This window comes from Bowmanella denitrificans (assembly GCF_002887595.1).
In the GTDB taxonomy this organism is placed as follows: Bacteria; Pseudomonadota; Gammaproteobacteria; order Enterobacterales; family Alteromonadaceae; genus Bowmanella; species Bowmanella denitrificans.
In genome coordinates this window covers 576,714-692,056 of sequence record NZ_PEBU01000002.1, presented here as the reverse complement: position 1 = coordinate 692,056, position 115,343 = coordinate 576,714, and the positions used below count along the sequence as shown (strand labels likewise).

Annotated in this window: 96 protein-coding genes (2 of these 96 cut by a window edge); 47 read left to right on the top strand and 49 right to left on the bottom strand. The window is 50.3% G+C overall.

Features of this window, described 5'->3' with window-relative positions:
* From ttcA to ccoN, 12 genes are all read right to left on the bottom strand, one after another.
* Positions 1-451 carry the 5' end (the start) of a tRNA 2-thiocytidine(32) synthetase TtcA gene (gene ttcA / locus CSR04_RS06625; protein ID WP_102795450.1) on the bottom strand. The gene continues 467 nt to the left of window position 1, outside the view, so only the first 451 of its 918 coding nucleotides appear in the window; the start codon lies at positions 449-451; its stop codon lies beyond the left edge, outside the window.
* Positions 452-522: 71 nt separating this feature from the next.
* Complete coding sequence (locus CSR04_RS06620) at positions 523-885, bottom strand: DUF4112 domain-containing protein (RefSeq protein WP_102795449.1); 363 nt, start codon at positions 883-885, stop codon at positions 523-525.
* Positions 886-996: 111 nt separating this feature from the next.
* The gene (gene uspE / locus CSR04_RS06615; RefSeq protein ID WP_102795448.1) at positions 997-1,932 is read right to left on the bottom strand and encodes a universal stress protein UspE; all 936 of its coding nucleotides are present in this window, start codon (positions 1,930-1,932) and stop codon (positions 997-999) included.
* A 116-nt stretch (positions 1,933-2,048) separates the two neighbouring features.
* The gene (gene fnr / locus CSR04_RS06610; RefSeq protein ID WP_102795447.1) at positions 2,049-2,774 is read right to left on the bottom strand and encodes a fumarate/nitrate reduction transcriptional regulator Fnr; all 726 of its coding nucleotides are present in this window, start codon (positions 2,772-2,774) and stop codon (positions 2,049-2,051) included.
* A gap of 83 nt (positions 2,775-2,857) precedes the next feature.
* Positions 2,858-3,532, bottom strand: coding sequence for a sulfite exporter TauE/SafE family protein (locus CSR04_RS06605; protein WP_102795446.1), 675 nt, complete (start codon positions 3,530-3,532; stop codon positions 2,858-2,860).
* Positions 3,525-3,698: a cbb3-type cytochrome oxidase assembly protein CcoS gene (gene ccoS, locus CSR04_RS06600; protein ID WP_102795445.1), complete on the bottom strand. Its 174-nt coding sequence runs from the start codon at positions 3,696-3,698 to the stop codon at positions 3,525-3,527. Before ccoS ends, CSR04_RS06605 begins: the two co-directional genes overlap by 8 nt.
* Positions 3,698-6,073: a heavy metal translocating P-type ATPase gene (locus CSR04_RS06595; protein ID WP_102795444.1), complete on the bottom strand. Its 2,376-nt coding sequence runs from the start codon at positions 6,071-6,073 to the stop codon at positions 3,698-3,700. The genes ccoS and CSR04_RS06595 overlap by 1 nt, the downstream gene beginning before the upstream one ends.
* 12 nt (positions 6,074-6,085) lie before the next feature.
* Positions 6,086-6,574: a FixH family protein gene (locus CSR04_RS06590; protein WP_102795443.1), complete on the bottom strand. Its 489-nt coding sequence runs from the start codon at positions 6,572-6,574 to the stop codon at positions 6,086-6,088.
* Between the two features lie 182 nt (positions 6,575-6,756).
* Positions 6,757-7,710: a cytochrome-c oxidase, cbb3-type subunit III gene (ccoP, locus tag CSR04_RS06585; RefSeq protein ID WP_102795442.1), complete on the bottom strand. Its 954-nt coding sequence runs from the start codon at positions 7,708-7,710 to the stop codon at positions 6,757-6,759.
* A complete protein-coding gene (locus CSR04_RS06580) occupies positions 7,703-7,888 on the bottom strand; it encodes a cbb3-type cytochrome oxidase subunit 3 (protein WP_102795441.1) in 186 nt (61 codons plus the stop codon). The genes ccoP and CSR04_RS06580 overlap by 8 nt, the downstream gene beginning before the upstream one ends.
* A gap of 1 nt (position 7,889) precedes the next feature.
* Entirely contained in the window at positions 7,890-8,495 is a 606-nt protein-coding gene (ccoO, locus tag CSR04_RS06575; RefSeq protein WP_102795517.1) for a cytochrome-c oxidase, cbb3-type subunit II, read from the bottom strand.
* A 12-nt stretch (positions 8,496-8,507) separates the two neighbouring features.
* Positions 8,508-9,935 (bottom strand): cytochrome-c oxidase, cbb3-type subunit I, encoded by a 1,428-nt coding sequence (gene ccoN / locus CSR04_RS06570; RefSeq protein ID WP_102795440.1) that lies wholly within the window; start codon positions 9,933-9,935, stop codon positions 8,508-8,510.
* Between the two features lie 251 nt (positions 9,936-10,186).
* Here ccoN and CSR04_RS06565 point away from each other — a divergent pair, with 251 nt between their 5' ends.
* Complete coding sequence (locus CSR04_RS06565; RefSeq protein WP_102795439.1) at positions 10,187-10,636, top strand: hypothetical protein; 450 nt, start codon at positions 10,187-10,189, stop codon at positions 10,634-10,636.
* A gap of 27 nt (positions 10,637-10,663) precedes the next feature.
* On the opposite strand, the gene CSR04_RS06560 is transcribed toward CSR04_RS06565, so the two are convergent.
* The 3 genes from CSR04_RS06560 to CSR04_RS06550 form a co-directional block, all read right to left on the bottom strand.
* Entirely contained in the window at positions 10,664-12,235 is a 1,572-nt protein-coding gene (locus CSR04_RS06560) for a cation:proton antiporter domain-containing protein (RefSeq protein WP_102795516.1), read from the bottom strand.
* 159 nt (positions 12,236-12,394) lie between these two features.
* Complete coding sequence (locus CSR04_RS06555; RefSeq protein ID WP_172449260.1) at positions 12,395-12,835, bottom strand: hemerythrin domain-containing protein; 441 nt, start codon at positions 12,833-12,835, stop codon at positions 12,395-12,397.
* A gap of 90 nt (positions 12,836-12,925) precedes the next feature.
* A complete protein-coding gene (locus CSR04_RS06550; protein WP_102795437.1) occupies positions 12,926-13,291 on the bottom strand; it encodes a YbaN family protein in 366 nt (121 codons plus the stop codon).
* A 177-nt stretch (positions 13,292-13,468) separates the two neighbouring features.
* Between CSR04_RS06550 and CSR04_RS06545 the strand changes: the two genes are divergently transcribed.
* Together CSR04_RS06545 and CSR04_RS06540 are read left to right on the top strand one after the other, a co-directional pair.
* Positions 13,469-14,971 (top strand): dipeptidase, encoded by a 1,503-nt coding sequence (locus CSR04_RS06545; RefSeq protein ID WP_102795436.1) that lies wholly within the window; start codon positions 13,469-13,471, stop codon positions 14,969-14,971.
* A 156-nt stretch (positions 14,972-15,127) separates the two neighbouring features.
* A complete protein-coding gene (locus CSR04_RS06540) occupies positions 15,128-15,493 on the top strand; it encodes a DUF1428 domain-containing protein (RefSeq protein ID WP_102795435.1) in 366 nt (121 codons plus the stop codon).
* A 41-nt stretch (positions 15,494-15,534) separates the two neighbouring features.
* Here the strand turns inward: CSR04_RS06540 and CSR04_RS06535 are convergent, their stop codons facing one another.
* Together CSR04_RS06535 and CSR04_RS06530 are read right to left on the bottom strand one after the other, a co-directional pair.
* Positions 15,535-18,069, bottom strand: coding sequence for a TonB-dependent receptor plug domain-containing protein (locus tag CSR04_RS06535; protein WP_102795434.1), 2,535 nt, complete (start codon positions 18,067-18,069; stop codon positions 15,535-15,537).
* Between the two features lie 268 nt (positions 18,070-18,337).
* Entirely contained in the window at positions 18,338-19,918 is a 1,581-nt protein-coding gene (locus CSR04_RS06530; RefSeq protein WP_102795433.1) for an inorganic phosphate transporter, read from the bottom strand.
* A gap of 192 nt (positions 19,919-20,110) precedes the next feature.
* Between CSR04_RS06530 and modA the strand changes: the two genes are divergently transcribed.
* The 10 genes from modA to CSR04_RS06480 all read left to right on the top strand — a co-directional run bounded on the left by modA (position 20,111) and on the right by CSR04_RS06480 (position 32,560).
* Complete coding sequence (gene modA / locus CSR04_RS06525) at positions 20,111-20,854, top strand: molybdate ABC transporter substrate-binding protein (protein ID WP_102795432.1); 744 nt, start codon at positions 20,111-20,113, stop codon at positions 20,852-20,854.
* Entirely contained in the window at positions 20,854-21,543 is a 690-nt protein-coding gene (modB, locus tag CSR04_RS06520) for a molybdate ABC transporter permease subunit (RefSeq protein WP_102795431.1), read from the top strand. Before modA ends, modB begins: the two co-directional genes overlap by 1 nt.
* Positions 21,536-22,597, top strand: a complete 1,062-nt coding sequence (modC, locus tag CSR04_RS06515) for a molybdenum ABC transporter ATP-binding protein (RefSeq protein ID WP_102795430.1) — start codon at positions 21,536-21,538, stop codon at positions 22,595-22,597. Before modB ends, modC begins: the two co-directional genes overlap by 8 nt.
* 105 nt (positions 22,598-22,702) lie before the next feature.
* Complete coding sequence (locus CSR04_RS06510; protein WP_102795429.1) at positions 22,703-23,389, top strand: GntR family transcriptional regulator; 687 nt, start codon at positions 22,703-22,705, stop codon at positions 23,387-23,389.
* Positions 23,386-24,264 (top strand): methylisocitrate lyase, encoded by an 879-nt coding sequence (prpB, locus tag CSR04_RS06505; protein ID WP_102795428.1) that lies wholly within the window; start codon positions 23,386-23,388, stop codon positions 24,262-24,264. Before CSR04_RS06510 ends, prpB begins: the two co-directional genes overlap by 4 nt.
* A gap of 150 nt (positions 24,265-24,414) precedes the next feature.
* Positions 24,415-25,542 carry a bifunctional 2-methylcitrate synthase/citrate synthase gene (gene prpC, locus CSR04_RS06500; RefSeq protein WP_102795427.1) on the top strand — a complete coding sequence of 376 codons (1,128 nt, stop codon included), beginning with the start codon at positions 24,415-24,417 and terminating at the stop codon, positions 25,540-25,542.
* Positions 25,543-25,695: 153 nt separating this feature from the next.
* Positions 25,696-28,290, top strand: coding sequence for a Fe/S-dependent 2-methylisocitrate dehydratase AcnD (gene acnD, locus CSR04_RS06495; protein ID WP_102795426.1), 2,595 nt, complete (start codon positions 25,696-25,698; stop codon positions 28,288-28,290).
* Positions 28,291-28,759: 469 nt separating this feature from the next.
* Complete coding sequence (gene prpF, locus CSR04_RS06490; protein WP_172449259.1) at positions 28,760-29,938, top strand: 2-methylaconitate cis-trans isomerase PrpF; 1,179 nt, start codon at positions 28,760-28,762, stop codon at positions 29,936-29,938.
* A gap of 91 nt (positions 29,939-30,029) precedes the next feature.
* Positions 30,030-32,156, top strand: a complete 2,127-nt coding sequence (locus tag CSR04_RS06485; protein ID WP_102795425.1) for a tetratricopeptide repeat-containing diguanylate cyclase — start codon at positions 30,030-30,032, stop codon at positions 32,154-32,156.
* Between the two features lie 125 nt (positions 32,157-32,281).
* The gene (locus CSR04_RS06480) at positions 32,282-32,560 is read left to right on the top strand and encodes a hypothetical protein (RefSeq protein ID WP_102795424.1); all 279 of its coding nucleotides are present in this window, start codon (positions 32,282-32,284) and stop codon (positions 32,558-32,560) included.
* Between the two features lie 43 nt (positions 32,561-32,603).
* Here CSR04_RS06480 and CSR04_RS24890 read toward each other — a convergent pair whose 3' ends face one another.
* From CSR04_RS24890 to CSR04_RS06460, 5 genes are all read right to left on the bottom strand, one after another.
* Positions 32,604-32,765: a hypothetical protein gene (locus tag CSR04_RS24890; protein ID WP_172449258.1), complete on the bottom strand. Its 162-nt coding sequence runs from the start codon at positions 32,763-32,765 to the stop codon at positions 32,604-32,606.
* Between the two features lie 90 nt (positions 32,766-32,855).
* Positions 32,856-33,695 carry a putative zinc-binding metallopeptidase gene (locus CSR04_RS06475; protein ID WP_102795423.1) on the bottom strand — a complete coding sequence of 280 codons (840 nt, stop codon included), beginning with the start codon at positions 33,693-33,695 and terminating at the stop codon, positions 32,856-32,858.
* 2 nt (positions 33,696-33,697) lie between these two features.
* On the bottom strand, positions 33,698-34,444 hold the full coding sequence (locus tag CSR04_RS06470) for a LytR/AlgR family response regulator transcription factor (protein ID WP_102795422.1): 747 nt from the start codon (positions 34,442-34,444) through the stop codon (positions 33,698-33,700).
* Positions 34,437-35,513: a sensor histidine kinase gene (locus tag CSR04_RS06465; protein ID WP_102795421.1), complete on the bottom strand. Its 1,077-nt coding sequence runs from the start codon at positions 35,511-35,513 to the stop codon at positions 34,437-34,439. Before CSR04_RS06465 ends, CSR04_RS06470 begins: the two co-directional genes overlap by 8 nt.
* Positions 35,514-35,555: 42 nt before the next feature.
* Positions 35,556-38,399 carry a TonB-dependent receptor plug domain-containing protein gene (locus CSR04_RS06460; protein WP_172449257.1) on the bottom strand — a complete coding sequence of 948 codons (2,844 nt, stop codon included), beginning with the start codon at positions 38,397-38,399 and terminating at the stop codon, positions 35,556-35,558.
* A gap of 338 nt (positions 38,400-38,737) precedes the next feature.
* On the opposite strand from CSR04_RS06460, the gene CSR04_RS06455 reads away from it, so the two are divergent.
* The 4 genes from CSR04_RS06455 to CSR04_RS06435 all read left to right on the top strand — a co-directional run bounded on the left by CSR04_RS06455 (position 38,738) and on the right by CSR04_RS06435 (position 47,142).
* Complete coding sequence (locus CSR04_RS06455; RefSeq protein ID WP_172449256.1) at positions 38,738-40,081, top strand: M64 family metallopeptidase; 1,344 nt, start codon at positions 38,738-38,740, stop codon at positions 40,079-40,081.
* A gap of 28 nt (positions 40,082-40,109) precedes the next feature.
* Positions 40,110-43,841 carry a bifunctional proline dehydrogenase/L-glutamate gamma-semialdehyde dehydrogenase PutA gene (gene putA, locus CSR04_RS06450; RefSeq protein ID WP_102795514.1) on the top strand — a complete coding sequence of 1,244 codons (3,732 nt, stop codon included), beginning with the start codon at positions 40,110-40,112 and terminating at the stop codon, positions 43,839-43,841.
* Positions 43,842-44,508: 667 nt separating this feature from the next.
* Positions 44,509-46,662 carry a xanthine dehydrogenase family protein molybdopterin-binding subunit gene (locus CSR04_RS06440; RefSeq protein ID WP_172449255.1) on the top strand — a complete coding sequence of 718 codons (2,154 nt, stop codon included), beginning with the start codon at positions 44,509-44,511 and terminating at the stop codon, positions 46,660-46,662.
* 9 nt (positions 46,663-46,671) lie between these two features.
* Entirely contained in the window at positions 46,672-47,142 is a 471-nt protein-coding gene (locus CSR04_RS06435; protein WP_102795416.1) for a (2Fe-2S)-binding protein, read from the top strand.
* On the opposite strand, the gene CSR04_RS06430 is transcribed toward CSR04_RS06435, so the two are convergent.
* The gene (locus CSR04_RS06430) at positions 47,120-47,953 is read right to left on the bottom strand and encodes a LytR/AlgR family response regulator transcription factor (protein WP_102795415.1); all 834 of its coding nucleotides are present in this window, start codon (positions 47,951-47,953) and stop codon (positions 47,120-47,122) included. The two genes, CSR04_RS06435 and CSR04_RS06430, sit on opposite strands and share 23 nt — an antisense overlap.
* A 163-nt stretch (positions 47,954-48,116) precedes the next feature.
* Here CSR04_RS06430 and CSR04_RS06425 point away from each other — a divergent pair, with 163 nt between their 5' ends.
* From CSR04_RS06425 to CSR04_RS06360, 14 genes are all read left to right on the top strand, one after another.
* Positions 48,117-48,989: a WYL domain-containing protein gene (locus tag CSR04_RS06425; RefSeq protein ID WP_102795414.1), complete on the top strand. Its 873-nt coding sequence runs from the start codon at positions 48,117-48,119 to the stop codon at positions 48,987-48,989.
* A gap of 31 nt (positions 48,990-49,020) precedes the next feature.
* A complete protein-coding gene (locus CSR04_RS06420; protein ID WP_172449254.1) occupies positions 49,021-49,572 on the top strand; it encodes a DUF6933 domain-containing protein in 552 nt (183 codons plus the stop codon).
* Positions 49,573-49,639: 67 nt separating this feature from the next.
* Positions 49,640-49,816, top strand: a complete 177-nt coding sequence (locus CSR04_RS24885; protein ID WP_172449253.1) for a hypothetical protein — start codon at positions 49,640-49,642, stop codon at positions 49,814-49,816.
* 25 nt (positions 49,817-49,841) lie between these two features.
* Positions 49,842-51,455, top strand: a complete 1,614-nt coding sequence (locus tag CSR04_RS06410; protein ID WP_102795412.1) for a type I restriction-modification system subunit M — start codon at positions 49,842-49,844, stop codon at positions 51,453-51,455.
* Complete coding sequence (locus tag CSR04_RS06405; protein WP_102795411.1) at positions 51,455-52,633, top strand: restriction endonuclease subunit S; 1,179 nt, start codon at positions 51,455-51,457, stop codon at positions 52,631-52,633. The genes CSR04_RS06410 and CSR04_RS06405 overlap by 1 nt, the downstream gene beginning before the upstream one ends.
* Positions 52,623-54,008 (top strand): AAA family ATPase, encoded by a 1,386-nt coding sequence (locus tag CSR04_RS06400; RefSeq protein WP_102795410.1) that lies wholly within the window; start codon positions 52,623-52,625, stop codon positions 54,006-54,008. The genes CSR04_RS06405 and CSR04_RS06400 overlap by 11 nt, the downstream gene beginning before the upstream one ends.
* Positions 53,992-54,651: an HNH endonuclease family protein gene (locus CSR04_RS06395; protein WP_172449252.1), complete on the top strand. Its 660-nt coding sequence runs from the start codon at positions 53,992-53,994 to the stop codon at positions 54,649-54,651. Before CSR04_RS06400 ends, CSR04_RS06395 begins: the two co-directional genes overlap by 17 nt.
* Before the next feature lie 121 nt (positions 54,652-54,772).
* The gene (locus CSR04_RS06390; protein ID WP_216362513.1) at positions 54,773-55,660 is read left to right on the top strand and encodes a GIY-YIG nuclease family protein; all 888 of its coding nucleotides are present in this window, start codon (positions 54,773-54,775) and stop codon (positions 55,658-55,660) included.
* A 122-nt stretch (positions 55,661-55,782) separates the two neighbouring features.
* Positions 55,783-59,112 carry a type I restriction endonuclease subunit R gene (locus CSR04_RS06385; RefSeq protein WP_102795409.1) on the top strand — a complete coding sequence of 1,110 codons (3,330 nt, stop codon included), beginning with the start codon at positions 55,783-55,785 and terminating at the stop codon, positions 59,110-59,112.
* Positions 59,109-59,897, top strand: coding sequence for a M48 family metallopeptidase (locus tag CSR04_RS06380; protein ID WP_245921402.1), 789 nt, complete (start codon positions 59,109-59,111; stop codon positions 59,895-59,897). The genes CSR04_RS06385 and CSR04_RS06380 overlap by 4 nt, the downstream gene beginning before the upstream one ends.
* Positions 59,898-59,945: 48 nt before the next feature.
* On the top strand, positions 59,946-60,254 hold the full coding sequence (locus tag CSR04_RS06375) for a hypothetical protein (RefSeq protein ID WP_102795407.1): 309 nt from the start codon (positions 59,946-59,948) through the stop codon (positions 60,252-60,254).
* 97 nt (positions 60,255-60,351) lie between these two features.
* Positions 60,352-60,642, top strand: coding sequence for a type II toxin-antitoxin system RelB/DinJ family antitoxin (locus tag CSR04_RS06370; protein WP_102795406.1), 291 nt, complete (start codon positions 60,352-60,354; stop codon positions 60,640-60,642).
* Positions 60,635-60,922 (top strand): type II toxin-antitoxin system RelE/ParE family toxin, encoded by a 288-nt coding sequence (locus CSR04_RS06365; protein ID WP_102795405.1) that lies wholly within the window; start codon positions 60,635-60,637, stop codon positions 60,920-60,922. Before CSR04_RS06370 ends, CSR04_RS06365 begins: the two co-directional genes overlap by 8 nt.
* 102 nt (positions 60,923-61,024) lie before the next feature.
* Positions 61,025-61,639: a hypothetical protein gene (locus CSR04_RS06360; protein WP_102795404.1), complete on the top strand. Its 615-nt coding sequence runs from the start codon at positions 61,025-61,027 to the stop codon at positions 61,637-61,639.
* Between the two features lie 23 nt (positions 61,640-61,662).
* Here the strand turns inward: CSR04_RS06360 and CSR04_RS06355 are convergent, their stop codons facing one another.
* Together CSR04_RS06355 and CSR04_RS06350 are read right to left on the bottom strand one after the other, a co-directional pair.
* Entirely contained in the window at positions 61,663-61,995 is a 333-nt protein-coding gene (locus CSR04_RS06355; protein WP_102795403.1) for a type II toxin-antitoxin system RelE/ParE family toxin, read from the bottom strand.
* 2 nt (positions 61,996-61,997) lie between these two features.
* On the bottom strand, positions 61,998-62,243 hold the full coding sequence (locus tag CSR04_RS06350; RefSeq protein ID WP_102795511.1) for a type II toxin-antitoxin system Phd/YefM family antitoxin: 246 nt from the start codon (positions 62,241-62,243) through the stop codon (positions 61,998-62,000).
* Positions 62,244-63,244: 1,001 nt separating this feature from the next.
* Between CSR04_RS06350 and CSR04_RS06345 the strand changes: the two genes are divergently transcribed.
* Positions 63,245-65,458 (top strand): xanthine dehydrogenase family protein molybdopterin-binding subunit, encoded by a 2,214-nt coding sequence (locus CSR04_RS06345; protein ID WP_172449251.1) that lies wholly within the window; start codon positions 63,245-63,247, stop codon positions 65,456-65,458.
* Positions 65,459-65,493: 35 nt separating this feature from the next.
* Here the strand turns inward: CSR04_RS06345 and CSR04_RS06340 are convergent, their stop codons facing one another.
* On the bottom strand, positions 65,494-66,678 hold the full coding sequence (locus CSR04_RS06340) for a helix-turn-helix domain-containing protein (protein WP_172449250.1): 1,185 nt from the start codon (positions 66,676-66,678) through the stop codon (positions 65,494-65,496).
* Positions 66,679-66,817: 139 nt separating this feature from the next.
* Here CSR04_RS06340 and CSR04_RS06335 point away from each other — a divergent pair, with 139 nt between their 5' ends.
* Positions 66,818-67,558: a trypsin-like peptidase domain-containing protein gene (locus CSR04_RS06335; protein WP_102795400.1), complete on the top strand. Its 741-nt coding sequence runs from the start codon at positions 66,818-66,820 to the stop codon at positions 67,556-67,558.
* Between the two features lie 86 nt (positions 67,559-67,644).
* Positions 67,645-68,457 carry a formate dehydrogenase accessory sulfurtransferase FdhD gene (fdhD, locus tag CSR04_RS06330; RefSeq protein WP_102795399.1) on the top strand — a complete coding sequence of 271 codons (813 nt, stop codon included), beginning with the start codon at positions 67,645-67,647 and terminating at the stop codon, positions 68,455-68,457.
* Positions 68,458-68,502: 45 nt separating this feature from the next.
* Here the strand turns inward: fdhD and CSR04_RS06325 are convergent, their stop codons facing one another.
* On the bottom strand, positions 68,503-70,827 hold the full coding sequence (locus CSR04_RS06325) for an FdhF/YdeP family oxidoreductase (protein WP_102795398.1): 2,325 nt from the start codon (positions 70,825-70,827) through the stop codon (positions 68,503-68,505).
* Here CSR04_RS06325 and CSR04_RS25365 point away from each other — a divergent pair.
* From CSR04_RS25365 to CSR04_RS06290, 7 genes are all read left to right on the top strand, one after another.
* On the top strand, positions 70,826-71,197 hold the full coding sequence (locus CSR04_RS25365) for a serine hydrolase domain-containing protein (protein ID WP_102795397.1): 372 nt from the start codon (positions 70,826-70,828) through the stop codon (positions 71,195-71,197). The genes CSR04_RS06325 and CSR04_RS25365 overlap by 2 nt on opposite strands.
* A gap of 5 nt (positions 71,198-71,202) precedes the next feature.
* On the top strand, positions 71,203-71,490 hold the full coding sequence (locus CSR04_RS25360) for a serine hydrolase domain-containing protein (RefSeq protein ID WP_146027111.1): 288 nt from the start codon (positions 71,203-71,205) through the stop codon (positions 71,488-71,490).
* A 73-nt stretch (positions 71,491-71,563) separates the two neighbouring features.
* Positions 71,564-72,100 carry a molybdopterin adenylyltransferase gene (mog, locus tag CSR04_RS06310; RefSeq protein ID WP_102795395.1) on the top strand — a complete coding sequence of 179 codons (537 nt, stop codon included), beginning with the start codon at positions 71,564-71,566 and terminating at the stop codon, positions 72,098-72,100.
* Positions 72,101-72,239: 139 nt separating this feature from the next.
* Complete coding sequence (locus CSR04_RS06305; RefSeq protein ID WP_102795394.1) at positions 72,240-73,319, top strand: MBL fold metallo-hydrolase; 1,080 nt, start codon at positions 72,240-72,242, stop codon at positions 73,317-73,319.
* The gene (locus CSR04_RS06300) at positions 73,316-73,732 is read left to right on the top strand and encodes a cytidine deaminase (RefSeq protein WP_102795393.1); all 417 of its coding nucleotides are present in this window, start codon (positions 73,316-73,318) and stop codon (positions 73,730-73,732) included. The genes CSR04_RS06305 and CSR04_RS06300 overlap by 4 nt, the downstream gene beginning before the upstream one ends.
* 89 nt (positions 73,733-73,821) lie before the next feature.
* Positions 73,822-74,235 (top strand): hypothetical protein, encoded by a 414-nt coding sequence (locus CSR04_RS06295; protein WP_146027110.1) that lies wholly within the window; start codon positions 73,822-73,824, stop codon positions 74,233-74,235.
* A gap of 78 nt (positions 74,236-74,313) precedes the next feature.
* Positions 74,314-76,353, top strand: coding sequence for a TonB-dependent copper receptor (locus tag CSR04_RS06290; RefSeq protein WP_102795391.1), 2,040 nt, complete (start codon positions 74,314-74,316; stop codon positions 76,351-76,353).
* A gap of 100 nt (positions 76,354-76,453) precedes the next feature.
* On the opposite strand, the gene CSR04_RS06285 is transcribed toward CSR04_RS06290, so the two are convergent.
* Positions 76,454-76,783, bottom strand: coding sequence for a hypothetical protein (locus CSR04_RS06285; protein ID WP_102795390.1), 330 nt, complete (start codon positions 76,781-76,783; stop codon positions 76,454-76,456).
* 13 nt (positions 76,784-76,796) lie between these two features.
* Positions 76,797-77,273: a type VI secretion system amidase effector protein Tae4 gene (locus CSR04_RS06280; protein WP_102795389.1), complete on the bottom strand. Its 477-nt coding sequence runs from the start codon at positions 77,271-77,273 to the stop codon at positions 76,797-76,799.
* Positions 77,274-77,452: 179 nt separating this feature from the next.
* Between CSR04_RS06280 and moeA the strand changes: the two genes are divergently transcribed.
* Entirely contained in the window at positions 77,453-78,688 is a 1,236-nt protein-coding gene (gene moeA, locus CSR04_RS06275; protein WP_102795388.1) for a molybdopterin molybdotransferase MoeA, read from the top strand.
* 140 nt (positions 78,689-78,828) lie between these two features.
* Here the strand turns inward: moeA and hemN are convergent, their stop codons facing one another.
* Positions 78,829-80,184 carry an oxygen-independent coproporphyrinogen III oxidase gene (hemN, locus tag CSR04_RS06270; RefSeq protein WP_102795387.1) on the bottom strand — a complete coding sequence of 452 codons (1,356 nt, stop codon included), beginning with the start codon at positions 80,182-80,184 and terminating at the stop codon, positions 78,829-78,831.
* A 223-nt stretch (positions 80,185-80,407) separates the two neighbouring features.
* Between hemN and CSR04_RS06265 the strand changes: the two genes are divergently transcribed.
* The 4 genes from CSR04_RS06265 (at position 80,408) to CSR04_RS06250 (ending at position 85,166) form a co-directional block, all read left to right on the top strand.
* Positions 80,408-81,034 (top strand): hypothetical protein, encoded by a 627-nt coding sequence (locus CSR04_RS06265; protein WP_245921399.1) that lies wholly within the window; start codon positions 80,408-80,410, stop codon positions 81,032-81,034.
* Positions 81,024-82,109, top strand: coding sequence for a rhomboid family intramembrane serine protease (locus tag CSR04_RS06260; RefSeq protein WP_102795386.1), 1,086 nt, complete (start codon positions 81,024-81,026; stop codon positions 82,107-82,109). The genes CSR04_RS06265 and CSR04_RS06260 overlap by 11 nt, the downstream gene beginning before the upstream one ends.
* A gap of 130 nt (positions 82,110-82,239) precedes the next feature.
* Positions 82,240-83,643 (top strand): MBL fold metallo-hydrolase RNA specificity domain-containing protein, encoded by a 1,404-nt coding sequence (locus tag CSR04_RS06255; protein ID WP_102795385.1) that lies wholly within the window; start codon positions 82,240-82,242, stop codon positions 83,641-83,643.
* A gap of 11 nt (positions 83,644-83,654) precedes the next feature.
* Positions 83,655-85,166 (top strand): Na/Pi cotransporter family protein, encoded by a 1,512-nt coding sequence (locus tag CSR04_RS06250; protein ID WP_102795384.1) that lies wholly within the window; start codon positions 83,655-83,657, stop codon positions 85,164-85,166.
* Here CSR04_RS06250 and CSR04_RS06245 read toward each other — a convergent pair.
* Positions 85,163-85,411 (bottom strand): hypothetical protein, encoded by a 249-nt coding sequence (locus CSR04_RS06245; RefSeq protein WP_102795509.1) that lies wholly within the window; start codon positions 85,409-85,411, stop codon positions 85,163-85,165. The genes CSR04_RS06250 and CSR04_RS06245 overlap by 4 nt on opposite strands.
* A 169-nt stretch (positions 85,412-85,580) precedes the next feature.
* On the opposite strand from CSR04_RS06245, the gene fabA reads away from it, so the two are divergent.
* Positions 85,581-86,099 carry a 3-hydroxyacyl-[acyl-carrier-protein] dehydratase FabA gene (fabA, locus tag CSR04_RS06240; RefSeq protein WP_102795383.1) on the top strand — a complete coding sequence of 173 codons (519 nt, stop codon included), beginning with the start codon at positions 85,581-85,583 and terminating at the stop codon, positions 86,097-86,099.
* A gap of 88 nt (positions 86,100-86,187) precedes the next feature.
* Here the strand turns inward: fabA and rmf are convergent, their stop codons facing one another.
* The 18 genes from rmf to proQ all read right to left on the bottom strand — a co-directional run.
* Entirely contained in the window at positions 86,188-86,364 is a 177-nt protein-coding gene (gene rmf, locus CSR04_RS06235) for a ribosome modulation factor (protein ID WP_102795508.1), read from the bottom strand.
* A 326-nt stretch (positions 86,365-86,690) separates the two neighbouring features.
* Positions 86,691-88,370: a DUF3466 family protein gene (locus CSR04_RS06230; protein WP_102795382.1), complete on the bottom strand. Its 1,680-nt coding sequence runs from the start codon at positions 88,368-88,370 to the stop codon at positions 86,691-86,693.
* A gap of 38 nt (positions 88,371-88,408) precedes the next feature.
* Positions 88,409-90,304 (bottom strand): ATP-binding cassette ATPase Uup, encoded by a 1,896-nt coding sequence (gene uup / locus CSR04_RS06225; protein WP_102795381.1) that lies wholly within the window; start codon positions 90,302-90,304, stop codon positions 88,409-88,411.
* Positions 90,301-90,531: a glutaredoxin family protein gene (locus CSR04_RS06220; RefSeq protein WP_102795380.1), complete on the bottom strand. Its 231-nt coding sequence runs from the start codon at positions 90,529-90,531 to the stop codon at positions 90,301-90,303. The genes uup and CSR04_RS06220 overlap by 4 nt, the downstream gene beginning before the upstream one ends.
* Complete coding sequence (gene rlmKL / locus CSR04_RS06215) at positions 90,521-92,626, bottom strand: bifunctional 23S rRNA (guanine(2069)-N(7))-methyltransferase RlmK/23S rRNA (guanine(2445)-N(2))-methyltransferase RlmL (protein WP_102795379.1); 2,106 nt, start codon at positions 92,624-92,626, stop codon at positions 90,521-90,523. Before rlmKL ends, CSR04_RS06220 begins: the two co-directional genes overlap by 11 nt.
* A 96-nt stretch (positions 92,627-92,722) precedes the next feature.
* A complete protein-coding gene (locus CSR04_RS06210) occupies positions 92,723-93,250 on the bottom strand; it encodes a cell division protein ZapC domain-containing protein (RefSeq protein ID WP_172449249.1) in 528 nt (175 codons plus the stop codon).
* A 130-nt stretch (positions 93,251-93,380) separates the two neighbouring features.
* Positions 93,381-94,388, bottom strand: coding sequence for a quinone-dependent dihydroorotate dehydrogenase (gene pyrD, locus CSR04_RS06205; protein ID WP_102795377.1), 1,008 nt, complete (start codon positions 94,386-94,388; stop codon positions 93,381-93,383).
* A gap of 163 nt (positions 94,389-94,551) precedes the next feature.
* Positions 94,552-99,396 carry an NAD-glutamate dehydrogenase gene (locus CSR04_RS06200; RefSeq protein ID WP_102795376.1) on the bottom strand — a complete coding sequence of 1,615 codons (4,845 nt, stop codon included), beginning with the start codon at positions 99,394-99,396 and terminating at the stop codon, positions 94,552-94,554.
* A gap of 393 nt (positions 99,397-99,789) precedes the next feature.
* Positions 99,790-102,105 (bottom strand): efflux RND transporter permease subunit, encoded by a 2,316-nt coding sequence (locus tag CSR04_RS06195; protein ID WP_102795375.1) that lies wholly within the window; start codon positions 102,103-102,105, stop codon positions 99,790-99,792.
* An 8-nt stretch (positions 102,106-102,113) separates the two neighbouring features.
* Positions 102,114-103,091 (bottom strand): WD40/YVTN/BNR-like repeat-containing protein, encoded by a 978-nt coding sequence (locus CSR04_RS06190; RefSeq protein WP_102795374.1) that lies wholly within the window; start codon positions 103,089-103,091, stop codon positions 102,114-102,116.
* A gap of 91 nt (positions 103,092-103,182) precedes the next feature.
* On the bottom strand, positions 103,183-104,547 hold the full coding sequence (locus CSR04_RS06185; protein WP_102795373.1) for a DUF1329 domain-containing protein: 1,365 nt from the start codon (positions 104,545-104,547) through the stop codon (positions 103,183-103,185).
* A gap of 13 nt (positions 104,548-104,560) precedes the next feature.
* The gene (locus tag CSR04_RS06180; RefSeq protein WP_102795372.1) at positions 104,561-106,645 is read right to left on the bottom strand and encodes a DUF1302 domain-containing protein; all 2,085 of its coding nucleotides are present in this window, start codon (positions 106,643-106,645) and stop codon (positions 104,561-104,563) included.
* Between the two features lie 195 nt (positions 106,646-106,840).
* Complete coding sequence (locus tag CSR04_RS06175; protein WP_102795371.1) at positions 106,841-107,062, bottom strand: DUF2835 family protein; 222 nt, start codon at positions 107,060-107,062, stop codon at positions 106,841-106,843.
* 11 nt (positions 107,063-107,073) lie between these two features.
* Complete coding sequence (gene pepN / locus CSR04_RS06170; RefSeq protein ID WP_102795370.1) at positions 107,074-109,644, bottom strand: aminopeptidase N; 2,571 nt, start codon at positions 109,642-109,644, stop codon at positions 107,074-107,076.
* An 85-nt stretch (positions 109,645-109,729) separates the two neighbouring features.
* Positions 109,730-111,184, bottom strand: a complete 1,455-nt coding sequence (nhaC, locus tag CSR04_RS06165; protein WP_102795369.1) for a Na+/H+ antiporter NhaC — start codon at positions 111,182-111,184, stop codon at positions 109,730-109,732.
* 111 nt (positions 111,185-111,295) lie between these two features.
* Positions 111,296-112,630: a sodium-dependent transporter gene (locus CSR04_RS06160; RefSeq protein WP_102795368.1), complete on the bottom strand. Its 1,335-nt coding sequence runs from the start codon at positions 112,628-112,630 to the stop codon at positions 111,296-111,298.
* Between the two features lie 162 nt (positions 112,631-112,792).
* Positions 112,793-114,835, bottom strand: coding sequence for a carboxy terminal-processing peptidase (gene prc / locus CSR04_RS06155; protein ID WP_102795367.1), 2,043 nt, complete (start codon positions 114,833-114,835; stop codon positions 112,793-112,795).
* A gap of 3 nt (positions 114,836-114,838) precedes the next feature.
* A protein-coding gene (gene proQ, locus CSR04_RS06150) for an RNA chaperone ProQ (RefSeq protein WP_102795366.1) crosses the window boundary here: on the bottom strand, positions 114,839-115,343 show its 3' portion. 191 nt of this gene lie beyond the right edge of the window; the window shows 505 of its 696 coding nt (coding positions 192-696); its start codon lies beyond the right edge, outside the window; the stop codon is at positions 114,839-114,841.

Sequence of the window (115,343 nt, the reverse complement as noted above, 5' to 3'; positions counted from 1 at the left end):
GGTGGTGTCCTAAGGCAATCTTGGTGGCGCCCAACTCTGTGGCGGTACGATAAAGAATGCCACGTCTTAATCTGGAACATAGCGAACAGGTTGTTTTGCCCTCGGGGATCTTCTCCTTAACGATACTGTAGGTGTCTTCGGTGACGATTTTATAGTCAACGCCCTGGCTGTCCAGGTAGGCCGGCAATACATGAGCAGGGAATCCAGGCTGCTTCTGATCAAGATTGACGGCCACCAGTTCGAACTGAATAGGTGCCACTTTTTGCAGATAACGCAGAATATCCAGCATAGCATAGCTGTCTTTGCCGCCAGACAAACACACCATAACTTTATCGCCATGCTCAATCATATTGAAATCGTCAATGGCTTTCCCCGCGCAGCGGCGCAGTCGTTTCTGGAGTTTATTGAAAGCGTATTTCTGTTTAGCGGTTAAATCTTCTAATCGCGTCATGGGGTACCTCTGCAATGAGGCCGGGATTATACCTGCATAACGCACAAGTTACAGCTCTGCTGATGCTTGGCTTACATCTTGGATTGGGCAATCCTGTTGGTGTTATACCATTTCTCCAGTAGCCGCAGATTCATCTGATTGGCTCGGAAAAACACATCCAGCACGTCCCCAATGATAGGTACCAGACCGACAAAAAAGTCTAACAATAAGTTCACCAGTATGCGCAGCTGCAAACGCAGCGGGGCACCCAGTGCGCGTGCAACGATTAACAGTCTCATTGAAATCAGCACGCTGATAACGTCACCCAGACCTGGGATCAGTCCTATAATAAAGTCCCAGCCGAATCTGATACCAAATAAGCTGAATGCACTGTCACTCCAATTGGCCCAGGATCTGGCACTTTTAAGTAAACGCTGGTGATTTTGCGACGCCATTCTAATTTCAACCTATCTTGAGTAGCGGGCTGTAAATTGACGCTGCCAAGCAGCAGGAATCGGATACCCCATTGCTGTGCATACAACAATGGGGCTGTCGGGAAGGTTAACTTACTTTTGTTGCAATGGGCTGACAAAGCCGTCAGGTTTAACCGTCAGAACATCGCAATCGAGCATATCGATAACATGTTCAGCGGTATTGCCAATCAATGCTGCAGATATACCATGTCGTCCTACGGTACCAATAACCACCAATTCAGCATCCAGTTTTTCTGCCACAGTGGGGATCACATCTTCAGGTAAGCCCTCGCGCACATAACAATGGGTCATATCAATACCATGCGTACTGGCAAAGGTTTTCATCGCATCGATATGGTGGTTTTTCACCGATTGATTAAAACTGGCAGGGTCAAATTCAGGAATTTCGATGGCAATATTTACCGGCGTGCCTGGATAAGAATTCACCAGGTTAACCTGACCGTTGAGGGTGCGGGCAAAATCTAACGCCGTGTGAGTAACCTTCTGATTCAAAGAAGCATGTTCTGTGTCTACTGAACCAACATTGACCGCAGCCAGTATCTGTCCCTGTTCAGGCCAGTCATGTTCCTTAACCAGCAATACAGGAACGGGGGCTTTACGCATTAAATGCCAGTCGGTAGGGGTGAAGATCACTGACTTTAACCCGCTGTGTTGATGAGTACCTTTAATGATCAGGTCATACTGCTGTTCAATGGTCTCATAAATAATGCTTTCAAATGGCCGATTGTGCCATACCACTTTTGCATCAACAGCCAATGATGGGTCGTCTATCTGCTCCGACAGCAATTCGGTCAACCATTCCGTTCTGTCGTCCACCACGGCCTGACGCATAGTTTCGCGTTCGTCCACCGACAGCATAGTGGTCATTTCGTAGGAGAAATCATAAATGGACAGAAAAGCAGTAATGCTTGCGCCGGTTTTACCCGCTATCAGTACCGCTCTTTTTAAAGCTTTCTGTTGTTCAGTGGTAGGGTCAATGACGACCAGCAATTTTTTATAATTAATCATCCATCTCCTCCGGCAGATCCAATGATAGAGCGTGTTGACCTTTTGAGTCTATGTACAAACTACATTTCTATCCAATCAGTATGATTGCGTTAGATCAAGTCCGAAGGGGAAAGTTTTTAACTAGTCGTCGCGGAACTGTCCTGCACTTCCTTAAGCTGCGCAGGTTGTACCAGGGTAATAAATTTGCCATCTACTTTTATCAGGCCCTGCTTTTGAAACTTGGTTAGCAGGCGGCTGATGGTTTCTACGGTTAAACCCAGGTAATTTCCAATTTCCGCACGGGTCATACTGAGACGGAACTGGCTGCCGGAAAAGCCGCGTTGATGGTAACGATCCCCCAGATGCGCCAAAAAATGCGCCAGCCTTTGGTTAGCGGTGCGTTTGTTAAGCAACATAAACATATCTTGATCTGCAAGTATTTCATTGCTCATCAAGCGCATTATCTGTTGTCTCAGCCTCGGTAAATCGCCAGACAAGGCTTCCATGGTTTGGAAGGGGATTTCACATACCATCGAGGTTTCCAGCGCCTGCGCGAAGCTTTTATGTTGTTGGTTGTGAATAGCATCAAACCCAATGATATCCCCCGGTAAATGGAAAGCAGTAATTTGCTCTTCTCCGTCAGGGGCCAATACGAAACTCTTAAAAGAGCCGGAGCGCACCGCGAACAAGCTGTTTAACTTATCCCCGGACTGGAACAATCGCTCATTTTTCTGAAATGGCCGCTTACGCTGAATAATATTGTCGAGTTTATCCAGTTCCTTCTCATTCAGAGTAAAAGGTAAACACAACTGACTGATGCTGCAATTCTGACAGCTGATGGTACATTCGCGGTGTTGATTCATTGTGGCTATAGATAAATGGCCAGACAGATGGCTAGCTTAGCATTTTTTGGCATAGGTGTAAGCGAAATCAACTAACTTCAGGGTCAGGCTTTAACTGCCATCACATAGGGCGATAAAAGCAGCCACAGGGCACTGATCGCTAACAACACCGCAATAATCTGTTTGCTACGCGGATGTGCCAGTAAAGGCCGTAATTGTTGACTAAAACGCCCCAGGGTCAGCAGGGCTGGCAGAGTTCCTAGCCCGAACATCAGCATCAACAGTGCGCCCTGATGGACGCTGCCGGCTGCCAGGCTCCAGGTTAAACTGGAATACACTAAACCACAGGGCAACCACCCCCAGATTATTCCATAAGGCAGCGCCCATGCCGGACTTTTAAACGGAATAAAGCGTTTAGACAGCGGTGCAACCGGCCGCCACAACTTAGCTCCCTGTTTTTCTAACCAGGACAAGCCGCGCCACCAATTGCCGATATACAGCGCCAGGGCCAGCAGAAACAAGCCACTGAGCACATTCAAAATAGCCATGCCGCCCGCAATCTGATGGCTGAAAAGCTGACCAAGTCCGCCGGTTATCGCCCCAGCCAGGCTGTAACTGGCAAGTCTACCGCTATGGTAGGCCAGCTCAAAAGGCAAAGGGGAACGATCTTTGGGAATAGAAAAACTCAGTGCACCGACAATGCCACCACACATCGCAACGCAATGCACACTGCCTGCCAGACCAATAAGAAGTGCAGAAAGCAGCGTCAGATCAGTCACGCTGGTTTTTATCCCCGCCCGAGGGTTTGTCATCATCGAACAGAATGTTGTGGCCCTGACGTTCCAGGTCGTCAAACTGTCCGGACTTTACTGCCCAGAAAAAAATCACGATGGCGATAGTGACAATCACAATCGCAAGGGGAATAAGGATATATAAAATGCCCATTAGGAATCGGCCTTAAGTAGTCGAACAGAATTGGCTACCACAATAATAGAGCTTAGCGACATACCAACCACCCCCAACCAAGGGGTTAAATAGCCGCAAACGGCCAGTGGCAGCACCAACAGGTTATAACCCAATGCCCAGGCCATGTTCTGCTTTATCTTGGTCCTGCTGCGTTTAGCCATATTGAATAACACCGGTAACAGGGTCAAAGAAGGCTTAATTAAAATAACATCAGCAGCATTTTTAGCTAAATCGGTCGCACCACCAACGGCTACTGAAACCTGTGCAGCGGCCAGCACTGGGGCGTCATTAATGCCATCTCCCATCATCAGCACATGCTGTCCTTGGTGCTGTAATTCCTGCATCTTTTTGAGTTTCTGCTCTGGTTTGCACTGACTATATAACTTATCAATCTGTAATGCCTGGCCAATTTTGGCAACATTTTGCTGATTGTCACCACTGATAATGCAATGTTGATAGTGGTTGAGTTGCTTTAGCATCGCAGCAGCATCGGGGCGAATCTGGTCGGTCAAGACAAAGCCCGCCAAAATGCCATTTCGGTCGGCCAGCAACACATTACATGCACTCAGACTATCCGGCACAGGGTGAGACATAAGGTGCTGGCTACCAATCCGGTATTCCTGACCATCAATCCAGCCGACCAGGCCAAAGCCAGGCGTGACCTGCACGTTTTCGGCCAGTGTTCCGGCGTAAGGGGCAAAAGCTTTAGCCAGTGGGTGCTCAGAATAGCTTTCCAGCGCGGCGGCTAAGCGCAGTAACATTTCGTCACTGTGCGCAGACAGATTAATGGTCTGCTGCAAACTAAATTTCCCCTCGGTGAGGGTCCCGGTTTTATCAAAAGCCAGGGTATCTATTTCACATAGGGCCTCTAATAAATCTGCGCGTTTTAATAAAACCCCCTGGCGATTTAATCTGGCCATGGCGCAGGTCAGGGCCGAAGGCGTGGCAAGCCCCAGAGCACAAGGGCAGGTGGCGACCAGCACAGATGCCATAATCCAGAACGCATTGGCATTGCCTTGCGCGTGCCAGAACCAGAAGGTGAGGGCAGAGATCAGCAATACCGCCAGTACAAAATAGCTGGAAATTCGGTCTGCTAATTGCGCAATAGCTGGCTTATTCAGCAGCGCTTCGTCCTGCAAGCGCAGGATCTGGTTTACCATGGCTTCTTTAAGTGGCCTTAATACCCTTATGGTTAATGTGCCGCTCTGATTCAGTGCGCCGCCATACACTTCGCTCCCTGGTGTTTTAGTCACCGGCTCAAACTCACCGGTCAGCATGGATTCGTCAACATGGCTGTGACCATCCAGCACCTGGCCATCCACCGGAATCGTTTCACCTGGCTTAACCAGCACGGTCTGATCCGTTTTAAGTAGTTTGGCCAGTATATCCCGGGTGTTACCTTGTTCTACCAGGGTGGCAGTGACCGGGATATATTTGCTCATATTGGCAGAGATTTGCGCGGCTTTGTGTCTTGCCCGGTGCTCCAGAAAACGGCTGATAAGCAGCAGAAAGATAAACATGCACACAGATTCAAAAAACACTTCGCCACGGGCAAGAACGGTGGCCTTGGCACTGGCAATAAACAACACCCAAATGGCAATACTGACCGGCACATCCATATTCACACCGCCGCTGCGCAGGGCCCGCCAAGCGCCCTGATAGAAGACCGCCCCTGAATAAAACACGACGGGTATGGAAAGCCCCAGGCTTACCCAGTGCATAAACTCGCGGATATCCTCATCCAGATTGCCGAATAGACCGAAATACAATGCAATGGCAATCATCATGACCTGCATGGTCATTAAGCCCGCCAGGCCGATACGTTTCAGATAAGCTCGGTCGGTGTTTTTAAAGTTTTCTTCCTGCTGCTGGGGGTGAAAGGGCTGAGCGTGGTAACCTATTTTTTCAATGGCATTAATAATCTCGCTCAGCGCCACTTGTTGCGGATACCAACTGACAATGGCTCGTCTGGCACTGACATTCACAGCAATCTGCTTAATACCGGCCAGCCTGGCCAGTTTCTTTTCGATAAGCCAGGCACAAGCAGCACAGCTGATACCATCCAGGCTTAATTGTACCTGATTGGTTTTGCCCTGATGAATGACAAACTCTTCCTGCAATTCTGGCTGGTCAAAAAGCCGCAGTTTCTCCAACAAGTCATCGGGCATACTGTCGGCTTTCTCTGCAGGCTCAGTGCGAAAGCGGTAATAGTCATCCAGGCCGTTGGCTACAATGGCCTCTGCAACCGCCTGACAACCGGGGCAACACATAGGTCGCATCTCGTCCAATATACGGGTCTGGTAACGGCCGATTTCCGTTACCTGCTGATGACAGTGAAAACAGATCAACGACATTGCCTGCATTAATTAGGGGCGAAAAATAATAGGGGAAGCTTGAGGCAGTCCTACATCCTGTAAAATACGCCATTGCTTGTCAAACGGCTCCAGGGTTAACTTCCATTTACCTTTCAGTGGATGTGCCAGCGGCGCGCTGAATACCCCGTCTGCATTTTGCGTGAGCAACAAATTAAAATCTTTATCTGCCAGGGTGGGGTGCTGAAAGTGCATGGACAAAGCCGCACCGGTGTTGGGGGCACCCTGCACAAATTCCAAACGCAAGCTTTCATCACTGAATTGCAGACGTATATCTATACCCAAATCCCTGGCGTGCTGGATTTTCTCCAGATTCATATTAATGCCTTTGCCTTCCTTGTAGTAGTCATCAATCACCATGCTGTCCTCGCCGCCCAGAGCCAGCATCAGCATTTTGGTGCTGAGTATGATAGACGTAACGGGAATGGCAATAAGGAACCAGGGCCAGAATTGTTTATACCAGGGGGGAGGTGTTTGACTCATAACGTCTCTAAATAGTCCAGGCTGTACTGCAAAAACGCGGTGCCAGTTTAGGGTCCGTGGCCATGTTGATCATGCGCCAGGTCAATAAAAGTGGCATTTTACCCTTGTCAGCTAAAAAATGCTGCCCTTGGCATACAAAAAAGCCCCGCATAAGCAGGGCTTTGGCACAAATTTGCGATGAATTACTGTTCTTGCGACAAGCTATACACGTAAGCCGTTACCAGATGGATCTTGTTCTCACCAAGAATGTCCTTCCAGGCTGGCATTACGCCATTTCTGCCGTGGGTAACAGTTTCGGTTACGGCCATTTCGCTACCGCCGTACAACCAGATGTTGTCTGTCAGATTCGGCGCACCAAAGGCATAGTTACCTTTGCCGTCCTGACCATGACAGGCCGCGCACATGGCAAAGCGACTCTCACCGGCTTCAGCCAGAACCGGGTCAACCTTACGGCCACTCAAAGACAGTGCATAAGCCACCACTTCTTTTACGCCTTGTTCGCCCAAAGAATCAATCCAGGCAGGCATGGCGGCAATGCGACCGTTTCTCAGCGTTTCTTTGATTTGCGCCGGGCTACCACCGTACAACCAGTCATTATCCGTCAGGTTAGGGAATCCACGCTGACCACGAGCATCCGAGCCATGGCACTGCGAACAGTTCTGCAGAAACAGGCGCTGACCAACTTTAAGCGCTTCAGGGTCGGTGGCCAGATCTTCAACGCTACGCTTAGCATAGGCTTCAAAGATAGGGCCAAAACGCTCTTCGGCTGCGGCAATGGAACGACTGTATTCATTCAGGTTGCCATTGGCCAGATCTTCGGCATGTGCCTGCTTGGATTCTGCCAGGCTGCGAATATTCTGGTTGGAACTTTCCCAGCCAAGCAGGCCGGCGAAATTACCCAGACCAGGATACAGAGCCAGGTAAATCACGCCCCAAACAATAGTGGCGTAAAACATAATGGTCCACCAGCGAGGCAATGGATTGTTGATCTCAACAATACCGTCGAACTCGTGATGCATATCGTCGCCTTCTTCCACGCCGGTCTTGTTTTTCAAGCACCAGCGTAACAGAAGGAAACAGCCCAGAATGGTCCCCAGGGTAATAACGGAGACCCAGATACTCCAAAAGCTACTCATTGTTAGATGACTCCCGCTTTTTGTTTGCCTCGGCTTTTGGCTTTTCGTCGTCAAACACCAGGTTTGCCGCTTCTTCAAAGCCTTTTTGGCTGCGCTTACTGTAAGCCCACAGCACGATGGCAATAAATATGACTAATATGGCCAACGTCCAGATGATATTAACTGTTACATGGTCCATGTTATTTCAGTGCCGTACCCAGGGACTGCAGATACGCGATCAAGGCTTCCATTTCGGTTTTACCTTTCACGGCAGCCTGAGCGCCAGCGATATCTTCATCCGTATAGGGCACACCGAAATCGCGGAAGACTTCCATCTTCTTGGCGGTCAGTTTGCCATCCAGGGTGTTTTCTGCCAGCCACGGGAATGCGGGCATGTTCGACTCTGGTACCACTGCACGGGGATCGGTCAGGTGGACACGGTGCCATTCATCACTGTAGCGACCACCAACACGGGCCAAATCCGGGCCTGTACGTTTCGATCCCCACAGGAATGGGTGTTCCCACACTGTCTCGCCTGCCACAGAGTAGTGACCATAGCGCTCAGTCTCGGAGCGAAACGGACGAATCATCTGACTGTGGCAGCCCACGCAACCTTCACGGATATAAATATCACGGCCTTCCAATTGCAGGGCAGTATAAGGTTTCAAACCTTCAACCGGCTCAGTGGTCTGACGTTGGAACATCAATGGACTGATTTCCACCAGGGCCCCGAAGCTGATAACCACCAGAATCAGGATCGCCATTAAGCCGGTATTTTTTTCGACTAGTTCATGTACGTTTTTCATTTGCTGCATCCCTTATGCCGGTTGTGCTTCTGCCTGCAAACTGCCTTTAGGCGCACGGATGGTGCGATAGCAGTTGTAGGCCATAATCAGCATACCTGTAACGACGAAGACACCGCCCAGGAAGCGCACAAAGTAGAACGGCTTAGAGGCTTCAATACTTTCAATAAAGGTATAAGTCAGAGTGCCGTCAGTGTTCACCGCACGCCACATCAGGCCTTGCATAACACCAGAGATCCACATGGCAACGATATATAGCACCACGCCAATGGTTGCCAGCCAGAAATGCACGTTCACCAGCTTGGTGCTGTACATCTTAGGTTGACCAAACAGAATTGGGATCAGGTGGTAGATTGAGCCGATAGACACCATTGCCACCCAACCCAGGGCGCCGGAGTGCACGTGGCCCACTGTCCAGTCTGTATAGTGGGACAGGGCGTTAACCGTTTTGATTGCCATCATTGGCCCTTCGAATGTGGACATGCCATAGAATGATAAGGACACGATCAGGAAGCGCAGGATGGGGTCGGTACGCAGTTTATGCCAGGCACCTGACAGGGTCATGATACCGTTGATCATGCCGCCCCAACTGGGAACAAACAGAATCACAGACATCACCATACCCACAGACTGCGCCCAGTCTGGCAGAGCAGTGTAGTGCAAATGGTGCGGACCAGCCCAGATGTACAGGGAGATCAATGCCCAGAAGTGAATCACAGACAAGCGATAAGAATAAACGGGGCGACCGGCTTGCTTAGGTACAAAGTAGTACATCATGCCGAGGAAACCTGCCGTCAGGAAGAAACCAACCGCATTGTGGCCATACCACCACTGCACCATGGCATCCACTGCACCGGCATACAAGCTGTATGACTTAGTGAAAGAGACCGGAATCGCCATGCTGTTGGCAATGTGCAGTACCGCAACCGTCAGGATAAAGGCGCCGAAGAACCAGTTTGCCACATAGATATGCGATGTCTTTCGGATCACCATCGTGCCGAAAAAGTTAATCGCATACGCCACCCATACCAGGGTAATCAGGATGTCGATGGGCCACTCCAGTTCCGCGTATTCCTTGGAAGAAGTCAAGCCCAGCGGCAGGCTGATCGCGGCGGCCACAATAACGGCCTGCCAGCCCCAGAAGGTAAAGGCTGCCAGTTTGTCACTGAACAACTTCACCTGACAGGTGCGCTGTACTACGTAATAAGATGTGGCGAACAGAGCGCAGCCACCAAATGCGAAAATTACCGCATTGGTGTGCAATGGTCTTAATCGCGAGTAGGTAAGCCAGGGTGTATTAAAATTCATCTCTGGCCAGATTAGTTGTGAGGCGATCAATACGCCCACTGACATGCCGACAATTCCCCAAATCACCGTCATGACGGCGAATTGTCGCACTACTTTATAATTGTATTCGGGATGTGCTCGACTGGTTTCACTCATCGTCTTGGTTCTTCCGCTGCTCGTTGGAATGTTTTATTACCCGTTAAACATAGGTAAAAAACCCGAAACCGCCAGTACAAGGTTGTTAATTCATCACCGATAAAGGCTTGATACACAACTTATATTTGGCGGGGCTTCGGGCGCGAATGATAAGGTTTTTGCACCGTAAAAGATAGCCTAAACGCTGCTTGATTGATCCTGGTCAATGATTCACACTGGCCGCCCAGTCACGTCGGTAAAAGAGCTCTGATTTGCCCAATACTTCCCATAACTGGTTGTTTAGTCTGCTATTCCTGGCCATCATCCTGTTGATGGCCAACTGGCTGGGGCGTTCAGACTTCGGCGAACAATCCGCATCGGTTTGTGAGTTGGATAAACAAGACTGCGCTATCCCGCTGGGAGACGAGGATGGCAAAATCAGTATCATGCCTAAACCCATTCCCCTTGAAGAAGAGCTTGATATTTCCATACTGTTACCCGCAGGGGTAACGTTCCAGGCCGCTCATATTGAAGGCGTGAATATGTTTATGGGGCGTATTCCTGTCATCGTTGAGCATATTGAAGGTAGGCATCACCGAGCTGTCAGCTTCCTGGGGAGTTGCACAGAACCGCAAATGCACTGGCGACTGGTGCTTAATCTGAAACGGGATGATGGCCAGGCCTTGCATCGGCAGTGGGATTTTTATACCCACAGCCGCTGACAAGTTGCCCCATAGATAGCTACGATTTTAAGCTGGTTTATCCAATAGCAATAAGCTTTCCTCCGCAAAACCGGTACCTGCTTCGGTATAGAAGTTAAATACGTGATCGATACCATAGCGAAGTAATTCCAGCCGTTCATCCTCGTAACGGGCAATGGCCGCTAATTGAGCGCGATAACCGGCTTTGCGCAATTGATCATGGATATGACGGATATCCTCAGTGGAGGGCAAGGCCAGCAGAATCAGCTCAACGCTGGAAAAATCCATATTATCCCATAGGTCTGCATCCTCACCGTCACCCAGAATGACCTGCAAATTCAAGGATTTTTGTCGTTCGATACGATCCCGGTCGGCATCCATACCCCAAACTTTATTGCCCAAAACATCCCGTAACGCTAAAAAGGCTCCTTTTCCGACCCGGCCCATACCCACCACCAGCACCTGGGCATTTTCTGGTTGCTGATAAACATCTTCGGGTAAGCGCCTGGATTTTTCGTAGCGCTTGATAAGCTGCTGATAGCGGCTATACCCCGAGTGCGCATAACGATAGATAACACTGGTCAGAATAAAGGAAAAAGACACCGCCAGAGCCAGAATCACCAGCCATTCTTTACTCAGCCAGCTGGATTCCACACAGAGTGCCACCACAATCAATCCGAACTCACTGAAGTTACTCAGCGCCAATCCGGCCAGGTAAGAAGTTCGTCCGCGCAAACGCAAACTGGCAAACAAAAAGAAGAACATCAGGAATTTTACCGGTAACAGCAGGCATAACAGCAGTGCCAGCCCCACCATCTGTATATCCGGCAGCGCAGTAAAGCCAATTGATAAGAAAAAGCCGATCAGGAACAGATCCTTAAAGCTCATCAAGGCCTTATTCAGCTCGGCGGCTTTGACATGATTGCTCATCAGGATCCCCATGACCAGGGCCCCCAAGTCGCCTTTAATACCCACCAGGTTAAACAACTCATAGCCACCTAAGGCCAAAAAGAAGCCGGTTAGCGGCAGTAACTCTCCGTGTCCGGATAACTGTACCAGGCGCTTCAAAAGCGGCTTTACCCAGAGTAGGGCAAATAAGCCAAAGGCATAAACCGATGGCGTTTTGCCGGTGGCAAGCACCAGAAATAACACCGCCAGAATATCCTGCATAACCAATACGCCGATGGCCAGTTTACCGTGCCGCGTTTTCATTTCACCGGCTTCTTCCAGCAACTTAACAATACACACGGTGCTGGAGAAACTCAGTGCAAAACCAAGCAGGGCGGCGGTCTGCCAATCAAGGACGGCAAAATAAGCTAAAGACAGACTACCCAGAGCAATTAACAAAGCGCCAAGTAAACTGGACCACACCAACATATGTACGCCGGTTCCCACCCAGACTTCCCGTTTAAGCAAGTCTTTAATGTTCAGCTTTAAACCAATGGTAAACAGCATCAGGGTAATGCCAAGATTTGCCAGGGTTTCCAAGCTCTCGGCGGGACGAATACCAATAAAATTCAGTAAAAAGCCAGCCGCCAGAAAACCTATTAGTGGCGGCAGATTGAACATCTTCACGCCCAGGCCACAAACGAAGGCAAACAATACCCAGATAAAATCCATCAGCAGAAAATCCGTCAGTTCAACAAACAAGCCATAGAATAATAGAGGTAAGCCTTGATAATCAAAAGCTTGTATTGTTATTGAGGCAACAAATAAGTGCTATCAAGCTTGGTAGTGAACCCGCTCAGTGGCAGAGCAGACTCTGATATATTTGAGCCCCTAGCGTGGTGACGAAGACAAACTTTCTGTCAATCTGGTGACGGTGTCGGTATCAAATAAACGGTCACAAGCCGGGTACAAGTCAAATTCCTGATTTTCAAAGTGGTCTGATAACAAATATTCCAGCCGCTGTTCATCGTCATGGCTTTCCTGTCCTTTTCGCAGTAAGTGCTCTACAGCGTCTACCTGTTGGCGGATTTTTTGCTGTTCGGCTCTGGCTTTATGGATCAGTTCATCCAATGGGGGTTCGCCAAATGCTTGCAGCAATGGAAATATCAGATTCTGATCCCACTGCATATGCTGCGCCAAATCATGGCTAAACAGTTTAAACAGCCTTTGAGCATGCTCTGGGCTGCTGCGCTTGTATTTGCGAAAGCCGATATACAGTAGCTCCAGCCGCTGCTGATTGGCGCTGAAGTAACGGGTAATGAATTTGTTCATGTGTCGGGCTCCAAACACCAGGGAGTGCCAGAATATCCGAAGCATGCCTGCCAAGATTTAATCTAAATCAAAGGAAAGACAGAAGCTGACTTATCTGTCCAGGGACAGCTCAGGGCGTGACCATAACCACAACATTACTGCTACCAGCACAATACTAATGGCCACATTAAGGTACAGATGAAGTGAAAAAAACCAAAGTAACAGAGCACTGCAGGAAATCATCAGAGTGGCCAACACTTTGGCTTTTCGCGGTACGGACCCGAACTGGCGCCAATTGCGGATAGGCAAGCCATAGCGAGGATGGTTCAGTAACCAAATTTCAAGAGCAGGCCAACCTTTACCCGCACACCAGGCGGCAATCAGCAAAAAGACCACAGTAGGCAGGCCTGGCACTACCACACCGATTAAACCAATCACCACAAAGGCGACTGCCAATAGCCGCCACAGCAAATTCATCGTCCAGCGCAACCCGACCTACTCAATCCATTTTGCATTGTCACCATCATAGCAGAATGGTCGGAAATTCAGAGCAGATAATACTTTTCCTGAAAGATGCCGGGCACCGCTGATAACTTGTTGTTTTAAAATAAATAAATTGATAGGTTGAAGGCCCTATATGTACTGGAGATAACTATGCGCAGGTCACTGGTGGCCATCCCTTTGCTGTTCACTTCTGTGGTTTTTGCCCAAACACCGGATATACGCGCCCAGCAGATTGCAGCTTATGCAGTAGAAACTTATGAATCCGCTATGGTCGACAGCCTTCGCGAGTTGGTTAAGCACAACACCGTGGCGGTAGAAGGGCTATCGGCATTGGATAATCCAGCCCATCAGGCATTTAAAGCGGCGCTGGCCAGGCAAGCCCACAGATTAGGCTTGGATTTTCAGGATCATGGCTATGTGGTGGTGATTGCGCTCGGTGAGGCAGAAAAACGATTAGGTGTGATTACACATGGTGATATTCAGCCCGTCGACCCATCAAAATGGGCACAGTCTCCCTTTGAACTGGATGAAACCAGCGAGCCAGGGCGCTTGATTGGTCGTGGTACAGAAGATGACAAGGGCCCCATTTCCACCGCGTTGTACGCTATGAAAGCGATTAAGGACAAAGGCATTGAGCTGAACCGGCGGATTGAACTTTATGTGTATATGGCTGAGGAGTCGGATTGGGGTCCTCTACAGGAATTTGTTAAAGCCAACAGCCTGCCGGATCTGAATATCACGATTGATGCAGAATACCCGGTTGTAACTGCAGAAAAAGGTTACGGCACCCTGAGCATGACCTTTGCTAATCAGCCCATTGATACTTCGCAGCCCTATTTGTCTGAGTTTTCCGGTGGTTTCTTTGGTAGTCAAATCCCCGAAGATGCCAGTGCGGTGATCCAACATGCTGATAATGCCCTGGTTGCGCAGCTAAAGAGCCAGGCTAAACAATACAACAACATGCAATTCCAATTTGACCAGCAAGGGAATGCTTTACAGATTCAGGCCAAAGGAAAATCTGCCCATTCATCAAAGCCAGATGATGGTGTGAATGCGATTTCCTATCTGGCCGCCTTGCTTAATGGTCAGCGCTGGCCAAATAACGCCGCCGGCTCGCTGGTGAACTTTATCAATGACCAGTTGGGAACCGGGCTATATGGTGACAAGTTTGGTGATATTGCGTATGCAGATGATTTTATGGGGCCAATGACGGTTTCCCCGACGGTGATTAAGGGGGTGGATGATGGCGTGCAGCTCAATATCAACATTCGTCGCCCCCGCGGCAAGACGGCTGAACAGCTTGATGTTGAGATTAATCAGGCGCTGGATGCCTGGCAGATAGCCAGTGGTGTCACCCTGGCAGCCCGGCATAACTATATCGGTGAACCCTTTGTACAAACCGGTGCGCCGCATATTGATACGCTGCTGGCGGTTTTTTCCCATTTCACCGGCATCCAAAACCCTGAGCCCATCGCAATCGGTGGTGGTACAAATTCCCGTTTATTTCCGAATGCGGTCAGTTTCGGGCCGTCAATGCCAGGGGTGGAATACACCGGTCACTCAGAGCATGAATTTATCAGCCGCGCACAATTTCGTTTGAATCTGCAAATGTACACGGCGGTAATGGTGGAACTGGCTGGTAAAACGCCATAATTAGCAAAATCACCATATAAAGGGTCAACATGTGTTGACCCTTTTGCTATTGGGCGCATTTTCAAGGCAGATGTCGAAACGATGCCGGGCATAGCGACTATATATTATCGTCACAGGACGATTATCGCTTCATTCTGCAAAACAGGAGAAAACCCGATGGCGAATTATGTTGATGGTTTCGTATTGCCCGTGCCTAAAAGCAAGCTGGACAGTTACCGACAATTGGCGCAAAAGGCCGGTGACGTCTGGATAGAATATGGTGCGCTGGAATATCGTGAATGGGTGGCGGAGGACGTCAAACCCGGTAAGGTGACTTCGTTTCCTCAGGCGGTAGACTTAAAAGACGATGAAATCGTGGTGTTTGCCTGGATCACCTATGCCTCACGGCAGGACAGGGACAGAATCAACGAACAGGTGATGGCCGACCCAAGGTTGAGCGACATGATGAATCCCAAAGATATGCCCTTTGATGCCATGCGTATGTTCTGGGGGGGATTTGCGCCTTTAGTGCAACTGCCTTAACGCCGAATAAAAAAGGAGCGCCAATGCGCTCCTTATCTTTGTCAGAATCGATACTGTGCCTTGGCGTACCAGTAGCGTCCATCAATGCTGTAAGCGGAAAAACCAGAGTAGGGGAAGATCTGATTAAAGTCCGTTTGCCCCATAGTGCTGATGGTATCTCTGGGATACTGATCAAACAGGTTGTTGGCTCCCACAGATACTTGCCACTGCTCCGTCAGCTCATAGGCCACATCCAGATCAGTAATCCATTTAGCATCCAGCACTTCGTCATTTGCTGCTGTGCTGCCGGCATCGACCACCTCTCCATAGCGTACCGCGCGCAAAGTTACTTTGCTTCTGTCATACTGCCAGGTGGCTGACAGGTTGAGCTTGGAGTCTGGCGTACCAAGCTCAAAGCGTTTGGTTTCCAGGCGGCCAAATAAGGTGTATTGGTCCGGATCCAGTGCATTCAACTCTGGCGGGTTGGCGGCAATACGTTCCACGTCAGTGTCGTTACGGTTGTAAGCTGCGGTCAGATTCAGACTGCCATACTCATGCAGTGGCAGATTATAACTGGCAGTCAGGTCGACACCCTGGGTGCGAGTATCTATGGCATTAGTGAAGTAGCGCACTTGTTGCACTCCGCTGATACCGGCGTCGTTAAGAATTTGCACCACCGCCGGGCCGCTCAGGCTTTCACTTAACACAATACGATCGTCAATATTAATGCGATACCAATCCAACGTCAGGCTCAGTCCGCCTGCCTGGTAGGTCAAACCAATGGAGCGGCTCAAGGACTGCTCTTCCTGCAAAGGCTGCGAGCCCAAAGCTAAGGCGGCGGGATGGTCCGCGGTATAGGTGCCAACTTCAAAAGGCACGCCGTTAACAAATTGCGTACTGACGGTGGTAAAGGCTGATTGCGCCAGGCTGGGAGCACGGAAGCCGTTGCTGATTGAGGCGCGAATCGCCAAGCCGTCTGTCAACTGGTAGCGGCTGGCCAGTTTGCCACTCACATCTGAACCAAAATCGCTGTAGTCTTCATAGCGACTGGCCAGGGCAATATTCCATTGCTCGGTCAGATTGGTGTCCAGGTCTACATACAGTGACCAGTTATGGCGGCTGCGATCGGTAGCGCTGATGGGGGAAAAACCAGGGAACACCTGTGAACCACCGGCCGCCACCGGATTGCCCTGCTCATCCAGCACCGTCAGATAGGATGCCTGTTCACCGGCTTTAATCTGGTAGTTTTCCCGCCGGTATTCGGCGCCCACCGCCACAAGCAGGCTGTCGGGAAGCCAATTTGGCGTGTAATAGCGGGACAGATCCAGATTCAGCAGAGATTGCGCATATTCCAGGGTGCCAGCGTCAAACTTAGTCGGGCTGGCATTACCCATTGAGGTATTCAGACTGTTTTCCACGTTAAAGTTGAAACTGTCCCAACCATGCGTCAGGCTCACATCCCATTGCCATTCGCCTGCCAGGCCTTTGGCACCAAGAGTACCGCCCAGGTCTTCAATATCTGAAACAATGTAGGGTAAAAAGCCATCAGGATAGATGGCGGGTACATTGCGACTATCACTGGCCCGTCGGTAAAAACCACCGCTTTCGCCGTCCCGCACCCCATAGCTGGCATAGCCATACAGCTCTACCTCGCCAAGCGTGTAACCACCGTTAAGGATCAGGCTGTGCTCTTCAAGAGCAGCCTTGCCAAACCGGTGATTATAACGGTCAAACTCCATCTCTCTTGGGTCGAGTAAACCGCTGGCCTGCAAAGGATATTGACGACGGGGATCGAAGCCGGAACGGTTGGTGGGCTCACGGTCGCGATACTCATAAGTCAGATTGATAAAACCTTCGTCACTGATGCTTAAACCTTTGTTGACCGACAGGTTCCAGGTCTCACCGTCACTGCGTTTTCTATCCTCACCAGTACTAAACTGCAGATTCCCTGCCGCGTCACCGGAGACGCCCGTCAACTGCGGTACCCCGGCCATTTGTGTATCGTGCTGACCAAAGGTCAGGGCAACAGTGCCTTCATCATCGCTGTCTTTAAGGACGATGTTAATCACGCCGGCAATAGCGTCAGAGCCGTATTGTGATGCGGCGCCATCGCGCAGGATCTCAATGCGCTTGATGGCGGCGGCCGGGATCATATTCATATCTACCGCGCTGGAACCACGGCCAACCGAACCATTGAGGTTTAGCAGCGCACCGGCATGGCGGCGCTTACCATTAATCAGCACCAAGGTATGATCCGGTGCGAGACCACGCAGTACAGCAGGACGGGCATGGTCAGTACCATCGGTAACAGTGGCATGGGGATAATTAAAGCTGGGGGCCAGATTGGTCAGAAGCTGACTGATTTCCAATTGGCCGGAAGAGGTCAGTTGATCGGCATCCAGAATATCAATGGGCACATTGCTTTGTGCCACGGTTCTGTCACTGCGTCTGGTACCTGTGATGATAATCTGTTCAAGTTGCTCATTGGCACCATCCTGCGCATAGGCGGCAGTGCTGCTGATGGTAATCAAAGGCAACGCAAGCAGTCCAGTGCCAAGCTGACGGCTAAGGGTAAAAGCAAGTTTGTTTAATTGCATGTGTCGCTCCTGCGTGTTTGTGTGTGCCACCGCACTTTAGCCAGGACCTTATAACGGGTCCAAGTTCTGATTTTAATTTTATATTCCTTAAAGGAATCGATATCGATAAATATATAACCAATGTAAACGAAAAGGTCAGTTTGAGCTTAGGCAACGCCATTGACGTTGCGCCAGCAACCAGCAATGTATTGATATGAAAAGCAGAAAGGCTGCGACAAACGGCTGGAATACAGAACGCCGGCTTTACGGCCGGCGTCACTTGTAAAGATTAAAATGTGGCGCGTAGCACCATAAAGCAGGCGGCACTCAGCAGTGCTGCAGCGGGCAGGGTGATGATCCAGGCCAGGCCAATGGGTTTCATCAAATCCCAGTTAGTTTGCTTATTAACCAGGCCTATGCCTAATACTGCACCAATCAGTATGTGGGTACTGGAGACGGGTAATCCCATTAAAGAGGCGACCATCACCACGGCTGCGGCGGCTAATTCCGCAGAAAAACCCGAAGCAGGGTGCATCTGCGTCAGGTTGTGACCTACGGTTTGGATCACTTCTTTGCCAATAAACCACAGACCGACAATCAGGGCGATACCAAAGGCCACCATGGCCACAGTGGGGACCGCCGCCGTAGCGCCCACTTCACCGGTACGCAGTACATCCAATATGGCGGCAAAAGGGCCAATGGCATTGGCAATATCATTGGAGCCGTGGCTGAAGGCAAAGCCTGACGCGGTAAAAACCTGCATCCAACTGAACATTAAGTAAGTTGACTGAGACAGTGAACTGCCCTTCAGGGTTTTGGCAAAGATAAAGGTTGCCATCCATACTGCGGCGCCAATCATCATCATAATCAGATAGTTATGCAGTCTTGTCAGGCCCAGATTCATATGCTTCAGGCCTTTAAACAGCAGCATGGCAGAAATCACCATGGCCCCCAACGCGGCAATCAGTGGCACCCAGTGTTCCAGGGCTCGGTGTGCGCCGACTTCCTGCTTCTTCTGGTCAATTTCATGCAAGCTGCGGTAATAGTCAGATTCCAGATCATCAGGACCAAAGTCTCCCTCAACATACACATGAGCATCACGCGCCATGGCACCGGTATAGGCAATCTGCTGAATTTCACTTAGGCGCTCAAATGCCTGCTTATGCTGGGCTTTTAGCTTCTTTTTTTCTTTTTTTATGCGTTTCAGCTGGCTTTCTGCTTCATCATTGTAATGCAGTACATGCTTTTTAATGGCCGCAAACAACAGGTAGGAAACCAACCCACCTAACAAGGGAGACAACACCCAGGATATAGCAATTTCACCAATCTGATCCCAATGCACCAACCCAAAGGCAGAATCACTGCCATTCATTAAAATACCGAGGGTGATAGAACTACCGACAATACCGCCAATAATGGCGTGAGTGGTAGAGACCGGATAGCCGCGCTTAGAGGCAAACAACAACCAAAGGGCCGCAGACAAGAGTGCCGACATCATAATATAAACAAATTGCATCGGGTCCATATGCAATTGACTCATATCCACAATGCCTTTGCGGATAGTCTCTGTTACCTGACCGCCAGCAATTACCGCACCACTGACCTCAAAAATAGCGGCGATAAACAAGGCCTGTTTAATGGTCAGGGTACCGGCACCAACACTGGTACCAAAGGAATTGGCTACATCGTTGCCACCAATGTTGAACGCCATAAACAGGCCAAACAGCGTAGCCAATACGAATAGCAGGCTGTGGTTATTGTGGGTATAGCCTAATCCCCAATAAAGGAAATAGCCGCCCGTTACCAACATCAGCACAATAAAGAACAAGCTCAGTCTGGATAGCTGGTTGCCGGAGCGCGGCGCTGTCATTACATTACTCAGGGTATTCACTGCAATCGTTTTAAGTTGGGGTAAACTGCGCTCAAGCTAACAAGGCATTGTGTAATTAATGTGACATTGCAGGTCCGGTGACCATGACGAGTCATGAAATCCTTTTAGCTTCAATGGATTATTGCAATAGGCTAAGATTCAACACCAAGCGCGAACAGATAAGGAAACGATATGAGGGCACTGGTGGCGTTACTGGCGCTGATATTTATATCTGCCCAGGCTGAACCACTGAAAGTGGCGGTAGCATCTAACTTTGCTGCACCCATGCAGGCCATTGCCGACGAATTCGAGAAACAAAGCGGCTATCCGGTTAGTCTTGCTCTTGGCGCGTCCGGCAAATTTGTTGCGCAAATCACCCACGGTGCACCTTTTCATTTGTTTTTCAGTGCAGACCAGAGCAAACCTAAGGCCCTGCTGGACGCAGGTATCGCGCAAGCAGGAAGTCAGCAAACCTATGCCATAGGTAAGTTAGTGTTATGGTCACCCGGGCAGGATCCACAGCAGGGCAAGATTCTAAACGGCCCGTATCGCAAACTGGCCCTGGCTAACCCCAGGCTCGCCCCCTATGGCAGTGCAGCGGTAAGCGTTTTAACCCAGCTCAATTTGCTGCACAGCAGTAAAACCCGTTGGGTGCAAGGAGAGAACATTGCCCAGACCTACCAGTTTGTGCAAAGCGGCAATGCCGAACTTGGCTTTGTGGCGTTGTCACAATTGATGCACAACGGCGCACTGGATACTCAGCATACCTGGTTGGTACCCAGCCATCTTTACCCGCCCATATACCAGGACAGAGTGGTGATCAGAGATGCCCATGAGCGTGCTGATACACAGGCCTTCCTTACCTTTTTACAATCACCCTATGCAGAGCAAATTATCCGCTCATTTGGTTATGCGTTACCTGGGCAAAACCAATAATGCCGCTTAGCAATGACGATTTAGCGGCCATTTGGCTGACCTTAAAGCTAGCCAGTACGGTGACAGTGATTCTGTTATTGATAGGGACACCTATCGCCTGGTGGTTAAGCCAGACCACAAGTTGGTTTAAACGGCCTGTCGCAGCGTTAGTGGCGCTACCCTTGGTTTTGCCTCCCACTGTAATTGGCTTTTATCTGCTGGTAGCGATGGGGCCGCAAGGGCCGATCGGACAGTTTACCCAGTGGTTTGGGCTGGGCCTGCTGCCTTTTACCTTTTGGGGATTGGTGGTGGGCTCGGTATTTTACTCCCTGCCTTTTGTGGTACAGCCTTTATACAACGCCATGACCGCCATCGGTCTGCGTCCTCTGGAAGTGGCGGCCACCTTGCGCGCCAGTCCCTGGGACCGATTTATCACTGTGGTATTACCGCTGTCCAGACCCGGCTTTATTACCGCCGCCGTGCTTGGTTTCGCCCATACGGTGGGGGAATTTGGTGTAGTGCTGATGATAGGTGGCAATATTCCCGCCGAAACCCGCCTGGTTTCGGTACAAATCTACGATCATGTTGAAGCGCTGCAATACAGTCAGGCCCATAGTTTGTCGGCATTAATGCTGGTCTTTTCATTTATCGTGTTATTGCTGGTACAGGGAGTTTCAAGACAAAACACGCAAAGGAAAGGTCATGGATAAGATTGAAATCAGCCTGGATCTGCAATTAAGTAAACAATTCAATCTGGCTCTCGATTGCGTGTTGCCGGGCAAGGGCATTACCGGCATTTTCGGTCATTCCGGCTCGGGTAAAACCAGCCTGCTGCGTTTTATTGCCGGTCTTCAGCCTTGTGCTGGTGCCTCTTTAACTGTAGCCGGACAAATCTGGCAGCAAGGCAAGCAAAAACTGGCCGTGCATCAAAGGCCATTGGGATATGTATTTCAGGAGGCCAGCTTATTTGCTCATTTAACTGTGCAGGGCAATCTGGATTATGCGCGCAAACGGGCCTGGCCTGGCACAGGCATACCCTATCCACAAATTGTCGAACTGCTGGGCATTGACGGGCTGCTTAGGCAGTTACCCGATGCGCTGTCAGGCGGCGAACGCCAGCGGGTGGCGATTGCCAGGGCACTGCTTATTAATCCCAGCCTGTTGTTGATGGACGAGCCTTTAGCTTCATTGGACGAAAAACGTAAACAGGAGTTTTTGCCCTATCTGCATAACTTGCATCAGGAGCTGGCGATTCCGGTGCTCTATGTCACCCATTCTCTGGCAGAGCTGACCCGCCTGGCTGACTACGTGCTGATGCTGGAACAGGGTAAGTTGAAGGCACAGGGCAGTATTGCCGAACTGAGCCGCCAGCTGGGGCTGGCGGATCCTGATGCACCTTTTTGTGTGCTTGACGCCGTGGTCACAGCATCCCATCCACAGTGGCATTTGGTCAGTGCCCAAAGTCAGTCGGCCAGTTTATGGCTACCAGACTCTGGCCTCAAGGTAGGAGAGCCTTTGCGCCTGCATATATTGGCCAGGGATATCAGCCTGAGCCTGGGTAATCACAATGACTCCAGCATTCTCAATCGACTGCCGGCCCGGGTAGAAAGCGTTAATACTGTGCAAGATGCAGTAATGGTTGAACTTAGCAGCAATGCAGGAGCATTGCTGGCCAAGATCAGCCTGCGCTCGGCAGAGCACCTGCATCTGCAAGTAGGCCAGTCGCTGTTCGCGCAAATCAAATCTATGGCTCTTAGTCGCTAACCTATCTACGACTATTGTCGACAATTATTGCATTTACATTTGATCTTCCCTGGTTCGGGGTCTATATTGTCGACACTTTAATAAGCTTATCCTGTGTGACGCCCCGTGAATTTACTCAGTGAACAGGCCGTAACTTCGGCCGATAAAACATTCTTCCTGCTGCGAAAGGACATAGTAGAAGGGGGGATTGCATCAGGCGCCAAGCTGAGTGAAACAGAATTGTCGACAAAATATACCGTCAGTCGTGCCGTCATACGTGAAGCCATCAATCGATTGGAATCCTGTCGCCTGGTTGAGCGTAAAGCCAATATTGGCGCTAGAGTGGTGGCACTGAGTCCCCAGGGCCTGATTGAACTGTATGAAGTGCGCGAAGCGCTGGAAGGCATGGCTGCACGCCTGGCGGCACGCAATATGACAGAGCAGGAAATAACCGCACTGAATGACTTACTCAACCAGCATTTTCAGGAAGTAAAGGGCGGCGAATCTTATTATCAGGAAGCCGGAGATGTGGACTTTCATTACCGCATTATTCAGGGCAGCAAAAATCGCCATCTGATTAATATGCTCACCAACGGTATTTATCACCTGGTGCGTATGTACCGCGTACAGCTGGGAATGGCCGGACCGCGCGTCACCACGGCCTTCGATGAACACCGCCATATTGTTAAAGCCATTTCTAATCGTGATGAAGAACTGGCGGAAATGCTGATGCGCCGTCATATCACCTATTCAAGAATCAATATTGAACAAAAACTGGCCACTGATGCCGGTAACAGGAGAGAACAAGCATGAGTGCAGGAAAAAAATTCCGCCAGGCGCTGGCCGACAATCAACCCTTGCAGATTGTCGGTACGATTAACGCCTATACCGCGATGATGGCCAAACACATCGGCCATCAGGCTATCTATTTATCCGGCGGTGGTGTGGCCAATGCCTCTTATGGCCTGCCAGATTTAGGTATGACCTCGCTGAATGATGTGCTGGTGGATGTGCAGCGTATTACCGCTGCCTGCGACCTGCCGTTGATGGTCGACATTGATACCGGCTGGGGCGGAGCCTTTAATATCGCCAAAACCATCAAAGACATGCAAAAGGCCGGTGCGGCCGCGGTGCATATGGAAGATCAGGTGGCGCAAAAACGCTGCGGCCATCGCCCCAATAAAGAGATTGTCTCTGTGGAAGAAATGCAGGACAGGATCAAAGCCGCCGTGGATGCCCGTACCGACCCTGACTTTTTTATTATGGCCCGCACCGATGCCTTTGCACAGGAAGGCTTGGAAGCCGCCATTGAACGTGCCAGGGCGTATGTTGAGGTCGGTGCCGACGGCATTTTCGCAGAAGCTATTCAAACCGAAGCCCATTATCGGGCTTTCAGCGAAGCGCTGAACGTACCGATTCTGGCCAATATCACCGAGTTTGGTAAGACCGAGCTTTGGAACAAAGCCGAGCTAGGCCAGTGGGGCGTGGATATGGTGCTGTATCCGTTATCCGCATTTCGGGCCATGAACCGTGCTGCAGAAAACGTGTACCGGCATATTCTTAACGACGGTGACCAAAAAGCCGTACTGGACAGTATGCAAACCCGTATGGAGCTGTATGACTACCTGGGTTACCACGACTACGAACAAAAACTGGACGCCTTGTTTGCCCAGGGCAAAAACAAGTAATAGTCCCGATTTTGCGGCAAAGGCACTGAATCAGCCTGACGTCAGCATAGAACGAGAATAGCCGCTGCAATAAATTCGTCATAAAAACGCGGCATTTCTATGCTTGATTAAACCAGTAAATGAACCCTATAAAAATCAGGAGAATAACCAATGGCACAAGGTAAAGTATTAAGTGGCGCAGGTCTGCGCGGCCAGGTGGCAGGTAAAACAGCGCTGTCTACCGTGGGTAAGTCCGGTTCCGGGCTTACCTATCGCGGCTATGATGTTAAAGATCTGGCCGAGCATTGCCAGTTCGAAGAAGTGGCTTACTTGATTCTGCAAGGCAAACTGCCCAATCAGGCCGAACTGGATGCGTATAAAGCTAAACTTAAGTCCCTGCGCGCGCTGCCACAGGCATTAAAAGATGTATTAGAGCGTATTCCTGCCGAAGCTCATCCCATGGATGTATTGCGCACCGGCTGCTCAATGCTGGGCAATCTGGAAACAGAACTGGATTTCTCTGAGCAGCAAAACGCAACCGAACGCATGCTGGCCTGCTTCCCCAGCATCATCTGCTACTGGTATCGCTTCAGCCACGACGGCGTGCGCATTGAGGTAGAAACCGACGATGACAGCATTGGCGCGCACTTTTTGCATTTGTTACATGGTGAAAAACCCAAGTCACTGCACGAGCAGGTGATGCATGTTTCCCTGATCCTTTACGCCGAACATGAGTTTAATGCCTCCACCTTTACCGCCCGCGTTTGCGCCTCCACCTTGTCAGATATGCATTCCTGTATCACTGGTGCCATTGGTTCACTGCGTGGCCCATTGCATGGCGGGGCCAATGAAGCGGCCATGGAAATGATTGAAGGCTTTACCTCTGCAGAGCATGCTGAGCAGGAAATGCTGGGTAAATTAGCCCGCAAAGAAAAGATCATGGGCTTTGGTCATGCCATTTATTCAGAGTCTGACCCGCGCAATGCCATTATCAAATCCTGGGCGGCCAGGCTGGCCGATGATGTGGGCGACAAAGTATTGTATCCGGTCTCGGTGCGCTGTGAAGAAGTGATGTGGCGTGAGAAAAAACTATTCTGTAATGCCGATTTCTTCCATGCCTCGGCTTATCACTTTATGGGTATTCCGACTAAGTTGTTTACCCCGATTTTTGTGATGTCGCGTTTAACCGGTTGGGCAGCCCACGTGATGGAACAGCGCGCCGACAACCGCATTATTCGCCCATCGGCGGAATACACCGGCGAAGAGCTACGTAAAGTCACTCCCATCGCCCAGCGGTAAGATCAAAAAGAACCACAGAGGCACAGAGGGCACTAAGTAATATGCTCTTTCTGTCTCTGTGGATAATGACAGCAAACAACTAAAGCGCGCTGGGAAAGACCAGCTTCTTATCTATCCAATTCTCTGTGCGCTCTGTGACTCTGTGGTGCAAATATGAATACCGAATTTAAACAGCTATTGCCCGGCACCAACCTGGCGTATTTCGATACCCAGGCTGCAGTGGAGGCCATTGAGCCTGGTGCCTATGCCAAATTGCCTTATACCGCCAAAGTCCTGGCCGAAAATCTGGTCAGACGCGCCGAACCGGCCAAGCTCAATGCGTTTCTAACCCAAATCATTCAGCGCAAACGCGAACTGGACTTCCCCTGGTTTCCGGCCAGGGTGGTGTGCCACGATATTCTTGGCCAGACCGCACTAGTCGATCTGGCGGGTTTACGTGACGCTATCGCCGAAAAAGGCGGCGATCCGGCCAAAGTTAACCCCGTAGTACCCACCCAGTTGATAGTCGATCACAGCCTGGCGGTAGAACACGCCGGTTTTGAAAAAGACGCCTTTACGAAAAACCGCGCCATAGAAGACAGGCGCAATGACGATCGCTTTCACTTTATTAACTGGACCAAAACGGCATTTAAAAATGTTGATGTGATCCCTCCGGGTAACGGCATTATGCACCAGATCAATCTGGAGAAAATGTCGCCGGTGATCCAGGTTAAAGACGGTGTCGCGTTTCCCGACACCTGTGTTGGCACCGACAGCCATACCCCGCATGTGGATGCGCTGGGCGTGATTGCCATCGGGGTAGGTGGCCTGGAAGCCGAAAGCGTGATGCTGGGGCGTGCCTCCTGGATGCGCTTACCGGATATTATCGGCGTTGAGCTAACCGGCAAACCACAGCCCGGCATTACCGCTACCGATATCGTGCTGGCCATCACCGAATTTCTGCGTAAAGAAAAAGTAGTCGGGGCCTATCTGGAATTTTTCGGGGCCGGGGCAGCCAGTCTGACCCTGGGCGATCGCGCCACTATTTCCAATATGACTCCGGAATATGGCGCCACCGCGGCCATGTTCTATATCGACAAGCAAACCATTGACTACTTGCGCCTGACTGGCCGTGACGACCAACAAATCGCGCTGGTGGAGAACTATGCCAAAACCACCGGACTGTGGGCCGACAGCATGACCGAGGCGCAGTACGAACGGGTGCTGACATTCGACCTTGCCACAGTAGTGCGCAATATGGCCGGGCCTTCTAACCCCCATGCACGGGTGGCAACCAATGAACTGGCCAGTAAAGGGATTGTCGCTGATTACCAGCAAGAGTCAGGCAAAATGCCAGATGGCGCCGTGATTATTGCCGCTATCACCAGTTGTACCAACACCAGTAACCCGCGCAATGTGATTGCCGCTGGTCTGCTGGCCAAAAAGGCCAATGCCATGGGCCTGGTGCGTAAGCCCTGGGTGAAAACCTCGCTGGCCCCAGGCTCCAAAGCGGTGCAGCTGTATCTTGAAGAAGCCGGTTTGCTGCCGGAACTGGAACAGTTGGGCTTTGGCATAGTGGCGTTTGCCTGTACTACCTGTAATGGTATGAGCGGCGCACTGGATCCACAGATTCAACAAGAGATTATCGAGCGCGATCTATACGCCACTGCGGTGCTGTCGGGTAATCGTAACTTTGACGGCCGTATTCACCCTTATGCCAAACAGGCCTTTTTAGCCTCACCACCGCTGGTTATTGCCTACGCCATTGCCGGTTCGGTGCGCTTCGATATTGAAAAAGACGCACTGGGGCTGGATGCCCAAGGCAAGCCTGTGACCTTAAAGGATATCTGGCCAAGTGATGAAGAAATTGATGCGGTGATTGCCAAATCGGTCAAGCCCGAGCATTTCCGCAAAGTTTACGACCCGATGTTCGACTTAACTGTCGACTACGGTAGCCATATTGATCCCCTCTATCAGTGGCGTGAAATGAGTACCTATATCCGCCGTCCACCTTATTGGGAAGGGGCGCTGGCCGGGCAGCGCAGCCTGACAGGAATGAGACCGCTGGCGGTACTGGGGGACAATATCACTACCGATCACCTGTCGCCGTCCAATGCTATCTTGCTGGACAGTGCTGCCGGGGAATATCTGGCCAAAATGGGCCTGCCGGAAGAAGATTTTAACTCTTATGCCACCCATCGCGGTGACCATTTAACCGCGCAGCGCGCCACTTTTGCCAACCCTAAGCTGTTTAACGAAATGGTCAAAGACCAAGCAGGTAAGGTTAAGCAAGGTTCGCTGGCCCGTGTTGAGCCGGAAGGTAAGGTAACGCGCATGTGGGAAGCCATTGAAACCTATATGCAGCGTAAACAGCCATTGTGCATTATTGCCGGTGCCGATTATGGTCAGGGTTCGTCCCGTGACTGGGCCGCCAAAGGAGTACGCCTGGCAGGGGTGGAAGTTATAGTGGCAGAAGGCTTTGAGCGTATTCACCGCACTAACTTAATTGGTATGGGGGTACTGCCGCTGGAGTTTTTAGCCGGCACCAACCGCCATACGCTGGCCATTGATGGCACCGAAACCTTTGATGTTAAAGGCAAACGTGAGCCCGGTGCGCTGCTGACGTTGGTAGTGCAGCGCCAAAACGGCCACAGTGAAGAAGTGCAGGTTAAATGCCGGCTGGATACCGCCGAGGAAGTGTCTATCTATGAAGCGGGCGGCGTGCTGCAGCGTTTCGCCCAGGACTTCCTGGAATCGGAAAAAGCCTAAATTAACCACAGAGGCACAGAAGAATACAGACTAGCCAGTACTAAACGCTCTGCGCCCTCGGCGTCTCTGTGGTGAAATTTATCTAAACAGAATGATAGATAACCACAGAAGCACAGAGAACACAGAGTGGTTGAAGGTATTGTTACTGTAAGAGACATTAGTTCATTAAACGACGAGACGCAGAGAACGCTGAGATTGCGAAGGCCTCGATTGAAAGATCTCCTGCTATTTTTCGTGCCCTCTGTGTCTCTGTGGTTGAAGAAAATTGGAAGCTATTATGTTCAAACCGCAGATTCGTATTCCAGCCACCTATATGCGTGGCGGATTGTATATTACAGAGACCTGTCCAGAACCTCCTGGAATCCAAAAAGCCTAAATTAACCACAGAGGCACAGAGAACACAGAGTGCTTAGATTTTTGAACCTCTGTGCCCTCTGTGTCTCTGTGGTTGAATAAATTGGAGTCTATTATGTTTAAGCCTCAGATTCGTATTCCAGCCACCTATATGCGTGGCGGTACCTCTAAGGGCGTGTTTTTTAAGTTGGATGATTTGCCGGTGGCGGCGCAGGTGCCTGGGGCGGAGCGGGATGCGCTGTTACTACGGGTCATCGGTAGTCCGGACCCTTATGCCAAGCATACCGACGGTATGGGCGGGGCGACATCATCCACCTCAAAAACCGTGATCTTAAGCAAAAGCACCAAAGCCAACCACGATGTGGACTATCTGTTTGGCCAGGTGGCCATCGACAAGCCCTTTATCGACTGGAGTGGCAATTGCGGTAATCTCACTGCCGCAGTGGGTGCCTTTGCCATCAGCAATGGGTTGGTCAAAAGCGATCGTATTCCCCACAATGGTCATTGTGTAGTGCGGATCTGGCAGGCCAATATCGGCAAAACCATCATTGCTCATGTGCCAGTCAGTAACGGTGAAGTACAGGAAACCGGCGATTTTGAACTGGACGGTGTGACCTTTCCAGCCGCCGAAGTACAGATTGAATTTCTGGATCCGGCCGCCGACGAAGACGGTGAGGGCGGGGCAATGTTTCCCACCGGCAATCTTATCGACACGTTGGATGTGCCTGGCGTCGGCAGTTTTCCAGCTACCTTAATCAACGCCGGTATTCCCACCATTTTTGTTAACGCTGCGGATATTGGCTATACCGGCAGCGAATTGCAGGACGATATTAATGCCGATAGCGCAGCGCTAGCGCGCTTTGAAACCATTCGCGCTTATGGTGCGCTGAAAATGGGCCTGATTGAAGATATCAGCCAAGCGGCCAGCCGCGCCCATACCCCGAAAATTGCCTTTGTCGCACCGCCTAAAGACTATCAGGCGTCCAGTGGTAAAGCGGTCAGCGCAGACAGCATTGATTTGCTGGTACGGGCCTTATCCATGGGCAAATTGCACCATGCCATGATGGGTACCGCTGCCGTGGCCATTGGCACCGCAGCCGCCATTCCCGGTACATTGGTTAATCAGGCTGCCGGTGGCGATGACAAACAAGCGGTGGTCTTTGGTCATCCATCCGGCATTTTGAGGGTTGGAGCCGAGGCGATTCAACAAGATGGCCAATGGCAGGTTAGCAAAGCCATTATGAGCCGCAGTGCCCGTGTGCTGATGGAAGGTTGGGTAAGAGTACCAGGCTAGTCTGAATAGTTTGACAGCGCCTTGAGGCGATGGTTATCCATCGCCTTTAATGTTACCTTCTTGGTCGATTTAGACTTTTTGGATTGCTGTTTTGCGGCGTTTTCTTAACCTGGCGGTGTTGCTGTCATGCGCATTCTCGGCATCTGTTCTGGCCCAGCAGGACAATTTCACTCTACTGAGGGAGCAAGTTGAAAGTGCAAGGCAGCAAGGCCAGATGGACAATGCCGATCAACTTGCCAATCAATATCTGATCCTGGCCAATCAACGCGGCGATCTGCTTGAACAGGGCCGGGCTTATTTCAACCTCGGCAGAAATGCCATGGAGCGAAATCGTTACCCCGATGCCAAAGCCTATCTTCAACAGGCCATTAGTCTGTTTCTGGACATCAACCAGCAAAGCCTGTTGGCAGAGTCGTACCGCCAGCTTGGGCTGACCTATCGTTATCAAAGTGACTACGGCCAGGCGCTGGATAACGTCTATCTGGCGATGCAAATCTACCAAACGCAGCAAGACACCAGGGCGATGGCCTCGGTTTACAACAGCATTGGTACAATTCTGGAAAAGATGGGCCAATTCGAACAAGCGTTGCAGGCGCATCAACAGTCCCTGGATTTACATTACCAGACAGGCGATCAGGAGGGGATCGCCAGCGCTATTTTTAATCTGGGCGACCTCAACCGTACCATGGGCGATAGACAAAAGGCCCTGAGCTACTTCCTGCAAGCGCTGGAGATGGACCAAGCTGTCGGCGATCCGAAAAACATTGCGTACAGCCACAACAAGTTGGGTTTCTTATACAGTGAACTGGGCAATTTTGCGCAGTCAGCCATACACCTTAACCAGGCCCTGGCGTTATTTGAACAGATTCACGCGCCGCGGGATGCGGATTGGGCGCGCACTTCTTTAGCAAAATTGGCAATGGACCAAGGTCATTACAATGAAGCACAGCAATTACTCGATGGTGTTATCGCCAGGGCAATGAAACAGGAATATAAAAGTCTGCTGGTTGACGCTTATAAACTGGCGGCGGAACTGGCCATTAAGAAGGAAGAATACGGTGCTGCGCTGGGTTACATCGAAGCCGGTGTGATCCAGGCAAGATTGAATAATGAACGTGCCGATGAAGCCATTTTAGAAAAACTGCGGGTGCAGGTGCTGGTTAAACAGGACGCGGTACGTGAAGCCCTGGCCGCTTTGCAGCATCAAAAACAATTGGATGATGAGCTATTCAATGCGCAAAGAGCGGCAACCATTGCCAATATCCAAGCGCAGGCGGATTTTACCCGTCAGCAAAATCAGATAGAGCTGTTGAAAAAAGAACAGGCGCTGCAGCAAGCCATGGTTGAACAACACAGGTTGTATCGCAACTTTTGGGTCTTGGGACTTGCCGCAGGTTTTACCCTGCTATTAATGCTTTACCATCGTCACAATCAAAAACGTCTTAACCGGCGTTTGGAACAGCAAGTGGCAAGCAGAACAGAAGAGCTGCAAGATAAAAACCTGGAATTGCAGGCCGCCTATAAACAGTTGGAAACCATCAGCCTGACCGACAAACTCACCGGCCTGCATAACCGCCATTTTTTGGAAAGCCATATTGAAAGCGATCTGATCCACAGTCAGCGTCTTTATCAGGACTGGCAAAGAGGCAAGACCGGCAAACCTGAGAGCGCTGACCTGGTGGTCTTTCTTATCGACCTGGACAATTTTAAAGCCCTGAATGACAAATACGGCCACAATGTCGGCGATGACGTGCTGCGTATGTTGAAACAACGCATGCAGCAGGTATTTCGCCATTCTGATTATCTGGTGCGTTGGGGTGGGGAAGAATTTGTTGCCGTGGCCCGGTTTATACACAGGGAAGATGCAACATCACTGGCACAGCGCTTTGTTGAAAGTATTCGCCATAGCGCGTTTTCTCCCCAAGGCACTGAGCCATTGTGGTTAACCTGTTCGGTCGGTTATGTTTGCTATCCCCTGGCCATTGCAGAGCACAATCCATGGGCCACACTGATAAAGCTGGCGGACCTGTGTTTATACGCCGCCAAACATTCTGGCCGGAACGGTTGGGTCGGGCTGGATGCTATCACTGCTGACCCTTCAATATCCCTCAGCAGCATTGATTCTGAGCAAATTCAACAGCTGGTTGCACAGGATAAGTTGCACATACAACATTCCTTTGCCAGCCCGCTTCGCTGGCAAAGCAGTACCGCTAAGTAACCTCACATTTGATTCTGTAACAAAAATAACAGCTAGACCCAGACAGGCTTCCTCTTGATTTTGTTACATAATTATTGGCTAATATAGACAAACTAAAAATAGATTATGTAACGGAATCAACTGATATGCGCCGGGTTATTCGCAAAGAAGTGCAGTTAGACTGGTTGGAACAAAAGGCCGCCAGAGGAGGCAGCCGACCAGGGGCAGGGCGGCCAGCTAAACGGGGCAAGACCCTGGTGAAGCGGATACCGCAACAATATGCCGGGGCAATTGAAAGCCTGATTGCTCACCTGGATCAGCAACGCGATTACCAGCAACTGCAATCAAGCGTGCAGATACAGGATCTGGATAATCGCCAGGTTATGCTGACATTCAATACTGAGGCCCAAAGCGATGAAAACTGATGATTATGTTACATAATCATCATTGCCGAGATACTGCTGCACCTTAATTCTCACCACGCACAAAACCAACGCAGTCCTGCTCTTCCCCCGCGTCGGTTTCCTGTTCAGGTGCCCGCAATACTGCCAGTTGGGCCAGGGTAAATCGATAGCCTTGCTCGGGAGACGGTGGTGCTTGCTGAGGTTCTTGTTGTTGCCTGCTTATCATCGCTTTTCACTTCTATCTGACCGGGAATGGTGATGGCCAGATTGCGGTATTTACATCCTGTTAACCAGTTGCTTGGCTACCAGCGGCAGGTTAAGAACCCTCAACTGCGGCTGGAGCGGCGCGAATGGTGTTAACAAATTCACAGGCCGGTAGCGCAGTGAGATACCGCTGAATATAGTCAGGCCAGGCATTTGCCATCTCTGGTGCCTGACATTGCACCTGGGCGGTAAGCAGCCGAATTTTTGCCTGCAGTATGCTGTCGATTTCCACCAGAGCCTCGACGGCCTGCCAGCTTTGCTGCGCCCAGATAATCGCCCAGATCTCGGCCTTATCCTCTTCCAGGCCACTCATGGCATAACCATTGACAAAACCTGGGTGAGGGTGACTGAACACAGACACGCTGCTGTCCCTGGCGTAGGCCCCGCCATTACCGTATACAAAACCTTCAGGATTCATGCTGTGCCAAAGCGGATCTTTATAATAGGCGCTGCCATATAACTGCTGCTCCAGCATATGATAAAACTCGTGATGCACCACATGGCGCAGGTAAGCATCACCTGGGGCATCCACATCGTAATACAGCACTTCATGAATATAATCCGGCACCGCTGCGCGGGGCTGGGGCCCTACCGACAAGGCCCGTACAAAGGCCACTTTATCCAGGCCCGACAAATGCAGCACGGCGGGTGGCAGCTTAGCAATTTCCTGCTCAAACAGGGCCAGGTAATTGAGCAATTTAGGGTCCTGTTCAAAGCCGATATTCTGATAGCGGATATCCCAGGGTGATACGGTTAATGGCCGGGTTTCAGTGGTGAAGAACACCCCAGTGCGCTGGTGCTGGGTTTGCAGCAAACTGGGGCGCTGAAATTCGGGTTTGGCTGCACAACCTGCCAACAGCATCAAGACTAAAGGTAACAGACGTTTAAACATGCTTACTCCGACGGCATACTGCGAAACAGATGTTGTGAGCTGCGACTCACCGGCAGGGGCTCACTGACGCCCTGCATAAACACCTGTAATTGCTCCGGCTCACTGGCACTGACATGATCAAGGTGATTGAGATTGATGACGATACTGCGATGAATTTGCCAGAAGCAGTCCGGATCAAGCTGCATCAGCAAGGACTTCAGCGGCATCCGCACCAGTGCTTCCCGGGCCTTGGTCACCACTTTGACATAGCGGCCGCTGGCCTGAAAATACAGCACATCCTGCACCGCTACTAACCAGATTCGGGTGCCTATCTGAACCTTGATGCGCTTCAGATACTGGCGGCTGTCGCCCTGCAAACTCAACAGCGCCTGACTGATATCCAGCGGCTGACTGCTCAGCCTGGCTTTGACCCGCAAGATGCTGTCCTGCAACCGTTCATCGGAATAGGGTTTTAACAGATAATCAATGGCGTCGGTTTCAAAGGCTGATACGGCATATTGGTCATAGGCCGTGACAAACACAAAATGGCATTGCCCACTGGCCTTAAGGGCCACATCAATACCGGTCAGATCGCCCATCTGAATATCCAGAAAGGCAACCTGTACGTCATTGGCCAAAATGGCATCCAGGGCGTCTTCACCCGACTGACACTTAGCCACAATGTTGGCAGTGGGCCAGAATTTGGTCAGCTTGGCGGCCAGGCTGTCGAGTAAAATGGGCTCGTCGTCGGCAATAATCAGATTAACCATGCAGGGGCAACTCCAATGTGGCCAGTGTCAGCGGTGACTGGCAGGCAATACTGAATCTGGCCCGGCCTTCATAGGCGGTATCCAGGCGGGCAATCAGGTTACTCAGGCCGGTTCCTTCAGATTGCTGTTGTAGCAGGTTGGCATCGTCACTCACGGTTAACAGCAGTTGCTCGCCTTGCTGCCTGGCCAGGATCTGAATCGTGCCACCGCGCCGGGTCTTTTCGATGCCATGCTTTATGGCATTTTCCACCAGAGACAGTACCGACATGGGCAACACCGGGCAGGCGGCCACACTGTCGTCGCTTTCAATCCTAAAATTCAGTTTGTCGCCAAAACGGATCTTCTGAATATTCAGATAGCGGCGCACTATCTCCAGTTCTTCGCTGAGCTTGATAAAGCGCTGGCGAAACTGCGGAATGGTTGAGCGCAGATACCGGGTCAGCTCTTCCAGCAGGTGTTTGGCGCGCTCGCCGTCGATATCGATCAGGTTGTGCAGGTTGGCCAGGGTATTAAAGAAAAAGTGTGGCTCCAACTGGGCCTGCAGCAAATGCAGCTCCATCTCGGCTTTGTCGCGCTGCTGGGCGGTTTGTGCAATTTGGTTGCGCAGATTCTGAAACTGAATCTGCGATTCCCGCCTTTTGATATAAATAATCACAAAAATCGCCCAGGCCGCCAGCAGCAGATTACCCAGCAAATAGGTGGAAGCCGCTAATATCGGATGAACGGTTTTGCCCTGCCAGCCAAACATCAAAAAGCTGACCGGCAGGCTGATGGCAAAGGCCAACCCGCCAATAGACAAAACCCGGAAGAATCCAAGCCGGGCATCAGGGCCAGGAGACAGCAGCAGGTATGAAAACATCAGGGCAAAGCCCAACAGGTTATACACCTTAATGTATTCACTGATACTGGCGTAAAACGCCGAAAAACCGGCCCCATCGGCAATCAGGTAGTGCAGGGCGTTAAGCAGCGCCCCCATGGTATTGAGCAAAAACACCACCACCAGATCGCGCCAGCTAATGGTGTTATACAGCGCCAGCAGTTTGCCGCGCAGAAAAGTCAGGTACGTCATTGACTATCCAGTTAGCCCGCCAACTGGCGGGCATCTTACTTATCAGAATCTGTGATTGACACTCAGGCTGTAATAGCGGCCAAGTGTACTGTACAAGCCAGCAGTGTAGCCCATTTCCCAGCTCGCACCACCGGTATTGGCGCCGGGGATCTGCGGGGTTTCGCGGCCACTGAGGTTCGACACGTACAGGTTTACACTGGTCTGGTTGTTGAACTGGTAGTTCAAACCGAAGTCCAGATACCAAAGCCGTCCGGTGGCATACACCGAGTAATCAGCCGGATCGCGTGACAAGTCAGGCACCTGTGAGCCAATGTAGTGGCCGGTCAGGGTCAGCGTAACGTCCTCTGCTTGGGCGGTAAATGTGGTACGGCCCCGCCATTTAGGGAAGGCCATTTCCCCCAGGGTTTGCTCTATCTCGGCATTGGGATCTGACTGCAAATCACGCTGTAACATGCGGCTCCAGTTACTGCGCAGCGACAGATTGACACCGCTGTCCGGCAGGCTGAAGCGGTAGTCCAGTGCGTAATCAACGCCGCGGGTTTCATGCATGGCCAGGTTCAGGTACGACACATTAAGCTGAGTGTAACCGTCCTGATATTCAATTAAGTCGCAGAAAATATTATCCAGACTGGCACTGTCCATACAGTTAGGATAAATCTGCGACCAGTCCAGGGTGCCTATTTTATCCACCAGATTGATATCCCAGTAGTCCACGGTCAGACTCAGATTATCAATATACTCCGGTGCATACACCAAACCGCCGGTAAAGGTATAGGCGCGCTCGGCTTTCAGCTCCTCGTTCCCAGAGGTGATGATCAGCGCGTTGTTATAGTAATTGGCTGGATCATTCAGGCCACGCGCATCACAATTGGCTTCGCGGTACTCTGAGCCGTTTTTACGGTAGGACGAATAGCACACCTCATACACATAGTTCCATCGTTGGCTTTCGCTCTGGTAGATCTCATTGATATTGGGTGCCCGGGCGGCCTTGGCTCGCGAGGCACGAATCTTAAGCTCGTCGGTAGGCATCCAGTCCAGACCCACCGTCCAACTATGGTTAGTGCCAGCCGTGCTGTAACGGGCCGTACGCCAGGCTCCATTTAATTCCAGCGATTTGGCCAGCAGCACGTCGCTAAGCAAGGGAGCCCGCAACTCGGCAAAGGCTTCGCTGACATGGTAATCGCCGCTAAGTGGTTTGGCTTTAAAGTTAAAGGCGCCCAATCCGGCCAGTTGTACATCGGAAGGGGTACTGTCACTTTTCTCGCGTCGATGCTCAGCACCAATGGCAAACCCCATAAAACCTGCAGGTAATTCAAACAGTTCGCCATCCAGACTGGCGGCGAATACCGATTGGGTGAGTTTGGCACTGCTTTGGTGCGGGGCAATTTTCAGATAATCAATTGCATCCTGGCTGAGGGGTTGAAACACATTGACCGGCACGCAGTTGGCATCACAAGTACGCCACTCGGATGTCTCAGGGTCCTGATAACCACCCCACACCGCCTTTTCCCAGTTTTCCTGGGAATAATCATTGATGCTGGTGGTTTTCACTTTAGTCTGGCCATGCTGAGCACTAAGCTGCCAGCGATAGTTATCGTCGGTCAGCCCCTCCAGGGCCAACACCGCCTGATACAGGCCATAATCATAGTCGCTACCCTGACGTCCCATTTCCGGGAAATAGCCGCCAAATAGCAGGCCCTGACCGGTACGCGTAACCTCCTGGCGCTGTGCATCGGTATAAAATGCGTAGTCTGCAGGCAAGGGCGTCACGCCGTATTCGGCCAGGGGCTCGGTGCGGCTCTCTGATTTGGTTTTAACGTATTTCAGCTCTGCGCTGAAGTCCACGCCATCGGCAATTTCGCGATTCAGATTCAAGTTGGCATTGAGTTTATCTTCCGGCACCGCCAGGCGCCCCCACTGATAACGGGTATAAAAATTGTCATTACTGCTGTCCACCGTCAGGGCGGCAAGTTGGGTGGTGCTGGTGCCATACACTTCCTGTCCGTCAGCCAGCATCGGCTTTAAGCTGCCGTCCGGATTGACCCCAAATGGGCGGCCATCCAGTAAAAACAGGCGCTGACTGCTGGCGTACAGCGGAGAGCGATGGGCAGTGATGCGTTTAACTTGCCCGGGCGCATCGGCATTGGGGTTGTCGATAAAGGTCAGATCATTGGCCACATAGCCACGGGTACGGGCTTCTACTTCATCTGAGGTTTGATAGCTTAAATGGTAGTTAATATGGCCGTTGCCATCGGCAAAGGGTTGGCCGTGAGTCATAGTGGCGTACCAGCGTTTTCCGTCAAACTCGCCGGTACTGTTATAGGAGGCGCTTATTTCGGTGCCGGTAAAATTCTTTTTCAGAATAATATTCACTACCCCGGACACCGCGTCGGCACCGTAAATCGAAGACGCGCCGCCTGTGAGTACGTCAATGCGTTCAATTAATGCGGTGGGAATCGACGACACATCTACTTCACTGGTGCCAGGTACGGAGGGCACATGACGACGACCGTTGACCAGCACCAGAGTGCGAGTGGAACCCAGACCACGCAGATCCTGGCGGCTTAACCCGGCATAGCCATTGGCGTTGCTGGTTTCGGTGCCACCGGCCGGTACCATGCTGGGAAGCTCATTGAGCAGTTCACCAATATTGATCGTGCCGGTTTTTACAATGTCATCGGCACTGAAGCTGACCACCGGGGTGTGCGTTTCAATATCGGTGCGGCGAATGCGGCTACCGGTGATATCAATCACCTCCATTTCCATATTCTGTTCGCTGGTCTGTTGTGCCTGAGCCTGCACAGCCGGAACCAGACCCAGCACCGACAAAGCCAGCAACGAATAGCGAAAAGGGGCGGCGTTATGGTTATCTCTCACTTGATGCATGTTGTGTTGTCCTGTTGTTGTTATCACGTGCCTGCCTTTTATTGATGACGGAAACAGGCTTGGCATCACAACTTGATAACATTTGCCGCACAATAAAAACGCTGATGGGCATGAATGGCAGAATGCTTGTATCCAATGTCACCCTCGGTGGTATAAACCGAAAACCCCATTTGAATAAGTTGTAAACAGCTCCGTTGGATTGGCTTTGCTGCTTTGATATTTAATGACCGCATCCGGTGCGTTCATGCCCCAATTCCCACCACCTGATGCCAGTTGCATTGTTCCCGGCAAATGAACTGATTAGCGTGCGCTCTGAATTTGAATTTCAAGGTAGTTCTATGCGCATATTGCTCAGTCTTATTGTTATGGCGTTTATCAGCAGTGCCAGCGCCACGCCTATATGGCGGCTGGATTTTATACATACTGGCGGTCATGGTGCAAAAGAAGGCTTTACCGAACCGGCGCTCGTGCGTGAACCCGGGCAGTGGTCGTCGCCCTGGTTTGATCATTTGCTGCGTGGCGACTACAAAGTGGAACTCTTTGCTAAAGGCCAGCCCAGCGCCTGGTTTTCGCAAAGCTATAACTCGGTGTATTCAGACTGGGCCCGCGGCGTAGCGGCCAAAGCGCAAACTGGCCAGTTTCAGGAATCGGTGCGTTTTCCGGCGCCAACAGAGGATGCAACCTTAGTAATCTCTGCGCGCAAGTTAGATAAGCCCGGCCAGCCCTTTGTGCCAGTCTGGCAGACCGAGATCCAGGCTGCCACATCAAACGAGCCGCCAATGGCCCAGGCTTTTGCGCCTGTGGTAGTACGCGACCTGCTGCAGAATGGCCAGCCGCAGCAAAAGCTGGACCTGCTGTTTATTGCCGAAGGCTTTACTGATGGCGAGCAGGACAAATTCTTTACCGCGGCGCAAAAAGCCATGCAGGCGCTGTTTAGCGCCGAGCCTTACCAAAGCCATCAACATGCCTTTAATGTCCGGGCGCTGTTTGTTGCCTCCAATGATTCTGGTCTTGGCGGTGACACGGCCCTGAAGGTGAATCCCAATGCCCTGGGCATGGCCCGCTACGCCCTGACCCTGGAAAATCAGCGGCTGCGCAATATCGCCATGCATGCGCCGTACGACAATATTGTTATTCTGACTAACTCAGCCAAATACAGCGCCAGTGGCATTTTTGGTGCCTACACTGTTGTGCCGGCCTTTGAGCCACGCCTGCGCTTTCTATTGGTGCATGAACTTGGCCATCACCTGGCCGGGCTGGCCGATGAGTATTTTCATGACACCCCTGGCTATGCTCAGGTCACACAAGTGATTGAACCCCACGAACCCAATGTCACCGCCTTACAGGACGGCAAGCTGAAATGGGCAAAATGGGTAAAAGCAGACACGCCCATTCCCACCCCCTGGCCCCGCGAGCGCTTTATGCAAAGTATGCAGAGCGATCAGCGCTGGCTTGAAAGCCAGCCCTTTGCCAATGAGGTAGGGGCCTTTGTGGGTGCCAATTACAGCCCTACGCAGTTTTACCGTCCGGCCCTGAACTGCCTGATGTTTCGTGACGGCGGCCACAATACCTTTTGCCCAGTGTGCAGTGCAGCCATCCTGGAGGTGATAAACGCCGCCACATCCGACGCCCTGAGCCAAGATAAACCGCGCCCGGCAGCTCATGCTGCTGCCATGCGCTAGTTCTGACTATTCGTTTGAGGTGAATGCCATGTTATTTTCCACGCCCTTGCCGCCGATTTGCGCCTTGCGCCAGCAAATTCGCGATCATTACCACTGCGATGAAGCAGGCCTTATCAATCAGCTTATTGCCCTGGCCAGTTTAGATGAAAGTGCCAAGGCCCAGGCCAAATGCCAGGCCCATCAACTGGTTACCCATATGCAGCAGGCCGCGGCCGGTATGATGGAAAGCCTGCTACAGGAATACGCGCTGTCCAGCGAAGAAGGGGTAATCTTAATGTGTCTGGCCGAAGCGCTGCTGCGCATTCCGGACAGCGCCACCCGCGACGCACTGATCGCAGAAAAATTAGGGCAGGGCAACTGGCATTCGCACCTGGGTAACAGCCATTCACTGTTTGTTAATTTGTCCAGCCTGGGGCTGGTCAGCGGTAAGTCGATGCTGGCCTCTAAACAGAGCCAAAAGCGCTTTGGGGCTTTGCTGAAACGCCTGGGGGCACCGCTGGTACGCCAGGCCATGCGCTTTGCCATGGCGCTACTGGGCGGGCAGTTTGTAACCGGCCAGAGTATCGAAAAGGCCTGTCAACATGCCAAAGCCCAGGAGCAACGTGGTTATCGTTATTCCTATGACATGCTGGGCGAGGGTGCCCGCACCCAGCACGACGCCGATCGTTACTTTGCCAGTTATCAGCATGCGATTATGGCGCTAACGGGCATTGCAGGGAATGTGGCGGCCAGTCCCGGCATTTCGGTGAAACTGTCGGCCATTCACCCCCGCTACGAACTGGCACAGCAAGGCCGGGTGATGAGCGAGCTGGTGCCACGGCTGTTGCAACTGGCAGTGCTGGCCAAACGCCAGCATATTGGTCTGACGGTGGATGCCGAAGAGGCCGATAGGCTGGACTTGTCGCTGGATGTCATTGAAGCGGTTTTTTTATCCCCTGAACTACAGGGCTGGGACGGCTTTGGCCTGGCGGTACAGGCCTATCAGAAACGTGCCTTACCGCTGATCCACTGGTTGGCGGCCCAGGCCGCCAAAGCCCAGCGCCGCTTAAACGTGCGGCTGGTAAAAGGTGCCTATTGGGACAGTGAAATTAAGCTGGCGCAACAACATGGTCTGGCCGATTACCCGGTGTTTACCCGTAAGCAAAATACCGATATCAGCTACCAGGCCTGCGCCAGAGCGCTGCTTGAGGCCAAATGGATCTACCCGCAGTTTGCCACCCATAATGCCTACACTCTGGCCTGTATTTTGGAAATGGCCGGTGAGCAACGGGATTTTGAGTTTCAGCGCCTGCATGGCATGGGCGAAGCCATGTACGATCCCTTGGTGACCAGCAATAAACTGCATTGCCGTATTTATGCGCCGGTAGGTAAATACGCAGACTTACTGCCGTATCTGGTGCGCCGCCTGCTGGAAAATGGCGCCAATACGTCCTTTGTGAATCTGGTGCAAAACAAACAGCTGAATCTGGCCAGTCTGCTGGCCGACCCGGTGGATGCCATTTTGGTACTGAGCGATAAGCGCAATCCGCATATTGTGCTGCCCGAGGCCATTTACGGCAGCGAGCGTAACAATGCCGAGGGGCTGGATGTACATCATCATAACGATTTACTGCCCCTGGATGCCGCCCTGGATAACTGGTGGCAGCAACATCAGCAGCGCCTTAACGAGCCGCAGCAGGATGACCACCAAGCGTATCTGGAAGTGCGAAACCCCGCCAATCGCCAGCAGGTACTGGCCTGGCTCAAAGCCCATAGCGAGGACGACATCGCCAGCGCTATCAGCCGGGCAGATGGGGCTTTTGGCCCATGGTCGTCCTGCGCGTTAAGCGAGCGGGCCGCGGTGCTGATGCGCTTTGCCGATAGCATGGAAAAACAGCAAACCGAACTACTGGGATTGTGTTTAAAAGAGGCCGGTAAAACCCTGGACGATGCGGTGGCCGAAGTGCGCGAGGCGGTGGATTTCTGCCGCTACTACGCACAGCAGGCCCTTGCCGACCAACAGCCCAATCTGAATGCGCTGGGAACCGTGCTGTGTATCAGCCCCTGGAACTTTCCGCTGGCGATTTTTGTCGGCCAGGTGGTGGCTGCACTGGTCTGCGGCAATACCGTGGTGGCCAAGCCGGCCGAACAAACCAGTCTGATTGCCTTGCGCGCGGCCGATATGCTGTATCAGGCCGGCTTAACTGCCGATGCCCTGCAGGTGGTGCTGGCCAGAGGCGCCGTGGTAGGCAAAGTCTGCCTGCCGGACCCCAGAATTCAGGCGGTCATGTTTACCGGCTCCAATGCCACCTGCGCACATATTGCCGCACAACTGGCCAAACGCGCAGAATCAATTCCACTGATTGCCGAAACCGGCGGGCAGAACTGCATGATTGTCGACTCCACCGCCTTGCTGGAGCAGGTGGTGGACGATGTGATCCAATCCGGTTTTAAAAGTGCCGGGCAGCGCTGCTCGGCACTGCGGGTATTGTATGTGCAGGAAGATATTGCCGATGCGTTGATCACCATGCTGCAAGGGGCAATGGCGCAATTGAGTGTTAGCGATCCGGCTTTGCTGGCTACCGATATTGGCCCGCTGATTGACGCCAAAGCCTTGGACAGCCTGCAGCGCCATGCCCAGCGTATGGACAAACAAGCCAGGCTACTGGCTAAAATTGAGCCGGATCTGCCCAAAGATCAGGGCTTTTTCTTTGCCCCCAGGTTGTATGAAATCAGCGCCATCAGCCAGCTAAACGAAGAAGTTTTTGGCCCTTGTGTGCATCTGGTCCGTTTTGCCGCCGCCGAGCTTGACCAGGTAGTGGCACAAATTAACAGCACAGGTTTTGGCTTAACCGCAGGTATTCATTCGCGCCTGGCCGAGCGAGCAGACAAACTGGCCCGCCAGCTTCAGGTCGGCAATGTGTATATAAACCGCAATATGGTCGGCGCGGTGGTGGGAGTACAACCCTTTGGCGGGCGCGGATTATCCGGTACCGGCCCCAAAGCCGGTGGGCCCTTGTATTTAAGTCGCCTGCAAAAGCCTGCGGCGACGCCGCACAGTATGCAAAGCTGTTGGCCGGCGGTGGCTGAACAGCCGCCGCTAACGGTGGATAGCCGATCACTGCAAAGCTGGCAGACAGTGACACTGGCCGAGCGCGAGCGCCAGTTACGCAGCGTGCTGGCCATGCTTAAGTTGCCGGGCGAAGACAGGGCAGAGCTGGAGCGGCTGGCCGATACGCTATTTAGCCAGGCCAGAACCTGGCTGGCCCGCCCCTTAAGCCTGCCAGGGCCAACAGGGGAGCGCAATGAACTGCACTTTGAGCCCCGCGGCTGGTTGCTGTATTTAGTAGCCGGTCGACAGCACAGGCATCTTTATCAGGCCCTGCTTAGTGCACTTATCAGTGGTAATGGGCTGATTATCGCTTGTTTTGGCCATACGCCCGAGTGGCTAAAGGCCATGCAGCAATCTGCTTTACCGCTGCAGATAGTCAGCTTTACCCCCGCGTTGTTGGCCCATCCGGCCCTAAGCGGGGTGATCAGCAGCCCGGATTGTGGCTATAACGCCCTGGTGCAACAAGCGCTGGTCACGCGCCCTGGCGCCTTGTTGCCGCTTATTTGCGAACCTGGCGGTCAGCGCTTGTTGCAGCGTATGTGGCTGGAGAAGACCTTAACGGTCAATACCACCGCCATTGGCGGCAATGCGTCGTTGATGCTGATTGAAGACAGTGCGCCTTCCGGCGCCATGCCGCCGCAGGAGCTGGCTTCAGCATTGGGTGCTTAATCTGTATTGGCCTGCTTATGCAGGCCTTTTTTATGGGCTTCTCGCAAAGACGCTGGGATTCTGTAATCCGAAATCAAATAAACCACAGAGACACAGAGGGCACAGAGCGTTTAAGTTCAATAGAACGCCATGTTTTCGCGTTTCTACTGCAAGAAGTGCTTTTGGACATTTCTGCCTGAATTCAGAATAACCACCGTTCCCAATGGGTACATAGAGTCCAAGCTATCAATAACTCCCTGTTCTCTGTGCCTCTGTGGTTTTTTATCCTTCTGCGCAGTTAGATTTTCACCACAGAGACACAGAGGGCACAGAGTGTTTTTGTTCATTAAAACGCCATGTTTTCGCGTTTCTAAGATGAAAACTGCTTTCGAGCTTTTCTGTCTTAATTCAGAATAACCACGGTTCCAAAAGAGTACAAGCTGTCGATAACTCCGTGTTCTCTGTGCCTCTGTGGTTTTCATCATGCACTAACTCGCATCAAGCCACGGATACGCTCCGGTGCACTCAGCACGGAATTCGTCCATTTATCCCAATCTGCTGTATTTCCGGGCTCTTCGACGCATAGATTGCTGTTCAGGGTAACAAGGCAACATAAAGGCGATGGGTAATGATTCAGGACCCCAAGCGGCGGGAATTTCTAAAAGTATCGGCAATCGTAAGTAGCTCTATGCTGATATCGATCCTTCTTCCTGGTCAGGTAAGAGGCAGTGCAAATGCCAAGGCCGAATTATCGCAATGGTGTGTTTATGTGCACATTCACAGTGACAATTCGGTCAGTATGCAATCGCCCATTATGGAGATGGGACAATTTATGCGTACCGCCGGCCCTATGATCCTGGCGGATGAAATGGATCTGGACTGGTCGCTGATCCAATTCGACACCACTATGCCTACGTTTCTTCGTCGCGATGAGCAAAATAATATCGTCTATGCCCATGCTCAAATAGGTACCGGGGGCAGCCAGACCCTGAAGAACAATTGGTCGTACCTGCGCACCGCCGGTGCCATTGTACGCCAGATGCTGATCGAAGAAGCCGCAGCACGCTGGGGCTGCGAGGCTGCCAGGTTAACTGCCAAAAACAGCCGGATTATCGACAGCCAATCCTCTCGTCAGTTCAGCTATGGCGAACTGGCGCAACAAGCCTCAACGCGCCGCGTGGACTTAAGCCAACTGAAGCTCAAACATCCATCACAATTCAGTATTATAGGCAGCAGTAAAGCCTCTATTGATGGCAGAGACATAGTTACCGGCAAGCCGTTGTTTGGTATTGATGAAAACTACCCAAATGCATTGCACGCAGTGATTGACCGGGCACCAGCCATGGGCGCAAGAATTGCCAGCTATAACCGTGAGGCTGCGCTTGCCATCCCTGGTGTCAAACAGATAGTCGAAACACCGCATCATAGCGGCCCACACTGGCCAGGTGGTGAAACACAGATATGTGCAGCTGGTGTGGCAGTGTTGGCAGACAGTCATTGGGCGGCCCTGCAGGGTAAAGCCGCATTGGCCACCACCTGGACAGATGCCAATCGCTACGCTGGCCTGAACAGCGCAGCGCACAGAACTGCTCTCAATGCTTTGGCACAATCATCGAATCCCGGCAAGCGCCACCGGGATGACGGCAATGTCGAGCAAGCTTTTGAGCAGGCAGAACAAGTGTTAGAGCACACCTACGAACGGGCGTTATTAAGTCACGCTTGTATGGAGCCATTGAATTGTATTGCTGATGTTCAAAAACATCATGCCGTGGTGGTGGTGGGCCATCAGTGGCCACACCAGGTGGCCCTGGAAGTTGAACAGCTAACCGGTATAGATGCTTTAAGGGTAGAAGTACGCAACAAACGTATGGGGGGCGGTTTTGGCCGCAAAGGTGAAACAGATTTTCTGCGTGAAGCCATTTGGCTCAGTCATAAGGTCGGCCAGCCGGTTAAAGTGCTCTGGACCCGCGAAAACGATATGCAGCGCGATTATTTTGCTCCCGCAGCTGCGGTAAAAATTAAGGCCGGGTTAAAGCAAGGGCGCATTCAGGGCTGGCATATGCGCCAGGCGCAAACCGGCGGCGAGGCGGAGTCACATGGTTTTCCTGCCCATCTGATTAGTGATTGCAGGATAGAAAGCCTTACGGCAAATCATCCATTTCCTTTAGGTGCCTGGCGTGGTCCCGGACAAATGCAGCAAGCCTTTGCGGTGGAGTCCATGTTAGATGAACTTGCTTATGCCAAAGGCAGCGACCCGCTGACTTTTCGGTTAGCGCTGATGGGACCAGCGAAGATTTACCCAATCAACTTCTGGGCCGCCAACGAAATCGACTCAGGTCGTATGGCTAATTGCTATCGCTTGGCGGCAAAGATGGCTGGCTGGGGAAGAACATTAAAAAACGGGCAGGGGCTGGGAATTGCCGGTCACTTCACTTTTGGTACCTATGTGGCTTTTGTTCTGCAGGTGCAAGTGGATAAAAACCGAAAGCTGCAATTACAAAAAGCCTGGGGCGTTATCGACTGTGGTCTGGCCGTTAACCCCAACCATATTCGCGCGCAAATGGAAGGCGGTTTTATTGACGGCTTAAACGCTGCCTTGTTTAACCAGGTGACAGTACAGGACAGTATTGTCGCCACCACTAACTTTGACCGACTGCGTTGGATGCGGATGCAGGAAGCCCCAACACAGATTGAAATTGACATCATACAGGGCACCCAAAGCCCAACTGGTGTGGGAGAACCGCCTGTCGCGCCCGCACCAGCGGCCCTGGCTAATGCCATCTATGCGGCCAGCGGCTTACGTTTACGCCGTATGCCATTTGCAGAACATATCAATATTTAGGGAGCCACCATGCCCATTCAGTTTTCCGTTAATGGTCAGCCAGTTAACCTCGATCAGAAAGACCAAGAAATGCCACTGTTGTGGTTCCTGCGTGAAAAAATGCAGCTAACCGGCAGCAAATTCGGCTGTGGTATTGGCCAATGTGGTGCTTGTACCGTGCATTTAAACGGTTCGGCCGTGCGCTCTTGCCTTTTACCTGTGGGGCAATTGCAGGGCAGTGCTATTCGTACTATTGAAGGGCTGGCGTCTGGCACCGACCTGCATCCCGTACAACAGGCCTGGCTGGATGAAGATGTGCCACAATGCGGCTATTGCCAGGCCGGGCAAATAATGGCGGCCGTGGCTTTGCTGGAGCAGGTGAACGATCCCAGCGAGGAGCAAGTCAATGCGCATATGAGTAATATTTGCCGGTGCGGTACCTACACCAGAATTCGCAAGGCCATCGAGTTGGTGGCCGCTAAGACACCGCCTGAAACTTAAATTGCTGTAGTGCCTTACGATAGGATTTACTCAGGGCCAGGGTATGGCCACTTTTGAGCAATACCTTACCACTACCGGAAGGTAGATGCTGAATACAGTCAATGGCGCCCAGGTTCACCATATAGGAGCGATGAATACGTAAAAAAAGCCGCGCGGGCAACTGTTCTTGCAGTTGCTGCATGGTCGCGCGCAGCAGATATTGCCCATCAGCAGTATGCACTTCAACATAGTTACCACTGGCGGCAAGCCATTGTATTGCATCAAGGGCCAGCAACACCTGGCCACTGCCTTTGCTAACCATAATGCTGGCATTTTCATTGGGACCGGCTGGCTCCAGTGTTGGTTGTTTGGGTTGGGCAGAGCAGGGGCGCAGATACTTTCGCCATACCCACATCACCACTAACGATGCAGCCAGATAGCGGGGAAATAGCACCACCAGGCTACTGAACGCATCACCTGTACTGGCCAGCAGTTCCATCGCCAATTTGGCCAGTAATGCAATCAGCAGCAATACACCGCAGCACAGCCAACCTTTGTGCTGTGGCTGAATGACCTTTTGATTCAGACGAAAACAGGCAAAGGCCAACGGAGTCAGCACCATCCAGACAGCCCATTCACGACAGGCCCACATCAGAGTTTCAGTGGCTACCGCCCAACTAAAGTTAAAGGATGAGGCAAACAGCACCTGCTTATAAACCAGGCAATAACAGGTTAACACCAGCACAAATCCACACCAGCCTACTAGCGGGGCCAGCACGTCCTTGCTGCCAAGCTGCACAGGCCAATGTTTTACGTTAAGAAGTTGCGTCATAGTGGCGATTATCCCAAGCCTTTAGTCAGTCTGAAAAGACGGCACCATCCTAGCATCGCCTTAAACGCAATGCCAAGCACCCCAAGTGCCTGAAAATACGCCTTGTTATCCAATTTAAAATAAAGCACACTCGAAAAGTATAAAAGCCTAATCAAGGTGTTACATGAATTTAAAGGATATCCCTTTTGCCCAGCGCCAGCGCCTGGCCTATATCGATTTTGTGCTGCTGTTTAAGGGCCATCTGACCCGCCAGGATCTGATTAACCGCTTTGAGGTGGGCTTATCTGCCGGTACCCGCGATTTTAATCTGTATAAAGAACTGGCCCCCAATAACATCAATTACGACACCCGCCTAAAGCAGTATTTTCAAACCCCGGGCTTTAAACCCTTGTTTGCCCATGATGCCAAAAAGACCCTGGCCAAGCTCGCCGCCGATATCAGCGACGGCTTTGATGCCATTGGCGATCTTAGCTTTCCGGTTGAAGCGCCCAGCCAGCTTAATGTACCGGATATCTTTGTGGTGGCGCGTATTATTCAGGCCATTTTAAATGGCCGGGCGGTCAAGGTGATCTACACCTCGCTGTCCAGCGGTTCGGCGGCGCGCGAGATAGTACCGCACAGCATTATCGATAACGGCCTGCGCTGGCATGTACGTGGCTTTGACCGTAAAACCCAGACCTTTCGCGACTTTGTACTGACCCGCTTAAGCTCCGTCACCTTGTTAGATAAAGCCCCGCAGCCCAATGAAGAGCCAAGCGAAGATCATCAGTGGCAACGCCAGATGCCGATCAAACTGGTGCCACATCCGCATAATGTTAAACACCCCACCGCCATTGAACTGGACTACGGTATGCAAAACGGCGCGCTGGAACTCAACGTACGCGCCGCCCTGGCCGGTTATCTGCTCAGGCGCTGGAATGTGGATTGCACCGAAAACGCCAGCCTAAGGGGAGGGGAATACCAACTCTGGCTACAAAACCAGCAAAGCCTGTATGGCGCTGAGAATCTGGCTATCGCCCCTGGGTATGGAAAATGAAAACAGCCAAGCAATTGTTCAGGACAGATAAATGATTAAGTTACATTGCACACAAAAGCTGATCGCCAAATTACCGGTGCAAGGCGGGGCATTACCACAGGGCGGAAAATGGCAAAATAGTCTGTCAAAGCAGATTGATAACAATCCGCTCTCAGGCTGGCACGCCAATCTAGTCATATTACATCGACGTAACTGCATGCTACTGGTGCATAATCAGACGCGCTTTCCTCTGTTTATGATTGGCCTGACCAAACCGGACTTTGCAGCCCTGGACTATCATTTTGCCGATTGTTTTATTAACACCTTGTTGAAAATTGGGGCCAACAACGAACAACTCAACACTGCTCAGACATGGCTTGCGCCACTTTGTATTGAAAAAACCAGCGATCGCTCGGTACAGGGCACCCTAAATCTTATGGCTGGCAATATCGAACACATGCTGTGGTACGACAGTGTCAATATCACAGAGTGTTCACCCTACAAAACCGCCGCCTGGTTATCTGAACGTCCCTACAACATAAAAGGTCAGAAAGACTGTATTTGGCCGAACAGAGCGATGTTGCAGTTACTGGAAAACGGGTAAGGGCTATAAGTCTGAAGTGCAGATTGCCGCTGATGAAGAACAAATAACCAAACAACAAGGAAACCGCATGTTTGAACTGGATTTAGCCGACGTTTTAAGTATTGTGCTCGCCAACAGCCCGGATATAGAAGGCCAAAAAGCCATGGTGGACAAGGTGGAGTCACTGATGGCCGAGGGTATGGAACAAAGCGAAGCGGTGGAACTGGTGTTGGGCCATTTGGTCAGTGCTGCCAAGCCGCATTAACAGATAAAGAACAACGAGAGAGTCAATGAATCCAGAGTCAGCCACGCAGGCCACTAAGAACACCATCAGTCAGGATGCCATTAACAAAGCCCTGTGGGCCGCCTGTGACACCTTCCGTGGCACCATCAGCGCCGATACCTATAAAGATTTTATTTTGACCATGTTGTTCCTGAAATATATCTCCGATGTATGGCAGGACCATTTTGAAACCTATCAGGCCGAACATGGTGATGAGCCCGAACTGCTCGAAGAACTAATGAAAAACGAGCGTTTTGTACTGCCTAAGGCGGCCGGTTTCTATGCCCTGTTTGAACGCCGCCACGAACCCGGTAACGGCGAGCGCATCGACCAGGCGCTGCACGCCATTGAAGAAGCCAATGGTACCAAGCTCAAAGACGCCGGTAAAAGCGTGTTCCAGGACATTAGCTTTAACACCGACAAACTGGGGGAAGAAAAGCAAAAAAACACTATTCTGCGCCATCTGCTGGAAGACTTCGCCAAGCCCGAGCTTAACCTTAAGCCGAGCCGTGTTGGCACCCTGGATGTCATCGGTAACGCCTACGAATACCTGATCAAAAACTTTGCCGCCAGCGGTGGCCAGAAAGCCGGTGAATTTTATACCCCGCCAGAGGTGTCAGATCTTATTGCCGAGCTGTTAGATCCACAGCCAGGCATGAGCATCTGCGACCCGGCCTGTGGCTCTGCGTCATTATTAATGAAGTGCGGCAGCAAAATACGCAGCAGGCACCACAGTAAAAATTATGCCCTGTACGGTCAGGAAGCCATTGGCTCAACCTGGTCGCTGGCCAAAATGAATATGTTTTTGCACGGTGAAGACAACCACAAAATCGAATGGGGCGACACCATTCGTAACCCCAAGCTGCTGGATAAAAATGGCGATTTAATGCTGTTTGATATCGTGACTGCCAACCCGCCGTTTTCCTTAGATAAATGGGGCCATGACGAAGCCGAGCATGACAAGTTCAGCCGCTTTCGCCGTGGCGTACCACCCAAAACCAAGGGTGACTACGCCTTTATCCTGCATATGATTGAAACCCTCAAACCAAAAACCGGCCGCATGGGCGTGGTAGTGCCGCACGGCGTACTGTTCCGTGGCTCCAGCGAAGGCAAAATTCGGCAAAAGCTGATCGATGAGAACTTGTTAGATGCCGTAATTGGCCTGCCGGAAAAACTGTTTTACGGCACCGGCATCCCGGCCGCGATTTTACTGTTTCGTCAGGATAAATACGACGATAAGGTGCTGTTTATTGATGCCAGCCGTGACTTTAAAGCCGGTAAAAACCAGAACCTGCTGACTAACGAAAATATAGCCAGGATCGTTGCCACCTATAAGGCCGGCGACACGGTGGAAAAATACGCCTACCTTGCCAGCCTCGAAGAGATCAAAGAAAACGACTACAACCTTAATATCCCGCGCTACGTCGATACCTTTGAAGAAGAGGAAGAAATTGACTTGATGGCGGTGCGTGCCGAGCGTGAGCAGCTTAAAGCGCAACTGACTGAGCTGGAAACCAAGATGGCTAAGTATCTGGAGGAGTTGGGATACGATGTGCAGGAAGCACAAGTGCCGCGAGCGCAGGGATGCGCAGGAGCGGCGGGTGCCGGAGGTGAAGAATAATGGTGCCTAATGGTTGGAATGAAGGACAAGTTCAAGACTTCTTGTTTCTACAAAGAGGCTTCGATTTAACTGCAAAACAAGCAGTTGATGGCAATATTCCTGTCTATTCGTCTTCTGGTTTAGCATACTTCCATAACGAATCAAAAGTTCGAGGGCCTGGAATTGTAACTGGTCGGAAAGGTAGTGTAGGACCAGTATACCTAATCAATGAAGATTTTTGGCCTCATGATACGACCTTGTGGGTAAAGGATTTCAAAGGTAATGACATTAAGTACATCGAATATTTCCTGAGGTTCCTGCGACTTGAAAGGTTTGATGAGGCTTCATCAGTTCCAACCTTAAACAGAAACAACGTACATGGTGTGAAATGTGTTTTTCCACCATTTTCAGAACAAAAAAAAATCGCCGAAATCCTCTCCACCTGGGACAAAGCTATCACCACCACCGAACAACTGCTCGCCAACAGTCAGCAGCAGAAAAAAGCCCTAATGCAACAACTTCTTACTGGCAAAAAACGCCTGCTGAATAAGAATGGGGTTAGGTTTAGTGAGGAGTGGAAATTCCAGAGCATTAGTCAAATTTCCAAAAGAATCCAGCGTAAATCCGATGGTGAAGATCATCCTATTCTCACTATTTCATCTTTATCTGGATTTGTTAGGCAGGATGAACGCTACAGCAGATATATGGCTGGCGAGAGTGTAAAAAACTACATCCTTTTGAAAAAAGGTGAATTTGCATACAACAAAGGAAACTCAAAAACCTACGAGTTTGGCTGCATTTTTGATCTTGATAGTCATAAATCGGGGTTGGTACCCCACGTGTACGTGTGTTTCAAACTTCATCAAGGGCTTAGCCACCGCTATTTCAAGTACCTTTTTGAAGCTGACTATCTTAAACCTCAACTTGGTGCCTTGGTAAATACGGGAGTCAGAAACAACGGACTTCTGAATATTAAACCTGCTGAGTTTATGATTACCAAAGTTCCTGTACCGTGTTTCGATGAGCAGGAACGGATTGCCGACGTTATTCATGCATCAAGCGACACTATCAGTAAGCTACAACAAAAACTAGACGCACTAAAGCAAGAAAAGAAAGCGCTGATGCAGCAGTTGTTAACGGGCAAGCGCCGCGTACAATTAACCGAACAAAATACTAAGGCCGCAACTTATGGAAATTAAACAATTTCGCCTGACTAATCTGGGGCGTTTCAGTGAGTTGGAAGCAGAGCTTGCGCCAACACCAGAGCTAAATAGTAACGTTACTGTTTTTATTGGGAATAATGGCGCGGGTAAAACCTCAATATTAAAAGCCCTTGCCACTAGTTTAAGTTGGTTTGTTGCGCGGCTGCGTAGTGAAAAAGGCAGTGGCAGCCCGATTCCTGAGGGAGTTATTTTAAATGGTCAAGCTTCCGCATTGATTGATGTCTCTGTGCTTGACGGTCATGGACAGCTAAGTAATCCAGATTTGGAGAGTGATAATGCGATTTATCATTGGTCGTTAGCAAAAACCCAGACGAGCAAAAAATCCAAATTTAATTCTAATTTAAGCGATGCCAGCCGTTTAGCCGATCTTTACAGAACAACCCTTACTCAGAATGAGAAACTTGGATTGCCACTTATCGCCTTTTACCCTGTAGAACGCGTTGTTTTAGATGTGCCATTAAAAATTAAGGAACGGCATAGTTTTCTTCAAGTAGATGGCTACGACAATTCATTAAATCAGGGGGTAGATTTTAGGCGCTTCTTTGAGTGGTTCCGTGAGCGAGAAGACTCAGAAAATGAATCAGGGCTACCACAAGATGTGATGGATAAGCTCTTAGAAACGCTGGGTGATAATAACGACGTTTGGCACAAGTTGCAGTCATTAATGGCGTCTTCACGTGACAGACAGCTGACTGCTGTACGTACGGCCATTAGCAACTTTATGCCAGGCTTTAGCAATTTACGCGTTCGCCGTAAGCCACGTTTACATATGTCGATTGATAAAAATGGTCAAACGCTGAACGTATTACAACTTTCACAAGGCGAAAAATCTCTAATGGCGCTTGTGGGTGATGTCGCCCGCCGTTTAGCGATGATGAACCCAGCGCTTGAAAACCCGCTGCATGGCGATGGTGTTGTGCTTATTGATGAAGTTGACATGCACCTGCACCCCACTTGGCAGCGCAGCATTATTGAGCGATTAACGTCTACCTTCCCTAACTGCCAATTTGTTTTAACCACTCACTCACCTTTAGTGATTAGTGATTATAAAAATGTACTGATTTATTCGTTAGATGACGGCGAGGTAAGTCGGGTGCCATCGCAATATGGAGAGGATGCAAACAGCGTGTTGCTTAATGTGATGGATACACACATTAGAAACGCGAAAATTGCTTCGCAGCTAAATGATTTACTGGATTTAATTCAACAAACCAACGATTCAAGTTCCGTGTCACAAGCTAAAGAAGCACTCAATAAGCTAGAAAAAGAACTGCCGTCGAACCACTTGGAAATCGTCAAAGCAAAAATGTTATTGCGTAAGCAGGAGCTAAAATATGCGCAAAATAACTAAAGGCGAGCCACCAGAAAGCTTTGCAGATTGGGTTAGACGAAAGCCAAAAAATAAGGACGAAAACCAATGGTTTCAAGCGCTGTACGAGCAAAAACAATGGCAAGTAGTGTCAGATTTAAGTCGCCACAATGCAGCGGAGCAATTTTTTTTGTGTGCTTATTGCTGTGATTGTATTACTGGCGAGAGTGCCGATACAGTCAACGAACATGTAGAAGCTCGAGCTGTAGCATCAAGACGAAGCTTAGAACATACCAATATTGTTGCTAGCTGTAAGACGAAGAACCAATGTGATAACGCACATGCAAGACAAGTTTTTACATTAACCCCTCTGATGGAAGAATGTGAAACCGAATTGAAATTTAAAATCAGTGGTCGCGTTGAAGGCTTAACAGATAGAGCACGCGAAACAATCCGAGTGCTGAACCTTGGCGAAAATGAAGTAAATAACAAATCTCTCATTGAGAAACGCAAGCAACTTTCACACAGTTTGATGTGGAGTAATGGAATTGACCCTGCCGATGGTCTCGAAGACGAAGAGTTACTGCTCGCCGTTATAGATGATCTTATGACGCCTAAAGACGGTAAGTTAGAGGCTTTCGCACCTGTCGTTGCCAACATACTTCGCAATTGGATAGCGGCTTAAAAATATCTGCACCTCGGGTGCCAGGGATTGAAGAGAGATAACGAATGACACAATACACACCTAAGGCTCAGCAAAAATTTACCAGTAAATATTCCGCTACAGCAAAGGCGAAGGAACTGGTATGACAATACAAAAGCGCCCCCGTACGATTCAGATATTTCTGCCTGGCGGCGATCCTGCCGGTATTCGTATTGCCGAACAAACAACCTCGATTATCCGCCTGATTGAAGTGCCTCGTAGTGATATTGCCGAGTTTGTCACTATGCCCGAAGCCAAACAGGTGGGGCTGTATTTTTTGCTTTCTGGTGACAATAAAGACGAATTGTATATTGGCCAGTCGGGCGCGGTAGGTAGCCGCCTGATGCAGCACCATAAAGATGAAAATAAAGATTGGGAGCGTGCCCTGGTGTTGGTGTCACTCACCAACAACCTGACCCAAACCCATGTATTGTATTTAGAATCGCTGTCTATTGAAAAAGCCAAAAGCTGCCAGCGTTATAACCTGTTAAATGGCAATGGCGGTCAAAAACCGCATACGCCTGTGCCGCTAAAAGCCGATTGTGATGAGCTGCATGACATTGGCAGTTTATTATTGGCCACCCTTGGCTATCCGTTATTTGAACCCCTTACCGGGCCGACTGAGGCAAGCGCCGAACCGTTATTTATTTGCAGCCGCACCGGGGTTGAGGCCAAAGGTATTTATACCAATGAGGGTATGGTGGTACTAAAAGGCTCTTCAGCGCCGATGACCACCAAGCGCAAAACCGAGCAGCGCTTCTTTGATAAACGCGACCAACTGCTGGCCAAAGGCGTGATTACAGAGCAGGGAGAACGTTTTGTATTTCAACGCGATCACTTGTTTCAAACCCCCAGCGGGGCGTCGATGTTTTTGCTGTTGGGTACATCAAACGGTTGGCTGGACTGGAAAACAGAGCAGGGCGTGACCTTGCATGATTATCAGGGCCGGGCACTGGAGTCTGCCAGTAAGCAGCTAAGCGTTGGGGAGTAGCTAACTATGGCTGACAACCAGAAGCAGCAAAATACCGGAAATAAAATTGGTAAAGTTCCTTTGACAGTCAGTTATGCATTTAATGGTGGCGTCGGCAGACATCGAGTAAGTAAGGACAGCGTATGACACAATACACACCCAAATTTCAGGAAGAATACAGTGCCAAGTTACCTGCGCTGACGTTATTGACCAACCTTGGGTGGTCGTTCCTCTCTCCTGAACTTGCATTAGCCGCCCGTGGTGGTAAAGCTGATGAAGTGGTGTTACGCCAGGTGCTACGCAGTGAGCTTCAAAAGCGCACTTTTACCTTTGCTGGTAACAGTTACCCGCTGTCTGAAAAGGCTATCGACAACTTGATTGACGAGGTATGCAGCCCGGCGCTTAACGAAGGCTTGTTAACGGCCAATGAGCGCCTGTACAACCACTTGCTGTATGGCATCTCCGTCACTGAGTTTGTCGATGGTAAAAAGGCCAGCCCGACCGTTGCGCTGATTGATTGGCAGAACCCGGCCAATAACAGCTTTGTGTTTACCGAAGAGTTTACTGTTACCCGCTCGGGCGGAGTCGGCTCTTCATTTCAAGACAAGCGCAGGCCCGATATTGTCTGCTTTGTAAACGGTATTCCTCTGGTGGTAATTGAGGCCAAGCGCCCGGATGGCAAGGCTCGAACCGGAAAAGGGGGCGGCCCCACCATTGACGAAGGCATTTCACAAAGCCTGCGTAACCAGCGCCATGATGAAATCCCAATGCTGTTCGCCTATAGCCAGATGTTGCTATCTATAAACGGTAACGAAGGCCGTTATGGTACCTGTGGCACGCCCGCTAAGTTCTGGGCCGCCTGGCGGGAAGAGGATATTTCCGACGCTGAGATGCACGCCATTAAAAACCAAACGCTGAACAATGCACAACTAACCAGCCTGTTCAGCCACCGACCAGCTAAAGATCTGGATTGGTATCAAAGCTTGTTAGCTTCCGGCGAGCTGGCAGTGACCGGTCAGGATAGATTGCTGATCAGCCTGTTAAGCCCTGCCCGGTTGCTGGAGATAACCCGTTACTTCACCTTATTCGATAAAAAAGCAGGCAAGATCGTCGCCCGCTATCAGCAGGTGTTTGGTATTAAGCGCCTGATTGAACGCATCAATACCCGAAGTAGCACCGGCGGCCGTGAAGGCGGTGTAATCTGGCACACCACTGGGTCGGGCAAGTCATTCACTATGGTGTTTTTAAGTAAGGCGCTGATCCTGCACGAAAGCCTGAAGCAATGCCGTATTGTGGTGGTAACTGACCGGGTAGACCTGGAAACCCAGCTCAGTAAAACCTTCGCCTCTGGTGGCGAACTGGCCGGCAAGAAAGACGTTGAGACCGCCATGGCCACCTCTGGCAAACGATTGGCCGAACAAATTGGCAAAGGTACTGAGCGGATTATTTTCTCGCTTATCCAGAAGTTTAATTCCGCCACCAAATTGCCTGAATGTGTAAACCACAGCGCTGACATTATTGTGCTGATCGACGAAGGCCACCGCAGCCAAGGCGGTGAAAACCATATCCGCATGAAGCAGGCGCTGCCCAATGCCGCCTTTGTCGCCTTCACCGGCACACCACTGTTGAAAGACGACAAGACCACCAATAAGTTTGGCCCCATTGTGCACGCTTATACCATGCAGCGCGCGGTGGAAGACCAGACAGTGACGCCGCTGCTGTACGAAGAGCGTATTCCCGATCTGGATGTGAATGAACGCGCCATTGATAGTTGGTTTGAGCGTATTACCGAGGGGCTTTCAGACGAGCAAAAGACAGACCTAAAGCGCAAGTTTGCCAAGAAAGGCCAGGTTTACGGTGCGGATGATCGCATTCGTTTGATTGCCCTGGATATAGCCAACCACTTTGTAAAGAACATCGACGAGGGCTTAAAAGGCCAGTTAGCCTGCGACAGCAAAGCCTCTGCCATTAAGTTCAAAAAGTACTTGGATGAAGCAGGCTTGTTTGAATCTGCGGTGGTGATGAGCCCGCCCGATAGCCGTGAAGGTAACACTGCTGTCGATGAGGCTACCACACCCGAAGTGACCCAGTGGTGGAAAGACAATATTGGCAGCCAGGATGAACAGGCTTACACCAAACAGATTATTGAACGCTTTGACAAAGATGACTCACTGAAGATACTCATCGTGGTTGATAAGCTGCTCACCGGCTTTGATGAGCCGAAAAACGCTGTGCTGTATATCGACAAACCCTTGAAAGAGCACAACCTGATCCAGGCGATTGCACGGGTAAACCGTCTGCACCCAAAGAAAAAATTTGGCTTACTTATCGACTATCGCGGCATTCTGGCGGAACTGGATACCACCATTCAGAAATACCAGGATCTGGCCTCCCGCACTCAGGGCGGTTATGACATTAATGATATTGCTGGCCTCTACAACCAGATGAGCACCGAGTACAAGCGCCTGCCACAGCTTTATAAGCAGCTATGGGCCATATTCGATGGGGTGAAAAACAAGAACGACATAGAGCAGTTGCGTCAGGTGCTGGTACCGAAGATTGAAGAGCAAAAGCCTTTAGTGCCTGGAGAGCGCGGCGAGCTGGTTGACGTGCACCTGAAAGTACGAGAGGACTTTTATGAAGCCCTGACGGCCTTCGCCAGCTGCCTGAAAGTTGCACTGCAATCAGCCACCTTCTTTGAAGATAAGAGTTTTAGCGATCAGGATCGCCGCCACTACAAAGAAACAGTGAAGCAATTTTCCAGTCTGCGCCAACTGGTGCAGCAAGATGCGGGCGAGAAGATTGATTACGACGAATACGCCGAACAAGTAAAAAAGCTGCTGGATAAGCATGTGGTAGGGGTAGAGGTGAAAGAGCCCGGTGGCGTGTATGAAGTGGGCAAGATGGGCCAGAAGCAACAGCCGCAAGACTGGAGCGAAGATAAAACCCGCAACGAAACCGACATTATTAAAACCCGCGTTACCCGCATGATCGAGCAAGAGCTGCGGGATGACCCTTATGCTCAGGAAGCATTTTCCAAGCTGCTGCGCCAGGCCATTATCGATGCCGAAAAACTATTCGACCACCCACTGAAACAGTACATGCTGTTCCGTGAATTTGAACAGCAAGTACAGGACAGACGATTGCATGACATACCAGATGCATTTGCAGGTAATCGTCATGCCCAGGCCTATTTTGGTGTTTTCAAGAAAATGTTGCCTGAAGCTTTGGCTGTACCCGACAGCCAGGTTCAGGACAAGTGGGTCAAAGTTGCTTTTGAAATTGACCTGGCGGTAGAAACCTCTGTCGCGGAAAACTCCATCAACCCACAGAACATCGAAGCCGATATTCGTAAAAAGCTACTTCCCAGAATATTCCAGGAGTGCAAAGCCATTGGTGGCGGTATGGATCAGGCCAAGAAGATAGTTGAGATGATTGTTCAGATCACCCGGGTTGGATTAAACGGTGCTTGAGTGGGTTTAACCAAATGAATGTGCCGATTAAACCTAGATCCACCAAAGCGAGCGAGACCATGAGCTTTCGCTACGGTGACGAGCAGATTACGTTTAAGCGAGTCAAGCGCCCGCAAGCCACTAGCAAAGTATTGATCAAGGTGTATCCCGATTGCCGGGTAATCGCATCCGCTCCCGAAGACGCTGACAGCGAAGCGATTCTATGGGCGGTTAAAAAGCGTGGCCGGTGGATATACGAACAGTTAAGGGATTTTCGCAAACAGCTTGAGTTTACCTTCCCACGTCAGTACATCAGCGGCGAGAGCCATTACTATCTAGGGAAACAGTATCTGCTGAAAGTGATTGAGGCACCTGAGCAGATTCAAGGCGTAAAATTGCTACGTGGCAAACTGGAAGTGTCTGTAAGAACGAAGTCAGCCGATAAAGTGAAAGCACTGCTGACGGATTGGTACAAAGCTCGCGCTAAAGAAATTTTTGCCAAACGCCTGGATGCCATGCTGGAGCAAGCCCTTTGGGTAGAAGAACGACCACCGCTGCGCATACTGACCATGCAAACCCAATGGGGTAGCTGTTCACCTAACGGTTGCATCACCCTCAACCCTCACTTGGTCAAAGCTCACCGCGACTGTATCGACTATGTGATTTTGCATGAGCTTTGTCACATTGCCGAACATAACCATAGCGAGCGGTTTTATAGGCTAATGAACCAGGTAATGCCAAAGTGGGAAAAGACCAAAGAACGGCTGGATTCGATGGCATTTGCCCTTCTGCCGGATGCCTTTTAGCCAGACAGCATATAAGTAGAGTAGGGTGGTTTTTTATAAGGAATAACTATGAATAAATGGCTCATTGGCTCTGTTTTCCTCATCCTCGGATTCATACTCGGCTACTGGTATCAGGATTCCAGCAACACCTACCACGCTGAAGAGCTGATAGGTAAAGAAGTTGCCTTGCTGGAGAGCAGCAAAGCCATACCTGGCTGTGATTTACTGGTTGGTGCCGATTCGCATCTAAAAGTGACTGAACAGGGCGAAACCATCATTGTCTGGCAATTCCTTGCCGAAACAGAACAGATTCGAAAAGTGGTAGTCGATAAGGCGATGACTGTGGCGTATGACGAGTACAAGTCCAGCTGTCACTAACGTTTTTCTATCGCTTTCAAACGGCAGCAGCTTACCAGTTGACCGTATCGCTTTTGATATACATACTTAAGTGAACGAGGATAAGCCTGAGGTGGAAATGGCGCAAACATCAATGCTGCACGTTCGTATCGATAGCCAGTTGAAAGCAGATGCAACAGAAAAATTGGCCAATGTGGGTCTTACCTTGTCAGATGCTGTGCGCATATTGCTCACTCGGGTAAGCAAAGAAGGGGGATTACCGGCTGGCCTGACCGTTGATCCTGATGCACATGATGCGTGGTTTAGAGCCAAAGTTCAGGAAGCGCTATCCAGCAATCAGGCGGATGTGCCACATAATCAGGTTGTTAACGACTTACAAGCGCTAGTTAACAGGAAACGCCGTGCCTAAAATTGCATGGTCCAAATTAGCCCACGCTGATTTGAGTGCAATTGTCGAGTACATTTCTGAGGATAATCCCGACGCAGCGCAAAGCCTTATTAACGATATTGTTGGAAAAGTAGAGAAGTTACCCTCATTTCCACAAATGGGCAGAACTGGCCGAGTTGCAAATACCCGGGAATTAGTTGCCCTGGCAAATTATATTGTAGTTTATCAATGCACACCCGAGTTGATCCGGATTCTCCGTATCCTCCATGCCGCGCGTCAGTGGCCACCTTTGGACGAATAGTGTGGCAGCAAGAGCGTGACATGTCACAGTAGTGATATTGCAACCAATCAACAACTCGAATAGAGTGGGCTGCATACATTTTGTTTGTGACAGGTCACGCAATTGAGTTCAAAATACAACACGTCAAACCCATCCACCCAGGATGCCAACCAAGCACTCTGGCAACAATTTGTGCAAAGCGGGCTAATTGAAAAAGCCATTAAGCCGGTGGATTTGATTAAGCCGGATAGGGTATTGCCGGATTTTACTCAGCTAAGTGCCAGCGAGGCCATGAAGTTGCTTAAGCACAGCATAGTGGCGGATTGCTATAAACGCTTAAATGCCAAGTGGCGTAAGTATAAGCAGCGCCATTTAAGCAATCTCACCAGTTTAACCATTAAGACCGAAACCCTGGACCGGCTTAGAGCCTTGGCCGCCAAGGCGGGGCTGGATGGGGATAACTACGACCTGGTGCTGGAATATTTGTTGGACCCCGAAGAAAACCTAGATAGCGCTAAACAAGCGGTAGCTGAATTGCCAAGTGGCTTAAACACTCAGGACCAGGGCCAATTACTACAAGCAAAACTTAAACTCAGGCCCAGCAGCCAGCGCTATTTATACAGCCAGTTAGAGCATGCCTTTGGCCATGGCTGGCTGGCCTGTAAAGCAGCAAAACAGCGCACCGATAAACACCGAGACCAGGCCTGCGAAGACTTTATGCGTGAACTGAAAAGCTAGTTCCTGAGCTACTTTTCCTGGCTTCAGAGTTCGTCTGAAATGGCTTTTTCACGTCTTAGATGCTTTTCGGGAGCCATGTCCGAAGACAAAACACCGACAATAATGATCTTGTCCGGCTTCCTGACATAGTAGATAACGTGGTTTTTCAGTGGAAAACGATAGGCATCTGGCGAAATCTCATTTAGCGTGATGCCAATGTCTGGACTATTCGCTAGAGTTTGAAAGGTATTGAATAAAGCCTCTTTGTAGGTGAGCCACTGTGCCTGACCCCATTGCTTTATAGTGTATTGGCGAATACTTACCAAATCAGCACGGGCATAACTTTTGAAATAGAAGGGTACTGGTACGTTGGCCACTATTAAAGGGTATCAGCATCAAGCTCTTGGAAAAACGACTTACCATCGACGAGATCACTATCATCTGTATTAGTAAACCGTGCTTTAACCAGTTCCATTTTAAGCGCTTCCAGGCTTTGATATTCGCGTAGTGACATAACAACGGCTACGGGCGTACCGTTTTTCAGAATCTCAACAGGTTCGTTTTGAACGTTGATCAGCATAGTGCCGAACTTGGTTTTGGCTTCATTGGCGGTTAAAGATTGCATGAATAACTCCGCTTTAGTGTTGGCCTCAAGACTAGTCAAATCGAACGATTTGGTCAATTCAGTTAAAAGATGAATTCCCAATCCCAAACCTTATTCATTATAAAAACTAACAAAAACCTAGCCAATTATTTGAAATAGGCTGCAGAGCAAACAAAGTGCGCCGTGGTGAAATCTGCAAGGCAGACACTACCAAACTCACGCAGATTTTACGTAGCGGCACCAAGTAAAAGCTCCACAAAAACTCCAACAAGCCATCGCCAAAATCCGCCACATCGAAAAGGTTTGAACCAGAAATCAAAAGCAGGGGATAAAACTAAGTAAATACCAGCGTTCAGCTAAGGGCATATTAAACAATGAATACCATTTAACATAATATACATTATGAGAACAACAATGTTGTGGGAGTAAAGGGCATTCAGGCCACCATTTGGTGATTGGTTTGGTTGTATTGTTTGCAACGAGCGTTCGAACAAGATCTATATTGTCATCAGTCAGATGCATGGTCAGTGAGCTTAGATAACCCAGAAAACCTTGTGCTGCAGAGTTGGAGCTGCGTCACATCACAGCAGGTACTGTATTGAGTGGATTAAAAAATCTAACCTATGGTGTAGATGCCTGGCCGCTTCTAAAACAACAGTCCTGGTTTTAGAGTGCGTTATCCCGCGCACCACAAACGGCATGGTAGTGACCAGTTTAGTCGTTAATTGGGATTGGCCATTAATCCGTAGAAAGGCTTACGTCACTCACCATGTAACAGTTGAGTTCGTTATTACACTCAACGTCTTTCCAGCAACTTTGTCTTGAATGATTGAACACACATCAAGTGTGACATGTCACGCTTAAGATATCCGCGCGAAGAGTACTGACTTATACCGCGCGTTGCTCAGCTACATTAAGAACCTTTGAATATGTAAACCTCCGTGGAGCTTTGCATCATTGATTAAATGATCAATCACGTTGCCTTTAGGAAGGTTCGGTTCAGCAAGCATCAAAGAGGCCCTATGGAAATAAGCAGACGACAGTTTGTTAAGCTAAGCCTGGTGTCAGGAGGTGGGCTGCTATTTGCAGTTACTCTGCCAACCTGTAGCCAGGAGACAGGTGCTGATCATCAGTTTGACGCGTATTTTCGCTTAAACATGGATGGTTCCATTACTTATCGGGACACTAAACCTGAAATGGGACAGGGAATTTCGACCGGGCTGGCCATGGTTGCTTGCGATGAATTAGGGGCAGATTGGCAACGTTTGATTATTGAACGCCCTCCTCTAAACACTGAGATGCCCATTGAGCACTCATTAGAATCCTCTGCAGGTAGTAACGGTATGCTGGCTGCGTATCTTCCGCTTCGTCAGGCTGCAGCCAATGTGCGGCACGTTTTTATCGAATGTGCATGCGATATATGGCGCTGTTCACCTGAAGACTGTTTTGTCTCCCAGGGCAAAGTCCATCGGCTTGCTACTTCGCAAGCCATTGCTTTTAGTGCGTTGTTTCGAGGTGTTATTGGTCGGCCGCTGCCAACCAATGCCGCATTTAAATCCGACAAAGATCTCACGCTCATTGGTGCCCCCGTTTCTATCCTGGAAAATCAGGATATTGTGACTGGCCAGCAAGAATATGCCATTGATGTTGCTTTAGAAGGCATGGTGCACGCCAGTATAGAGCGCAGCCCGACAACAGATGCCAGGCTGGTATCTGTAGACGACCAACTATGCCGGGAACTTAACGGCGTGCTGGAAACCATTGTGTTGCCGGCATTTCCATACAAAACCGACGAGAGTAACCAGTGGCAGGAAAAATACCGCGGCACCAAAAGCGGCGTGGCGGTGATAGCCGTTTCTACCTGGCACGCTTTGCAAGGTCGTCGTTTACTTAAAACAGCATGGGGTGAAAGTCGTTATACAGGACAGGACGATCAGTCAATAAAAGACGCTTTGCTATCAATACCGCAAGAGCGCATTCGCGACGTGGTGTCATCCGGTGATGTCGACAAGGAAATAGCGAAGGCTACGCCGACGTCGCTTTTTGAAAGCCAATATTTTAATCCTTACCAGGAAAACGCCCATATTGAGCCGTTAAGTGCCGTGGCAAAGTATGACGGTAAAACACTGTCACTGTGGGCCGGAAGTCAGTCCCCTACCCTGGCTCTTTACTATGTGGCAGAAGTGACAGGAGTCGCTGTTAGTAACATAAAAATTCATTCTATGCGCTCAGGTGGTGGTTTTGGTCGGCGCTATTTCTTTGATTTCATTGCCGAAGCGGCCTATCTGGCAATTCAAATAAGAAAACCGGTGAAGGTCACATGGCGTCGTGAAGACTGCATGCGCCATGGACGTTATCACCTGGCCCGTTTTGATCAACACAGGTTGGTTTTAGATGCAAAAAACAACCCGGTTGCCTGGGATTGTCTGACCAGGAGTGGCAATAACTACGGCTGGTTGGCGCGTAACAATATGTTGGATTACTACGCAGGCGCTACCATCCATCGGCGTTGTCGGCATGCAGAAAGTGACAGTCTGGTGCTTCTGCCCGGCTCTTGGCGCAGTGTAGATGCGCATCCACAAGGCCTGGCGCGAGAGTGTTTTATCGATGAGGTGGCGGACAAGTTAGGCGTCGATCCTATTGCCATCAGGCGGCAGTGGCTATCTCAGCAGGCAGCTCACTTTCAGGGTGAAAAACTCAAGCCTGAGGCGGTAAGAAAAAGAAACGAGGTGCAAGCGGGTCTCTTAGCAATGCTTAATCTGGCTTCTGACAATCAGGAATGGAATCGGACAATGCAGCCCAATCAAGGTAAAGGGCTGTCTTTAAGCTACTTCTATGGCACCTACGTCTGTCAAATGGCTTTTGTCAGCCAAAGCAATAAAGGGATCAAAGTCGACAAAGTGGTTTGCCTGTTTGATTGTGGCAAGGTTGTAAACCCGCAGCTGGTACACGCACAAATAGAAGGCTCTATCATCTGGGCTTTATCTGCTGTGCTGAACCCGGCGATTTCGGTGCAAAATGGCGCGGTAGTGCAGTCTAATTTCCATGACTATCCAGTGCTGCGCCTGGCCGAAACACCGGTGATTGATATTCAACTGGTTAACAGCCATCGACCACCAAACCGAGTGGGAGAAGCCGCCGTACCAGATACGGCACCGGCAGTATTGAACGCTGTATTTAACCTAACCGGAATTCGTGTCAGACAGCTGCCACTAAGCGCCACTGTTTTTAACTAACCGCAACTTGTGCGCCAGCGGTAATAGTACTTACGTTATGAGACTCTGACTTTTTCTTTCTTGTACGCAGACGGCGTACATTGCATAACTTCTTTAAAGGCTTTACTGAACGTCACCCTATTAGTGAAACCAGACTCGTATGCGATTCGCTCCAGGGTCCAGTTCATGGCAGGATTGTCGATTAATTCTATCGCGTGCTGAATTCTGTAGGTATTAATCAGCTTATAAAAGCTGGTTTTCATGGTCAGATTAATCACCTGCGACAGCGTATGGGCTTTAATGCCAGTCGCCTTGGCCAGGTCTGTCAGGCTCAATTTTTCGTCCAGATATAGTTGTTTAGCCTGTATATGATGTTCCAGCTCCTTAGCTAAAAGTTCAGCCGTTTCCATCGGCAGTGCTGAGTGAAAATACTTAATATTGTCTGTCTTGTCCTGCGTATTACTGTCAGCCCGTGATTGGGCCAGTGTGTATTCTTCCTTGGTGAAAATAAGATCTGGTCTTTGCAGCCCGATATAGCCAATGCCTAACATCAATGCAGCGACTAACAATAACCAGATTTCACCGACTTTGGTCAAACTATCCAGGCCAAAGTACTGCTGCCCGATAAACAGCCCTGCCCATAGCATTTCTAACACAAAAAAGGCCGCAATCAGGCTTTTGATATTGGCTAAAACCTGCTGACTATTGTCAGAACGCAGATTAGCTGAAGCGTGTTCGAATAAACGTATTTCACGCCAGCTCAAGTATAAATACACACTCAGATGTACTTTCATGCCCAACAATAATATCACCAGGTATATTGGCAGGGGTGCTCCTCCGGAAGATGTCGCTACCGTTTCCCACATCGCAATTTTCGCATCAGTACCACGAAATACCGCGGGTGAATTAAACAGCCAGATGGCCAAGGCGGGAATAAAATGACAACTTAACAGCGCGCTCCTGGCCGGTCTTTTACCCACCACTACGATGCTATAGATATATAACAGCGGCCCAATCACCAGTATTTCGCCTGGCAATAAATCCATGCTATGGGCCAGAAACGGATACAACCCGGTATAAAGTGCGCCGCCTTCGAACAACTTATAACTGACAATTAAGGTTAATAATGCCAGCCAACGACCAGAGCTCTGTTTAGCGGACCTATGCCACAGGGAAATGGCCAACATCAAGCTGTGACTAAAGGCCATAAAATAAATGAGCCCCAATAAGGTGTGATTCATTGCGAAATCCATCATGCACGTCTGGTGACAGTGTAAGTAATCGTTTCTAAGTTGCTGTAAATCTCAGGTTAAGTTAACACAATGTGGGCCACCAATCGGTAGGTTGTGTTAAACCAAAACAGCTACGCATGGAGATACAGTGAAATATTATCAGCCTTCCGTCACATTGGGGTTGTTTACCCTATTACTCTTTATCCCGGTGCTTGCCTATGCTCAGCAACTGTCAGGAGTCAACCAATTAACCTTCCACAATGCTAAATCCAACCATGCATTTATCGGCAACGCGTTCTTGCTTCAATACCGAGATAAAGTCTACGCACTAACAGTTAAACATGTATTGCTGGAAGCAAATGTCCCCGACATGCAAAGTGTGTCAATAAAAGATCATATTGCTCAATGGCAAATCAGTGCCAACAACGCTGACCATGCCCCCATTATACTGGGCAAACTACTCAATGAAGACCCCAGCGAAAAGCTGGATATGGCAGTGTTGGAAAAAGACTGGTTGGTTTTCGAAATGCCTCAGCAGCCAACGTTCTTAACGCCCTTGTTACTTCGCCGTACGCCAATTGCTGCGGGGGAAATGCTGACCGCGGTCGGCTGCACTTATTTAAATCAAGCCAGTTGCTTGCAAAACACCTACACTGGCGAATTTCTTAACAAGGAAAACAATAACTTACGCGTAAAAATGGCCAACATGGAGCCAACTAAACTAAGAGGGTTAAGTGGCAGTCCGGTTGTTGACGAATACATGCAATTAGTGGGCATTGTGTCAAATGTGATGAAATCAAAATCCGCCGACGGATTCGACTTCGCTCCTGCATCTACCGACTACCTCGTTGAGGTTCTGGACAGGCTAACAGCAAAGACTAAGGAGTAATATGAGAATACGCCGAGATATGCCAAGCTGTGACATGTTAATCTTTTTCCAGCTTATGGCTTAACCGCCAGAATTTTGAGTGAGATATGTCAGCGCAGGATCATACCAATACCTCGCAACAGCCTGAGTGCTATCAATACCAGGAGGTTAGCGACAATCAAAATACCGGGCAGTTTCCCCTCGCTGCAGAAACCGCCCTGGCCATTAGCTATAACGGCATCAGCCATGCGGTGATGATGGTATCACCCGGCGATGTAGAGGATTTTGTACTGGGTTTTAGCCTGAGTAATGGCATTATTGATGTCGCCACACAGATTCACGACATGGTTGTTAGCGAATCGGATGGGGCCTGCCTGGCAGATGTTACCTTAAGCAATAAAGCGCTGTGGACTCTTAAGCAAAGCCGCAGGCAACTGGCTGGCACCAGCAGCTGTGGTATCTGCGGCGTGGCAGCCCTTGAGCAAGCTTTGCCAGCCTTAAATCCACTGACACCGGCACCTTTACCGGCTCCGGAACTGTTTCTGGCCCTGCGCAGCAAAATCACCGCAGTGCAGCAACAAGCCCGTAGCAGCGGCGCTATGCATGCAGCACTCTATTTAGATAGCGATGGACATATTCAGCTGTGCCGTGAAGATATTGGTCGGCACAACGCCCTGGATAAATTAATTGGCGCACTACTGAGCAAACAGCTTAATCCGCATACCGGCATGGTGGTGCTCACCAGTCGCGGCAGCCTGGAGCTGGTGCAGAAGGCCGTGCGTGCTAAGGTTGGCACCCTGGTTACCTTAGCAGCCCCTACGGCCTTAAGCGTAGATTGGGCGAGGCGTTACAACCTGAATCTGCTGCATCTGCCACGGCAAAGTGCGCCCAGGCTGTATAGTCCAGCAAATGACAAATAAAGTGGGATGGGCGAAAGGTGAGAGCTGTCACCGCCCTGCTCTACCTTATAATATGGCTGCGGCGATTTGCTTATCCGCTTTGGCCTTTTCCAGTTTGATTGCAATAAATTTTGAGGTAGGCGTATAAGAGCCATCGCCATAGCTTTCCAGCGGTACCAGGGGATTAGTTTCGGGATAATAGGCGGCGGCCTGTCCGCCAGGCGTGTCATATTCCACCAGTTCAAAGCCGCTGATGCGCCGCTCCAGGCCATCTTCCCATAATGAAATAATGTCGACCTTATCACCGGCGGCAAAACCCAGGCGCTGAATATCCAGCTTGTTGACAAACAGCACTTCGCGCAGCCCAAAAACGCCGCGATAGCGATCATCCAGGCCATATAAGGTGGTGTTGTACTGGTCATGCGAACGCAGGGTTTGCAGGATCAGATCAGGCTTTTCGCCGCTGGCCAGGATCTTTTCATTTAGCAGTTGTGTGGGTAATGGGCCGCAGGCAAATTGTGCCTTACCACTGGCAGTGCGCCAGCGTCGCTGTGCCGCAGCATTGCCCAGATAAAAGCCGCCGGGCTGTTGCAACCTGACATTAAAGTCGGTAAAGCCGGGAATGGTATCGGCAATCAGTTCGCGGATACGACCATAATCGGCAATCAGATCATCCCAGTCCACCGGCTGATTGCCTAGCGTGGCTTTTGCAATGCCCGCCACTATGGCAGGCTCAGAGCGCAGGGCATCTGAACAAGGCGGCAACTGCCCATAGGACAAATGCACCATGGAAAAGGTGTCTTCCACAGTAATGCCTTGCTTGCCTTTGACCTGCACATCTTCTTCACTGCGGCCCAAACAAGGCAAAATCAACGCGTCTTTGCCCAAAGTTAAGTGTGACCGATTGAGCTTAGTGCTGATATGTACGGTTAACTCGCAGTTTTGCAATGCTGCATGGGTACGCGGCGTATCGGGAGTTGCCTGGGCAAAATTACCGCCAAGGCCAATAAAGACTTTGGCCTGTTTGCCTTCCATGGCCTGTATGGCTTGCACGGTATTATGGCCCCGGCTACGTGGTACCTGAAAGGCAAAACGCTGTTCAATGGCATCCAGAAACCAGGCTGGCGGTACTTCATTAATCCCCATAGTGCGATCGCCCTGCACATTGCTGTGCCCGCGCACGGGTGACAATCCCGCCCCAGGTTTGCCAACATTGCCTCGCAGTAATTGCAAATTAACGATTTCCTGCACGGTGGCAACGGAATGCTTGTGCTGGGTAATGCCCATGGCCCAGCACATAATCACCTTATCGGCCCGTCGATACATGCTGGCCGCCAGCTCAATATCAGCCTTAGCAAGCCCCGACTGCTCAACAATCTGCTGCCAGGATGTGTTGTCCACTTCGGCTAAGTAAGCGTCCAGTCCCTGGGTATGGGCCTGGATAAAGTCATGGTCAAATACCGGTGCCAGGCCCTGCGTCTGGGCTTCGCGTTCCCACTGCAGTAAAAATTTGGCCATACCGCGCAGGGCCGCCATATCACCGCCTAGTGCCGGGCAAAAATACGCGGTATTGGTGGGCTGCGAACCATTGCTAAGCATCTCAAAAGGATGCTGTGGATGCTGAAAACGCTGCAACCCGCGTTCTTTCAGTGGATTAAAACACACTACCTGAGCGCCACGTGCTACCGCTTCGCGCAGTGGTTCGAGCATGCGCGGGTGGTTCGTGCCGGGGTTTTGGCCAATTACAAAAATGGCATCGGCCTTGGCAAAATCCTCAAACACCACCGTGCCCTTCCCCACCCCTATGGTGCTGACCATGCCCTGGGCACTGGCTTCGTGGCACATATTGGAGCAATCCGGGAAATTGTTGGTGCCAAAGGCACGCACAAACAGCTGATACAAATAGGCCGCTTCATTGCTGGCGCGGCCCGAAGTATAAAACTCGGCCTGATTGGGCGACTCCAGGCCATTCAGATGTCGGGCAATCAAGGCAAACGCTTCATCCCAGCTGGTTTCTACATAGTGATCGGTCAGGGCGTCATAGCGCATCGGGTGGGTAATACGGCCCTGATATTCCAGCCAATAGTCGCTGTGCTTGCGCAATTGCGTGACGCTGTATTGACTGAAAAAGCTTGGCGTGACCAAACGCCCGCTTGACTCCCAGTTGACCGCCTTGGCGCCGTTTTCACAAAACTTAATTTTGTGCTGATCTGGCGACTCTCCCCAGGCACAGCCCGGGCAGTCAAAACCTTGGTCCTGATTGGTTCTGAGCATAGCACGCAGATTTTTCAGTGGTTTTTCACTGCTGATCCAAGCCTTAGTCACACTCTTCAGTGCACCCCAGCCCGCCGCCGGGCCCGAGTAGGGCTTGATATTTTTACTGTTACTCATGGCAGATTCCAGACCGGGAACGGCAAACACTCGGTTAGCTTACGTCGCGGCTGCCATATTCACAACAATCCATGTCGAGTATTGGCCCCCTTGGGCCAGGAAGCCGCCGAAAAATGCACAACCTGGTACACAGTACCAATACTCCAACTCAAATTATGTACTTGCAGGTTTTGTTATCGAGCAGGTGTCTGGTATGTCTTATGCCGACTTTATTGATCAGGAAATTTTCAGGCCTCTGGGTATGTACAACAGTGGCTATGGTTATGATGCGCCGAATCAGCAATTTGCGCTAGGGTATGGTGATGGCAAGCCAGCACCAATGCTGAATATGAGTGTTCCTTATGCCGCTGGTGCACTGCCTCCACCGTAGAAGATTTGTTTATCTGGCATAATGCCCTACGCCAGCGATGGCTAATCTCAGACCAATCGGCCGAACAAATGTACACTCCGGCTTTAGCCGGTTATGCCCTTGGCTGGAACATCAGCTACAACGTCAATGGCGATCAATTCCACCAGCATGGCGGCGGTATTGAAGGCTTTAGCACCTATATATTGCGCAGTGAATCCATCGATTATGTGGTGGTGGTGTTGTCCAATGAAGAGGATTTTCCCAGTGGTCATCTGGCTAATAAGATCACATCCATGGTGCTGTCCGCCAAATAAGATAACAAGCTGACTATTGGCAGGTCGTGTCGTCATGGGTAAGCTTAGCGGCCCATGTATTCTAGGAGGCTCTATGTCACAACCTGCCAAAATCGGCATTCTGACCGTCAGCGATCGCGCCAGCCGTGGCCAGTACGAAGACTTGTCCGGTCCCGCCATTATCGACACGCTGAACGACTACTTAACCAGCACATGGGAGCCGGTGTATCGTCTGGTAGAAGATGAACAGCCCCTGATTGAACAGGCGCTGAAAGCCTTGGTAGATACAGACGGCTGCGCCCTGGTGGTGACGACAGGCGGTACCGGGCCTGCTAAGCGGGATGTCACTCCGGAAGCAACCGAAGCGGTATGCGATCGTATGATGCCCGGCTTTGGCGAACTGATGCGAATGGAAAGCCTGAAATATGTGCCGACGGCTATCTTGTCGCGCCAGACTGCCGGCTTGCGGGGGCAATCATTAATTATCAACCTGCCCGGTAAGCCAAAGGCGATCCGCCAATGCCTGGACGCCGTGTTCCCGGCCGTGCCCTATTGTCTTGATTTGATGGAGGGTCCTGACTTGCAGTGCAATGAATCGGTTATCAAAGCGTTTCGGCCCAAGGCTAAATAACCTACATCGGAATTATAAACGGGCGGCCATCGGTACTGGCTTAATCAAGCCCCTTGTTACATTTTTATATGTCTTTGGCCTTGGCAGTCGGTGGTGTTGCCAATAGACTGTCGGGCCAAAAAAATCATAACAACAAACGATGAAAATCAATCTCTCCTTGTCTCTTGTCTGTCTGACCGGCTTGCTGTCGGCCTGCAGCAGCAATTACATTACCCGTATCACTGCGGATACTCCGGTGGCTAAATTGCTGGAAGACGGCCGCTACGGCAATCTGTATCCGGGTGACAAGACCTACCCGGTCACCTGCCAGGAAAACTGTTATCCGCCCCACCCTGATGTGCAATGTGAAACATCCGCAGAACATTGCCAGTACATCGGTGCGCAAACACCGCCAGAGCTGAACAGCGGTTTTACTGTACGCTGGTTGGGCCATGCCAGTTTTGTGATCCAGGCACCGGATGGTCAGCAGATTCTACTGGACCCGGTCAGCAAGCAGTTCGACTGGCCGGTAGACTGGGCCGCTGACTGGTTTGCCGATACCCATCGTGAACCTGGCTTGTGGCTGGAGGGTGAGCAGTTAGCCAAGACCAGCGCGGTGCTGTATTCGCACTTGCATTATGATCACTTTAACAAGGCGGATATTGCCGAGATTGGCAATCAGGCTGAGTATTTTGTCGGGCTGGGCAGTGGCGACTACTTTGACCAGGGCGGCTACAAGATAAACGAGATGGACTGGTATGCCAGTAAATCGCTGGGCGAGCTGACCATTCACTCGGTACCTGCCCATCATTTTAACGGCCGAATCTGGGTACCCTTTATATACGATGATAATGAAAAGGCCTTGTGGAGCGCCTGGCTTTTAGAGTATCAGGGTAAGACCTTATTTTTTGCTGGTGATACAGGTTATTCGGCGCATTTTAACGATATCCACCAGCGTTTTGGTGATATTGATATCTGTTTGATCCCCATCGCGTCCTATCATCACGAAGAGCACAGCAAGTGGTATCGCTATGTGCATACCACGCCAGAGGATGCCCTGACCGCAGCCGCCGAACTAAACTGCAAGGTCATGATCCCCTGGGGTTATGGCAATGCCAGTTGGGGCATGGGGGATCTCAGCTCCCATTCAGCCCTGTTACGATTGCTGGCTATGTACCCGCGCTTAAACTCAGAGGTGCCTTTACTTATCTTAAATGAAGGCGACGAGGTGGCATTATGAGTGACAGTAGCAAGCGAATTCAGGCCATTGAACCTATGTACGAGCAAGCCCGGCAGGCCGCCGGGCGTGCCTATGCGCCTTACAGCCAGTTCCCTGTTGGCGCCGCACTTAAGCTGAAAGACGGTACAATGTTGCAGGGTTGCAATGTAGAAAACGCCAGCTTTGGCCTGTGTAACTGCGCCGAACGTACGGTAATCTTCAGCGCCATTGCCCAGGGTAAGCTGGCCTGCGACTTTGACAGTCTGCTGATTTATATGCCGGGCGATTCTCTTTATTCCCCTTGCGGCGCCTGCCGCCAGGTTATTGTAGAGTTTTTTGCCGCAGACGCGCTGATTTATGCCACCTGTGACACAGAACAGATGAAAGTATGGCGGGTGGATGCATTACTACCCGGAGTATTTAAACTACCCTGATCCAGCGCAAAGGATCCCCCTAAAGAGATATTGTCCACAGGCTTGCTTGCTTTTACACTAAGGTCAGTTTTGCCAATCTGGACAGGCACTTGTTAAAACGCCGCACTCAAACCTGGTTAATGCCGCTGTTGCTGTTGATGTTTATCTTCAACAACCTCAGCCTGGCGTTTGCGGCGTCTCAACACCTGGCCCAGGCCCTGGCATACAGTGATAACGATAAAGTCTTGATCTGTACCGGGCGTGATATGAAGTGGGTATCGATGTCCGCTTCCTGGCAAGCGGGCACGTTTGTGTTCGTCGATGCACCAAAAGATCTTCCGCAGGAACTCAAAACCCTAAAATGTGGCGACTTGTTTGCCCAGGATCTCAAGACATGCGGAGTTAGCCATGCGCTCACCATCGCCCAGTTAAGCTACCCCGACCTGCTTAACCCGCGTCTCGCTACGCCATATTTACAAGCCCAGTACGCCAAAGCTCTGTCCCGCGCCCCGCCCGCCGTTTGATTCCCTAATTAACAACAAATAGACATTTATGGGTCACAGGTGACTCGCCGTGCCCCTATAGCAAACGGAATCAATACAATGAACAAACACACTGCTTTTCGAGCCAGTGCCCTGAGCCTGGCTTTGCTTAGTGCATTTAGCTATGCCGACAACACCGCGCAGCAGCAAGACAACGCTGTTGAAACTATTGTCGTCAACGGTGAAGCCTTAAGCCTGCCTAATCAGGTGATTACCGATGCCAAGCAACCTCGTCAGCCATTACCTGCCCATGATGGCGCCGATTATCTGAAAACCATCCCCGGCTTTTCCATGGTGCGTAAAGGTGGCGCCAGTGGCGATCCGGTATTTCGCGGCATGGCGGCGTCGCGTTTAACCATCTTAAATGACGGTAACTTACTCTTTGGTGGCTGCAGCAGCCGCATGGACCCGCCCACCGCCTATTTATCCCCACAGAGCTTTGATCAAATCCGGGTAATTAAAGGGCCGCAATCGGTGTTGCATTTGCCCGCTAACGCTACCGTGCTGTTTGAACGAAACAGCTATCAGCTAAGCGAAAGTGGCTTTAAAACCGACACCAGCCTGACCCTGGCCAGTGCCGGACGGCAGGAGCTGAATACCGACTTAAGCTTGGGTAATCAGCGTGGTTTTGTCAGAGTGAATGCGGCTAAGGCCAAGGCGGATAATTATCAAGACGGTGACGGTAACGAAGTTAACAGCCATTACGACAGGTGGAGCGCTAACGCCGAGCTTGCCTGGACAGCGGATGCCGATAGCTTGCTGATGCTCAGCCTGGGGAGCAGTGACGGAGAAGCCGCCTATGCGGATCGCAGCATGGATGGATCGCTGTTTGACCGCCGTCAGGTCAGTTTGAAAGGCCGCAAAGACAATCTTGCCGACTGGTTGCCCCGCCTGGAGGGCCAGTTGTACTTTAACCATGTTGATCATGTGATGGATAACTACAGTCTGCGCGATTTTATTCCCAGTATGATGATGCCAACTCCTGCCGCCATGAACCCGGACCGCTATAACCGCGGCGGCCGTATTCAGGCTGATCTGGCCTTGGGCAAACTGCAGGCTAAAGTGGGCGTCGATGCCAGTCAGAATACCCATCGCAACCGCATGAGCATGAACCAGCCAATGATGCCTTTTGAGGATATGCCTTATCTGGAAGATGGTCGCTTTGAACAGTGGGGCCTGTTTAGCGAATTGAGCTATGCCTACTCAGACAGCCTAAGCCTGCACGGCGGTGTGCGAGTGGATGACTGGCAAGCCGAAGACAGTCGCAAGAGTTTGCGTAAAAGCATGATGATGACCATACCGAACCCCAGCTTCGGGCAAAAACGTTCTGAGACCCTGACCAGCGGGTTTGTGCGCCTGGAGCAGCAAAGTGATCATCAGACCTGGTATGCCGGTATTGGCCGGGCGGCACGCTTCCCCGACTACTGGGAACTATTGGGTAATAATCGCGGCGGTGAAGATAGCGCCTCAGCTTTTGCTACCGATGCTGAGATTACCCATCAGTTGGACATAGGCTGGATCCGTCACTGGCAGGACCTGCGACTGAGTTTGTCCGGTTACTATGCCGATATCAGCGATTTCATATTGCTCGACAAGCATAATCCAATGCTGCCGGAAACCGTGCGCAATATCGACGCTCACACATTCGGGGGCGAAGCCAGCCTGACCTGGCAGGCCACCACGCAGTGGCGTGTAGAATCAAGTCTGGCGGTTAGCCGCGGTAGCAACGATAGCGACGATCTGCCACTTGCTCAGCAACCACCTGTGGAGCTGCGTTTAAGTACTGCCTATCAATGGCAGGACTGGCAGTTTGGCGCCCTGTGGCGCCTGGTGCAAAGCCAGGATAAGGTAGCACAAAATCAGGGCACCATAGTGGGGCTGGACACCCTTCCTACCGCAGGCTTTGGCATTTTGTCAGCCAATGCCATGTGGTCACCGGATAATCAATGGCAAATCAGTCTAGGGATAGACAATCTGCTGGATAGGCAATATCAGGAATATCTGAGTAAAAGTGCCGCCGATATCCCCGGGTATATTGTCAGTGGTCGGGTAAATGAGCCAGGCCGTACTTTATGGGCTAAGGTGGATTACCGTTTTTAAAACAGCATTGCATCAATAATCGCCGTGCTGTGGCAGTTAAATCCCGCCACAGCACGTTTTTAGAATTGGCCAGTAAATTCTTCGTTCTGCCAATGCAATACTAGAAGCATAGCGCTTGGTCGTTTTTGTCCGTTTTGGCTTTCAAGCAATTTACCGTTTCAACTACTTGTCGGGCACTCTTCCCGTCCAGCTTAGCCAGGGAAAAGTCAGATTCGGTGCCATACCAAGCTAGAGAGCGTTCAAAGATACTGGCATGTTGAGATTCCAGCGACTGGCTGATCTGAGCCACATTCTGTAATTGATTATCTCTATAAATTATCTGCGGCCCCCCCTCGGGTAACCTATTTTCCAAAGTTTGGTAGGAAGGACGCTGTTCATCAACACAGCCAAGGTTTAAGAGAATTAACAGTATAAGAATTACATTATTCAAAATCTGTCCCCTCTCATTCTGCAGGCCAGAATGTTACGCTAGCCTTTTCATAATGACTGCCGCCTCGGACGGTAAACTCAAACCAAGTTCTTAAACTTGTCAGCCTGGAACCATTCCACAGATCGATGTGATCACCCTGATTGCCAGGGCCATAGTAATTCTTAAAAAAGATGATCCCTTTTTTACCACCAATATTGCTGAATCCAGCACTAGCATCGAACTCTTCATAGCGCTTGAAAGGTGACGCGGAGCTTCTAAGCCAATCACCCAGTTCCTGGGCTCTTAAAATGTGCGATGGATTATGATTGTGCCAACAACGTGCGCCTGTAAAACTGCTAAGATCTACACCGGATTCCGTCAAGCATACACCCATGCGTATTGCACATTGATTTTCAAATGCTCTTTCACCATCAACAATGCACGGTGCATCATCATCAAACCACGATGATTTAATTGTCGGGTGATTGTTCCATAATTCCTCGAATTTCATTTGTAATATTCCTCCTTTGAATATTGGATATTAAAAGTACATTACCTACTGACTCGGTATTTACTGAGCTCAAATATAGCTGTCTAAGCAGGTCAGTTCCATAAACTACTAAAAGAGTTGTATTGGCATCAACGCGTCAACTGGTTACCCTAACCGCAGATTAGTAGAAGGAGTCTTTCATGAGCGAAAACCATAGCAGCCCTTGTGATAACGCATCCACGATGATGCCGGTTGAACAGGCCATCAACCTGATGCTTGCGTCGCTGCGCTGTGAGCAGGCCAAAATGCCAATACAACTGGACGCTGCCTTAGGTGCAATTCTGGCCGACGATATTCTGGCCGCTTTGGCTATTCCTCCCCATGATAACTCTTCCATGGATGGCTACGCCCTGCGTGCAGAAGACTTGCAAGATACAGATAGTCTGCAACTGGTTGGCAGCAGTTTTGCTGGCGCACCTTTTACCGGACAAGTACAAAAGGGCCAAACCGTACGTATTATGACCGGCGCTGTTATCCCAACAGGGGCCGACGCCGTGGTGATGCAGGAACAAACTGAAGCGGATGGCGAGCAAATTCACTTTTTAAGCCAGCCTGTTAAAGGTCAGAACATTCGCAGGCAAGGTGAAGATATTGCCACGGGGCAGATTCTGTTCAGTGCCGGGCACCGATTACGCGCGGTGGATCTGGGACTGCTGGCATCTTTAGGTATTGCCGAAGTGAATGTATATCAGCCGCTCAAAGTGGCATTGATGTCTTCTGGCGATGAACTGGTTGCACCAGGGACAGCGCTGGCCAACGGGCAGATCTACGACAGCAACCGGGCGGTACTGCGGGCACAGTTGCAGCAACTGGGTATTGATGTACTGGACCTAGGTATTGTCCCGGACAGCAAGCAGGCATTGCGGCTGGCCTTAAGTCAGGCCGCGGCTGAGTGTGATGCGCTGATCAGCTCTGGTGGTGTGTCGGTGGGTGAAGCGGATTTTACCAAAGAGATCCTGGCTGAGCTGGGCGAAATAGGTTTCTGGAAACTGGCGATAAAACCGGGCAAACCTTTTGCTTTTGGCAATCTCGGTGGCTGTGTGTTTTTTGGCCTGCCCGGTAACCCGGTCTCAGCTTATGTCACCTTTGATTATCTGGTTCGTCCGGCTTTGGCGGTGATGGCAGGGCAAGAACGGCAAAACTTTAGGCAGTTTAGCGCTGAAACCATTGTCAGCTTAAAAAAGCGCCCAGGCCGCATGGATCTTCAGCGCGGCATTTACTGGCAGAACGAAGACGGCCAGTTACAGGTGAAAAGTACCGGCAATCAGGGTTCCGGGGTGCTGACCAGTATTGGCCAGGCCAATTGCTATATTGTGCTTGAACAGGAGCGCGGCAACGTAGAGCCAGGGGAACGGGTACACATCCAACCCTTTTAGCCTGTGGGTCAAATTTTAATTCGACAGATTTGCCGTCATCAGTTTTGACTTACGGCTATTTTGTCGCAATTAATTGCGACCCACAGTTCCAATGATCTGCTTGCTTGCTTGCTGGCTGACGGCTGGCATAGCACGCGGCGTTACACCACCTTTGAATAACGCTGCTGGCCCTGCTGCAGATAAGCGTCAAAGCAAGCGCAAATACTGCGCACCCAAAAACGGCCATTAGGCAATACCTGCAGATGCTGGTCTGTAGCGCTGACCAGGCCGTCCTGGATAAAGGGTTGTAGGGCTTGTGCCGCATCGGCAAAGTGTGCCCAAAAGTCAGCCAACTGCCACGTTTGACTAAACGCAGCAATATCCAGGTGAAAGTGACAAATAAGCTGACTGATCAGCGCAGCTCTTAATTTGTCCTCCTGACTCAGAGCAAAACCTTTGTCCAGCGGCAGACGCTGAGCGTCGAGGGCCTGGTAATAAGCTGGCAGTTCTTTGGCATTTTGCCAGAGCACCCCATTTACCTGGCTGATGGACGAGACTCCCAAGCCAATCAAGGCATCCTGTCCATGGGTGGTATAACCCTGGAAATTGCGCTGCAAGCGCCCTTGCTGTTGCGCTTTCGCCAGCGCATCGTCGGGTTTGGCAAAATGATCCATACCAATAAACTGATAACCGGCTGCGTTGAATGCCTCAATAGCCTGCTGCAAAAGTGTCAGCTTGGTTACTGAATCTGGCAGACTGTGTGCTGGGATTTTACGCTGCGCGGCAAAACGGGCTGGCAAGTGCGCATAACTGAACAAAGAAATGCGATCCGGACTTAATCTGACAATCTCCGCCAGCGTCTGGGCAAAACTGTCGGGATGCTGAAACGGCAAGCCATAGACCAGATCCAGATTCACTGAGGCAAAACCCAGTTCCCGGCATAGCGCCACCTGATGCTGAATCAGCTCTGTGGCCTGTACCCGATTGATGGCAATCTGCACTTTATTGTCCAGATCCTGCACACCAAAACTCACCCGGTTGAATCCCAGGGCTTTGAGGTGACGAAGTTTATCGTCACTGCAGGAGCGCGGGTCAATCTCAATGCTCAGTTCCACATCTTGTGCGATAGAAAAGTGCTGATGCAGTGCTGAGACTAAGCGGCTTAACTGCGCTTCGGTCAGAAAGGTTGGCGTGCCGCCGCCTAAGTGAATCTGATGTATGCCTTTACCGCCCAGCTTACCCTGATATATGGCCATTTCCGCTTCCAGCGCATCCAGATAACGGTCAGCCTTATGCTGATGACGGGTAATCACCTTATTACAACCGCAGTAGTAACAAAGCTGATGACAAAATGGAATATGAATATACAGGCTCAGATCAGCACGGCAGCCATCCAATGCAAGTTGCACTGTGGCCGGGTCAAAGTCGCTACTGAGTGCCAGCGCGGTGGGATAAGAGGTATAACGTGGTCCGTTGATATTGTATTTGGCAATAAGTTTGGGATCCCAGCCTGGCATGGTATTTCTCTGTCATCAGCAATACAGCCAGTGTATCGGTGCACAGATGCAGTGGTATTGATCTAACACAATTCTGCTGGCCTTTTAGGTAAAAACTGGCGGCCTGGCCTGTATATTTTTACCTTATCTATCAGGTCATTGTGCACATCGAACGTGATGCTTATCAGTGGCCGGATGATCCGCTACTATTGCGGCCCTTTTCACTTACTACAGGATGTATGTTTTGTCTCAGTCCGATATCAATCAGGCTACGGCCGATGCCCTCAATCATCAGCGAAAAGTTCCTTTGGATAATCAGGAACTTCGTAAAACCGGCTTTTGGCTGAACCAGATCTTTATGATTGTCTCCACCATTGTTGGGGTTTACCTGGCGGCTCAAAGTGGTTTGCAGCAAGCCCTGACGTTCGATACGTATAGCAAGATGGAAGACAACTATTATCTGCGCATGTCTTTGTACGATGAATTGCAGGACAATGTTCGGGATGTGGAAAAGTATGCCACCGAGGTGTTGGCCAAAAGCCCGGCGCTGCAAATTATTAAAGACAGTCGCCCGCCCATGGACTTGTATGTCTGGGAAACCATGCGTTTTCATCCTTCGACCCTGGAAACACCCAGTGAGATCCTCACCGAAGTCAGACGCTTTTACAGCCAGTCCCGGGTACTGATGGACAAGGTAGAAAAGCGCAGTCTGGGTTCGGCCTATGGTGCAGAACAGCTACTGAAGCTCAGCAGCCACATTCAACAACAGGTGCTCCCTGCCCTGGCTGGCAGCGCGACTGAACTTAAGCAGGCGCTGGCAGAAGAAGGGGTAAACATCGGTGGGTTAAAGGAGCTTAGTCATGCCCATTAAGCCTTGTCCAAAATGTCAGCACCAGATGCTGACCCCGACCACCTATGGCAGCGACGAAATCGACGTTTGTCAGGCCTGCGGTGGATTATGGTTTGAAAAAGATGAAGTTAATCGCATGATTGATGAACTTCACCCCGACAGCCCATTGGATAATTATCAGCAATATTTTGGTGAAAAGCTGGGCGACAGTGAGTTGGATTGCCCTGACTGTAAACGGCAATTGCAGCGTTATCATTTACTGGCTGACTATCACACCGAAATCGATCATTGCCATCATTGTGACGGTAGTTGGGTCGACCGCGAAGAACTACAGGGTGTGCAGCAAAGCCCGGCACTGCGCAGCGCACTGGCCGAGCTGAACCAGAAAATTAACTGGAAAACCTATCTGTTCCAGTTTCTTTCGCAAATGCCGGTGGAATACAACCTGAAAAGTAAAAGCCGCCCTTGGGTTAACTGGACCCTGATTGCGCTGAACGTGCTGATATTCGCCGGCTACTTTTTCGATGAAGGCCGTTTTATCTGGGTATTCAGCCACCTGGCTGCGGTGCCCAACGAAGTACTGGCCGGCCAGCAAAGCTGGACGCTGCTGACCTGTATTTTCCTGCACGGCTCGGTGCTGCACCTGCTGGGCAATATGTACTTTTTATACGTGGTTGGCGACAACCTGGAAGAGGCGCTTGGTCACTGGCGGTATCTGGGCTTGTACCTGCTGTGCGGCATTGCCGCCAGTCTGGCCGGCGCGTTATTGCGTAGCAGCAGCGATATTCCGTCGGTAGGTGCCAGCGGGGCGATTGCTGCGCTGTTTGGTATGTATCTGCTGTGGTTTCGTCATGCCAGTCTGACCTTTATGATTGTGGTCTACCAGAAAAAGCTGTCTGCGCCCTGGTTTTTCGGTATCTGGCTGGCCTTTAATCTGTTTGGCATGCTGATTGGGCAGTCCGAAGTTGATTATGGCGCGCATATTGGAGGCTTTGTCGTTGGTTTGTTGATTGGCGGGTGGTTAAAGACAAAAATTCTGCGCGACAATCCACTGATTGACCTGCTGAATCGCCAGGAAGCGGTGATTCGACGTTAAATATTTTCAGGCCGGTGCAGACCGGCCTTCTCCTTTCCTTGGCGCTGATCCATATCAATCCATGTATGGCCAGAGCGTGATAACGTTAAAAAATCGCGCTACATTTGAGCATTCAACAAGGAATAAACATATGGCCACCATCAGTTTTCTCGGCGCAGCACAGGAAGTGACCGGCAGCTGTCATTTACTCGAATCGGATAGTTTCGGTCGCATTCTACTGGACTGTGGCATGCATCAGGGCGGCGATATTATTGAGCGCCTGGAGTCTGATGACTTTCATTTCAATCCACAAACCATCAATGCGGTGATTTTGTCCCATGCGCATCTGGACCACTCAGGTTTGTTACCCAGGCTGGTGCATCAGGGGTTTGACGGCCCGATTTTCTGTACCAAGGCCACGGTGGACTTGCTCAGGATCATGCTAAAGGACTCAGCCGGGCTGTATGAGCGGGATCTGGAACGGGAAAATCTCAGGCGCAAGCGCCAGGGCAAAAAACTACTCAAGCCCCAGTATCGCCTGCAGGATGTAGAGCAAGCCATACACCAGTGTGAAGGTCTGGATTATCTGCAAAGCAGGCAATTGACTCAGGATGCCGCGTTTACCCTGCATGATGCCGGGCACATTCTTGGCTCTGCCATTGTTGAGCTGAACTTCAAGGAGCGTGGTCGCGATAAATGTCTGGTTTTCAGCGGGGATTTAGGTAAACGCAATGCGGTACTGATGAACGACCCCAGCTATCTGAAACATGCCGATATGGTACTGATGGAAAGCACCTACGGCGATCGCGAACACCGCAACGAAACCGACACCCTTGCGCAGTTGCAAAATATTCTGGCCGAGACCTGGCAGCGTGGCGGCAACGTGATGATCCCCTCCTTCGCGGTTGGGCGCACCCAGGAACTGTTGTTCTATCTGGGTTGCTTGCATCAGCAGGGCAAATTGGATAACTGGCAAATCTTTCTCGACAGCCCAATGGCCATCGAAGTGACCAGGGTGTATGAAAAATGGGTGGCGCTGTTATCAGAAGAAGATACTGCGCACCTGCAGTTAGATCACCGCAAACCGCTGGAAGATTTTCTGCCCAATTTGTTTATGGCGGTCACGCCAGAAGACTCCATGGCTATCAATAAAGTGGCCAGGGGCGCCATTGTTATTGCCGGCAGCGGTATGTGTAACGGTGGCCGTATCCGCCATCATTTTAAGCAGCGTATCTGGAATAAAAACAACACCCTAATATTTGTGGGTTTTCAGGCCCGTGGCACCCTGGGGCGTATTTTGGTAGACGGAGCCAAGCACATCAAACTCTTCGGTGAACCCTATCTGGTTAAGGCCCGCATAGAGACTCTGGGGGGCTTTTCCGCCCATGCCGGTCAATCTGGTTTAGTTAAATGGATTGGTCAGTTCAAACCTCAGCCCAAAGTAATTCTGGTGCATGGTGAGCCACAGGCCCAGCAGGCCCTGGCGCAACGACTCTGGCAAGAACAGACCTTAGCGGTTGAGATGCCGTCACAACATCAATCCATGGTGTTTTAGGAAAACCAAACATGCAGTTATTAGGTGCGCTGGGACTCTTCTTGCTGGGCATGTGGCTGATGACCGAAGGCTTAAAAATAGCTGGTGGTAAAGCCCTGGAACATATGCTGGGAAAATGGATCAGCAGTCGCTGGCGCGGCTTTGTGGCCGGGGTGGTGGTAACCGGGCTGGTGCAATCTTCCAGTGCTGTGACGGTTGCCACCATTGGATTTGTCAATGCTGGCCTGATGAGTTTTGCCCAGTCGGTGTGGGTGATTTTCGGCAGCAACGTCGGCACCACCCTTACCGCCTGGTTGGTAACGCTCATCGGCTTTAAGCTGGATATGGCTGCATTCACCTACCCCCTTATCGGCATTGGTGCGCTCCTTAAGGTGTTTTCGCCAAAGGTACGGGGACAATCCCTGGGTATGGCGCTGGCAGGCTTTGGCCTACTGTTTATGGGCATCAGTGCGCTGCAAAGCAGCTTTTCCGCCGTACAGTTTGACCCCGCCAGCCTGACCCAATGGATAAACAGCCCTTTACTGGTGGGCCTGGGGTTGGGGGTGATTCTTACCATCCTAACGCAATCATCCAGCGCCGCCATTGCGATAATCTTAACGGCATCGGCGTCAGGCATGGGCGACTGGGAATTAGCCGCAGCGGCAGTGATTGGTGCCAATATCGGTACAACTTCCACGGCGTTACTTGCCAGTTTGGGCGCCTCAGCAGGAGCTAAACGCCTGGTTATGGCCCATGTACTGTTTAATCTGCTGACCGGACTGGTGGCGTTGTGTCTGCTTCCGCTGCTGACCTGGGGGCTGGCAGACTGGTTGGGCACGGCCAGTCATATGCCATTGTTTCTGGCCCTTTTTCACAGTGGCTTTAACTTACTGGGCGTAATGCTGATGTTACCGGTGGAGCCGAAAATGTCCGCCTGGCTATTAAGCCGTTTTCGTCGGGTTAACCGCTATACCCAATTGGATACCAACCTGGCAGCCATACCCGATTTGGCCCTGGGCGCGGTGCAAAGAGAGACAGCCTTGCTGCGATTAGCCATTCTCGAATTGCCGCAAGCACAACAAACAGACGTCAAACTGGACAGGTTGCAGGGCCGGGTGGATGAGATCCGCGAATTTATCAGCAAAGCCAGCCGCAACCCGCTTACCGAGCAACAAGGACAAGATTTTGAGCAGGCCATGGCTGACCTGCATGGCTTTTCGTCTGCCCTTGAAGCGTATCTGGATTTTATTGCACAGGCCGATGCCTTGACCGCCACGCCTTTTGCAGAAGATGTGCAGGACTGGCTTGCACAGGTACAGCATTTTGCTGACTTGCAACGCCAGATGAGCGAAGGGTTGGATACGCCCTGGCAGGCATTAAATCAGAGCTATAAACAACTGCGTCACCGTCTGATTCGCATCAGTATGAGCCAGCATCTGGATGCCGCCATACTGGAAAAAGCCCTGCAGGGCCTGAGCGCCTGTCTGCGCTGCCAGCGCCGCATTCTGGAGAGTGGCCAGCATCCGCCAATATTGGCAAGCTAACAGTCGTTACTTTTAAGCCACTCGTTTAACAGCTTAATCTGTCCACAGCGATAGGCGGCATAGGTTATGCGTAACGCATTATTCAGCAATTCACCGTCTGTCCAGCCACTTTTCTCCGACAGTTCCTTGTAACACTGCATGCCTTTGGGAGTCACATAGCCACGTACTTCTTTGTTACCTTTGGCGCGCTGCCTTTCACGAAAGCGCTTCTGTTTATCTGCGTTGGGGTTACTGCTGTTTGGCATGATGAAACTTTTGTGAACAGGTCCTGCCAACAGTATCTGATATTCAGGTTTGTGGGTAAACTCCAATCATGAATGAAAAATTCGGCTAAATCTTACTGTTCAGAGTTGTTTAGCGTACGACTGTTCGCTAAATTAAGCCGCTGATTTTGCACCAACCTTCAAGAGAATTATGACAAGCAGAAAAAACAGTTTCTCCAGAGAAGACCTGCTGGCCTGTAGCCGTGGCGAACTATTCGGACCAGGTAACAGCCAGCTCCCCGCTCCAAACATGTTGATGATGGACAGAATCGTCAGTATAGGTGAGGAAGGTGGTGCCTTCGACAAGGGTCATATTGTGGCCGAACTGGATATCTCGCCGGACCTGTGGTTCTTTGACTGCCACTTCCCTGGCGACCCGGTTATGCCTGGCTGTCTGGGGCTGGATGCCATGTGGCAGTTAGTAGGCTTTTTCCTGGGGTGGTCTGATGGCCCCGGCAAAGGCCGGGCATTGGGAGTGGGTGAAGTCAAATTTACCGGGCAAATTTTGCCTACCGCAAAAAAAGTGACTTACCGTATTGATATGAAACGCGTCATCAAGCGTAAGCTGTTTATGGGATTGGCGGACGGCTGTGTTGAAGTCGATGGCCGTAAGATATATGAAGCAAAAGACTTAAAAGTTGGCCTGTTTCAGGATACCAGTAACTTCTAAGGCCCCTGCTTTACTAAAACGTCAAAAGCCCCGTCTGGGGCTTTTTTTATCTGGTTGAGGCCGTGCTAAACGGCAAAGTTAAACCATGTCAGCGATTCGCCAACCCAGTACTTCTATCTTCCTGAGCCGCTCGCCAACCCCCTAACCATTGGGAACGGGAATCTGTAGTTTGATAAGGACAATTTTCTTTGGAACGACCTGAGATGCCGGCTTGATAACCCTTTGCATGGGCACGGGAAAGTTTATCTCTCTTCTGTCTTTTCATTAGATACCTCATCCGTAATTTAACAATGTGATCTTGCGACCACTTGTATGTGATATCGAATTCGGCCTGATGGTTCAACCATACTTAGTGCACTCATCCACTTGAAATTTTTAAGCGCATGAAATCAGTTGAAATTTTTCTTACATCATTTTGTCATATTAAGAAGATATTCTGACCTGTCTTGCATAAAGGCCTGTCTGCGGGCAGCTCGGGGGAGCATCAAGTGAAAAGCCTTGAGCGAGAATGTCTGGCAGGAACACAGTGCCAGTACAACAGACTGCGCATTCAATGAGCCATTAACGCCCATTGAATGCACTAAATCAGCATTAACGTCTGCGGATCAGACCACCCAACCCAAGCAGACCTAGCATCCACCAGCCAAAGCTGGCGCCCTGACGCTCAATCTTATCGTCATCTGAACTGCAGTCATCGATATTGCCGCCCGGAATAGGCACCAGTTTCACCGCTACCGCGGCTTCTTCCATAATCTGGTTACCGGCATCGTCCAGCAAGGGTTCACCGACAATATCCAGCTTTGCGCGCTTGTATAAGGCGGTGGCAGCAATTTCACCATTTTCGTTAATGGCATTGCCCTGTACCAGAGTATAAGGACTGTCACAGGCGACTAAATCATTCAGATTGCGGAACTGATTATCGTTCAGATCATATAAAAACGCAGCTCGGCGGCGGTTGGCGCTGCCAATCGTAGTTTCAACTTCACCGTCACCTACCACCAAGCCGGCATCGTTAATATCTCTGGCGACACTGGATGAACCCGGAAAGAAGTCATCCGGGTATTCCAGAGTTTGTTCATCCAGGTCATACACAAAGAATTTGGTGCGCTGAAAACCATTCACTAACTTCAGGGTCTGGCCTACCACCTGATTGTGGTTATTAATCGCAGCAGCCCAACTTAGATAAGGATTATCGCGTAGGGTTTGATTAGTGTAACCTTCGTTATTGGCAAAAACAGTGGTTTTACCGTCCGCAAACACGGCGGCAAAGCCGCGAGTGGCATCATTGTTTTGCGGGTAGCGATCAAAACTGGTGCCAACGGCAATACCAGCGTTATTTACATCCACCGCCCGGGATGGGTAAAAATTGGGGTCATCTTCTGCGGGAGTAAAAGGAAGATCAAAGGTTTTGCTATCCAGCATATTACCCTGATTATCCAGTTTCCATAGTGTTGCCTTGTTCATATAACCAATGCTTCTGGCATTGCTGTAACAATACTCCACTGGTACATCCGGACGTTTTTCATCGTCATCGCAGTTTGCAATGGCGGTGTCCATGCCCTCGGGCTTATCTACCGAGCTAATCCCCGCCACCCATAGATTATCAGAAACCCCCAGCGCTTCGCTGTAGCCGCCTAATGTCACTTCCTGCGGTACCAGTGCGACGGTCTGACCGTTAATCCTGACAAAACCACGACTGGCAAAGTCACGAATAAGATAGGTGAGCTCGTCATCGGATTCATTGGTGTAGGCTAATTTCAGGTAAGGCGCAGAACTGGTCCCCACCACTACGCCGTCTGTATTAACCTTGCCTGGCGAAACGGTGACACTATTAGTTAAATCACCCAGATCACTGTCTGTGACATCAAAACCAGTGAGTTTTTCACTGCCGTCGTTATCTGACAGATAAGCAACATACCGGGCAATTCTTTGAACCAACGGGCTGCTATCGGCCTGGCTGTTGACGTAAGCAAACAAAACCGCCAGGTCTTTCTTGCTGATAACACCATTTTTCACATCATCAGGTGATTCAAGCAGATTGCTTAGTGCTTCGTTATTGTCCAGATCCAGCAAACTGATATCAATCAATGGGCTGTAAGGCGTATCCAACGTCAGCAATACATCCCCATCGCCGCTTATCCCGCTGGCAAAAGTGTATTGCCCCTTGTCGGTGGCATCCAGCGGCACAACCTGGTAGCTGGCGGCAAAAGCGCCGGAAGCGAAAATAGCCAGACTCAAGGCGGAAAGTGGCAATAAGCTGTTTTTATTCATCTGAAATCCTGTTTTACTTCAAGCACTTGTCTGATGTGCTACGACATACTATCTAATTCTTCCCATCTGGCAAACGCCTGCTCCAGGTCCTGTTGGGCCTGGGCAAGCTGATCCAGCATGGTGGCGGTATTCTTGGGATCCTGTTTAAAAAAGTCCGGATCACTGACCTGGGTTTCCAGCGCCTGGATTTGTTCCTCTAGGGCCTCTATCTTGGCGGGTAACTGCTCAAGTTCCAACTGCAACTTGTATGATAACTTTTTGCTTTTCTGTGCAGAAGTCTTTGCTGCAGCAGTTTGACTGGTGTTTTGTCCTTTAGTTTCCTGCTTGACCTGATTTTGTTGCGCATACCAGGCCATTACATCGGCATAACCGCCGACAAATTCGTGGATTTTACCCTGGCCTTCAAAAAACAGACTGGAAGTGACCACGTTATCGACAAATTCCCGGTCGTGGCTGACCAGAATCACTGTGCCCGGATACTGGCTCAGGGTCTCTTCCAGCAATTCCAGGGTTTCCACGTCCAGGTCGTTGGTCGGTTCATCCAGAATCAGTAAATTGCTGGGCTTAGCCAACAGCTTGGCCAGCAGCAAACGGTTGCGCTCCCCACCAGACAGAGAACTGACCGGTGCCAGGATGCGATCCGGAGTAAACAGATAGTCCTGCAGATAACTGATAGCATGACGGGTACGACCATTGATGGTGATATCTTTTTTACCATCGGCCACGGCATCTATCACGGTGGCGTTTTGATCCAGCGCCTGGCGGTGCTGGTCAAAATACGCCAGTTCCAGCGCGGTACCCATGCGTACCGAGCCACTATCAGGTTTAAGTTGCCCCAGCAATAATTTTAATAAGGTACTTTTACCACAGCCATTAGGACCAATCAGCGCCAGCTTGTCGCCGCGAAACACGCTAAGGTCGAGATTATCCACGATACGATGGCCGTCGATAGCATAGGATAATTGCTGGGCTTCAAACACCAGTTTACCCGACGCCTGACTATCGGCCAGACTGACTTTAGCCGTGCCCTGGCGATTGCGACGTTCGGAATGTTCTTTGCGCAGCGCTTTAAGTGCCCTGACCCTTCCTTCATTTCGGGTACGGCGGGCCTTAATGCCCTGGCGGATCCAAGTCTCTTCTTCTGACAAGCGCTTATCGAACAGGGCGTTTTGCGCCTCCTCCACCTGCAGATCTTCGGCTTTCTTATCCAGATACTGCTGATAGTTGCCCGGGTAGCTAGTGAGGTTACCGCGGTCCAAATCGATAATACGGGTGGCAATGGCACGGATAAAGGCCCGGTCATGGCTGACAAACACCACAGTGCCTTTAAAATCCAACAGTACCTTCTCCAGCCATTGAATACTGGCGACGTCCAGGTGGTTGGTGGGCTCATCCAACAGCAGTATGTCCGGGTCAGTCACCAGAGCGCGCGCCAGCGCAGCTTTTCTACGCCAGCCACCGGACAACGAGGCCAGGGATTGTTCTGCTGGCAATGACAGTTGGTTGAGCACCTGCTCAATACGCTGCTCCAGTCGCCAGGCATCCAGACTTTCCAGCTCTGCCTGCAAACGCTCCAGTTTATTCAGATTCGCTTCAGACGGGTCGCTGGCAATCAGATGGGTGTGGTGAAAATAGGCTTTGAGCACTTCACCGGATTCAGCCAGGCCTTCGGCCACATAATCAAATATGCTCTGGTCGGCTAATAGCGGTGGGTCCTGTTCCAGTCTGGCGATCACCGTGCCACCAGTGACAATACGCTGACCGTCATCCAGTTGCATCTCGTCGTTGATAATTTTCAGCAGGGTCGATTTACCGCAGCCATTGCGACCGACCAGACACAAACGTTCAGCACTTTGAATGACCAGTTCGGCTTTATCCAACAAGGTATGCGTGCCAAACGCCAGTTGGGCGTTTTTTAGTTGTAACAAACTCAAGACAAAAACTCGTTTAATTGGGTGGCATCAAAGGGCCAGCACAGTTCCCTGCCCTGACTGTCTTTCAACACCGGAATACTGTAACGGTATTGGGAAAACACGGCATCATCGTCCATGATATCCACTTTTTGCAGGGCGCACATTGGTGCATGGGCCCTCACCAGTGCTTCGGCTTCTTCGCATAAATGGCAGGCCACCGTGCCGTATAACACTAAATTACTGTGCATGGGTCAGCAGCCAGCAGTGGTGAATTTTCGGATTGCGTTTAAAGTCTTCCGGCAGGGTATCGGCACTGATGTTTTCAAAGCGCAGTCCCAGTTCGGTGACACCTTTTTCATCCAGCTTAAACTGGCGCAGATTGTTGGAAAACACCAGTTTACCGCCTTTACGCAGGCAGCGCTTGGCGTCTGCCAGCATGGCCAGATGGTCGCGTTGCACATCCCAGGTGCTCTGCATTCGCTTGGAATTGGAAAACGACGGTGGATCAATAAATATCAGGTCATATTGCTGGTGATGCCCTTTGAGCCACTCCAGGCAGTTTTCCTGCAAAAACCGATACTGATAGACATTGTTAAGCTTGTTCAGCTCGAAGTTACGTTTGGCCCAGTCAAGATAGGTTCGTGACATATCCACCGTGGTAACTGTTTTTGCCCCCCCAAGGGCAGCGTGCACAGACACCGAACCGGTGTAGGCAAAAAGGTTAAGCACATCAGCGTTTTTACTCCACTGACGAACCATTTGGCGGGTGCTGCGGTGATCCAGGAATAAGCCGGTATCCAGGTAATCTTTCAGATTAACCCAGAAGCGCGCGCCATTTTCCCAGACCTGGATAAATTCCTTTTCGCTGGCAAACTTTTCATACTGTTCCTTACCCTTTTGCTGCTGACGCACCTTGAGCACAATCTTATCGTGCTCCACGCCAAGTACTTTGGGTAACTGCAGCATGGCATCCATCAACCGTTTACGGGTTTTGCCTTCGGGAATATTCTTAGGTGCCGCATATTCCTGCACTACCACCCAATCGCCATAGCGATCAATAGCCAGATTATACTCTGGCAAGTCGGCGTCATAGATACGGTAACAATTGCTGTCCAGTTGCTTGATCCAGCCTTTGAGTTTCTGCAGGTTCTTGCTCAGACGATTGGCAAAATCCTGCCCGGCCTGACTGGATTCGCGAATTTCGCAGTTCTTTTCATCCAGTACAAAGTTAACCAACTGGCATTCCAGCTTACCGTTTAATATCTGGTATTCCTTGCCCGCCACTAACTTCATCTGTCGCAGCAAATCGCGATTAGAGGTCAGCACTGACAAATGCCAACCGGCAAACTGTTGTTTTAGTTGCAGCCCCCAGTCATTAAACAGCGGCAGCAACTCGGTCAGCTCACCCAGCCGTTCACCGTAGGGAGGATTGGTGACCAGATAACCAGGCGCAGAGGGGCACTGCCATTTACTGGCATCCGCATTGGAAAACTGAATCAGATCTGCGACGCCGGCTGCACCGGCGTTTTGCCGTGCCAGTTGCACCATGGCAGGGTCAATATCATTGGCGTAAAACTGTCTGGCTGGGCTGACCACCGCTTGCTCGGCTTCACCAAGCAAGGTTTCCCAGATGTCACTCTGGTGCTTTTTCCAGTGACTGAAACCCCATTGGCTGCGCAGCAGCGCGGGGGCCTGATTGGCAGCCATCAGGGCCGCTTCAATCACAATAGTGCCCGCCCCGCACATTGGATCGGCCAGTGGCTGGTGCATATCGGCCGTCCAGCCACTGCGATACAGCATGGCTGCCGCAATATGTTCTTTTACCGGCGCCTGACCGGCTTTTAATCTGTAGTGTCGCTGGTGCAGGCTGCCACCGGAAAGATCCAGGTAAATACCCAGTTTATCGCGCCATAAGCGGCACTGAATACGAATGGCGGGATTTTCCTTACTGACATTAGGGCGTCGTTCATACAATTCCTGGAACTGATCGACCACCGCGTCTTTGACTTTTAAGGCACCAAACTGGCTGTTATTGATACTTTTGCTGGTACCGATAAAGTCCACCACAAAACTGTCGGTAACATTAAACTGGGCCGCCCAGTTAATACTGGAAGCCAGTTGGTACAACTGCTCGGCGTCCTGGCAATCTCCTTCAGCCAGTTTGACCAGTACACGGTTGGCCAGTCTGGACCACAGGCAAAGGTAATATGCGTCTTTCAGCTCACCGTCAAACAGTACCTGCCCCGGCTTGTTTTTTAACTGCAAATGAGGACAAAGCCGACCAATCTCCTGCATCAGGAGATCGTCCAGGCCTTTAGAAGTGGTTATAACGAATGCGTACATGCCAAGCCAGACAAAAATGAAAGGCTGGGATTATAAGGGAAATGCACTGATTTGTATGGATCAATTTGTCAAATTAAGGCGTAAAGAGGCAATCAGTCAAGCCAGCTTGCGCAATGGTTGCTGCTCAAAACAGGGCTCCAGGCAATCCGGCATTACCCTGATGGCCTCAAACTGCCCCATGGCTTTACCGGTTCCCAGCGGCAGTTGGTCATCCAGCAGCAGGCATAGACAACTGCTGTGATTGTCTTCCACCACCCATACCTTGGCACGGTGTTCTGCGGTACTTAACCAGGCCAGTCGATGATGATGACCGCCTGTTTCATTGCGGGTAAAAAACCAACTTTTGGGCATCAGTGGTTTATGAAAGCGCTGCACGGCGCAAACATTAATGGCAAGCTGGGTTTGCTGTGCCGCACTTAATGGCAGACAGCAATGTTCAAGCTGATTGGCAATCTGGCTATAAACTTCCAGGTCCTGCAAATCAAATGATTCTTCACCGCTGACAGTGTAGGCCAGATGCTTGGTGCGATAGGGTGTCAGAAACAACATGTCGCCTAACAGCAGAGCCAGGCGGTCATGCTGATGGTCATAATACCAGCGCCAGTTGCTATCAGGTTGTAACATACAAAACATCCTTATGGAAAACACAAATGGGGCCGGCAAAATGCCCCGCCCCATTTCTATACACTATACCCAAGCGATTCTTTTTATTAATAATTTTTCCGCATAGCGGACTGCGATCCAGCCAGGATCTTTATAAGGATTCGAGGATCTCTTTGATCAAATCCGGTCCCTGGTAGATCAGCGAGGAGTAGATCTGGATCAGACTCGATCCTGCCGCGATCCGCACCTTGGCAGCATGAGGAGAATCTATTCCGCCTACGCCAATAATTGGCATGGCCCCGTCCAGGGCCTTACTCAGTTTCTCCACCACATTCTGGCTAACCTGAGTAAGTGGCGAGCCACTCAACCCCCCTGCCTCATTGGCATATTGCTGGCCTTGCACCAGTTTGCGATCCAAGGTGGTGTTGGTGGCAATCACGCCATCCATACCGGTTTGCACTAAAGACCTGGCAATGTCGACAATTTCTTCGTCACTCAGATCCGGGGCAATCTTCACCAGCACCGGTACATACTTGCCATGTTGCTCGCTAAGTTGCTGCTGGCGCTGCTTTAAGCCCCTGAGCAGATTGTCAAGAGCTTCCCCGTACTGCAAATTACGTAATCCAGGTGTATTGGGAGAGGAAATATTGATAGTGACATAACTGGCGTGGGCGTAGACTTTATCCAGGCAGTGCAAATAATCATCCAGCGCCTGCTCTTCCGGCGTAATTTTGTTTTTGCCGATATTAATCCCTAACACGCCTTTGTATTGGGCACGTTTTACCTGCTCAACCAGATAATCGACGCCTTTGTTGTTAAAGCCCATGCGATTGATAATGGCCTGCGACTGAGGCAAGCGGAATAATCTGGGTTTGTCATTGCCGCCTTGTGGCTTAGGTGTCACAGTCCCCACTTCAATAAAACCAAAGCCCATGGCCGCAAAGGCGTCAATGCACTCGCCATTTTTATCCAGCCCGGCCGCCAGGCCAATTGGATTGCGAAACTGCATACCCAACACCTCAACGGGTTTGTCTGGTAGCGATTGCCCATATAAGCGGTTTAAGACATTGCGCTGGCTGGCTTTTAAGAAGGCCAGGCTGAGATCATGAGAACGTTCTGCATCCAGTGTGAATAGCAAATCTCTTAATAACGAATACATGGTGGCGAAATTTCCTTTGTGGCAGCTAATTAACAGGCGATTGCCAATGCATTTCCCTGCAATCCTGGCAGATATTTTTCCATAAACATAAAAAAGCCCCGGCTAAACCGGGGCATTATAGAGGATGCTCAGTACCCTGTCCCGCTCATCGGCGGGGAGGATGTCAGTGAACCGCTGAATTACTACAGTTCAGGCTTAACAGCATCAGCTCACGCAGCGCCACCGAGAACTTGGCAAACTCGTGGGTTCCGCTGGTCTTAAACTCTGACATCATGTGATACCAGCGCTCCAGCAACTCGTTATGCGTCTCGATCCAGCTGTCCAGAATTGCCTGGGCATCCTGACTCTTAGGATCGAACTTCAGCAGCACTGATGTCAGTGAACGCTGTTGCCAATCCAGTTCCTCACGGTAAGACGCGCGGGCCAGTGCCTGCCAATGGTTGCTAACGGACTGGCGGTTGATTTGGTCCAGGAACCAGTGCAGTTGCAGTTTATTACCGAGTTTGTAGTACAAACTGGCCACCAGGGCGACTTTCTTGCCTTCCTGGGTGGAAATCTGTGCCAAATCCAAACAGGAGAACAAGTTGCTCAGGCTCGCCACTTTGTAAGCAATGTCTTTGGCAACACCGGCTTCTGTCAGCACACGGGTTTTTTCTTCCAGTTCCTTATACTCGGCTTCGACCAGATAATCCTGCAGGTTTTTGCTCAGATCATCCATGGTCGGACGATAGAAGGCAATGGCCTCATCAATGGACAACGACTTGTTACCATGACGCAGATACCAACGCGACGCGCGACGCAAAGAACGGCGCATATCATCCAGCATGGCTAACTGCATATTGGCGTCAATCTTATTGTCCAGCTTCTCGATATCACGCCACACTGACTCCATACCGAAGATCCCTTTTACCACTGAATAGGCATTGACCACTTCTGATACATTGGCACCGGTCTCTTCCTGCAGACGATGCATAAAGTTCAGGCCCATGTCGTTGATCATATTGTTGGTCAACTTGGTGGCAATGATTTCCCCTTTCAGCGGGTGCTGGGTCATTTGCTCAGCAAACTTGTCCTGCAGCATTTTCGGGAAGGCGGTGATCAGCAATCTGGCATGATACGGGTTCTCGGTTACTTCCGGGATATTCAGCTTGTCTTTCAGGACCATTTTGCCGTAAGCCATCAGCACCGCCAGTTCAGGGCGGGTCAAACCACGATCAGATGCCTGACGTTCAGACAGTTCGTCGTCGCTGGGAATAAATTCCAGCTCCCGGTTCAATCGCCCTTCGCGTTCCAGACCATGAATAAAGCGCAACTGCTCTTTCAGCCTGGAACCACCACCGATCTCGGTAATAGAAATAGACTGGGTTTGACGATAACAATCCTGCAGAACGATTTGTGCCACGTCATCGGTCATATCGTAGAGCAGTTTATTACGTTGCTTAATCGTCAGGTCACCATTTTGTACCAGAGTATTAAGCAAGATCTTGATGTTAACTTCGTTGTCTGAGCAGTCCACCCCACCGACGTTATCAATAAAGTCGGTGTTCATGCGACCGCCAGCAGCACAGTATTCCACGCGGCCAAGCTGAGTGCACCCCAGGTTGCCCCCTTCACCGATAATTCTGGCTTTAACATCTTTGCCGTTAACGCGTAAGTCGTCATTGGCACGGTCACCTACATCTGCATGAGTTTCCTTACTGCCTTTCACATAGGTACCAATGCCGCCGTTCCACAGCAAATCCACCGGCATCTTAAGAATATTCTTAATCAGCTCGCTTGGGGTCATGGTCAGTTGCTTAGTGCCTAGCCATTTCTTCATCTCGGTAGTCAGCTTAATGGCCTTATCAGAACGAGAGAAAATACCGCCGCCCTTGGAAATCAAGTCTTTGTTGTAATCGGCCCAGTTCAGGCTTGGGTCTTTAAACAAACGCAAGCGTTCTTCGTAGGTCTTGGCCGCATCTGGATCAGGATCGAAGAAAATATGCATGTGGTTAAAGGCCGCTATCAGACGGGTATGCTTGGACAACAACATACCGTTACCGAAAACGTCACCGGCCATGTCACCAATACCGATACAGGTAAAATCTGTGCTTTGACAGTCTATGCCCATTTCACGGAAATGGCGTTTAACCGATTCCCAGCCACCACGCGCGGTAATGCCCATGCCCTTGTGGTCATAACCAACGCTGCCACCAGACGCAAACGCATCGCCCATCCAGAAGTTATATTCTTCGGAAATGCCATTCGCGATGTCAGAGAAGGTTGCGGTACCTTTGTCTGCCGCCACCACCAAATAGGGATCATCCTCATCCAGACGCACCACGTCTTTGGGCGGGACAATTTCACCCTGCACAATATTGTCAGTGATATCCAGCAAAGAACGGATAAAGATGCGGTAGCACTCTTTGCCTTCTTCCAGGAAAGCCTGACGTCCACCGGTCGTGGGCAGATTTTTACAGATAAAACCACCTTTGGCCCCAACCGGAACAATCACGGTGTTTTTTACCTGTTGGGCTTTTACCAGGCCGAGTACTTCGGTACGGAAATCTTCCTGACGGTCTGACCAGCGCAATCCACCGCGGGCGACTCGACCACCACGCAAATGCACGCCTTCCACTCGTGGCGAGTAAACAAAAATCTCAAACTTAGGCAGTGGCAGCGGCATTTCAGGGATCAGCTCAGGCAGCATCTTGAATGAGATATACGGCTTGTCGTTACCCTGCTCGTCTTTCTGGTAGAAGTTGGTACGCAAAGTGGCCATGACCATATCCAGATAGCGACGAATAATTCGGTCGTCATCCAGGTTGGACACGTTGTCCAGGCTCTCTTTTACTTGCGCCAGCAGTGCTTGCTCTTTTTTCTCAGAACGCTTAACCGCCGGGTCAAAACGCTGCTCAAACAATTGCACCAGTAAAATGGCAATATGCGGGTACTTATCCAGTGTTCTGGCGATGTAATCCTGACTGAAAGAACTACCGGTCTGGCGCATATATTTGGCATAAGCACGTAAAATGGTCACTTTGCGGCCAGGCATTCCGGCTCCCAGCACCAGGCGGTTGAAAGAATCATCTTCCAGTTGCTGATACCAGACTTTAGAGAAGGCATCCTGGAACAGCTCCTGGGCTTTTTCCAGACTCATTTTGTTGCTGGAACTGTGCAACATGGAGAAGTCCATGATCCAGTTAACGGTTCCGTCGCTGGCCTTGACCTGATAGGGGCTTTCATCGATTACGCGTAACCCAAAGTGCTCCAGCATCGGTAATACCGCAGACAAGTGAATGGGTTGGTTGCGATGGAACAGCTTCAGTTTAACTACCGCGCTGTCATCAGATTCTTCCTGTGGACGGTAGAACAACATATCCAGGGTACGAACATCATCCAGGCTTTCCAGCTTCTCAATATCCACCACCGTGGTGGTGGGCAGATTCTGCTCTTTATAGCTGCGGGTAAAGGCATTGTCGTACTTCTGGTCGAGCTTCTTACCCTGAGCTTCACCGTGGCTGGCACGCAACGCACTGCTGAGCTTGTCATTCCAGCTCTTGGACAGCTCGATAATGTTCTTTTCAATTTCCTTCACGTCGATTTCCACGTTGTTATTCTTAACCCGGACCATATAGTGGGTGCGGGCATAAACAGATTCGGAGAAGAAAGTGGTGAATTCCACATCCTGCTCGCTGCCGAAGGACTTTTTCAGCAAGGCCTGGGTGTCTTTACGCAACTGGGTGTTGTAACGCTCTCTGGGTACAAACACCATACAGGAATAGAAGCGGCCGAATACGTCGCGACGCATAAACAAACGGGAAATACCACGTTCCTGCATCTGGAAAATACCCAGAGCAATCTGACCCAATTCCTGCTCACTGGCCTGTAGCAACTCATCACGTGGATAGGTTTCCAGAATATTCAGGAAGGCTTTGTAGGCATGTGAAGACTTGTCAAACCCGGAGTTATCACACATACGGGCAATTTTTTCTTTCAGTACCGGTACATCACCTGCACCTGCGTTGTAAAACGCAGAAGAGAACAAACCAATAAAGCGATGTTCCCCTATGACATTCCCATCTTTGTCGAATTCTTTAACACCGATATAGTCCATATAGGCTGGACGGTGTACCCGGGATTTACTGTTGGTTTTTGTCAGGATCAGTGGATTCTGGCTAAGTGTTTCCTGGCGCGCCGATAATGGCAGGCGGGACAACAGCCTGTCGCGGTTGCTTTTGGAGTTTTTCATCAGCCCCAGGCTGGAGTCGTTATCAGCAATCCAGCGATGGTCGCCTTCTACGGCTTTAGCCTGATAATGGCGATAACCCATCAGGGTGAAGTTGTTGTTGCGGATCCAGCGCAGGAAGGTGTGTACTTCTTTTTTAGCTGCATCGCCAGCCGGACAAGGTTGTTTGTCATACCCGGCAATAATGGCATCCAGTCGTTCATTCATCGGCATCCAGTCAGACACAGCTAACTGCACTTCATCCAGAACAGAGTGCAACTCTTTTTCAATGTCTTCCAGGGCTTTTTTACTGGTCTGACGGTCGATTTCCACCAGGAACACGGTTTGCTTGCTGGGCCCTTTAGCCTTAGCATCCTGCATGGTTTCAAGCTTGTGATCTTTACCACGTTTCACCGCGATGGGGCTATGTAACAGCAGATGGGCGGTAATACTCAGGCGGTTAATCGCCATGCGCACGGAGTCCACCAAAAACGGCATATCATCCACAATAATTTCAATAATGGTATGAGATGACTGCCAACCGTGTTTGGCTATTTCCGGGTTGAATACCCGGATAAAGGGTTCCGAGTCATGATAGTCCACAAACTCATTCCACAGGCTTAAGGTAGCGCCGTACAGGTCGCTGTCCACCCGGTTTTGTAAGTCGTCTTTGGATATATTCTTAAATAGGATCTGGGCAAATTGTTCGACTAACGGGGCCTGAGCCTTGTCGACCTTTTTGCGGATCAATGTATACACATTTTCGAGGAGTACAGAGTGCTGGCTATTTGCAACCGTCATTTTTATACCTTGTCATGCGGGCTTTTGTAGGGCGAATTTTAGTATACCAATTCACTTTTCGTTTTATTTTCGCTCAGCGGAATCAGTAATAAAGAACTGAGTTCTATACAAATTCCGCGTATTTTCGCTGATTCCGCCGACCTTTGAAAGGGCTAAATAGGCTGGTATGACCCGCCTTTGGGATACATATTCATACTGGTTTAATAAAAATTTCTAATGACAAACCTGACCAGTCTGTCAGGGCGATAATCATGTAGCTACAACATGAATGAACTGCAAGGAAAAAACAGCGAAAAGCAGCTAACTACCCGTAACAAGCAAAAACGCCATAAAACTCCTGTTGGAATTTTATGGCGCTATTTCATGCCCGGAGGTTATTAACTATGCAAGAAATTATTTTTGCTTGTACCAGAATACTGCTGCTAAAGCAGGCAATACTACGACCGCCCCCAGCATATTGACGACAAACATAAAGGTTAGCAGGATGCCCATGTCCATTTGGAACTTCAGGCTGGAGAATACCCAGGTGCTGACCCCAATAGCCAGAGTAATACCGGTGAACAGTACCGCACTACCCCGTTCTTTCAGCGCATCAAAATACGCCTGGCGCACGGCCATTCCGGATTTAAGCTTCTGACTCATGGTCGACAGGATATAAATGCCATAGTCCACCCCAATGCCCACCCCTAGTGCGATGACTGGTAAGGTAGAAACCGTCAGGCCAATTTGCAGTTTTGTCATCAGTGCCTGGGCCAATACGGATACCACATACAAGGGTAAAACTACTGCAAGGGTCGCACGCAGTGAGCGGAAGCTCAGCAAACACAGCAGAATCACGGCGCCAAACACGTATAACATCATGGGAGCCTGCGCCGCTTTGACCGCTTCGTTGGTAGCCGCCATCACTCCTACAGGGCCAGATGCCAGCTTGAATTGCAGGTCTTCACGTTCATATTGCTGACGATATGCTTTGACCGCATCCACCACCCGATTAATGGTTTCAGCCTTATGGTCGGCCATAAACAGGATCACCGGCATTACTGAACAGTCACCGTTAAGCAGACCCGAAGAGGTGTCTACCCTGGAGATATTCTGTACCAGAGATTGCTGATTGCGTGGCAGCACCCGCCACTTAGGATTACCTTCGTTATAACCTGCGTTGATCAGCTTAGCAACGGAGGCCAAACTGACCGCAGACTGCACCCCTTCAACGTTTTCCATCTTCCATTGGAACTCATCAATGGCATTCATCACCTCAAAAGAGGTACAGGCCGAAGGCGTGGTTTCTACCAATACCGACATGTAATCGACACTAATGGCATACTTGTCGGTAATAAGGAAGGTATCCTGATTGTATCTGGAGCTTTCATGCAGGGCCGGTGCGCCAGCATGCAAATCGCCAATCTTCATCTTTTCAGATTCATACCAGCCAAAGGCAAACAGCAGCGCCACCACCACCAGAATGACCTTAGCAACCCCAGGGTTTGAACAATGCGCAATGCGATTCCAGAAACGATCAGATCGCTGTTCTTTATTGGCAAAACGGGATTTGTAGCCGTCACCCAGCTTAACGTATGACATCAGTACCGGTAGCAACACCAGGTTAGTCAAAATAATAACCGCGACCCCCATACTGGCGGTGATTGCCAACTCGCGGATAATACCAATGTCGATTACCAGCAAGGTCATAAAGCCCACGGTGTCAGACAACAAGGCAATCCCACCAGGAACCAGTAAGGTTCTGAAGGCCTTTTGTGCTCCCTGCTTAGCGGTATTACCGGCAATCACTTCCTTGCCTACCGAGTTAATCATTTGCACACCATGGCTGACGCCGATGGCAAAGACTAAAAACGGAACCAAAATCGACATGGGATCGAGACCGAACCCAAGCAGGGTGAGCAAGCCCATTTGCCAGATAACCGCAATAATAGAACAAAGCAGTGGCAACACCGTCAACAAAGCGGATTTACAGAACAGATATACCATGACGGCGGTGATGGCGATGGCAATGGCGAAGAACAGCAGCACATCTTTTGCGCCGTCAGCCACATCACCGACCATTTTTGAGAAGCCGATAATGTGCACACTGATTTTATCGTCTTCGTACTGACCTCTTAATTGTGTTTCCAGGTTGGCAGCAAAGGCCAGCGTATCGAGTTTTTCACCTGTTTGTGGATCCAACTCCAGTAGTTGCGCGGTCACCATGGCACATTTGAAATCATCGGATACCATACGACCGACAATGCCGGCTTTTACGATATTCTCTGACACCAATTTAAGGGCCGCCGGATTGGCTGAATTAAAATCGGCCGGGATCACCGGTCCACCAGAAAACCCTTCCTCTACGACTTCGGTAAAACGGGTGGAAGCACTGTAAAGCGATTTAACCTGAGAACGATCCACGCCGGGAATAAAAAATAGCTGGTCATGAACATCTTTAAGACGGTCAAAAAATGTCTGATTAAATATACTGCCGTCACGCTGACAGACCGACACCAGAATACTATTAGCACCACCAAAGTTTTTCTGGTGCTTCATATAGTTCTGCATATACGGGTGATTAAGCGGAATATTCTTGGTAAAGGCTGCATCTAGCTTTAATTGAGTGGCTTGCCAAAGCAAAAAACCACTGAGCAGACCAAACAGAATGATGACCCACTTTCGGTGCCGGAAAAACACTAATTCGAGAATATCTATTAACCTGGTCATAGTCCCATCTACTTCTGTAAAAATCTGATGCCGGTTTCGGTCACTGCAATGACTTTGTCACCCACAGGCAATGCATTAAGCACCGCTTTTTCTTCCTCGGTCTGTTGCACCTGCAACTCATCATTCAGCCAGATTAAATAGCCATTATTGCCCACCACCAAAGTGTGCCCGTCGGCAAGCGGCACAATGCTGTTAAGCGAAGACTTCATATTGGTGGGCAGTTCTTGCCAGCCGTCCTGCGCTTGATACTCAAATAAATGACCGCGCAATCCGGCCGCCAGCAAGCGATTATCTGTGGTCTGACGAATATCAAAGAATGAACCGTAGTAATCAATTTCCATACGCTGCCAGCTACGCCCCTGATCCTGGCTAGCAGCCAGTAAGCCAGCCTCACCAGCTAAATACAAGGTCTCGCCCGCGCGGGACAGGCGGTTGAAATGTGGCAAAATAGATGACAGCTCCTGTTCGTACAAAGATTCATCTTCTTGCTTTAAGTCCTGCAGATACTGAATGTCGTCCTCGTCCAGCAACTCAATATGCGGTTCACGTTGCCAATTAGCGCCACCATCGGTGGTTCGGTAAAAAAGTCCGTATGCCCCTATCGCCAGTCCATGATTTTCATCCAGAAACAGTACATCCATTAACGGCTTTTCCAATTCCGGCTGATAATTTTGTATTTGCCAGCTATGACCGTTGTCGACACTGGCTATAATCACAGCATCGTGGCCGACCGCCCAGATCCGCTGTCCTTGCACGGTAACCGAGGTCAACGTTGAGGAAACGGGTACGGTCTGCTGTTGCCAATTGGAAGCGTCGGAAGAAAGCAGTATATGACCACGTTCACCGACAGCAATAATACCTTCGGCGGTGGCGGCCACATCCAGTAACAAAGATTGATCGGCCAGCGGTGCCACAAAAGCCGGTGTGGAATGAGCCTTTGTCGGGCCTACCAACAAGGCCAGCATCAGGAAAACAGGCAACTTCATGTGGTTACTATCTCAAGGTTTGATGTATTAGTTAGGGCATGCTTTAGGGTGCAAAAGAAAACGGCTGGCAGTGCCAACCGTTTTACTGCTGTTATCTCAGGCCTTCCCGCCGCAGCGCCTGAGAAGTGAACTCGCTGTCATCCGGCTTAATGGTAAAATCGTACATCTTTGTCTCGTTATCCAGGCCCAGTGCCAGATAACGACGCGAGTTCAAATCATAGTAAACATCCAGTGTAGACCAAAGCGTTGGTACGTCGTAATAATTCACCGCATACGCCATCGCAACTCGATACAGCTCATTGCGGTTGTCGTACATATCCGCAACCAGGATCTGCCAGCTGTCTTCATCAATATAGAACACCCGCTTCTGATAAATATGACGATATTCCGGTTTCAGGTTGGCTTCTACCACCCATACACGGTGTTTCTCAAAACGGGTTAAGTCCGGGTTAATATGACCAGGTTTGAGGATATCATCATACTTGACCTGATCACTGTGCAGTTTGTAGTTGTTATATGGAACATACAATTCCTGCTTCCCTTTTAAGGTCCAGTTGTAGCGATCCGGTGCACCGTTGAACATGTCGAAATCATCTGTAGTACGCAGACCATCTGCCGCCGTACCTGGTGCGTCATAAGCAATATTTGGCGCTTTGCGCACACGACGCTGCCCGGTGTTGTAGGTCCAGGCCTGACGAGGCTCTTTTACCTGGTCCATGGTTTCATGCACAAGCAAAGCGGTACCGGCCAAACGGGCAGGTTCAGTGATGCTCTGCTTGAACTTCATCAGCACATTTTCCTGCTCAAGCTTTTCGGGTGTTACACCGTCTTCTGCATACTTGATCATCAGGATGTCATCAAAACCGATGACGTTAAAATCACCGGACGCCGTAGGTGCCGCCTGACCACCATAGCGTTGAATGGCCTGACCACGATAGCGCAGGATATGGTTCCATATGGCTTCCAAACCATTTTGTGCAATTGGGAAAGGCACGCCCATTGCCGCATTTTTAATCCCGTTACCCCCTTCTACCAGTTCAGCCCGGGTGGCATTGGTTTTGGTGGCATCGTAAACAAACTGCGGATTTGAGGCCGTACGACGAGTTTGGTAAACAGGGATCCTGAAGGTTTCCGGATAGGTTTCAAACAGCTTCTTTTGCCCATCTGAAAGCAGATTGGCATATTGGCTCATGTTGGCGGCAGTAATTTCAAATAACACTTTATCCTGCGGGAATGGATCGGGATGGTGATCCCCAACCTTATAACCAGCAGGTGGTGTGGTAATACCGCCATCCCAGGCAGGGATACTGCCGTCGGCATTTCCCGCTTTCAGGCCACCCAACGGAGTGAGCTCAGTGCCCAACTTGGCCGCTTCGGCCTCTGATACTTTAGCCTGTACTAATGCCGTCGACAGACTTAAACCTATAGCTGCTGCGACTAGGGTTAATTTTTTCATTAATCACTACTCCCTAGATTGAATACTTAATGTTAAAGGATACAAAGTCTCTGTCCGACAATGCGTTCGTTGTGCCTACACCGCCCCAGAAGGAATTCAGGGAAACACTGGCAGACCACTTGCTCAGATAATCGAAATCTACGGACAAACTTGAAGACTTACGGTCTTCAATAAACAAAAACAGAGGGTCCGGGGTAATGCCATCTACGTCATGAGCAAAGGTCGCCCTGACTGACATATTGATGCCCGCATACACGTTGTTAAAGTCGGCCTTGGCCAACAGCCTGTAGCCCCAGGCGTCATCGGTAGGAAACGGATTGGTTTCCGGACCATTGGAAATAAATGTGTGCAGCCCTTCTTTACCGGGTAATGGGCCACTTCTGGAGGTACCGGGACCATTCAGCCTGAGCAAATTAGGATCCGGCATATCATGAATTTTCACATAGCCCACTTCACCAAGAATTGTCAGGTTATCGGTACCCAGTACCGGGCCAAACAAATGGGTAGCAGAGACCTGCACCTGTGACGTATCGCTTAATACATGGCCAACGGCCGTTCCACCGGGACCGACAACATAGCCAAGATAATCATTAAACTGAGAAATATCCTCTAAGCCCGCATATCGGGCCGCCAAGGCAGGAATATCTGACCTGGCGCCCTGTTGCGGAGTCGCGGCATACAACAATTCGATATCATCTATTTGCAGAGGCTCATCCTGCCGGAAGGCAAATTCACCGGCAACGGCTGTTTCACCAATATTGGTATTAAAACTCAGGCCGTATAACTTAATGTCTTCCGGATAGACAAATCTGGCTTCGGTAAAAGCTACTAAATCCGTGACATTGTGTTTGGTAATCTCACTGGCAGTTGCCAGATAGGCGATATCTTTCCCTACACCAGCTTGCGTGAGGTTTGCGGTACGACCGGAAATCAGTGGCCTCTGGCTATGGTAGTTGAGGTGATAGAAGCCAAACTCCGTATCATTTAACGCTTCTGAATAATATGACAACTTGATCCCGTATTGACCCTGATCATCGGCATCGTCATGGGCTGAATCACTGTAAGCCCGCAGCGCCACCTTAGTGGGGTAAGCCAGGTAGGCAGTACTGATGGTTGCGGGATTAGCGCCGGCTTTGAGGGCAGAACTTAACTCGTTCAGTTTCAGCAGTAAGAAATCCAAATCCAGGTCGGCCGCACCGCCAAACCCATACTGAATGTTGGCTGATTGCCCCCCTTCCCCGGCAAAGTCATTGGTGGAGAAGTAGCTGCCATTTTGCGGCAGGCGGCTTTTTTCCCACTCGTATTGGTAGTACATCGCCAAACCGAGGGTTTCGCTTAGACCAAACTGGGCATATACCATACCGACAGGAATAAAGACTTCTTTTAATTCAGCACCTGGTGCTTGGGAGCGGGTAACATCAACAGGGTTGGTGGTATTAATACCATGTTGAATAAAGGTGCTTTCACCCCAGCTGACCACCTGGTCACCAATTCGAATGGAAACAGGCACAGACCCTAAATCAAAGTCAGCGTAAAAGAATGCATCGAGCAGGCGAATATCAGCACAAAGCTCTTCCTTGGCGTATTTATCCTCACAAGGATCGAATGGCTTATCAAAGCCTGCCTGTGAAGATACGGGATTGCGCCAGGGGCGATCGCCGTCCATCATTTCAAAATCGTAAAAGTACATGCCCCGGGCAAAAAAGCCCATGTTCTTATAACGAATATCCAGGTCATGTGTGCCTTTGAACTGGGTGGAAAACGCTTTACCCGGGTCGTAGTTCAGATTGCCGTTATCCACGTTGGCAGAATAACCACCATTAATCTGCCCCCACAGGGACAGCGGATCTATACCGGTATTAGTCGTACCGTTATAACCATTCCAATTCAAAGAGGGATAATTACTGGCACTGATAAGTTCCCAGTTTCTGTCTTCAATGCGGTAGCTGGTGCCCAGAGAGAAACTGGAGTCAAAACTGATAGACCAATCCCCCTCTTCCCAGTTTACAGCTTGCGCCGGGGCACTCGCGCCCCCCAGCAGTGCCGCAATCCCTATGGCCAAGGCTGACTTTTTATAAATGCGAGGCCCGTTATTCATCGTTTTTATACTCCTCTGTATCCGCAGTGAGGTTGAGTGTCCGCAGATCGTAAGCTGGTTGTCAGTTTGGTTACCGACATTTTACAAAATGATTACATCATTTCAGCTCATTATCAAGAACTAATCGTACCAGTTGAGAGTAGTCTACATCCCTTTATTTATCAAAACGTTGCAAACAAAAAATCGAGCAAAAATTCAACTTACACGTTCAAATGATCGTATTTTGTTATGCTCATTTGTTATGAGCCTGAAACGCCCATGAATGCCAAGATGATTAATAAAGGGGCGCAAGTTACCAGCCGGCAACTGCACCCTTTCACCACTCTCAGCGTACATAATCAGCTTTTGCACGGTACCGTCATACAGTGCTCGGCACTCTTCGTAGCTTAGTCGAAGATTAAAAAAATAGGTTTTCAACCTGCATTTTCCTAACTGCTCAGCTTGAGGGCCTTACTGACTTTTTCGAACAAGTCACGGCTTAAGGATTTGTTATCAAGTAATCTGGCTAACTGCTGAGTCAGCAAATCCTGCCGACGGTCATCCAGATGGGCAAAACCCAGCATCGGCGTAATCAATCGCGATGCCACCTGCGGATTGACCACATCCAGCTTCAGCAAGTAGTCCGTAACGAAGCGATAACCACTGCCATCAAGCGCGTGAAAGCCTGCCGTATTGTAAAAGGCAAAGCTACCAATCAATGCCCTGACTTTGTTAGGGTTGTTAATACTGTACATAGCATGGCTGGTCAGCAGTTGCAGTTTTGCCAGGCTGTCTTTATGCTGATGACTGCCGTGTAAGGCAAACCATTTGTCCATCACCAGACTGTCTGCCTGCCAACGGCTTTCAAAATCCTGCATTAACCCCGAAAACAGCGGGTGGTCGGCCTGCTGACAAGCTTTGAGTATGGCCAGGGTATCGGTCATATTGTCACTGGCGGTATAGGCGCTCTGAAGCAAGGCGCTTTGGCCTTGTCTGTGCGCCAGATAGCCCAGACACACAGCGCGCAGGCGGCGTTTCTGCACCTGGTCAGCTTCGTAGATATAAGACTGTGAAGACGATGCGCTTAATGCCTGCCATTGTGGATGGAACCTGTCGGCCAGTAACCGCTTTAACGCGTTTCTGGCATTTAGCAAAGCATCCACATCAATACGTTGACGCTGCTGAGCTAAGGTTTCAAAGCTGGGCAGTTCAAGCATTTCGGCGGCCAGCGCCCGCTGTTCAGGAGCGAATTCCAACACACCTTCAAACAGGCGTTGCAGGTTGTCTGATAGTACCGTTTGCCCTTGTTCTGCCGCCCGATGCAGCGCTTCACTGATAAGCTGCTGACTGGCATCCCAGCGTAAGAATGGGTCCTGTGCATAGAGTACGGTATTCAGCAGCCCTTGCTCATCTTGCTTAAAATCCAGTTTCACTGGTGCGCTAAAGCCTACCAGTACAGCCAATTGCGGCTTTGTTTCAAACTGCCCAAGTGTAAATGTCTGACTTTCTTTAGTAAATGACAGTATCTGACTTTTGCTGCCATGCGTACCTAACACTTCAAGGGCGATGGGTAGATGCAATGCCTGTTTATGCGGCTGATCCGCGGTTGACGGTGTGTGCTGATGCAGGGCAACTGTAAACTGCCCACTTTGCGTGTCGTACTGCTCATCGACTCTTAACACTGGCGTGCCGGATTGGCTGTACCAGCGTTTGAATAGTTCAAGGTTGACGTTATTGGCATCCTGCATGGCCTGCACAAAATCGTCACAGGTCACGGCCTGACCATCGTGACGGGAAATATACAGATCCATACCCTGCCGAAAGCCTTGCTCGCCCAGCAAAGTATGCAGCATACGTATCACCTCAGCGCCTTTGTCATACACAGTCACGGAGTAAAAATTGTTCATTTCCATGACTTCAGCCGGGCGAATCGGATGTGACATCGGTCCTGCATCTTCGGCAAACTGATGCTCACGCATGACCTTAACCTGCTTGATTCGCACAATTGCCGGGTCAGCCATATCCGCGCTGAATTGTTGATCGCGAAATACCGTCAGCCCCTCTTTCAGACTGAGCTGAAACCAGTCCCGGCAGGTAACTCTGTTGCCGGTCCAGTTATGAAAATATTCATGGGCAATCACCGATTCAATATTAAAGTAATCCTCGTCGGTGGCCGCTGCGGCGTCAGCCAACACAAACTTGCTGTTGAACAGATTCAGTCCTTTGTTTTCCATGGCCCCCATATTAAAAAAGTCCACGGCGACGATCATGTATATATCCAGATCATATTCCAGACCATACTTTTGTTCATCCCAGGCCATGGCTTTTTGCAATGACGTCATGGCATGTCCGGCCCGATGCAGATTGCCTTTATCAACGAAGATTTGTAATGCTACCTTTCGCCCACTTTGCGTAATAAATTCATCTTCCAGCAAGTCGAAGTCGCCTGCGACCAGGGCAAACAGGTAGCTGGGTTTGAAAAAGGGATCGTCCCAAAGTACCCAGTGACGACCGTCTGGTAGCTCACCAGCATCCACTTTATTGCCGTTGGACAACAAATAAGGGTAACGGGCTTTATCCGCGGTAATCTTGACCTGGTATCGGGCCATTACATCTGGCCGGTCAAGAAAGTAGGTGATTTTGCGGAAACCCTCAGCCTCACATTGAGTACAAAATGCCTGACCTGATTTATACAACCCTTCCAACGAAGTGTTATTGGCCGGGTCAATATGGGTCACAATACGCAAGGTGAATTCGTCAGGCACTGACGCAAACGTCAAATCCGTGTCGCTACCCTGTGGCTGCACAGCCTGGCCATTAATCTGTACCTCCGTCAGCTCGAGCTTCTCACCATGTAGCACCAATGGCCTGTCATGATCTCCCTGGCGAACAATCTTGCTGGTGGCAATTACCTGTGTTTGATGGTCATCCAACTCAAACTCCAGAGACAATTCAGGAATCAAAAAATCTGGTTGTTGATAATCAGCCAGTCTCATGGCCTTTGCACGGGACTCAGACATAACGCCTCCTTGGAACGATGTATTTTGATACTGAGAATAGCAAACCTCCGCCAGGCGAGGCGGAGGTTTAGAGGATGGAATAAATTTAAGCCTTATTTTCCTGTGGTACTGGAATACGCAGAATCTTAATGCCTAGGTAAGCATAAATAATCGCTAGTACCGGACTAATGAGGTTGAAAAAGGCATAGAACAGATAATTCAATGGGTCGACTTTTAGCACAGAATGCATATAAGCACCGCAGGTATTCCAGGGGATCAAGGGCGACGTAATGGTGCCACCGTCTTCCAGACTGCGGGACAAATTCAACTGATGCAGGCCGCGTTTGGCAAACTCATCTTTATACATACGTCCCGGCATCACAATGGACATATATTGGTCCGCAGAAATCAGGTTAGTGCCAAAACATGTCAGGATGGTTCTGGACACCATGCCTCCGGCAGTTTTTGCGCCATGTAACAAGGTAGCGACGGCACGCTTGAGTAATCCGGTTTTTTCCAATACCGCGCCAAAGGATAAGGCACACATAATCAGCCAAATGGTATTGAGCATACTGGACATACCGCCACCACTGAGCAGGTCGTTAAGGTCAGCATTGCCGGTATCCAGGCTCACACCGTCATATAGTGCGTGCCAGACAACGGTGACACTGGCCAGCCACCCTTCTCTGCCTTCGCTGGCCAGTTTTGTAATCAGCTCAGGTTGGAATATGACTGCCCATATACCCCCCAGTAAGGCACCGATAGAAACCGCCGGAAACGCCGGCATTTTGCGAATAGCCAACGCCAGTAACACCACCAGTGGCACCAAAAGCAGCGGACCCAAATTAAAATTCTCTGCCAGTAACGTCTGCATCTGCTGAATTTTATCCATGGATGCATCGCCGGACGCATTCAGACCAATCACCAGGAACAGAATCAAAGCCAGCACAAAACTGGGAATGGTAGTCCATAGCATATAGCGAATATGCTCAAACAGCTCAGTACCGGCAACTGCAGGCGCCAGGTTGGTGGTTTCAGACAAAGGCGATATTTTATCACCAAAGTATGCGCCGGATACCACCGCACCGGCGGTAACCGCTTCTGACATACCCATACCATTGGATACACCCATTAGCGCCACGCCTACGGTGGCGGCAGTAGTCCATGAACTACCGATGCTCATAGCAACGACAGCACAAATGACACAAGTGGCCGCATAGAATACCGATGGATTAAGCAGTTCAAGACCATAGTAAATCAAGGTTGGTACGGTACCTGCCAGTAACCAGGTGCCGATCAATGAGCCCACAGCCAGCAGAATCAACACGGCTCCCAATGACAGTGAGATACCATGCACTATCCCTTCTTCAATTTCTTTCCAAGTAAAACCGTTTTTGATCCCAATCAAAGCGGCAATGCCCATGGCGATCAATAATGCAATTTGATTCGGGCCATAGGATGAGTTATCCGAAAACAGAATGACGGACGACGATAACAGGGCAACTAATACCACTATAGGGATCATGGCATCGAGTAAGGAGGGTTGTCTTGGCTTTGACATTCTAATTATTACTCCAGGCACCTGACCTTGCTGCAAAACTGGTTAAAACAACAAAATCGGGTATGCAGGCGGCGTTTCGCCGCCCAGATTAACGAAAAGGTTAAAAGGTGATTATTGCACCGAGCGATAGAACATCAAAATGATGATCACGGGGCAGACAAAACGCACGTACCAGGGCCATACTTTCCAGAACAGGCCTTGATGAGCATCAGGATCACTGCTTTGCAGCTCTTTGAGGATTTCATTGCGCTTCCACACCCAACCAGCAAAGATGCACAATGCCATGCCAAGCAATGGCTGGCTGTACTCAGTGGTAAGTGAGATCACCAGACCGAACAAACTGCCAAAGTTAAACGCAATAATGGCGCTACACAGGAATATCACCGTAGCAATCATCCATACCGCCTTTCTACGCGCAATCCCTTTATTTTCCACTACATAGGCCACCGGTACTTCCAGCATGGAGATGGAAGAGGTTAAAGCGGCAATAATCATCAAAGCAAAAAAGGCCATAGCGACCAGGTTACCTGCCCCACCCATAGTATCGAACAAGGCCGGTAATACGGTGAAGATCAGGGTGTCGCCGTCTATCAGCTCACCGGCGTCGGAAAAAATCTGCACACCATTATGCAGTGCCACATACATAGCCGGAATAATCAACAAACCGGCCAGTATGGCCACGCCAATATCCACTAGCGCAACCGAAGCCCCCAGACTTGGCAGCTTCTCCTGCTGGCTGACATAGGAGCCGTAAACCAGCATGGTTCCTACCCCAAGCGACATTGAAAAGAATGCCTGGCCCATAGCACTGATTAATAAATCCGGGCTCAATACCTTAGAAAAATCCGGCACCAGATAAACTTTCAGACCTTGCATAGCGCCGTCCAGGGTCATCACATAGGCGATAAGCAACAGGATAATCACGAATAAGGTTGGCATCAGTCGCACTGACCATTTTTCTATGCCTTTACTGACACCACCTGTAACAATACCCGCGGTTAACAGCATAAACAGGCCACAACAGATCAGGTTTCGCACCACTGAAAACTCAGTCAGCCAAGTGGCAAAAGCGGTCATCCCGGCAATAGTGGCCAGAGCCTCCACGCCATACGCCAGCATCCAACCGCCAACAATGGCGTAAAACGCCAGAATAAGTGAAACCGTGACAATGCCCCACAAACCCGTGGCTCGTCCCAACCAGTGGCCGGAGATCTGACCTAGCGCATCCACCATATTGGAACGGGTGGCCCGGCCAATAAGAAGCTCGGCCATCAACACCGGATATGCCAGCACAAAGGCCAACAACATGTACATCAGGACAAAAGCTGCACCACCATTACTGGCAACCTGAGTCGGAAAGCCCCAGATATTCCCCAGTCCCACTGCCGACCCTGCGGCGGCCAGAATAAATCCCAGCCTGGAAGAAAATTCCCCTCTTACACTCATCTTTCAACCTTAGTTATTGTTATAGTGTTCTTATCAATCTCATCCACCTGGGACAAGTTGGCCAGTCTATGCTGACTTTTTGCCGTCCTGGCACGCTTTCTAAACGCCAGATACAAACAGGGCTATGATGTCATAGCCCTGTTGGTGCAACGGTGAGTTACGTTACTTACTGTGGATGGCGTATTTACCTGTTCCCACCACGTCGTAAGTAATGGCGGCAGCTTCATCCAGCAGTGGGTCGAGATTTTCCAGTGCTTCAGGCAGGTCGTCAAGGTTTTCAACCTTTTCCAGGCCCATACGGGCTAAACGTTCATTGGCACGCTGCAGTGCTTGCTGTTCGTTTTCCTGCTTTTCCTTGCGTCTTTCTGACTCTACCAAAGAAATGGTTTTATCATCCTTACGCGCCTTGTATTCACTGATATCCTGCATGATGTAAGCAAACTCAGGATCTTGCATGATACGGCTGTCATGGCGACCGGCGACATCCCTGACGGTGGCACTGGTGTCACCAAAAGTGGTGTAATTGGCTCTGGGAATGCTGTCCCATGGCAATGCATTCTCTTCGCGGCTTTCGCCCCATTCAGCAGGATCAATAGGTGACGGGAACAGAATGTCTGGCACTACGCCTTTATGCTGGGTACTGCCACCATTTATGCGATAGAACTTAGCTATCGTGAATTGCACACTACCCAGCGGGTTGTCATACAAATCATAAATCCGCCCAAGACCACGATGCTGTTGAACCGTGCCTTTACCGAATGTTTGTTCACCAACAATCAGCGCTCGCCCATAGTCCTGCATGGCCGCGGCAAAAATTTCAGAAGCAGATGCGCTATACCGGTCAACCAATACCGTCAGCGGCCCTTCATAAAACACCACGCCGTCGGTGTCCCGTTCTTCGCGGATTCGTCCGGCGTTGTCACGAATTTGTACCACAGGACCTTTGTCTATAAACAACCCTGTCAGCAATGTGGCTTCCGTTAACGAACCGCCGCCATTACCTCGTAAATCAATGATGATGCCCTGGACTTTCTCTTCTTTGAGTTTATCCAGTTCCTTTTTTACATCATCGTGCAAGTTATTATAGAAAGACGGAATGGTAATGACCCCTAGCTTGTCACCTTGATTCGGGCCTTTTTCGGGAACATACACCTTAGACTTGGCGGCTCTGTCTTCCAGCTTGATCTTATCGCGGGTCAGGCTAACGACGTCAGGTGTGCCACTGTCCGATGCAGACCCTTTAAGTACCTGCAAACGCACGATGCTGCCTTTAGGGCCTTTAATCAGGTCGACGACTTCGTCCAGTCGCCAACCCACCACATCAACAAATTCTTCGTCATCCTGAGCCACACCAATAATGCGATCTTCGGGCTTAATCTGCTTAGACAGGTCAGCCGGCCCACCGGGCACGATGGAGCGGATCACTGTGTGATCATCCTGAGATTGTAATACCGCGCCGATCCCTTCAAATGACAGGTTCATTTCCATCTGGAAGCGCTCAGCATTTCGTGGTGACAGGTAGCTGGTATGCGCTTCAATAGTGCGGGCAAAGGAGTTCATCAGCGTTTGAAAAACGTCTTCGCTTTCAGTTTGTTGCAAGCGCTTAATGGCGCGCTCGTACCTTTTGGTCAGCAGCTCTTTAATGCCAGCGTCATCTTTACCGGCAAGTTTGAGGTTAAGCGCGTCATACTTGACACGCTGACGCCATAGCTCATCCAACTCTGCATCGTCTTTTGGCCAGGCCGCATCTTCACGGTCATACTGAAATACATCGCCAGCCTTTTCGAAATCAAAGCTTTTATCCAACAGAGACAATGCAAACTCATACCGTTCAACACGACGTTTCAGGTTGGTTGTGAAAATGTCGTAAGCACCTGCCAAATTGCCCCGTTCAAGTGCATCATCAAAGCTTTGGCGGTACTTCTCCATAGCTTTGATATCCGCGGCGATAAACAGATTTTTATTGGGATCCAAGGACTTAATAAAACGGTCATACACTTGACCGGACAGCGCATCATTCAATTCAATCTCTTTATAATGCGCCCGGCTGAACAACGAGGATATTCGTTTGGTAGCTACAGCATGCTGCGATTCTTGTTCCAGATTGGGTAAATCGTGAGCGCTGGGTGCGGTGGCAACCGCACTTGCACCAAATGTAGCAGCAAGCAATGCCGCGGCAACTGAGACTTGAATCGCATTCTTCATGTTTTACCTCTTGGGACGGGCTAACCTCAGGCTTTCTGCTGGTACTTTTACCACCATGCCTGTGTTCAATTGAACGTGCACCCCTTCTTTACCTACTTCATTGATGGTACCTGGCATTGGCATTTTGCCAATTTTGACGGTCACTAAGGTACCGGCTACCAGATCAGTATCGCTCAATTTTTCCGGTGGGGATCTCTTTATTGGTTTAGGCTTTTGGAAATTAGTTCCATCGCCAGCCGCTTTACCACCACTTTTGGGCCTTTCAGCCCCGTTACTGTCAACTTTAGCAGGGCCCGCGTTTGCTGCAGACTTTTTGTAACGATTCTTTGCATCGGGGCGATTTTTAGCCTGCTCTTTGCGTTTTTCAGCCACGCGTTGCTTGCTTTCAGCCAACTGTTGCTGGGCATGCTCGGCATGTTGCTTTTCAATTACTGCATCGTCTTTGCCATCCAGGTCGACACGATGCGCCCCTTCAACTACGGCATGCAAATATCGCCAGCTACTGGTG

Bases quoted from the DNA above. Each gene is read 5' to 3' on its own strand.
- CSR04_RS06620 (WP_102795449.1), bottom strand. From the start codon at position 885: ATGGCGTCGCAAAATCACCAGCGTTTACTTAAAAGTGCCAGATCCTGG.
- uspE (WP_102795448.1), bottom strand. From the start codon at position 1,932: ATGATTAATTATAAAAAATTGCTGGTCGTCATTGACCCTACCACTGAA.
- fnr (WP_102795447.1), bottom strand. From the start codon at position 2,774: ATGAATCAACACCGCGAATGTACCATCAGCTGTCAGAATTGCAGCATC.
- ccoS (WP_102795445.1), bottom strand. From the start codon at position 3,698: ATGGGCATTTTATATATCCTTATTCCCCTTGCGATTGTGATTGTCACT.
- CSR04_RS06595 (WP_102795444.1), bottom strand. From the start codon at position 6,073: ATGTCGTTGATCTGTTTTCACTGTCATCAGCAGGTAACGGAAATCGGC.
- CSR04_RS06590 (WP_102795443.1), bottom strand. From the start codon at position 6,574: ATGAGTCAAACACCTCCCCCCTGGTATAAACAATTCTGGCCCTGGTTC.
- ccoP (WP_102795442.1), bottom strand. From the start codon at position 7,710: ATGAGTAGCTTTTGGAGTATCTGGGTCTCCGTTATTACCCTGGGGACC.
- CSR04_RS06580 (WP_102795441.1), bottom strand. From the start codon at position 7,888: ATGGACCATGTAACAGTTAATATCATCTGGACGTTGGCCATATTAGTC.
- ccoO (WP_102795517.1), bottom strand. From the start codon at position 8,495: ATGAAAAACGTACATGAACTAGTCGAAAAAAATACCGGCTTAATGGCG.
- ccoN (WP_102795440.1), bottom strand. From the start codon at position 9,935: ATGAGTGAAACCAGTCGAGCACATCCCGAATACAATTATAAAGTAGTG.
- CSR04_RS06560 (WP_102795516.1), bottom strand. From the start codon at position 12,235: ATGGATTTTATCTGGGTATTGTTTGCCTTCGTTTGTGGCCTGGGCGTG.
- CSR04_RS06555 (WP_172449260.1), bottom strand. From the start codon at position 12,835: ATGAACAAATTCATTACCCGTTACTTCAGCGCCAATCAGCAGCGGCTG.
- CSR04_RS06550 (WP_102795437.1), bottom strand. From the start codon at position 13,291: ATGAATTTGCTGTGGCGGCTATTGGCAGTCGCCTTTGTGGTGATTGGT.
- CSR04_RS06545 (WP_102795436.1), top strand. From the start codon at position 13,469: ATGCGCAGGTCACTGGTGGCCATCCCTTTGCTGTTCACTTCTGTGGTT.
- CSR04_RS06540 (WP_102795435.1), top strand. From the start codon at position 15,128: ATGGCGAATTATGTTGATGGTTTCGTATTGCCCGTGCCTAAAAGCAAG.
- CSR04_RS06535 (WP_102795434.1), bottom strand. From the start codon at position 18,069: ATGCAATTAAACAAACTTGCTTTTACCCTTAGCCGTCAGCTTGGCACT.
- CSR04_RS06530 (WP_102795433.1), bottom strand. From the start codon at position 19,918: ATGACAGCGCCGCGCTCCGGCAACCAGCTATCCAGACTGAGCTTGTTC.
- modA (WP_102795432.1), top strand. From the start codon at position 20,111: ATGAGGGCACTGGTGGCGTTACTGGCGCTGATATTTATATCTGCCCAG.
- modB (WP_102795431.1), top strand. From the start codon at position 20,854: ATGCCGCTTAGCAATGACGATTTAGCGGCCATTTGGCTGACCTTAAAG.
- modC (WP_102795430.1), top strand. From the start codon at position 21,536: ATGGATAAGATTGAAATCAGCCTGGATCTGCAATTAAGTAAACAATTC.
- prpB (WP_102795428.1), top strand. From the start codon at position 23,386: ATGAGTGCAGGAAAAAAATTCCGCCAGGCGCTGGCCGACAATCAACCC.
- prpC (WP_102795427.1), top strand. From the start codon at position 24,415: ATGGCACAAGGTAAAGTATTAAGTGGCGCAGGTCTGCGCGGCCAGGTG.
- acnD (WP_102795426.1), top strand. From the start codon at position 25,696: ATGAATACCGAATTTAAACAGCTATTGCCCGGCACCAACCTGGCGTAT.
- prpF (WP_172449259.1), top strand. From the start codon at position 28,760: ATGTTTAAGCCTCAGATTCGTATTCCAGCCACCTATATGCGTGGCGGT.
- CSR04_RS06480 (WP_102795424.1), top strand. From the start codon at position 32,282: ATGCGCCGGGTTATTCGCAAAGAAGTGCAGTTAGACTGGTTGGAACAA.
- CSR04_RS24890 (WP_172449258.1), bottom strand. From the start codon at position 32,765: ATGATAAGCAGGCAACAACAAGAACCTCAGCAAGCACCACCGTCTCCC.
- CSR04_RS06475 (WP_102795423.1), bottom strand. From the start codon at position 33,695: ATGTTTAAACGTCTGTTACCTTTAGTCTTGATGCTGTTGGCAGGTTGT.
- CSR04_RS06470 (WP_102795422.1), bottom strand. From the start codon at position 34,444: ATGGTTAATCTGATTATTGCCGACGACGAGCCCATTTTACTCGACAGC.
- CSR04_RS06465 (WP_102795421.1), bottom strand. From the start codon at position 35,513: ATGACGTACCTGACTTTTCTGCGCGGCAAACTGCTGGCGCTGTATAAC.
- CSR04_RS06460 (WP_172449257.1), bottom strand. From the start codon at position 38,399: ATGCATCAAGTGAGAGATAACCATAACGCCGCCCCTTTTCGCTATTCG.
- CSR04_RS06455 (WP_172449256.1), top strand. From the start codon at position 38,738: ATGCGCATATTGCTCAGTCTTATTGTTATGGCGTTTATCAGCAGTGCC.
- putA (WP_102795514.1), top strand. From the start codon at position 40,110: ATGTTATTTTCCACGCCCTTGCCGCCGATTTGCGCCTTGCGCCAGCAA.
- CSR04_RS06440 (WP_172449255.1), top strand. From the start codon at position 44,509: ATGCTGATATCGATCCTTCTTCCTGGTCAGGTAAGAGGCAGTGCAAAT.
- CSR04_RS06435 (WP_102795416.1), top strand. From the start codon at position 46,672: ATGCCCATTCAGTTTTCCGTTAATGGTCAGCCAGTTAACCTCGATCAG.
- CSR04_RS06430 (WP_102795415.1), bottom strand. From the start codon at position 47,953: ATGACGCAACTTCTTAACGTAAAACATTGGCCTGTGCAGCTTGGCAGC.
- CSR04_RS06425 (WP_102795414.1), top strand. From the start codon at position 48,117: ATGAATTTAAAGGATATCCCTTTTGCCCAGCGCCAGCGCCTGGCCTAT.
- CSR04_RS06420 (WP_172449254.1), top strand. From the start codon at position 49,021: ATGATTAAGTTACATTGCACACAAAAGCTGATCGCCAAATTACCGGTG.
- CSR04_RS24885 (WP_172449253.1), top strand. From the start codon at position 49,640: ATGTTTGAACTGGATTTAGCCGACGTTTTAAGTATTGTGCTCGCCAAC.
- CSR04_RS06410 (WP_102795412.1), top strand. From the start codon at position 49,842: ATGAATCCAGAGTCAGCCACGCAGGCCACTAAGAACACCATCAGTCAG.
- CSR04_RS06405 (WP_102795411.1), top strand. From the start codon at position 51,455: ATGGTGCCTAATGGTTGGAATGAAGGACAAGTTCAAGACTTCTTGTTT.
- CSR04_RS06400 (WP_102795410.1), top strand. From the start codon at position 52,623: ATGGAAATTAAACAATTTCGCCTGACTAATCTGGGGCGTTTCAGTGAG.
- CSR04_RS06395 (WP_172449252.1), top strand. From the start codon at position 53,992: ATGCGCAAAATAACTAAAGGCGAGCCACCAGAAAGCTTTGCAGATTGG.
- CSR04_RS06390 (WP_216362513.1), top strand. From the start codon at position 54,773: ATGACAATACAAAAGCGCCCCCGTACGATTCAGATATTTCTGCCTGGC.
- CSR04_RS06385 (WP_102795409.1), top strand. From the start codon at position 55,783: ATGACACAATACACACCCAAATTTCAGGAAGAATACAGTGCCAAGTTA.
- CSR04_RS06375 (WP_102795407.1), top strand. From the start codon at position 59,946: ATGAATAAATGGCTCATTGGCTCTGTTTTCCTCATCCTCGGATTCATA.
- CSR04_RS06370 (WP_102795406.1), top strand. From the start codon at position 60,352: ATGGCGCAAACATCAATGCTGCACGTTCGTATCGATAGCCAGTTGAAA.
- CSR04_RS06350 (WP_102795511.1), bottom strand. From the start codon at position 62,243: ATGCAATCTTTAACCGCCAATGAAGCCAAAACCAAGTTCGGCACTATG.
- CSR04_RS06345 (WP_172449251.1), top strand. From the start codon at position 63,245: ATGGAAATAAGCAGACGACAGTTTGTTAAGCTAAGCCTGGTGTCAGGA.
- CSR04_RS06340 (WP_172449250.1), bottom strand. From the start codon at position 66,678: ATGAATCACACCTTATTGGGGCTCATTTATTTTATGGCCTTTAGTCAC.
- fdhD (WP_102795399.1), top strand. From the start codon at position 67,645: ATGTCAGCGCAGGATCATACCAATACCTCGCAACAGCCTGAGTGCTAT.
- CSR04_RS25365 (WP_102795397.1), top strand. From the start codon at position 70,826: ATGGCAGATTCCAGACCGGGAACGGCAAACACTCGGTTAGCTTACGTC.
- CSR04_RS06325 (WP_102795398.1), bottom strand. From the start codon at position 70,827: ATGAGTAACAGTAAAAATATCAAGCCCTACTCGGGCCCGGCGGCGGGC.
- mog (WP_102795395.1), top strand. From the start codon at position 71,564: ATGTCACAACCTGCCAAAATCGGCATTCTGACCGTCAGCGATCGCGCC.
- CSR04_RS06305 (WP_102795394.1), top strand. From the start codon at position 72,240: ATGAAAATCAATCTCTCCTTGTCTCTTGTCTGTCTGACCGGCTTGCTG.
- CSR04_RS06300 (WP_102795393.1), top strand. From the start codon at position 73,316: ATGAGTGACAGTAGCAAGCGAATTCAGGCCATTGAACCTATGTACGAG.
- CSR04_RS06290 (WP_102795391.1), top strand. From the start codon at position 74,314: ATGAACAAACACACTGCTTTTCGAGCCAGTGCCCTGAGCCTGGCTTTG.
- CSR04_RS06280 (WP_102795389.1), bottom strand. From the start codon at position 77,273: ATGAAATTCGAGGAATTATGGAACAATCACCCGACAATTAAATCATCG.
- moeA (WP_102795388.1), top strand. From the start codon at position 77,453: ATGAGCGAAAACCATAGCAGCCCTTGTGATAACGCATCCACGATGATG.
- hemN (WP_102795387.1), bottom strand. From the start codon at position 80,184: ATGCCAGGCTGGGATCCCAAACTTATTGCCAAATACAATATCAACGGA.
- CSR04_RS06260 (WP_102795386.1), top strand. From the start codon at position 81,024: ATGCCCATTAAGCCTTGTCCAAAATGTCAGCACCAGATGCTGACCCCG.
- CSR04_RS06255 (WP_102795385.1), top strand. From the start codon at position 82,240: ATGGCCACCATCAGTTTTCTCGGCGCAGCACAGGAAGTGACCGGCAGC.
- CSR04_RS06250 (WP_102795384.1), top strand. From the start codon at position 83,655: ATGCAGTTATTAGGTGCGCTGGGACTCTTCTTGCTGGGCATGTGGCTG.
- CSR04_RS06245 (WP_102795509.1), bottom strand. From the start codon at position 85,411: ATGCCAAACAGCAGTAACCCCAACGCAGATAAACAGAAGCGCTTTCGT.
- fabA (WP_102795383.1), top strand. From the start codon at position 85,581: ATGACAAGCAGAAAAAACAGTTTCTCCAGAGAAGACCTGCTGGCCTGT.
- rmf (WP_102795508.1), bottom strand. From the start codon at position 86,364: ATGAAAAGACAGAAGAGAGATAAACTTTCCCGTGCCCATGCAAAGGGT.
- CSR04_RS06230 (WP_102795382.1), bottom strand. From the start codon at position 88,370: ATGAATAAAAACAGCTTATTGCCACTTTCCGCCTTGAGTCTGGCTATT.
- CSR04_RS06220 (WP_102795380.1), bottom strand. From the start codon at position 90,531: ATGCACAGTAATTTAGTGTTATACGGCACGGTGGCCTGCCATTTATGC.
- rlmKL (WP_102795379.1), bottom strand. From the start codon at position 92,626: ATGTACGCATTCGTTATAACCACTTCTAAAGGCCTGGACGATCTCCTG.
- CSR04_RS06210 (WP_172449249.1), bottom strand. From the start codon at position 93,250: ATGTTACAACCTGATAGCAACTGGCGCTGGTATTATGACCATCAGCAT.
- pyrD (WP_102795377.1), bottom strand. From the start codon at position 94,388: ATGTATTCGTTATTAAGAGATTTGCTATTCACACTGGATGCAGAACGT.
- CSR04_RS06200 (WP_102795376.1), bottom strand. From the start codon at position 99,396: ATGACGGTTGCAAATAGCCAGCACTCTGTACTCCTCGAAAATGTGTAT.
- CSR04_RS06195 (WP_102795375.1), bottom strand. From the start codon at position 102,105: ATGACCAGGTTAATAGATATTCTCGAATTAGTGTTTTTCCGGCACCGA.
- CSR04_RS06190 (WP_102795374.1), bottom strand. From the start codon at position 103,091: ATGAAGTTGCCTGTTTTCCTGATGCTGGCCTTGTTGGTAGGCCCGACA.
- CSR04_RS06185 (WP_102795373.1), bottom strand. From the start codon at position 104,547: ATGAAAAAATTAACCCTAGTCGCAGCAGCTATAGGTTTAAGTCTGTCG.
- CSR04_RS06180 (WP_102795372.1), bottom strand. From the start codon at position 106,645: ATGAATAACGGGCCTCGCATTTATAAAAAGTCAGCCTTGGCCATAGGG.
- pepN (WP_102795370.1), bottom strand. From the start codon at position 109,644: ATGTCTGAGTCCCGTGCAAAGGCCATGAGACTGGCTGATTATCAACAA.
- nhaC (WP_102795369.1), bottom strand. From the start codon at position 111,184: ATGTCAAAGCCAAGACAACCCTCCTTACTCGATGCCATGATCCCTATA.
- CSR04_RS06160 (WP_102795368.1), bottom strand. From the start codon at position 112,630: ATGAGTGTAAGAGGGGAATTTTCTTCCAGGCTGGGATTTATTCTGGCC.
- prc (WP_102795367.1), bottom strand. From the start codon at position 114,835: ATGAAGAATGCGATTCAAGTCTCAGTTGCCGCGGCATTGCTTGCTGCT.